General features: G+C 71.3%; 110 protein-coding genes, 1 tRNA gene and 4 pseudogenes (2 of these 115 only partly in view). 65 read left to right on the top strand and 50 right to left on the bottom strand.

The window, feature by feature from the left end; genetic code table 11:
• The 3 genes from AB0O21_RS01405 to AB0O21_RS01415 all read left to right on the top strand — a co-directional run.
• Positions 1-769, top strand: partial view of an MFS transporter gene (locus AB0O21_RS01405; RefSeq protein WP_365164766.1) — the 3' portion only. Its footprint begins 455 nt before the window's first position; 769 of the gene's 1,224 nt are visible here — the last part of the coding sequence; its start codon lies beyond the left edge, outside the window; it ends in the stop codon at positions 767-769.
• Complete coding sequence (locus tag AB0O21_RS01410; protein ID WP_365164768.1) at positions 762-2,021, top strand: ATP-grasp domain-containing protein; 1,260 nt, start codon at positions 762-764, stop codon at positions 2,019-2,021. The genes AB0O21_RS01405 and AB0O21_RS01410 overlap by 8 nt, the downstream gene beginning before the upstream one ends.
• An 87-nt stretch (positions 2,022-2,108) precedes the next feature.
• Complete coding sequence (locus tag AB0O21_RS01415) at positions 2,109-2,600, top strand: hypothetical protein (RefSeq protein WP_365164770.1); 492 nt, start codon at positions 2,109-2,111, stop codon at positions 2,598-2,600.
• On the opposite strand, the pseudogene AB0O21_RS01420 reads toward AB0O21_RS01415, so the two are convergent.
• Positions 2,575-3,537 (bottom strand): annotated as a pseudogene (locus AB0O21_RS01420) (alpha-isopropylmalate synthase regulatory domain-containing protein); the annotation flags it as partial. The gene AB0O21_RS01415 and the pseudogene AB0O21_RS01420 overlap by 26 nt on opposite strands.
• Between AB0O21_RS01420 and AB0O21_RS01425 the strand changes: the two are divergent.
• On the top strand, positions 3,532-4,200 hold the full coding sequence (locus tag AB0O21_RS01425) for an FCD domain-containing protein (protein ID WP_365164772.1): 669 nt from the start codon (positions 3,532-3,534) through the stop codon (positions 4,198-4,200). The pseudogene AB0O21_RS01420 and the gene AB0O21_RS01425 overlap by 6 nt on opposite strands.
• A gap of 30 nt (positions 4,201-4,230) precedes the next feature.
• Here AB0O21_RS01425 and AB0O21_RS01430 read toward each other — a convergent pair whose 3' ends face one another.
• Positions 4,231-4,698, bottom strand: coding sequence for a hypothetical protein (locus AB0O21_RS01430; RefSeq protein ID WP_365164774.1), 468 nt, complete (start codon positions 4,696-4,698; stop codon positions 4,231-4,233).
• A gap of 166 nt (positions 4,699-4,864) precedes the next feature.
• On the bottom strand, positions 4,865-5,716 hold the full coding sequence (locus AB0O21_RS01435) for an MBL fold metallo-hydrolase (protein ID WP_365164776.1): 852 nt from the start codon (positions 5,714-5,716) through the stop codon (positions 4,865-4,867).
• A gap of 242 nt (positions 5,717-5,958) precedes the next feature.
• On the opposite strand from AB0O21_RS01435, the gene AB0O21_RS01440 reads away from it, so the two are divergent.
• The 4 genes from AB0O21_RS01440 to AB0O21_RS01455 all read left to right on the top strand — a co-directional run bounded on the left by AB0O21_RS01440 (position 5,959) and on the right by AB0O21_RS01455 (position 9,255).
• Positions 5,959-6,543: a hypothetical protein gene (locus AB0O21_RS01440; RefSeq protein WP_365164779.1), complete on the top strand. Its 585-nt coding sequence runs from the start codon at positions 5,959-5,961 to the stop codon at positions 6,541-6,543.
• Between the two features lie 21 nt (positions 6,544-6,564).
• Positions 6,565-7,887, top strand: a complete 1,323-nt coding sequence (locus AB0O21_RS01445; RefSeq protein WP_365164781.1) for a histidine kinase — start codon at positions 6,565-6,567, stop codon at positions 7,885-7,887.
• The gene (locus AB0O21_RS01450) at positions 7,884-8,561 is read left to right on the top strand and encodes a response regulator transcription factor (RefSeq protein WP_365164783.1); all 678 of its coding nucleotides are present in this window, start codon (positions 7,884-7,886) and stop codon (positions 8,559-8,561) included. Before AB0O21_RS01445 ends, AB0O21_RS01450 begins: the two co-directional genes overlap by 4 nt.
• A gap of 145 nt (positions 8,562-8,706) precedes the next feature.
• The gene (locus AB0O21_RS01455) at positions 8,707-9,255 is read left to right on the top strand and encodes a TetR/AcrR family transcriptional regulator (protein ID WP_365164785.1); all 549 of its coding nucleotides are present in this window, start codon (positions 8,707-8,709) and stop codon (positions 9,253-9,255) included.
• A 595-nt stretch (positions 9,256-9,850) separates the two neighbouring features.
• Here the strand turns inward: AB0O21_RS01455 and AB0O21_RS01460 are convergent.
• The 6 genes from AB0O21_RS01460 to AB0O21_RS01485 all read right to left on the bottom strand — a co-directional run bounded on the left by AB0O21_RS01460 (position 9,851) and on the right by AB0O21_RS01485 (position 14,508).
• On the bottom strand, positions 9,851-10,288 hold the full coding sequence (locus AB0O21_RS01460) for a DUF488 domain-containing protein (RefSeq protein ID WP_365164788.1): 438 nt from the start codon (positions 10,286-10,288) through the stop codon (positions 9,851-9,853).
• Positions 10,285-10,899, bottom strand: a complete 615-nt coding sequence (locus AB0O21_RS01465; RefSeq protein ID WP_365164790.1) for a DUF488 domain-containing protein — start codon at positions 10,897-10,899, stop codon at positions 10,285-10,287. The genes AB0O21_RS01460 and AB0O21_RS01465 overlap by 4 nt, the downstream gene beginning before the upstream one ends.
• The gene (locus tag AB0O21_RS01470) at positions 10,896-11,525 is read right to left on the bottom strand and encodes a hypothetical protein (protein ID WP_365164793.1); all 630 of its coding nucleotides are present in this window, start codon (positions 11,523-11,525) and stop codon (positions 10,896-10,898) included. Before AB0O21_RS01470 ends, AB0O21_RS01465 begins: the two co-directional genes overlap by 4 nt.
• Positions 11,526-11,739: 214 nt before the next feature.
• The gene (locus AB0O21_RS01475) at positions 11,740-11,961 is read right to left on the bottom strand and encodes a hypothetical protein (protein WP_365164795.1); all 222 of its coding nucleotides are present in this window, start codon (positions 11,959-11,961) and stop codon (positions 11,740-11,742) included.
• A gap of 402 nt (positions 11,962-12,363) precedes the next feature.
• The gene (locus tag AB0O21_RS01480) at positions 12,364-13,140 is read right to left on the bottom strand and encodes an alpha/beta hydrolase (RefSeq protein WP_365164797.1); all 777 of its coding nucleotides are present in this window, start codon (positions 13,138-13,140) and stop codon (positions 12,364-12,366) included.
• Between the two features lie 168 nt (positions 13,141-13,308).
• On the bottom strand, positions 13,309-14,508 hold the full coding sequence (locus AB0O21_RS01485) for a PP2C family protein-serine/threonine phosphatase (protein WP_365164799.1): 1,200 nt from the start codon (positions 14,506-14,508) through the stop codon (positions 13,309-13,311).
• Between the two features lie 236 nt (positions 14,509-14,744).
• On the opposite strand from AB0O21_RS01485, the gene AB0O21_RS01490 reads away from it, so the two are divergent.
• A complete protein-coding gene (locus tag AB0O21_RS01490) occupies positions 14,745-16,013 on the top strand; it encodes a bifunctional GNAT family N-acetyltransferase/ATP-binding protein (protein WP_365164801.1) in 1,269 nt (422 codons plus the stop codon).
• A gap of 165 nt (positions 16,014-16,178) precedes the next feature.
• Here AB0O21_RS01490 and AB0O21_RS01495 read toward each other — a convergent pair whose 3' ends face one another.
• Both AB0O21_RS01495 and AB0O21_RS01500 read right to left on the bottom strand, forming a co-directional pair.
• Entirely contained in the window at positions 16,179-16,466 is a 288-nt protein-coding gene (locus AB0O21_RS01495; protein WP_365164803.1) for a hypothetical protein, read from the bottom strand.
• Positions 16,467-16,471: 5 nt separating this feature from the next.
• Positions 16,472-17,047 carry a DUF5994 family protein gene (locus AB0O21_RS01500; protein ID WP_365164805.1) on the bottom strand — a complete coding sequence of 192 codons (576 nt, stop codon included), beginning with the start codon at positions 17,045-17,047 and terminating at the stop codon, positions 16,472-16,474.
• 284 nt (positions 17,048-17,331) lie between these two features.
• Between AB0O21_RS01500 and AB0O21_RS01505 the strand changes: the two genes are divergently transcribed.
• Positions 17,332-17,832 carry a DUF5994 family protein gene (locus AB0O21_RS01505; protein ID WP_365164807.1) on the top strand — a complete coding sequence of 167 codons (501 nt, stop codon included), beginning with the start codon at positions 17,332-17,334 and terminating at the stop codon, positions 17,830-17,832.
• 140 nt (positions 17,833-17,972) lie between these two features.
• Here AB0O21_RS01505 and AB0O21_RS01510 read toward each other — a convergent pair whose 3' ends face one another.
• Positions 17,973-18,185, bottom strand: a complete 213-nt coding sequence (locus AB0O21_RS01510; protein ID WP_365164809.1) for a hypothetical protein — start codon at positions 18,183-18,185, stop codon at positions 17,973-17,975.
• A 455-nt stretch (positions 18,186-18,640) separates the two neighbouring features.
• A complete protein-coding gene (locus AB0O21_RS01515) occupies positions 18,641-18,979 on the bottom strand; it encodes a MerR family transcriptional regulator (RefSeq protein WP_365164811.1) in 339 nt (112 codons plus the stop codon).
• A 985-nt stretch (positions 18,980-19,964) separates the two neighbouring features.
• Between AB0O21_RS01515 and AB0O21_RS01520 the strand changes: the two are divergent.
• Positions 19,965-20,192: pseudogene (locus tag AB0O21_RS01520) on the top strand (HSP18 transcriptional regulator); the annotation flags it as partial.
• Between the two features lie 150 nt (positions 20,193-20,342).
• Here the strand turns inward: AB0O21_RS01520 and AB0O21_RS01525 are convergent.
• The 7 genes and pseudogenes from AB0O21_RS01525 to AB0O21_RS01555 all read right to left on the bottom strand — a co-directional run.
• Positions 20,343-20,651: pseudogene (locus AB0O21_RS01525) on the bottom strand (hypothetical protein); the annotation flags it as partial.
• Positions 20,652-20,697: 46 nt separating this feature from the next.
• Positions 20,698-22,194: a DEAD/DEAH box helicase gene (locus tag AB0O21_RS01530; protein ID WP_365164813.1), complete on the bottom strand. Its 1,497-nt coding sequence runs from the start codon at positions 22,192-22,194 to the stop codon at positions 20,698-20,700.
• Between the two features lie 304 nt (positions 22,195-22,498).
• Positions 22,499-22,702, bottom strand: coding sequence for a cold-shock protein (locus AB0O21_RS01535; RefSeq protein WP_365164815.1), 204 nt, complete (start codon positions 22,700-22,702; stop codon positions 22,499-22,501).
• Between the two features lie 326 nt (positions 22,703-23,028).
• The gene (locus tag AB0O21_RS01540) at positions 23,029-23,301 is read right to left on the bottom strand and encodes a hypothetical protein (protein ID WP_365164817.1); all 273 of its coding nucleotides are present in this window, start codon (positions 23,299-23,301) and stop codon (positions 23,029-23,031) included.
• Positions 23,302-23,339: 38 nt separating this feature from the next.
• Complete coding sequence (locus AB0O21_RS01545) at positions 23,340-23,606, bottom strand: hypothetical protein (protein WP_365165420.1); 267 nt, start codon at positions 23,604-23,606, stop codon at positions 23,340-23,342.
• 50 nt (positions 23,607-23,656) lie between these two features.
• Complete coding sequence (locus AB0O21_RS01550; RefSeq protein ID WP_365164819.1) at positions 23,657-23,875, bottom strand: hypothetical protein; 219 nt, start codon at positions 23,873-23,875, stop codon at positions 23,657-23,659.
• 5 nt (positions 23,876-23,880) lie between these two features.
• A complete protein-coding gene (locus tag AB0O21_RS01555; protein ID WP_365164821.1) occupies positions 23,881-24,456 on the bottom strand; it encodes a DUF5994 family protein in 576 nt (191 codons plus the stop codon).
• 305 nt (positions 24,457-24,761) lie between these two features.
• Between AB0O21_RS01555 and AB0O21_RS01560 the strand changes: the two genes are divergently transcribed.
• The 4 genes from AB0O21_RS01560 to AB0O21_RS01575 all read left to right on the top strand — a co-directional run bounded on the left by AB0O21_RS01560 (position 24,762) and on the right by AB0O21_RS01575 (position 25,977).
• A complete protein-coding gene (locus AB0O21_RS01560; RefSeq protein ID WP_365164823.1) occupies positions 24,762-25,121 on the top strand; it encodes a DUF5994 family protein in 360 nt (119 codons plus the stop codon).
• Entirely contained in the window at positions 25,118-25,474 is a 357-nt protein-coding gene (locus AB0O21_RS01565) for a PRC-barrel domain-containing protein (protein WP_365164825.1), read from the top strand. The genes AB0O21_RS01560 and AB0O21_RS01565 overlap by 4 nt, the downstream gene beginning before the upstream one ends.
• Before the next feature lie 30 nt (positions 25,475-25,504).
• Positions 25,505-25,672: a hypothetical protein gene (locus AB0O21_RS01570; RefSeq protein ID WP_365164827.1), complete on the top strand. Its 168-nt coding sequence runs from the start codon at positions 25,505-25,507 to the stop codon at positions 25,670-25,672.
• 74 nt (positions 25,673-25,746) lie between these two features.
• Positions 25,747-25,977, top strand: a complete 231-nt coding sequence (locus AB0O21_RS01575; RefSeq protein WP_365164829.1) for a hypothetical protein — start codon at positions 25,747-25,749, stop codon at positions 25,975-25,977.
• 743 nt (positions 25,978-26,720) lie between these two features.
• Here the strand turns inward: AB0O21_RS01575 and AB0O21_RS01580 are convergent.
• Positions 26,721-28,142 carry an ATP-binding protein gene (locus AB0O21_RS01580; RefSeq protein ID WP_365164831.1) on the bottom strand — a complete coding sequence of 474 codons (1,422 nt, stop codon included), beginning with the start codon at positions 28,140-28,142 and terminating at the stop codon, positions 26,721-26,723.
• A 184-nt stretch (positions 28,143-28,326) separates the two neighbouring features.
• On the opposite strand from AB0O21_RS01580, the gene AB0O21_RS01585 reads away from it, so the two are divergent.
• The 5 genes from AB0O21_RS01585 to AB0O21_RS01605 all read left to right on the top strand — a co-directional run bounded on the left by AB0O21_RS01585 (position 28,327) and on the right by AB0O21_RS01605 (position 35,763).
• A complete protein-coding gene (locus tag AB0O21_RS01585) occupies positions 28,327-31,293 on the top strand; it encodes an AAA family ATPase (protein ID WP_365164833.1) in 2,967 nt (988 codons plus the stop codon).
• 148 nt (positions 31,294-31,441) lie between these two features.
• A complete protein-coding gene (locus AB0O21_RS01590; protein WP_365164835.1) occupies positions 31,442-32,920 on the top strand; it encodes an aldehyde dehydrogenase in 1,479 nt (492 codons plus the stop codon).
• Positions 32,921-34,034: 1,114 nt separating this feature from the next.
• Complete coding sequence (locus AB0O21_RS01595; RefSeq protein WP_365164838.1) at positions 34,035-34,430, top strand: hypothetical protein; 396 nt, start codon at positions 34,035-34,037, stop codon at positions 34,428-34,430.
• Positions 34,431-34,505: 75 nt separating this feature from the next.
• Entirely contained in the window at positions 34,506-35,045 is a 540-nt protein-coding gene (locus AB0O21_RS01600) for a hypothetical protein (RefSeq protein ID WP_365164840.1), read from the top strand.
• A 175-nt stretch (positions 35,046-35,220) separates the two neighbouring features.
• On the top strand, positions 35,221-35,763 hold the full coding sequence (locus AB0O21_RS01605; protein ID WP_365164842.1) for a hypothetical protein: 543 nt from the start codon (positions 35,221-35,223) through the stop codon (positions 35,761-35,763).
• A gap of 618 nt (positions 35,764-36,381) precedes the next feature.
• On the opposite strand, the gene AB0O21_RS01610 is transcribed toward AB0O21_RS01605, so the two are convergent.
• Together AB0O21_RS01610 and AB0O21_RS01615 are read right to left on the bottom strand one after the other, a co-directional pair.
• Positions 36,382-38,592, bottom strand: coding sequence for an SdrD B-like domain-containing protein (locus AB0O21_RS01610; RefSeq protein ID WP_365164844.1), 2,211 nt, complete (start codon positions 38,590-38,592; stop codon positions 36,382-36,384).
• A 146-nt stretch (positions 38,593-38,738) separates the two neighbouring features.
• Positions 38,739-39,896: a Dyp-type peroxidase gene (locus AB0O21_RS01615; protein WP_365164846.1), complete on the bottom strand. Its 1,158-nt coding sequence runs from the start codon at positions 39,894-39,896 to the stop codon at positions 38,739-38,741.
• A 78-nt stretch (positions 39,897-39,974) separates the two neighbouring features.
• On the opposite strand from AB0O21_RS01615, the gene AB0O21_RS01620 reads away from it, so the two are divergent.
• The 3 genes from AB0O21_RS01620 to AB0O21_RS01630 all read left to right on the top strand — a co-directional run bounded on the left by AB0O21_RS01620 (position 39,975) and on the right by AB0O21_RS01630 (position 42,455).
• Positions 39,975-41,312, top strand: coding sequence for a right-handed parallel beta-helix repeat-containing protein (locus AB0O21_RS01620; protein WP_365164848.1), 1,338 nt, complete (start codon positions 39,975-39,977; stop codon positions 41,310-41,312).
• Positions 41,309-42,082 carry a hypothetical protein gene (locus tag AB0O21_RS01625; RefSeq protein WP_365164850.1) on the top strand — a complete coding sequence of 258 codons (774 nt, stop codon included), beginning with the start codon at positions 41,309-41,311 and terminating at the stop codon, positions 42,080-42,082. The genes AB0O21_RS01620 and AB0O21_RS01625 overlap by 4 nt, the downstream gene beginning before the upstream one ends.
• Before the next feature lie 79 nt (positions 42,083-42,161).
• Positions 42,162-42,455, top strand: a complete 294-nt coding sequence (locus tag AB0O21_RS01630) for a hypothetical protein (protein WP_365164852.1) — start codon at positions 42,162-42,164, stop codon at positions 42,453-42,455.
• Positions 42,456-42,590: 135 nt separating this feature from the next.
• Here the strand turns inward: AB0O21_RS01630 and AB0O21_RS01635 are convergent, their stop codons facing one another.
• On the bottom strand, positions 42,591-42,872 hold the full coding sequence (locus tag AB0O21_RS01635; RefSeq protein ID WP_365164855.1) for a hypothetical protein: 282 nt from the start codon (positions 42,870-42,872) through the stop codon (positions 42,591-42,593).
• 380 nt (positions 42,873-43,252) lie between these two features.
• Positions 43,253-43,326: transfer RNA gene (locus AB0O21_RS01640), tRNA-Gly, on the bottom strand.
• Positions 43,327-43,785: 459 nt separating this feature from the next.
• On the opposite strand from AB0O21_RS01640, the gene dcd reads away from it, so the two are divergent.
• The gene (dcd, locus tag AB0O21_RS01645; RefSeq protein ID WP_365164857.1) at positions 43,786-44,373 is read left to right on the top strand and encodes a dCTP deaminase; all 588 of its coding nucleotides are present in this window, start codon (positions 43,786-43,788) and stop codon (positions 44,371-44,373) included.
• Complete coding sequence (locus AB0O21_RS01650; RefSeq protein WP_365164860.1) at positions 44,370-44,870, top strand: phosphoribosyltransferase; 501 nt, start codon at positions 44,370-44,372, stop codon at positions 44,868-44,870. Before dcd ends, AB0O21_RS01650 begins: the two co-directional genes overlap by 4 nt.
• Before the next feature lie 89 nt (positions 44,871-44,959).
• On the opposite strand, the gene AB0O21_RS01655 is transcribed toward AB0O21_RS01650, so the two are convergent.
• Positions 44,960-45,859, bottom strand: a complete 900-nt coding sequence (locus AB0O21_RS01655) for a Yip1 family protein (RefSeq protein ID WP_365164862.1) — start codon at positions 45,857-45,859, stop codon at positions 44,960-44,962.
• 266 nt (positions 45,860-46,125) lie between these two features.
• Between AB0O21_RS01655 and AB0O21_RS01660 the strand changes: the two genes are divergently transcribed.
• On the top strand, positions 46,126-47,112 hold the full coding sequence (locus AB0O21_RS01660) for a hypothetical protein (RefSeq protein ID WP_365164864.1): 987 nt from the start codon (positions 46,126-46,128) through the stop codon (positions 47,110-47,112).
• A gap of 561 nt (positions 47,113-47,673) precedes the next feature.
• Here AB0O21_RS01660 and AB0O21_RS01665 read toward each other — a convergent pair.
• Together AB0O21_RS01665 and AB0O21_RS01670 are read right to left on the bottom strand one after the other, a co-directional pair.
• Positions 47,674-49,875 (bottom strand): annotated as a pseudogene (locus AB0O21_RS01665) ((Fe-S)-binding protein); the annotation flags it as partial.
• 110 nt (positions 49,876-49,985) lie between these two features.
• Positions 49,986-50,516, bottom strand: coding sequence for a sugar transferase (locus AB0O21_RS01670; protein WP_365164867.1), 531 nt, complete (start codon positions 50,514-50,516; stop codon positions 49,986-49,988).
• A gap of 289 nt (positions 50,517-50,805) precedes the next feature.
• Between AB0O21_RS01670 and dnaK the strand changes: the two genes are divergently transcribed.
• Genes dnaK through AB0O21_RS01690 form a run of 4 tightly spaced genes read left to right on the top strand, consistent with a single transcriptional unit; the run spans position 50,806 to position 55,015 of the window.
• Positions 50,806-52,650 (top strand): molecular chaperone DnaK, encoded by a 1,845-nt coding sequence (dnaK, locus tag AB0O21_RS01675; RefSeq protein WP_365164870.1) that lies wholly within the window; start codon positions 50,806-50,808, stop codon positions 52,648-52,650.
• On the top strand, positions 52,650-53,315 hold the full coding sequence (gene grpE / locus AB0O21_RS01680; protein ID WP_365164873.1) for a nucleotide exchange factor GrpE: 666 nt from the start codon (positions 52,650-52,652) through the stop codon (positions 53,313-53,315). Before dnaK ends, grpE begins: the two co-directional genes overlap by 1 nt.
• A 39-nt stretch (positions 53,316-53,354) precedes the next feature.
• A complete protein-coding gene (dnaJ, locus tag AB0O21_RS01685; protein ID WP_365164875.1) occupies positions 53,355-54,542 on the top strand; it encodes a molecular chaperone DnaJ in 1,188 nt (395 codons plus the stop codon).
• Positions 54,543-54,544: 2 nt separating this feature from the next.
• Complete coding sequence (locus tag AB0O21_RS01690; protein ID WP_365164878.1) at positions 54,545-55,015, top strand: helix-turn-helix domain-containing protein; 471 nt, start codon at positions 54,545-54,547, stop codon at positions 55,013-55,015.
• Between the two features lie 108 nt (positions 55,016-55,123).
• Here the strand turns inward: AB0O21_RS01690 and AB0O21_RS01695 are convergent, their stop codons facing one another.
• Positions 55,124-56,137, bottom strand: a complete 1,014-nt coding sequence (locus AB0O21_RS01695) for a helix-turn-helix transcriptional regulator (protein ID WP_365164881.1) — start codon at positions 56,135-56,137, stop codon at positions 55,124-55,126.
• A 102-nt stretch (positions 56,138-56,239) separates the two neighbouring features.
• Between AB0O21_RS01695 and AB0O21_RS01700 the strand changes: the two genes are divergently transcribed.
• Together AB0O21_RS01700 and AB0O21_RS01705 are read left to right on the top strand one after the other, a co-directional pair.
• Positions 56,240-56,467 (top strand): hypothetical protein, encoded by a 228-nt coding sequence (locus AB0O21_RS01700; RefSeq protein ID WP_365164883.1) that lies wholly within the window; start codon positions 56,240-56,242, stop codon positions 56,465-56,467.
• Positions 56,464-56,778: a (2Fe-2S)-binding protein gene (locus AB0O21_RS01705; protein ID WP_365164885.1), complete on the top strand. Its 315-nt coding sequence runs from the start codon at positions 56,464-56,466 to the stop codon at positions 56,776-56,778. The genes AB0O21_RS01700 and AB0O21_RS01705 overlap by 4 nt, the downstream gene beginning before the upstream one ends.
• 144 nt (positions 56,779-56,922) lie before the next feature.
• Here AB0O21_RS01705 and AB0O21_RS01710 read toward each other — a convergent pair whose 3' ends face one another.
• Entirely contained in the window at positions 56,923-57,336 is a 414-nt protein-coding gene (locus AB0O21_RS01710; RefSeq protein WP_365164888.1) for a TIGR03618 family F420-dependent PPOX class oxidoreductase, read from the bottom strand.
• A 110-nt stretch (positions 57,337-57,446) separates the two neighbouring features.
• On the opposite strand from AB0O21_RS01710, the gene clpB reads away from it, so the two are divergent.
• Together clpB and AB0O21_RS01720 are read left to right on the top strand one after the other, a co-directional pair.
• Positions 57,447-60,038, top strand: a complete 2,592-nt coding sequence (gene clpB / locus AB0O21_RS01715) for an ATP-dependent chaperone ClpB (protein WP_365164890.1) — start codon at positions 57,447-57,449, stop codon at positions 60,036-60,038.
• A gap of 150 nt (positions 60,039-60,188) precedes the next feature.
• The gene (locus AB0O21_RS01720; protein WP_365164892.1) at positions 60,189-60,731 is read left to right on the top strand and encodes a YbjN domain-containing protein; all 543 of its coding nucleotides are present in this window, start codon (positions 60,189-60,191) and stop codon (positions 60,729-60,731) included.
• A 3-nt stretch (positions 60,732-60,734) separates the two neighbouring features.
• Here AB0O21_RS01720 and AB0O21_RS01725 read toward each other — a convergent pair whose 3' ends face one another.
• Together AB0O21_RS01725 and AB0O21_RS01730 are read right to left on the bottom strand one after the other, a co-directional pair.
• Positions 60,735-61,925: a hypothetical protein gene (locus AB0O21_RS01725; RefSeq protein WP_365164894.1), complete on the bottom strand. Its 1,191-nt coding sequence runs from the start codon at positions 61,923-61,925 to the stop codon at positions 60,735-60,737.
• 118 nt (positions 61,926-62,043) lie between these two features.
• On the bottom strand, positions 62,044-63,225 hold the full coding sequence (locus AB0O21_RS01730) for a pyridoxal phosphate-dependent aminotransferase (RefSeq protein WP_365164896.1): 1,182 nt from the start codon (positions 63,223-63,225) through the stop codon (positions 62,044-62,046).
• A gap of 683 nt (positions 63,226-63,908) precedes the next feature.
• On the opposite strand from AB0O21_RS01730, the gene AB0O21_RS01735 reads away from it, so the two are divergent.
• The 12 genes from AB0O21_RS01735 to AB0O21_RS01790 all read left to right on the top strand — a co-directional run bounded on the left by AB0O21_RS01735 (position 63,909) and on the right by AB0O21_RS01790 (position 75,337).
• Positions 63,909-64,454 carry a DUF2617 family protein gene (locus tag AB0O21_RS01735; protein ID WP_365164897.1) on the top strand — a complete coding sequence of 182 codons (546 nt, stop codon included), beginning with the start codon at positions 63,909-63,911 and terminating at the stop codon, positions 64,452-64,454.
• Between the two features lie 123 nt (positions 64,455-64,577).
• Positions 64,578-66,221 carry a polyamine aminopropyltransferase gene (locus AB0O21_RS01740; protein ID WP_365164900.1) on the top strand — a complete coding sequence of 548 codons (1,644 nt, stop codon included), beginning with the start codon at positions 64,578-64,580 and terminating at the stop codon, positions 66,219-66,221.
• Between the two features lie 32 nt (positions 66,222-66,253).
• Positions 66,254-67,120, top strand: a complete 867-nt coding sequence (locus AB0O21_RS01745) for an SRPBCC domain-containing protein (protein WP_365164902.1) — start codon at positions 66,254-66,256, stop codon at positions 67,118-67,120.
• A gap of 29 nt (positions 67,121-67,149) precedes the next feature.
• On the top strand, positions 67,150-67,938 hold the full coding sequence (locus AB0O21_RS01750; protein WP_365164904.1) for an aldose 1-epimerase: 789 nt from the start codon (positions 67,150-67,152) through the stop codon (positions 67,936-67,938).
• Between the two features lie 21 nt (positions 67,939-67,959).
• On the top strand, positions 67,960-68,499 hold the full coding sequence (pyrE, locus tag AB0O21_RS01755) for an orotate phosphoribosyltransferase (RefSeq protein ID WP_365164906.1): 540 nt from the start codon (positions 67,960-67,962) through the stop codon (positions 68,497-68,499).
• 269 nt (positions 68,500-68,768) lie between these two features.
• Positions 68,769-69,791 carry a class II fructose-bisphosphate aldolase gene (gene fbaA / locus AB0O21_RS01760; protein WP_365164908.1) on the top strand — a complete coding sequence of 341 codons (1,023 nt, stop codon included), beginning with the start codon at positions 68,769-68,771 and terminating at the stop codon, positions 69,789-69,791.
• A gap of 162 nt (positions 69,792-69,953) precedes the next feature.
• Positions 69,954-70,745 carry a ScbR family autoregulator-binding transcription factor gene (locus AB0O21_RS01765; RefSeq protein ID WP_365164910.1) on the top strand — a complete coding sequence of 264 codons (792 nt, stop codon included), beginning with the start codon at positions 69,954-69,956 and terminating at the stop codon, positions 70,743-70,745.
• A 127-nt stretch (positions 70,746-70,872) separates the two neighbouring features.
• On the top strand, positions 70,873-71,601 hold the full coding sequence (locus AB0O21_RS01770) for a BTAD domain-containing putative transcriptional regulator (RefSeq protein ID WP_365164912.1): 729 nt from the start codon (positions 70,873-70,875) through the stop codon (positions 71,599-71,601).
• A 68-nt stretch (positions 71,602-71,669) separates the two neighbouring features.
• Entirely contained in the window at positions 71,670-72,083 is a 414-nt protein-coding gene (locus AB0O21_RS01775; protein ID WP_365164914.1) for a DUF3151 domain-containing protein, read from the top strand.
• A gap of 160 nt (positions 72,084-72,243) precedes the next feature.
• Positions 72,244-73,089, top strand: coding sequence for a tryptophan 2,3-dioxygenase family protein (locus AB0O21_RS01780; RefSeq protein WP_365164916.1), 846 nt, complete (start codon positions 72,244-72,246; stop codon positions 73,087-73,089).
• Positions 73,082-74,287 (top strand): kynureninase, encoded by a 1,206-nt coding sequence (gene kynU / locus AB0O21_RS01785; RefSeq protein WP_365164918.1) that lies wholly within the window; start codon positions 73,082-73,084, stop codon positions 74,285-74,287. Before AB0O21_RS01780 ends, kynU begins: the two co-directional genes overlap by 8 nt.
• 171 nt (positions 74,288-74,458) lie before the next feature.
• Complete coding sequence (locus AB0O21_RS01790) at positions 74,459-75,337, top strand: alpha/beta hydrolase (RefSeq protein ID WP_365164920.1); 879 nt, start codon at positions 74,459-74,461, stop codon at positions 75,335-75,337.
• A 75-nt stretch (positions 75,338-75,412) separates the two neighbouring features.
• Here AB0O21_RS01790 and AB0O21_RS01795 read toward each other — a convergent pair whose 3' ends face one another.
• Positions 75,413-76,696, bottom strand: coding sequence for an adenylosuccinate synthase (locus tag AB0O21_RS01795; protein ID WP_329383053.1), 1,284 nt, complete (start codon positions 76,694-76,696; stop codon positions 75,413-75,415).
• A gap of 163 nt (positions 76,697-76,859) precedes the next feature.
• Here AB0O21_RS01795 and AB0O21_RS01800 point away from each other — a divergent pair, with 163 nt between their 5' ends.
• A complete protein-coding gene (locus tag AB0O21_RS01800; protein WP_365164922.1) occupies positions 76,860-77,810 on the top strand; it encodes a diacylglycerol kinase in 951 nt (316 codons plus the stop codon).
• A gap of 65 nt (positions 77,811-77,875) precedes the next feature.
• Here the strand turns inward: AB0O21_RS01800 and AB0O21_RS01805 are convergent, their stop codons facing one another.
• Positions 77,876-78,742 (bottom strand): DUF1963 domain-containing protein, encoded by an 867-nt coding sequence (locus AB0O21_RS01805; RefSeq protein WP_365164924.1) that lies wholly within the window; start codon positions 78,740-78,742, stop codon positions 77,876-77,878.
• Positions 78,739-79,254, bottom strand: a complete 516-nt coding sequence (locus AB0O21_RS01810) for a MarR family transcriptional regulator (protein WP_365165422.1) — start codon at positions 79,252-79,254, stop codon at positions 78,739-78,741. Before AB0O21_RS01810 ends, AB0O21_RS01805 begins: the two co-directional genes overlap by 4 nt.
• A gap of 75 nt (positions 79,255-79,329) precedes the next feature.
• On the opposite strand from AB0O21_RS01810, the gene AB0O21_RS01815 reads away from it, so the two are divergent.
• Both AB0O21_RS01815 and AB0O21_RS01820 read left to right on the top strand, forming a co-directional pair.
• Positions 79,330-80,232 carry an ABC transporter ATP-binding protein gene (locus tag AB0O21_RS01815; RefSeq protein ID WP_365164926.1) on the top strand — a complete coding sequence of 301 codons (903 nt, stop codon included), beginning with the start codon at positions 79,330-79,332 and terminating at the stop codon, positions 80,230-80,232.
• A complete protein-coding gene (locus tag AB0O21_RS01820) occupies positions 80,229-81,824 on the top strand; it encodes an ABC transporter permease (protein WP_365164928.1) in 1,596 nt (531 codons plus the stop codon). Before AB0O21_RS01815 ends, AB0O21_RS01820 begins: the two co-directional genes overlap by 4 nt.
• A 12-nt stretch (positions 81,825-81,836) precedes the next feature.
• On the opposite strand, the gene AB0O21_RS01825 is transcribed toward AB0O21_RS01820, so the two are convergent.
• Both AB0O21_RS01825 and AB0O21_RS01830 read right to left on the bottom strand, forming a co-directional pair.
• The gene (locus AB0O21_RS01825) at positions 81,837-83,039 is read right to left on the bottom strand and encodes a cytochrome P450 (protein ID WP_365164931.1); all 1,203 of its coding nucleotides are present in this window, start codon (positions 83,037-83,039) and stop codon (positions 81,837-81,839) included.
• A 20-nt stretch (positions 83,040-83,059) separates the two neighbouring features.
• Positions 83,060-83,707 carry an HD domain-containing protein gene (locus AB0O21_RS01830; RefSeq protein WP_365164934.1) on the bottom strand — a complete coding sequence of 216 codons (648 nt, stop codon included), beginning with the start codon at positions 83,705-83,707 and terminating at the stop codon, positions 83,060-83,062.
• Positions 83,708-83,834: 127 nt separating this feature from the next.
• On the opposite strand from AB0O21_RS01830, the gene AB0O21_RS01835 reads away from it, so the two are divergent.
• On the top strand, positions 83,835-84,818 hold the full coding sequence (locus AB0O21_RS01835; protein ID WP_365164937.1) for a DJ-1/PfpI family protein: 984 nt from the start codon (positions 83,835-83,837) through the stop codon (positions 84,816-84,818).
• On the opposite strand, the gene AB0O21_RS01840 is transcribed toward AB0O21_RS01835, so the two are convergent.
• From AB0O21_RS01840 to AB0O21_RS01865, 6 genes are all read right to left on the bottom strand, one after another.
• Positions 84,788-85,447 carry a response regulator transcription factor gene (locus AB0O21_RS01840; protein WP_365164940.1) on the bottom strand — a complete coding sequence of 220 codons (660 nt, stop codon included), beginning with the start codon at positions 85,445-85,447 and terminating at the stop codon, positions 84,788-84,790. The genes AB0O21_RS01835 and AB0O21_RS01840 overlap by 31 nt on opposite strands.
• Positions 85,444-86,787: a histidine kinase gene (locus AB0O21_RS01845; RefSeq protein WP_365164942.1), complete on the bottom strand. Its 1,344-nt coding sequence runs from the start codon at positions 86,785-86,787 to the stop codon at positions 85,444-85,446. The genes AB0O21_RS01840 and AB0O21_RS01845 overlap by 4 nt, the downstream gene beginning before the upstream one ends.
• 88 nt (positions 86,788-86,875) lie before the next feature.
• Positions 86,876-87,547: a response regulator transcription factor gene (locus AB0O21_RS01850; protein WP_365164945.1), complete on the bottom strand. Its 672-nt coding sequence runs from the start codon at positions 87,545-87,547 to the stop codon at positions 86,876-86,878.
• Positions 87,544-88,881, bottom strand: coding sequence for a histidine kinase (locus AB0O21_RS01855; RefSeq protein WP_365164947.1), 1,338 nt, complete (start codon positions 88,879-88,881; stop codon positions 87,544-87,546). Before AB0O21_RS01855 ends, AB0O21_RS01850 begins: the two co-directional genes overlap by 4 nt.
• A 10-nt stretch (positions 88,882-88,891) precedes the next feature.
• A complete protein-coding gene (locus tag AB0O21_RS01860) occupies positions 88,892-90,091 on the bottom strand; it encodes an acyltransferase (protein ID WP_365164950.1) in 1,200 nt (399 codons plus the stop codon).
• The gene (locus tag AB0O21_RS01865; RefSeq protein ID WP_365164953.1) at positions 90,084-90,962 is read right to left on the bottom strand and encodes an alpha/beta hydrolase; all 879 of its coding nucleotides are present in this window, start codon (positions 90,960-90,962) and stop codon (positions 90,084-90,086) included. Before AB0O21_RS01865 ends, AB0O21_RS01860 begins: the two co-directional genes overlap by 8 nt.
• Before the next feature lie 444 nt (positions 90,963-91,406).
• Here AB0O21_RS01865 and AB0O21_RS01870 point away from each other — a divergent pair, with 444 nt between their 5' ends.
• Positions 91,407-91,892: a diadenosine tetraphosphate hydrolase gene (locus AB0O21_RS01870; protein WP_365165425.1), complete on the top strand. Its 486-nt coding sequence runs from the start codon at positions 91,407-91,409 to the stop codon at positions 91,890-91,892.
• 74 nt (positions 91,893-91,966) lie between these two features.
• Here the strand turns inward: AB0O21_RS01870 and AB0O21_RS01875 are convergent, their stop codons facing one another.
• From AB0O21_RS01875 to AB0O21_RS01890, 4 genes are all read right to left on the bottom strand, one after another.
• Positions 91,967-92,356, bottom strand: a complete 390-nt coding sequence (locus AB0O21_RS01875; RefSeq protein ID WP_365164955.1) for a nuclear transport factor 2 family protein — start codon at positions 92,354-92,356, stop codon at positions 91,967-91,969.
• A gap of 83 nt (positions 92,357-92,439) precedes the next feature.
• Positions 92,440-93,498 (bottom strand): protein kinase, encoded by a 1,059-nt coding sequence (locus tag AB0O21_RS01880; RefSeq protein ID WP_365164957.1) that lies wholly within the window; start codon positions 93,496-93,498, stop codon positions 92,440-92,442.
• A 479-nt stretch (positions 93,499-93,977) separates the two neighbouring features.
• On the bottom strand, positions 93,978-94,481 hold the full coding sequence (locus tag AB0O21_RS01885) for a MarR family transcriptional regulator (protein WP_365165427.1): 504 nt from the start codon (positions 94,479-94,481) through the stop codon (positions 93,978-93,980).
• A gap of 19 nt (positions 94,482-94,500) precedes the next feature.
• Positions 94,501-95,196: a DJ-1/PfpI family protein gene (locus AB0O21_RS01890; protein ID WP_365164960.1), complete on the bottom strand. Its 696-nt coding sequence runs from the start codon at positions 95,194-95,196 to the stop codon at positions 94,501-94,503.
• Positions 95,197-95,403: 207 nt separating this feature from the next.
• On the opposite strand from AB0O21_RS01890, the gene AB0O21_RS01895 reads away from it, so the two are divergent.
• From AB0O21_RS01895 to AB0O21_RS01905, 3 genes are all read left to right on the top strand, one after another.
• Positions 95,404-96,765 (top strand): aspartate aminotransferase family protein, encoded by a 1,362-nt coding sequence (locus AB0O21_RS01895; protein WP_365164962.1) that lies wholly within the window; start codon positions 95,404-95,406, stop codon positions 96,763-96,765.
• A gap of 108 nt (positions 96,766-96,873) precedes the next feature.
• Positions 96,874-97,539 (top strand): GntR family transcriptional regulator, encoded by a 666-nt coding sequence (locus AB0O21_RS01900; protein ID WP_365164964.1) that lies wholly within the window; start codon positions 96,874-96,876, stop codon positions 97,537-97,539.
• A 118-nt stretch (positions 97,540-97,657) separates the two neighbouring features.
• The gene (locus AB0O21_RS01905; RefSeq protein WP_365164967.1) at positions 97,658-98,308 is read left to right on the top strand and encodes a hypothetical protein; all 651 of its coding nucleotides are present in this window, start codon (positions 97,658-97,660) and stop codon (positions 98,306-98,308) included.
• Positions 98,309-98,526: 218 nt separating this feature from the next.
• Here AB0O21_RS01905 and AB0O21_RS01910 read toward each other — a convergent pair whose 3' ends face one another.
• The gene (locus tag AB0O21_RS01910; RefSeq protein WP_365164969.1) at positions 98,527-99,273 is read right to left on the bottom strand and encodes an SLATT domain-containing protein; all 747 of its coding nucleotides are present in this window, start codon (positions 99,271-99,273) and stop codon (positions 98,527-98,529) included.
• Positions 99,274-99,528: 255 nt separating this feature from the next.
• On the opposite strand from AB0O21_RS01910, the gene AB0O21_RS01915 reads away from it, so the two are divergent.
• The 7 genes from AB0O21_RS01915 to AB0O21_RS01945 all read left to right on the top strand — a co-directional run bounded on the left by AB0O21_RS01915 (position 99,529) and on the right by AB0O21_RS01945 (position 105,632).
• The gene (locus tag AB0O21_RS01915) at positions 99,529-99,873 is read left to right on the top strand and encodes a YbaB/EbfC family nucleoid-associated protein (RefSeq protein ID WP_365164971.1); all 345 of its coding nucleotides are present in this window, start codon (positions 99,529-99,531) and stop codon (positions 99,871-99,873) included.
• 60 nt (positions 99,874-99,933) lie between these two features.
• Positions 99,934-100,533, top strand: coding sequence for a recombination mediator RecR (recR, locus tag AB0O21_RS01920; RefSeq protein ID WP_365164973.1), 600 nt, complete (start codon positions 99,934-99,936; stop codon positions 100,531-100,533).
• A complete protein-coding gene (locus AB0O21_RS01925; RefSeq protein WP_365164975.1) occupies positions 100,526-101,173 on the top strand; it encodes a DUF5063 domain-containing protein in 648 nt (215 codons plus the stop codon). The genes recR and AB0O21_RS01925 overlap by 8 nt, the downstream gene beginning before the upstream one ends.
• A 121-nt stretch (positions 101,174-101,294) precedes the next feature.
• A complete protein-coding gene (locus AB0O21_RS01930; RefSeq protein WP_365164977.1) occupies positions 101,295-102,569 on the top strand; it encodes an aspartate kinase in 1,275 nt (424 codons plus the stop codon).
• Complete coding sequence (locus AB0O21_RS01935; RefSeq protein ID WP_365164979.1) at positions 102,566-103,639, top strand: aspartate-semialdehyde dehydrogenase; 1,074 nt, start codon at positions 102,566-102,568, stop codon at positions 103,637-103,639. The genes AB0O21_RS01930 and AB0O21_RS01935 overlap by 4 nt, the downstream gene beginning before the upstream one ends.
• A 257-nt stretch (positions 103,640-103,896) precedes the next feature.
• Positions 103,897-104,565 carry a SigE family RNA polymerase sigma factor gene (locus AB0O21_RS01940; RefSeq protein WP_365165430.1) on the top strand — a complete coding sequence of 223 codons (669 nt, stop codon included), beginning with the start codon at positions 103,897-103,899 and terminating at the stop codon, positions 104,563-104,565.
• Positions 104,562-105,632, top strand: a complete 1,071-nt coding sequence (locus AB0O21_RS01945; protein ID WP_365164981.1) for a hypothetical protein — start codon at positions 104,562-104,564, stop codon at positions 105,630-105,632. Before AB0O21_RS01940 ends, AB0O21_RS01945 begins: the two co-directional genes overlap by 4 nt.
• A 116-nt stretch (positions 105,633-105,748) precedes the next feature.
• Here AB0O21_RS01945 and AB0O21_RS01950 read toward each other — a convergent pair whose 3' ends face one another.
• Together AB0O21_RS01950 and AB0O21_RS01955 are read right to left on the bottom strand one after the other, a co-directional pair.
• Positions 105,749-106,525: an SURF1 family protein gene (locus tag AB0O21_RS01950; protein ID WP_365164984.1), complete on the bottom strand. Its 777-nt coding sequence runs from the start codon at positions 106,523-106,525 to the stop codon at positions 105,749-105,751.
• 34 nt (positions 106,526-106,559) lie between these two features.
• Positions 106,560-108,365: a prolyl oligopeptidase family serine peptidase gene (locus AB0O21_RS01955; protein ID WP_365164986.1), complete on the bottom strand. Its 1,806-nt coding sequence runs from the start codon at positions 108,363-108,365 to the stop codon at positions 106,560-106,562.
• Positions 108,366-108,452: 87 nt separating this feature from the next.
• Here AB0O21_RS01955 and AB0O21_RS01960 point away from each other — a divergent pair, with 87 nt between their 5' ends.
• The 4 genes in view from AB0O21_RS01960 to AB0O21_RS01975 are tightly spaced (at most 17 nt apart) and all read left to right on the top strand, a layout consistent with a single transcriptional unit that may run on beyond the window.
• The gene (locus AB0O21_RS01960; protein WP_365164988.1) at positions 108,453-108,620 is read left to right on the top strand and encodes a hypothetical protein; all 168 of its coding nucleotides are present in this window, start codon (positions 108,453-108,455) and stop codon (positions 108,618-108,620) included.
• A 17-nt stretch (positions 108,621-108,637) separates the two neighbouring features.
• Positions 108,638-109,939 carry a cytosine deaminase gene (gene codA / locus AB0O21_RS01965; RefSeq protein WP_365164990.1) on the top strand — a complete coding sequence of 434 codons (1,302 nt, stop codon included), beginning with the start codon at positions 108,638-108,640 and terminating at the stop codon, positions 109,937-109,939.
• 6 nt (positions 109,940-109,945) lie between these two features.
• On the top strand, positions 109,946-110,536 hold the full coding sequence (locus AB0O21_RS01970) for an HD domain-containing protein (protein WP_365164992.1): 591 nt from the start codon (positions 109,946-109,948) through the stop codon (positions 110,534-110,536).
• Positions 110,537-110,545: 9 nt separating this feature from the next.
• Positions 110,546-110,681, top strand: partial view of a DUF5956 family protein gene (locus tag AB0O21_RS01975; RefSeq protein WP_365164994.1) — the start only. The gene runs 389 nt beyond the window's last position; the window shows 136 of its 525 coding nt (coding positions 1-136); it begins with the start codon at positions 110,546-110,548; the stop codon falls past the right edge of the window.

Consider the following 110,681-nt stretch of genomic DNA (forward strand, 5'->3'; position numbering starts at 1 on the left):
CCTGGTGTCCGGGGTCAGCGGCCTGCTCGACACGAGCGATCTGGAGAAGTACCGCTTCTTCCTGCTGCTGTCCTTCCTCGCGGCCTGCGTGATGCTCGTCCTGCGCTTCCCGTCGGCGCGGTCGCTCCCGCGGCCGGCCGCCAGGGCCTCGCACGAGCAGGGCGAAGTGACGGGCGAGAAGCGCAACTTCGCGGCCCTGTTCGTGGCGGCCGGGTTCCTGGGTGCGTCGATCGCGTTGTTCTTCCGCTTCGCGAACGTCCTGTTCTCCCAGATCTACGACATCTCGGTGAGCGACATCTCGCTGATCCTGGGCACCGACAAGATCGTCAGCATCTTCGGCGCCATCTTCGCGCCCGTGCTGGTCAAGCGGTTCTCCCTGCGCCCGAGCGCGGTCATCTTCGGCATCCTGGCCGTCCTCGGCCTCGTACTGCAGACGCTGACGGTCCCGCTGGCCGTCTTCATCGTGCTCTACCTGCTGCGGCTGCTGTTCAACTACTGCCTGATGCCGCTGCTCGACACGGTCGCGATGTCCGGCTTCGCCCCGGCGCGGCAGATCGTCTCGATCGCCCTGCGGCAGTCCTCGTTCTACCTGGGCGGAGCCGTCGCGGCCGCCGTCTACGGGGAGCTGCTGGACGGCGGGCGGTGGCAGGCCGCCCTGTGGATCTCGGCGGCCTGCGCGCTCGTCGGGTCCCTCGCGATGACCTTCGTACGGAACGCCGAGCGCGCACCGTCCGGCGAACGGGAAGGGAAGGTGCTCGAACGTGCCTGAGACCGCAATGCTCGTGGTGGTGGACCCGTACTCCAGCGGCTCGGCCTTCGCCCGCCGCGCCAAGGAGCTGTACGGCATCGACTCGCTCGCCGTGCTGACCTCGGAAACCCTGCCGCCCTCGCTCCTCGCGACGTACCCGCGCGAGGACTTCACCGCGGAGGTGCGCTTCTCGGACGTCGCGGAGACGGCCGCGGCGATCGAGCGCCTGTGCGGCGGCCGCCGGCCCGAGTTCCTCATCTGCGGTTCCGAGCCGGGCGTCGAGGCGTACGACGCCCTGGCCGCCCACTGGGGAATGCGCCCCAACTCGGGCCCGTCGGAGCCCCGTCGGGACAAGTTCCTGATGCAGGCCCGGCTGCGGGACGCGGGCGTGCCGTACATCCCGCACCACAAGGGCTCCGACACCGAGTCCATCGTGGCGTGGTGCGCGGGCAGCGGCCTGGCCGAGTACGTGGTGAAGCCGGTGAAGTCCTTCGCCACCGACGGGGTGTTCTTCTGCTCCACCCTGGACGAGGTCCGGGCCGCGTGCGACCGGCTTTTCGGCCGCGTCGACCTCGCCGGTGAACTCATCACCGAACTCCTCGTGCAGGAACGGCTCGTCGGGCCGGAGTTCGTGGTCGACTCGGTGTCGCTCGACGGCACGCCGTTCGTCGTCAACATGTTCCGCTACACGAAGGAGACGGTCGGCGGGACCCCGGTCTACCGTGCGATGACGGCGGTGGAGGTCGGCGACCACCCCGAGATCACGGCCTACGTGGAACGGGCCCTCGCCGCGCTGGGCATCGAGAACGGGCCCGCCCACAGCGAGCTCGTCCTCACCGAACGAGGCCCGGTCCTCATCGAGACCGGCGCCCGCATGCACGGCGGCCTGGGCCCGACGCTGGTGGAGCGGTCCTCCTCCCACTCCCTGATCGATCTGACGCTGGCGTCGCGCGTGGCGCCGGAGGAGTTCCTGGCCGGGACCCGGGTGGCGCCGTCCCTCCGGCAGGGCGTGGTCGAGTGCTTCCTGTTCTCGCCGGCGGACGGCGTGGTCGCGGAGAACCGGGTCAAGGAGACCTGCGGGGAGCTCGGCAGCTACCTCTTCGACACCTGCGCGCAGTCCCCGGGGGACCGGGTCGACAAGACCACCGACCTGATCACCTCGTACGGCCGGGTCGTCCTCGCCAACGCGGACCCGCAGGCGCTGGTACGGGACGTGCACCGCGTCCTCGAACTCGACCGCCGCGGCCTGCTCCTCGGCATCACCCCCGCCTGACAGCCCGGCCCCGGTCGGCGCGGCCCCGGGCCACCGGCCCGGGGCCGCGCCGCGTGCCCTGTCAGTGCCGCATGGCACTGTGCCGTCATGACGACAACGACGGAGCTCACCCTCTTCGCCGACTACTTCCAGATCCACGTGACCGATGCGGATGCGGACGGCGATCTGAGCGACGCATGGACGGACCAGGCCGTTGCCGACCACCTCGCGGTGACACGGGAGGCGCTCGGCATCGGCACGGCCGTCAACGTCAACGTGTCCGTCACCGTCGTCGTCCTGCCCCGGGAACCGGGGGATGACAGCTCGGACTTCGATCACGTGGTGGAGGCCGGCCTCGACGTGACGTCGGGCCGCCTGATGGTTCTGGGATGTACGGATTACGCCCCCGATGCGGCCACGTTCGAGATCCCGCCGGGCTGGAACCGCGTCCGCGTATCCCGGAGCAACCTGGCCAGGGCGGCCGAGGCCGACATCGACTCCGACGAGAGCCCCGAAACGACGGAGCGGATCCGCATCCAGGTGTGGCCCGCCCCGCAATCCCCGGCGAAGATCATCAAGCGGTGGTCGGAGTCCGGTTGACGGCGGACAGGACGGCCAGCAGGGAAGCCGTCAGGGTGGAGGTGTCGTACCCGGCACCCCAGCGGACGGTGGCACCGACGCGGCATCGGGCGTAGGCCGCCGCGGGGCTGCAGGGCCCCGGCGCGGTCGCGTGCTCGGCGAAGTCGAGGACGTCGATGGCGATGCCCGCGCCCAGCAGGGCGTGGACGAAGGCGGAGACGGGCCCGTTGCCGGTGCCCTCGTGGTCGGACTCGCGGCCGCCGATCCGCAGGGTGCAGGCGAAGCGGTGCTCTCCGGCGGGTGAGCGGTCGGTGGTCCAGGACGCCAGCACCACCTCGCCCTCCGTGCCCGGGACGAGATAGGTCGCGCGGAACAGCTCCCACAGGTCCTCGGCGGTGGCCTCCTCGCCGCTGTCGTCGGTCGCCCGCTGCACCGTGCGGGAGAAGTCGGCGCGCAGCGCCTGCGGCAGGTCGAGGCCGAAGCCCTCGCGCAGCAGGTGGGCGACACCGCCCTTGCCCGACTGGCTGTTGACCCGGATGACCGCCTCGTAGCTGCGCCCCAGATCGGCCGGGTCGATCGGCAGGTACGGGACCTCCCAAGGCGCCTCGTCCTCGGGGACCCCCAACTCGGCGGCCCGTGCGGCGTGGTGGGCCAGCCCCTTGCCGATCGCGTCCTGGTGGGTGCCGGAGAAGGCGGTGTGCACCAGCTCGCCGACGTACGGATGGCGCGGGTGCACCGGCAGCCGGTTGCAGTACTCGACGGTGCGCCTGATCTCGTCGAGGCGAGAGAAGTCGATCATCGGGTCGACGCCCTGCGTGTACAGGTTCAGCCCCAGGGTCACCAGGTCGACGTTGCCGGTGCGCTCGCCGTTGCCGAAGAGGCAGCCCTCGACGCGCTGGGCGCCCGCGAGGAGGGCCAGTTCGGCGCAGGCGACTCCGGTGCCGCGGTCGTTGTGCGGGTCGAACAGGCCACGGAACGGCTGCGCGAGCACATCGCCTCGGGCCAGTGGCCCGTCGGCGCCAGGCTCCCCGGCGAAACCACCCTGGCCAAGGACCTCGGCGTGGGCCGGTCCACCGTGCGCGAGGCCCTGCGGGCCCTCGCCGGAGCGGGACTCGTCCAGGCCCGCCAGGGCGCCGGCGTCTTCGTCATCGCCACCGAGCCGGCCGAGGACTGGTCCACCCGGCTGAACAGGGCCGCCGTCACCGACGTCTACGAGGTCCGCCTCCTCATCGAGGTGCAGGCGGCCCGCCTCGCCGCCGAGCGCCGCACCGACGAGGACCTCACCGCCATCACCGCGGCCCTCGCGGCCCGCCGCGCCGCCGCCTCGGCGGACGACGCCGCCTTCGTGGACGCCGACATCGCCCTGCACTCGGCCGTCGTCGCCGCCGCGCACAACCCCGTACTCACCGACCTGTTCGCCGAGTTCGTGCCCGCACTGCGCCGGGGCCTGATCGACCTGGTGGCCCTGCTCGCGCTGCGCGCCGAGGACGGGAACCCCGGCGACGAGCTCCACGCCGCCCTCGTCCACGCGATCGAGCACGCGGACGCGGACGCGGCCGCCCACGCCACCCGAACCGAACTGTCGGCCACCCTGGGGTGGCTGCGGGGCCGGAAGGGCTAGGGCCTGTCCGACCCTGATCCGCCGGAAGGGCTAGGCTCCGGCGAGCCTGGCGGAGCCGAAGCGGTCTCGGACGAGGAAGCGTACGAAGGCCCAGATCGCGGCGGCGTTGACCAGGGCGCCGATCAGGATCGCGGCGTGGAAGCCCAGTTCCGTCCACACGTCCAGCTCGGGGGCCACGGAGGTGTCCGGGGTCCAGTCGGCCGGCAGCGGATCGTTCTCGGAGGGGAACTCCGTGGGCACCGGCAGCGGGCCGGGCGGCTCGGCGCCGTAGTAGGGCTCCACCTCGGGGGCCGGGCCCGCCGCGGCGGGCATCGCGGGGCCGAGGACGCCGAGGAGCAGGAGGCTGACCGGCGCGGTGGCCAGGATCGGCCAGACCCCGAAGAAGCCGATGTCCCCGGTACGGCTGCCCACGACCACCCAGAGCTGCATCGCCAGCACCAGCGCCAGGTAGCCGCCGGGCACCCACATCTCGACCTTCGACCAACGCCGTACCATCACGATCCCCGCTCCCGTTCCCGTTCCCGTTCGTTCCGGGATCAGTCTCGAAGAGCGCGCGCCCCGCCGCGTGAGTACACCTACTCATCCCTGCCTGCCCGCGTACCCGGTCGGCCACCCCGCAACTCAGCGGCTCATTGCCCGGGGCAACGACGGGCGGCGGCGCTGCTCACGTCGCCGACGGCCGCGGCTGCTCCGGCGGGACCGAGCTCTCGGCGACCGCCATCCACTGGTCCAGGTCGGACTGGGTGAAGTCCGTCCACGGCGGGATTTCGGGGAGCCGGCGGAGGAGGTCGTAGGCCTCGGGGATCTGGGGGCCGCGCAGGACCGGGCAGTGGCAGCCGGCGATGACCTCGGCGTTCAGGCGTTGGAAGTCGGTGACGACCGTCCCGAACTTCTGGGCGTCCAGCAGGGAGACCCAGGGGGAGACCAGGCGTCCGCCGAAGAGCTGGCCTTCGCGGAACTCGTCCGGCGACAGCTCTGACGTTTCGGGCACGGGGACCGGCACGTTCGTGGCGAAGGTGTCGACGGCCCACAGGACGCTGGTCTTCGGGTCGAAGAGGGACCGGGTCGTGGGGTTGTCGTACAGGGGCGGTCGCTTGGCGACCAGGGTGCGGTCGCCCGTGTCGATCGTGTCGCCGTCGGTCACGAAGCGGCACCGGTTGATGGGGGTCTCCCACTCCTCGGCCATGCGGCCGATGGAGGACCATGTCGTCAGCAGGGTCGCGTTCGGGCATTGCGCGAGGACCGGCAGGAGGTTGCCGGCGTGGTCGCGGTCGTCGTGGGTGAGGAAGATCCACCGTACGTCCAGGGGGTCCACGACGGACCAGGCAGCCTCCAGCCACTGGGCGCGCACCGCGGGTGCCCCGGTGTCCACGAGGACGGGTTCGGCTCCCCGGATCACCATCGAGTTCATCGGGAAGTGGCCGACGGGCGGGGCCTCGAGGGCCCACGGGATGACGAACGTCTCCTCAGCGATCTTGTACGGCTGCAGAAGGTTGAAACTTTGCACGGTTGTCATGGCTGCCTCTCCCTGGGATGGAGTCGCCGCAACGTCCATGAATCCAGTGCAGCCCCATGCCGGGCCATCGGCAAGCGCAGGTCAGGCCAGGCCGCGCGGTGGATGGGCAACAACCCCTGCGGCCGCTCCCCCTACCGGGGTAGGGGGTCGTATGGGCACTGCGGAGGGACGCGCGGGGCAGGGGCCGGCTTCTAGGTTTCGGGTGTCGGCAAGCAGGCCGGCCAGAGAGGGGAGAAGAGACCATGGCTGCTATCGCTTCGCACCGCACCGGCAACGCCGCGGAGTCCGGCTCGGTTGTCCTGCGGTCGCGGTTCGTGCGCCGGATCGGGTACGCCGCCCTGCTCCTTCCGGCGGTGGTGGGGGCGGCCGGCGCGGTGGCAGTCGGGCGTTCGGACGCGGCGCGCCGGTGGTGGGCCCGAATCGGCGAGCAGGGCCCGGCGGCGCGGGCCGAGAACGGCCGGCCCGGCCGGGCGCGGCTGCTGGCGCACTCTCTCCTGTGCCTCCCGCTGGGCCTCCTCGCGCTGATCCCGGTCGGGCTGGAGATCCTGTTCGTCCTGCGCGGCATCCTGTACCCGCTGGTCCAGCCCGGCCCCTACACGAACGCGTGGGGCGGCCCGTCGATGGCCGGGGCCTGGCTGGCGCACTTCGGGATAGGCCTGCTGTTCGCGGTGGCGGGGCTGGGCGCCCTGTGGCTCCTGAACCGTCTGCACGCCCGGCTGGCGGGCGGAATGTGGGGCGGCCGGGTCGGTGTGTGGCCGGTCGCCGTCACCGCGGCGGCCTTCGCGGGCGGCGTCATGCTGGTCATCGCCTGGCTCCACCAGGTGTGACCGGTCGTACGATGACCCGTGATGAAGATCAGCTTGACCGGCCTCCAACTCCGGTCCCTCCCGGCCGTCTTGCGCGGAGCGGTGTGGGACGACCTGGCGCAGCCGTCGATCCCCTTCCCCGGCGGCCGACGGGGGAGCAGGGTCCTCAGCGCGGTGGTGTGGCTGCTGGCGGCGGCGGTCTACTTCGCCGGAACCCTGGACCTCGCCCAGCACTACGATCTCGGCTACGGCCCGGCGATGGCCCTGACCGTCGGCCGCGCCGTCCCCCTCGTCCTGGCGCTCAGCCGCCCTCGGACCGCCTGGTGGACCGAGCTGGCGGTGACGGTGGGGACCGCCGTCCTGACCCGGCCCCACTCCGCGGCAGAACCCTGGCCCTGGGCGGTGACGTCCGTCCTCACCCTGGCGGCGACGCTCACCGTGGTCGGGCTGCGCGCTTCCCGCCGCGCGATCGTGGCGATGTGGCTGGAGGTGCTGGCGGCCGGGACCGTACTCGCCGCACTGGTTCCGGCGCACGGCGGGTGGTACGCGCTGCTCCCCCTGAGCGTGATCCTGGCGGTCGCCGCCGTGACCGTGAACGCCGTACGGAGCCGGGGCGACGTCCAGGCGCGGCTCGCGGTCGCCGAGGAACGCGGCGCGGCCGAGCAGGCCAGGGCGTCCCTCCTCGAGGAACGCGCCCGTATCGCCCGGGAACTCCACGACGTGGTGGCCCACCACATGTCGGTGATCACCGTGCAGGCCGACAGCGCGCCCTACCGCGTCCCCGACATCGGGCCGGCCGCCGCCGAGGAGTTCACCGCGATCGCCGCCGAAGCGCGCCGGTCACTGGCGGAGATGCGACGCCTCCTGCACGTACTGCGCGATGAGCAGTCACCGGACGGCGAGCACACCCCCCAGCCCGGCCTGTCCGACCTGCCCGCCCTCGTCGAGACGACGCGCCGCGCGGGGATCGATGCCCGACTCCGCCTGGCCGACGACGTGCTTCCCGCCGACGGCCTGCCCACCGCCATCACCCTGTCCGCCTACCGCCTGACCCAGGAAGCGCTGAGCAACGTGGTGCGCCACGCACCAGGAGCCCGGGCGGACGTCGTCGTCCGGCAGGGTGGCGGCGCGCTGCACGTCAGCATCGTCAACTCGCCCCCACGGGAACTGCGTCGGGCCGTGGAGCCGCGCGCGGGCGGACACGGCCTGGTCGGCATGCGCGAACGGGTCGCCATGCTCGACGGCGAGTTCACCGCCGAAGTGCTCCCCGACGGAGGCTTCCGCGTGGCAGCCGTCCTGCCCCTGCCCCTGCCCCTGCCCGAAGCGTCGCTGTCGGCGACGCCGTCATCGTCAGGAACGCCATGACCATCAAAGTGCTCGTCGTCGACGACCAGGCCATGATCCGCGCGGGGTTCGGCGCCCTGCTGAACGCGCAGCCCGACATCGAAGTGGTCGGCGAGGCGGGCGACGGCGAAGAAGGCATGGCACTCGCGGCCGCCCACCGGCCCGACGTCGTCCTCATGGACGTGCGCATGCCGGTCCTGGACGGCCTGGAGGCGACCCGCCGCCTCATGAACCCGCCGCCCGGAACCGAGTACCGCCCCCGGGTCCTGATGCTCACGACGTTCGACATCGACGATTACGTGTACGACGCTCTGGCCGCCGGTGCCAGCGGGTTCCTGCTGAAGGATGCCCCGCCCGCCGACCTGATCCAGGCCGTACGGGTCGTCGCCGCCGGCGAGGCACTGCTTGCCCCCAGGGTCACCCGGCGCCTGATCGAGGGCTTCGTCCGCAGCCGCCCCCCGGCCCGCGCGGACGAGGGCCGACTGAGCGGACTGACCCCCAGGGAGACGGAGGTCCTCGTCCAGGTCGCCCGTGGCCGGTCGAACACGGAGATCGCGGGAGAGCTGTTCCTCGCCGAACAGACGGTCAAGACCCACGTGAGCCGGATCCTCGACAAGATCTCGGCCCGCGACCGGGCCCAGGCGATCGTGTTCGCGTACGAAAGCGGCCTGGTCAAGGCCGGGGAAAGCAGCTGAACCGCCCGCTCCGGCGGGAGCTGCCGGCCCGGCCGACGCGCGGCCGGCCGGGAAGCCCAGGCGCTCTGGCGCGGGGAGTGGGCCCGCGATGAGGCGGCAATGGCCGAGGCCGTACTGCGCGCCCTCTGAGTCGTTGCGGCACGGAGTGCGCGCAAAGGCCTGCCTGCGCGAAAAGGGCTACGACCGCACCTCCGTACGTGACATCGCCACCGCCGCTGGCGTGAGCACGGCCGCCGTCGGCTACCACTACGGCTCACGGGAAGCGCTGCTCAACCAGGCCCTGTTCGAGATCCTCGACGAGTGGGGCGACGCGATGGGCCGTGCGCTGGTCCCCGACGCGGACGGCTCCACCCGGGCGCACTTCGAGCGCATCTGGGAGGGCTTGATCGAGGACTTCGGCACGCACCCCGACCTGTGGCTCGCCTCGGTGGAGCTGTTCATGCAGGCCCAGCGCCAGCCGGAGCTGCGACCCGCCCTGGCCGGCGGCACCGCCCAGGGGCGGCGCGGCATGGCGGCCATCCTGGACGGCGTCCGCGAAGAGGACGTGGCGGAGACCTCCGTCCGCACCCTCGGGACCGTGCAGCTGGCACTCGTGTCGGGTGTGATGTTCCAGTGCCTCAGCGCCCCCTCCAGCGCACCCACGGCTGCTGAGGTGCTCGAAGGCATCCAGGCCCTGGCCAAGATCGCGCGCTGACTCCGGCGCGCACAGAAGGCCCAGGCCGCTGACCTGGGCCTTCGCATCTGAGCGGATGACGGGAATCGGATCTGCGCCATAACCTTGGGAATCTATTGCGCGGAGCGCGTCAGTACTGCACCTGACCTGCGAAAACAATCACCTGAACAGGTAGCTGGCTGGTCGCTATTCATGATCGTCCGCTGCATCGTCGGGCTCTACCTTCCGGGCCGGCCCCGGCTCGGAGTTGCCGCCGCGTCCGGCGCAATGGGTGGACTCGCAGTCCGGCGTCATCAACTGGCGCGTCTGAAAGAATGGTTGACCGGCTCCTATGGAGTGCGCGTCCATGCTGCGTTGCGGCGCGGGTGTTGGAGCGCACGGACCTTGGCGAACACTCGCGATCCAGCACACGCGGCCGGTGGTGCCCGTGGCGATGTAGTTGCCGACGACGATGTCGTCGTACCTCCAGGGGTCAGACCGGAGGAGGGCCGTCAGGTGGGTGTGCGCGAGGTGGGTGGAGCTGACCTTCGAGCTGACGGCCGATAAAGAGCGCCCTCGGCGGCGTCGACTCAGGCGACTGTGGTTCTTGGGCTGCTCTTGACCGCAGCGTCGCCGCTCACGCCAGGTGCTCGATTGTGACGTCATCCCACCGCTGTGCGAGATATTCCGCGACCAGTCGGCGATGGCAATTCCGTGCATTGTCCTCGCTGCAGAGTAGGACTGCATTGTCGAGCGTTTCCCGCCGGATGGTGTCCTCAATCTGACGAACCTTCATCAATTCGAGGAATTGTACTTCATAGGCCGCCCAGTCGACATCGCGCTTTTTGTAGGCGTCGAGCATTTCCTTGGTCGGGGCCAGCTCGGTAAGGTGAGTGTACTGTGCACCGCAGATCTCACTCAGGAAGTACTTCAGATCGTCACGCTTAGCGAAACCGGACAGTTGTGAGACGTTGTTGAGTCGAGCATCGATCAGCGCTGTCACTCCAGCTTCACGCAATAGTCCGAAGAATTTTTCGGCGGACTTCTTCGTGAATCCGATGGTGTAAAGTTTCATCTTTTCGCTGTCCCGTCGACGCGAAGATCTTCATTTACGTATGCAATCCGTTGTTCCTGACGTTCGAGAGCCTCTTGGAGGCGCTCGGCCGAGGTCCGGAAAAGATCCTCCTGATCGAGCCTGAAGTTAGCCATCAGGCGCCGCATTGCCGAGGTGTGATCCTCGACGTGCCCATCACCATGAATATGTCCGACAGTGATCCCGTCCTCTTCGAGGACTCGTGAGACGAGCACGCAGCGATGGCAGTCGAGTGGTTCTTGTTCGGTGCACATGACGGCGATTCGCTCGCTCCGCGAACCGTTCCGCAGGCGCTTAATGCCGCTGATAAAATTAGATGTCCGGGCAAGAAGGTCATATCGTACCCGCCCGTCAGAATAGCAGGTTAGATCTTCGGTGCGCGCACCCAATTCCTTTCCCAGGAACACGTACTTGATATCGGCGTCGGACAGGGCGCGCTCGATGGCGTATCGGTTGAACTGGGGCGTGAATCGACTGACGGGCATCGACCGCACATCGGCGACGGCCGTGATCCTATGTTTCTGCAGCAGGCTTAGGAATGCCGCGATGCTGTGCGTGGAGTGACCGACAGTGAACACTGTATGGGTTGTCATCGTCTGCCGCCTGTTTGAACCTTCACTCGTTCGATTATGGCTGCCACTAATTTGTACACGTGGCCCTCGTATGGTTCGCCGAGACTCACTGTAAGGAAGGATTCTCCCAGTTCGTAGAACCCTTCCGGCTTAGGTAAATACTCTAGCTCATATTCAGGGTCGGTAACTCGCAGTGTGTGTGAATTTCCCGCGTAAGAGAAATGGGCGCGCAGGACCCGCTTCTGATCCCCGAACATTGCCCCAGGAGTGTGGACTTGTAACGTTAGGCCGGTGGCGCGTATTAGATTGAGCGAGTCTGGCAGAGTGACTGCTTCTTCAATCGGAATGCGGTCATTATTTCCGTGGTAGGTGCTGGATCCGTTGATCCATAACGCGCTGGGGCGCTGTTCCAGGCCCAGTAACCCTCTCCAGTCGACCCGGCCGATCCTATTCCAGTAGGAGGTGGGGTTAAGGAGCCAATTCTCGCTCTGGAAGTTGTGCGGCTGAGGCCGAATGAGCGCCACGGAGACAATATCGAGGACGCTCGGGTCCGTTCCATCTTTGTACTGTCTTTCGCGAGTGGACACTTCGCGGGTCGGGCGGGCACTGACCGGGCGAACCCATTCTCCTGAGCCGTCGTCAAGCATGCCTGCCACACATCGTCCCGAAAGCTTGCGGGAATTTGCCAGACACACGATCGTCCTTACCAGTGTCATGTGTACCCCCCAAGAATCTGATGCCTGGACTCCCCGTAAAAGGGGAGCGGAGCCCCACCCATACGAAGCGGCGACGAGCACAACGATTTTGAGTTTCGAAGGTCACCCGAAAGTCTACGGCTGGGGTGCGACATTCGTCTGCCGTTCAGGCAAGCGCGATGTTCAAGCCAGGTCCGGGTGCGGGACGCAACGTCACCAGGGCAGCCCGATTGTGGCGACGCTGGCCGCTGAGCTGGTCGTTCTCGACGGTGAGGACGTCCACAGCCCGAGCGAACATCTCGATCTCGGCCTGCTGCCGCTTGTTCTCCTCGACCTTGTCGGCCAGTTCGGTACGGGTGTCGGCCCGCTCCCGCGGTCGGTCGGCCATCGGATCGGCAACCAGGGCTGGAGGCAGCGTCCTTGCGTAGCAGCTCAGGCCCTAATCTGCCGTGCCGCGGGGGACAGCTGTGGCACGCGGATGGCACGCGGGCTCGATAGGTCTAGACAACAAACAAGCCCCAGGTCGCTGACCTGGGGCTTTGTCATGGAGCGGATGACGGGAATCGAACCCGCGCTATAAGCTTGGGAATCACCCGGCACTTGAGGTTCGTCGGGGTTCTGACCTGCGAAGACGGGTTCTCGAAGTTGATTCCGGGGTTCCGTACCATCCCCTGTTGACCGGAGTTCACCGCCCCGACTGGCACGTAATGGCACGCGCCGCTCAAGGCGTTCTGGGTTGTGGCCTGCAGCTCCGAACGGCTGCCTCAGAGCGCTTGGCCGCCCTGGCCATCTAGCGGCCGAGGAACCTCTCGACCGCCCTCGCCAGGGCCTGCGGACTTTCGTCGGGGGCAAAGTGGCCGGCGTCGTCGAAGACCTCGAGCTCGGCGTTCGGATACCACTGCAGCCACGTGGATCGCATGGTGTCGGGGCTCATCGCCGGGTCGCTCGCACCGGCCACTACGAGCACTGGCGTCGTGTTTCCCTTGACCAGCTCGTGGATGTCGGGGCCGCGCGTCCAGGATTCGAGGTACGAGCGCAGGGCCGCCTGCGAGGAGCGTTCCGAGCCGTTCACCCTGGCGTCCAGCCACGCGTCGTCGTGCCGACTGCCGGTGAGGGCGTCGAAGATCGTCCTGCGGTTGCCGGAATCCTCCACGGCCCCGACGAACAGCTCCCACATCTCCCCTTCGAGCGGGAACCCGGACGCGGGCACGGGCGAGATGCCGATGATCGAGCGGATCCGTGAGGGGGCGTCCAGCAACAGCTGCTGGGCCGCCTTGCCGCCCATGGAGTGACCGATGACCGAGAAGGTGTCCCAGCCGAGGTCGTCGGCCACGGCGAGGGCGTCCGCTGCGATTTCCTCCATCGTGTACGTGCCGGGGGTGTCCATCGCCTCGCCGTACCCACGGCAGTCCACGAACGCGTAGCTGAACGCGCCTCCGTCCAGGTGCTGCCGCAGATGGCCGAAACTCGACCTGTCGCTGAGCCAGTGGTGGAGTGCGATGACCCGCTCCGGACCGCTGCCCTGTACCTCGTACGGAATGACGTTTCCTGCTCCACGGTGTGCCACGGTGTTGGGTCTCCCCTGTCGGGCCGGGCCCGGAATCCCGTCGGCCGGAGGCTTCGCCCCAACGGCGTACAGGGAAACCGGGCCGGGTCAGCCCGCCAAGCTTCACGTCGTACGGGATCCGAACCTTTGTTCACCGTCCCTGCCGGCACGTTGGGTCACGGCCTTCCGTCATCCGCGCCACTCGAACAGGACGAGCGTCGCGTCGTCCGAGGTGGCTTCGCCGCGTGCCCGCATGAGGGTGTGGGACAGGTCCCGGGCCACCGCGCGGATCCCCTGGTCAGCCTGCTCCAGCTGATTCACCCAGGCGATCAGCTGCTCCTCGCCGAACTGGTCCTGGCCGCTTTGGTGTTCTTCGACCAGACCGTCGGTGAAGCAGAGGACGCGGTCGCCCGGCTCCAGAGCCACCGCGCTGACCTGCGGCTGGGCCCCCCCGAAGCCGACGGGAAGGGTCGTCGGGCTTTCCAGACGGCCTACGACGCGGTGCGTGCGGATCAGCATCGGCGCGGGATGCCCCGCGTTGACCCACTGGAGGCGCCCCGTGTCCGTGTCCAGGCGCATCATCTGCGCGGTCACGAAGTGGTCCGGGTCGAACTGCTCGGCGACGGCCCGGTCCATGAACAAGTAGATCTCGGAAAGCTCGATGCTGATCCGGCGGGCGTGGCGGTACGCGCCGATGGCCACCGTGGACATCGTGGCCGCGTCCAGGCCGTGCCCCATGGCGTCGACCATGGCGAGGTGCAGGACGTCGCCGTTCAGGGCGTAGTCGAAGCTGTCCCCCGCCACGTCGTAGGCGGGCTCCAGGACTCCGGCGACCGCGACGCGCGGCATCACCATCGACAGCGGGGGCAGCAGGGACCACTGGATCTCCGCGGCCACGCTCATCGGTTCTCTGCGACGGGTCCGGAAGAAGAGGTCGGTGTAGCCGTTCTTGGTCTGCAGCAGGTCGGCCGCCAGGGCCGCGATCCTGCCCAGGAGACGGCGGGCGTCGTCGTCGATCCCGTCCAGGGTGACCGAGAGGACCCCCACCTGGTCGCCGCCGTCCAGCAGGGGCAGGTGGATCCGTACGCCGTCGGGCGTCGGGACTTCGACGCGGCGTGACTCCAGGAAGCACCGGCCGGCTTCGGACCCGTCGATGGGTTGCGGATCACCAGCGGCAACGCCGTCGGCGGGCAGGGGGACCAGCCGTTGCTGTCCGTAGTCCTGGAGCAGGAGCTGCGGCTCGCGGCCCCCCATCCGGGCCATCGTCTCGGCGACGAGCGGGCCGACCATGTGCGGCGGCAGCTCGTGCGCCTGGTCCAGGAGCACCCCGAGCAGTTGCTCCCCGAAGCTCTCCGAGCGGTCCGGGTTCCCGTGCCCTCCGACGGTCATCCTGGTGCCTCCAACCGGGCGGGCGGCCGGCGGCCGGCTGCACGGGCGGCGTGGCCTCCAGGATGCTCCCCGGCGACCGGGCGCGCCACGCGGCTGCCGCGCCCGCCGGGCTCCACGAGCCGGATTCCCCTGTGGGCCGGTGCCGCGGAGGTTACGGACCACACCGTTCGCCCGGCGTGCGTGTCCTGCGCACATCGGCGGATGATGGGAGTACGGCCGAACACGCGGAGCTGATCATGGCGGGTTGGCGTGTCAGGGACTACACCCCGGACGATCTCGAAGCGGTGGTCCGGCTCGATGCGGAAAGCATTACGACCGAAGAGGCACCCTTCTTCCCGCTGTCGGACGCGGTGGCGGCCCTCCAGGACCTCCACCCGGCGGTGGTGGCCACGGCCGACGAGGTGGTGGTCGGCGGCGCGGTGAGCAGGGTGGAGGGTGACCGGGCGTGGATCCTGCGCATCTGCATGGCGCCCGCCTGGCGGCACCAGGGGCTGGGCAGCGACCTGATCACGGCCCTGGAGCACCGGCTGTTCGCCGGTGGTGTCCGAACGGTGCACGCGGTCCTGCCCGACGGAGAGTCCGGTGCCACCGCCCTGCGCAACTGCGGCTTCGGCGCCCGTCCGGGTCTGGTCTTCTTCGAAAAGCGCGGGCGAGTGACCCCTCAGGCGGTCAGCATGCTCGCGTCGCTGGGAGCGGAGCTGCCGTCCGGGGGACTGTGGCAGAAGGTCGCGGGCATGCAGCGGGAGAAGGAGCTCATTGAGCGGCGCCTTGTCCTGCCGCTGTCCCATCCCGAACTGGCCGCCCAGCACGGCGTGGAGTTGCCGCGGGCGGTGATGCTGTTCGGGCCGCCCGGGACGGGCAAGAGCACGTTCGCGCACGCGATCGCCAGCCGTCTGGGATGGCCGTTCCTCGAACTGTTCCCCGCCCGGCTGGCCGCCGAGTACGGGCTGGCCAGTGGGCTGAACCGGCGCTTCGACGAGATCGCCCGGCTCGATCACGTCCTGGTCTTCATCGACGAGGTCGAGGAGATCGCGGGGACCCGGAGCGGCGCGGACGCGACCGCAGTCGGCGTGGTCAACGAACTGCTCAAGGCGATCGTCCGGTTCCGGGGCCAGGACGGGCGGCTGCTCGTCTGCGCCACGAATGACGTGACCACGCTCGACTCCGCGTTCCTGCGGCACGGCCGTTTCGACTACGTGCTGCCGATCGGCCCGCCCGACGACCGCGCGAGGACCGCGCTGTGGGAGAGCTACCTGACCCGAGCGGGCGCGGAGGCCGACGGCGCGGCGCTGGCGTCCGCCAGCGAGGGGTTCACCCCTGCCGACATCGCCCATGTGGCGCGCACCGTCTCCCAAGTCCAGTTCGAGCGCACCTTCGACACCGGAACCCGGGCCCGCCCCACCATTGAGGACTACTTGCGCACGATCCGCGAAACCAGGCCCACGGTCAGCGCCGCCATGGCTCAGGAATTCGCCCACCAGACAGAGGAGTTCGCCCGCATCTAGGTGTGCTGTCCGGGTACCGGTGCAGCCGGTCGCCTTTCGTTTCGCGCGCGGCGCGGGGCGGGCTCCGGGGCCGGTCGGGGCTTCTCAGGTCTCGTCGGAGTGTGCGCCGGTGCCGGCCGGTGTCCTACTGGCGGGCCGACGGCAGTGTCCGGGTCTCGATGTACTTCACGTGGGCGTGGTCCCCTTCGGGGTGGGCGAGAGGCCGGCGGGTCGGGGCGCCATGGCGCCCCGACCCCTGCCCCCGGTCGGAGGAAGGGCTGTTCCTCGTCGGTCGGCATCCGTGCGGTGGGCTCGACGACTGGTGTCGTCCGGCAGGCCGGCGGGCCTCGGCAGGGGGTCGCTGAAGTGGTAGGCCGTGATCCGCGCGGCGTGCTGAGCGTTGAGCAGGTGGATCCAGAGCATTCCGACGCCGATCGCGAGGACGATCAATGCGATGAGGGCGATGGTCTCCACGGAGCTCACCTCCAGCCGTTTCCGGGCAGCGGCAGGGTGCTCCGGTCCATCGGGTTCCCGAAGGGGGACATGCAGGCTCCGCCTTCGCCGTCCCAGGTGGCTTCCTGGCGGAGGGCGTCGCGGATGCCGCGCCCGATGACGGTCTCGTTGGCCATGAGGGCGCCTGCCGTCAGGGCGCTGCCCGGGATCGCCGCGGCGGCCATCAGGCGGGCCGCAGCCGCGGGCTCGGTCTCGGGCGGGATGACGAGGAGGTCCCAGCGGCCGACGGTGCAGGAGAGCAGGATCAGCTTGTCGGGGTGCTGCTCGGTGAACCAGCCCACGTGCAGGGTGCGCCCGTCCACGGCAACCGTGTGCGGTACCACGGGCCAGCGGGTGGGGTTCACGGTGACCCGGGTGACGCGCCCCCAGGGTTCCTCCAGGGCGGCGGCGAGCGCTGGGAGCTCGGCTTCGAGGTCGCGGGAGTAGGGCCACCAGGCCCCGTCCAGCTGGCCTGCAAGGGTGGTCTTCGGGGTGAGGGAAAGGCGTGCCGGGAACTCTGTGGCGAGGTCGCGGGGCGCGGTCCGGTCGAGGATGCTGGTCATGGTGTGGACCTGCCCCCGGACTGCCCGTCGGCAGCCCGGTTTTTAGGCGATCGCCGGAAACGACACCGGCGTGAAAGCCGGTGTGCGAAGTACTCCCGGTGCTTTCACTGTACGCCCGTTCGATCGACTATGACCGGTCTGACCAGGTATTTCTCGGTGGGCGGTGGAGTGGGCGGTGGGAGTACCGTGAAAGAACCACAGGTCCCGGGACGTCGCAGGTCTCACCGGCACCGGTGTCGGCCTGCGACGCAGCACGGCCGCAACCCGTAGACGGGTGAACCCACATGGCTGACTCCGACATCCCCCACACGCCCCCACTGCTTCTGCCGGATGCGATCCACCATGCGATCCAGCCCGGGGTGGCCGTGCTGCGGCTGGAGACCACGCGATCCCGGGAAGGGCCCCTCGACGGCGCTTGGTGGCCGCGGACCCGCGACATCGGAGCCGAGCTGCCGGCCCTGATCAGAGTGCTGACCGGGCACCTCGGCCCGATCACCCGCGTGGGTGTGGACGCGTACGCCTGGGACGGCATCCCGCCCCGCCTGGTCATCGACGGCCAGGTCGTGCACCTCGACTCCGACCCCGTCGGCGACGACACCGTCCTCATCACCCGCGGCCACAACGACCACTTCACCCTCCTGGTGGTTCCCCCGGACACCACTGCCGACGCCGCCCGCGAAGCGATGGCCCGCGCCGTCCGCGCCGACAACATCACGCAGGCCGCTCAGATCCTCGTCGCCACCACACACGGGCCCGAGGCAAGCGCCGCCGATGCGGAAGGCTGACCGCGAATCCACGGCGGCCGAGCCGAGAGCGCGGCGCCGCCGTGGCGGGCGGCCCGGTCTCGTTCTGCATCGGGCGGGACGCGACAGAGCCCGGCCGGAGTGCTGCGTACCGGACGGGCTCCGGGCGTGCGGCGCCCTGGTCAGAGCCCCTCGTCGTGCAGGTCCTCTTCGCGTAGCAGGTCGTCCTCGCGGCGGCGCGAGCTCTCCTTCTGCCCGGACTTCCCTCCCTGTTCACGGGCCTGCTTGCCCGGTCGGGGCTGCGCGGGGTCTCCGGGGCGATGGTGTTCCTGCGCCTCGCGGCCCCGGCTCTTGCTCTGGCCCGGCTCCTGACGCTTGTCCTGCGTACCGTCCATGACAGCGCTCCTCTCGATGCGGGGGGTGCGGATTCCTCTCGGATCACGCTGCCACGCACAGCGAAGGTCCGCATGATGGCGACTGACGGCAGCGACTCGGATTCCGAGTAGCGCCCAGGAATCAACGCGACGCGCCACGAGGGCACTAGGGGCACTAGGGGCACGCGGGGGCACGCGGGCCCCGCATGGACGACAAACAAGCCCCAGGTCTGTGACCGGGGGCTTTGTCGTGGAGCGGATGACGGGAACCCGCGCTACAAGCTTGGGAATCAACGACGCGGAGAAGGCAGGGTGGCCTTCTGCACCCGGCTCGTGCTGCTGGGACAGCGGTGTGCAGCGGCTGGACCTGCAAGCGGGTGACCGCCTCGTGATGCTCGCCGACGGCATGCTTGAGCGCCGCGCCGTGGACGTCGACCCGCGCGCACGGGCCGCCGATCCCGACGGGCACACTCGGTTCAGGCCGAGGGCGGCGGCGCGGATGATTCGGCGGCGCGGCGGTATTCGGCATTGAGGCGCTGGGCCTCTTCGAGCTGGTCCTCGAGGATGATGATGCGACAGGCGGCCTCGATGGGGGTGCCCTGGTCGACGAGCTCCCGGGCGCGGGCGGCGATGCGCAGCTGGTAGCGGGAGTACCGGCGGTGTCCACCCGCGGAGCGGAGCGGGGTGATGAGGCGGGCCTCTCCGAGGGCGCGGAGGAAGCCTTGCGTGGTCCCGAGCATCTCGGCGGCCCGGCCCATGGTGTAGGCGGGGTAATCGTCGTCGTCGAGACGGCCGAACGAGGCGTCTGCTGTCATTGAACCTCTCTCATGGAACGCGTGGAGGGGCCCTGGCGCCGTATGGCACCAGGGCCCCGAAGGAACTACTACACCATCTTCCGGCTCTGGTACTGCGCCGGCCTTCTGTTTCCGCGGACCCGACCGAGTTCGTGTCGGGGGCGCGGGGATCGCGGTTGCTTGACCGGAGACCACCTCACTTTCGATGTCCTGCGGTACCCGGGCTCAGCGTTTCGACCCGGGCGATCCTGATGGTGCTCGGCTCCTCCGTTCTTTCCCTCGGTGATCAATTGCTGGTACTGCTCTACTGCGTACTGCTGGTGGCCTGACCCAGCGCCACTCTTCGGCAGCCGGCCCCGTCGCCCGTCCTGCGTCTGCTCTGGCTTGGAACACCACTGCCGAACTTCCCGGTGCGCGCGCCTGCAGCCGACGCCTTCACCGAGGTGCTGCTCACTGACTTCACTGCTGGGTGCTGCGAACCGCACTTGCTGGTACTGCCATTGCGGTACTGCTCACGGCGGCCCCTGATCACTGCGGGCCACCCGGTACGGTCGTCAGCCCCGTCGTCGTACCACAACCCTGACTTCGGAACTCCACCACCGCACCGTCATGCACACTGCGACTGCGGGTACTGCTGCCCGGCAGTTCGTCTCTGCCAGGCCTTGCGGTCTCTCTGGGCTACGAGAGAAACCATAGCCACGCCGTCGACCAATGTCTACTCTGGCCGTCGTAGATTTTCGTGTGGCGCGTGGGGAGGTAATCGAACTCCCGTGCATGGCCGATCCCTGGGGCTGCCGAGCGGGGTACAAGGAGCAGCTCGGATCGGCACTGCCGCCCGGGACGGAGGCGAAGGCCGTGATGGGCCCTTTGCGGGGGCAGTCGACACGGCCGGGCGGCGCGATCGGCGCCGCACGCGTCGGGCGGTCGCTGCGGGATCCGGGCGAGGAGGTCGGGCCCGGCGAGCGCGGTGACGGCGGCGAGTACGGCGCCGGTGTCCCCGCGGGCGGCCCGCGGACAGGGCGCGAGCTGGGCCGACCTCGCGGGCCCCCTCGGGGTCGCCGGCCGCCAGGCCGCCGAACGACGCTACCTCCGGCTGCGCCCCGGAGCGGCCGGGAGCACCGGCGAGCAGCGCGTCCGGGCCACGCGCGACACGCGCGTCGCCGACCGGCTCGTGACCGCCTGGGCCCGTGACCACGCGGCCGATCTGCGCCGTCTCGCCGGCCAGGTCACCGCGACCACGCCCACGGAAATCGAGGAGTGACCCGCCATGGCCGGCAGCGGGAGTAGCGGCGGAGCCGCCGGCAGAGTGGAGCGGGTGATCAGACAGACCTGGAGAGGAAGAGGGGCCGGAACGTGGGGAGGGGCCCCGGTGCGTTCAGCACCCGGCCATCGTGGCCACGGGCGCAGTGACCGGACCGCGGTCGCCGAGGACGTCGCGCAGACGGACCTGGTCCGTGTACGCCGCGCCGTCGCGGATGGCGGCGAGCCTGCCCTGGGTAACCAGCCCGATGCACAGGCCGTCGTCGTCGCCGACGAGCAGATGACCCGCGCGGGCGGCGGCCATGACCGCCAGGGCCACTTCGACCGTCATGTCGTCACAGACCTGTGGACCGGCCGCCTCCATCGCGTCGTCCACCGTCCGGTGTACAGGGTCGGCGTTCACCGAGAGGGGCTGCATCTGGACCAACGTCAAAACGTGCCTCCTGCCGAGATGGGTCAGTTTTCTGATCACGTGGTTCTCAGGCCGCCGAGTCGCAGGCGGGCTGCCGCACGCTCACGCGCCGGACCGTCGAAGCGGGCCGACGCCTGCCCCCGGAGGCCGCGCTGCGCTTGGCGCGTTCGACGACCGGTGCGGTAATGACGACGGGGATACCGGAGGGGGCCTGGGCGCCGGTGATCCGTTTCAGGGCCGCTTCGCCGGAGCGGACCCGGGTGGTCTGCGCGGTGACACCGGCGGCCTGCATGAGGCGGGCCATGTCGCGGTGCTGGTTCGGGGTGACCAGCGTGACGACGCTGCCGGACTCGCCGGCGCGGGCGGTGCGGCCGCCGCGGTGGAGGTAGTCCTTGGGATCGGTCGGCGGGTCGACGTTCACGACGAGGTCGAGGTTGTCGACGTGGATGCCGCGCGCGGCCACGTTCGTCGCGACCAGCACGGTCACGTGACCGGTCTTGAACTGTGCGAGGGTCCGGGTGCGCTGCGGCTGTGACTTCCCGCCGTGCAGGGCGGCGGCCCGGACACCGCTCTTCAGCAGGTCCTCGGTCAGCTGGTCCACGGCGTGCTTGGTGTCCAGGAACATCATGACCCGGCCCTCGCGCGCCGCGATCTCCGTCGTCGTCCGGTGCTTGTCGGCGCCGTGCACGTGCAGAACGTGGTGCTCCATCGTCGTCACCGCACTGGCCGAGGGGTCCACGGAGTGCACCACGGGGTCGGTGAGGTAGCGGCGGACCAGCAGGTCGACGTTGCGGTCGAGGGTGGCGGAGAAGAGCATGCGCTGCCCCTCGGGACGCACCTGGTCCAGGAGTGCGGTGACCTGCGGCATGAAGCCCATGTCGGCCATCTGGTCGGCTTCGTCGAGGACGGTGATCGCGACCTGGTTCAGGCGGCAGTCGCCCCGGTCGATGAGGTCTTTCAAGCGGCCGGGTGTGGCTACGACGACCTCTGCGCCTCCGCGCAGCGCTCCGGCCTGCTTGCCGATCGACATGCCGCCGACGACCGTGGTCAGACGCAGCTTCACTGCGCGGGCGTACGGGGCCAGGGCGTCGGTCACCTGCTGCGCCAGCTCACGCGTCGGTACGAGGATCAGGGCGAGGGGCCGGCGGGGCTCGGCGCGCAGTCCGGCGGTACGGGCCAGCAGCGCGAGGCCGAAGGCGAGGGTCTTGCCGGAGCCGGTGCGCCCCCGGCCGAGCACGTCGCGGCCCGCAAGGCTGTTGGGCAGGGTGGCGCCCTGGATCGGGAAGGGCACGGTCACGCCCTGCGCGCCGAGGGCAGCCACCAGCTCCGCCGCCATGTCGAGGTCGGCGAAAGCTTCGACGGCGGGCAGCGCGGGAGTGATGGTCTTCGGCAGGGCGAACTCGCCTTGGGCCGCGGCGGGCCGGCGGCCGTAGCCGCCGGAGCGGCTCGGGGCCGACGAGCCGAAGCGGCTGCCCCGCTCCGAACCGGCGGCAGCGCCGAAAGCGGGGCCACCGGTGCGACTGCGGGTGCGAGAGGAACGGTTGTTCGTACGTGTGCGGTTCATTCAGAACCTTCCTTGATACGGCACGTATCAAGGAATTCCCGCTGCGGAAACGCAGTGCGGGGAGTCGCAAGAACGGGCCGAATGGAGCGTGAAAGCGCCTCTGGCCTACAGGGATTCTGTGCGGGCGCATGTGCTGAGATGGCGTGGCGTCATGGACGCGAAATCCAGAAATTGAATGGGGTGAGCCGAAGAGACTGTGCCCCTGAAAACCTTGTCCCGCAGGTGGCATCACTGCGGTAAGTATGTGCAGCTGGGGCCCGCACCCCGAGGGATGCGGGCCCCAGCTACGAGATGCGCGTCAGCCTCAGGCGGGAACGATGTTCTCGGCCGTCAGGCCCTTCTGGCCCTGCGCGATGTCGAAGGTGACCTTCTGGCCTTCCAGCAGCTCGCGGAAGCCCTGGGCGGCGATGTTCGAGAAGTGGGCAAAGACGTCGTCGCCGCCACCGTCCTGCTCGATGAAGCCGAAACCCTTCGCCGCGTTGAACCACTTCACGGTGCCAGATGCCATGTCATATCTCCTTCGGGGCAGTACACCGGCATCCGCACTGTTACGGACGCCGTGTCGCCGCGATGATGCCCCGCCGGAAAATGACCCGGAAATGTGAAGCGCTCGAAGGTGGCACGGAGGCCGGCTGGAGCGCTTGAAGTTTTTGGGTACCAAAACTGCAACCGAGATCGACACTAGCACGGTGCAGCAGTCTGTGTGCGCGAAATATCTCCACCGAGTGCGGTGCCGTAAAAACTCTCCGCGCGAGGTCCATTAAACCCTCTGGCCGCGGTGACAGATATTCATTCCCCCGAGTGCAGCGTTTCGGTAGCAAGGCGTAGCCGGCTTCAGCCGTGTTCTTCCTCCTGGGCCTCCATGTGCCGGATTCCTTCGTGGGTGAGGGTGACCATCGCCGGGGTGTTGCCCGGTTCCCAGTCGACGGTGGTCAGGCCTTCGCCGGCCAGGTAGGTGCAGGCGGCGGCCAGGTCCTGTTCCGGTATGTGGAGGTCGCGCCGCAACTGCGCTCCGGTGATGCCGAGGAGCCGGTTGCCCTCGACGGCTTCGTACAGCACCCGGAGCACCTGTTCGCGGTAGCCCTGGCGTTCGCGGAGTGTGGCCATGACCGCGTCCTTTCGTGTGCGGGGACGGGCTCCGGCTCTCAGGTTTCGTCGGAGTGGGCGCCGGTGCCGACGGCGCTCCGGCTGGCGGCCAGCCAGGAGCGGGCGGGGCCGGCGGGTGTGGCCGTGTCCACGGTGAGGTGGAGGCGGGTGTCGCCGTCGAGGCCGGGGTAGCTGCGCTGTTCCGCTCCCGCGAAGCAGCCGCGAAGGGCTTCCGCGACCGCGCGGGCGGCTTCGGGGGTGTGCGCGATGATCCGTACCTCGGCGTGCCCGAGCGATGGCAGTGTCTGGGTCTCGACGTACTTCACCTGGGCGTGTTCCCTTTCGGAGTGGGCGACGGGAAGCCGACGGGTGGTGCTCACCGGTCGGCGCCCGGGTGGTGGGCGTCCGTGCGGTGGGCGTCCGTGCGGTGGGCTCGACGGCCGGTGTCGTCCGGCAGGCCGGGAGGTCTCGGCAGGGGGTCGCTGAAGTGGTAGGCCGTGATCCGCGCGGCGTGCTGAGCGTTGAGCAGGTGGATCCAGAGCATTCCGACGCCGATCGCGAGGACGATCAATGCGATGAGGGCGATGGTCTCCACGGAGCTCACCTCCAGCCGTTTCCGGGCAGCGGCAGGGTGCTCCGGTCCATCGGGTTCCCGAAGGGGGACATGCAGGCTCCGCCTTCGCCGTCCCAGGTGGCTTCCTGGCGGCGGGCGTCGCGGATGCCGCGCCCGATGACGGTTTCGTTGGCCATGAGGGCGCCTGCGGTGAGGGCGCTGCCCGGGATCGCCGCGGCGGCCATCAGGCGGGCCGCAGCCGCGGGCTCGGTCTCGGGCGGGATGACGAGGAGGTCCCAGCGGCCGACGGTGTAGGAGAGCAGGATCAGCTTGTCGGGGTGCTGCTCGGTGAACCAGCCCACATGGACGGTGTGCCCGGCGACGGCAACCGTGTGCGGTACCACGGGCCAGCGGGTGGGGTTCACGGTGACCCGGGTGACGCGCCCCCAGGTCTCGTCGAGTGCGGCCGCGAGCGGCGGGAGCTCGGCGGTCAGGTCGCGGGAGTAGGGCCACCAGGCCCCGTCCAGCTGGCCTGCAAGGGTGGTCTTCGGGGTGAGGGAAAGGCGTGCCGGGAACTCTGTGGCGAGGTCACGGGGCGCAGTCCGGTCGGTGGTGGTGGTCATGGTGCGGACCTGCCCCCGGACTGCCCGTCGGCAGCCCGGTTTTTCGTTTTCGCCGGAAACGACACCCGCGTGGGAGCCGGTGTGACGAAGTGCTCCCGGTGTTTCCACCGTACGCCTGTCCGACGGACTCTGACCCGCCGCGACCAGGCATTTTTCTGCACCTGGGCGGATGCGCCGGCCGCGCGGCGTCCCTGCGCCGGGGGTACCGTGGAAAGGCCGCGGCAGTGCCATGTTCACCGGCGGGCGCCCGGTGCCCTCCGGCACCGGTTCCGCGCGGCCCAACTCCCGCAGACGGGCGGACCACGATGGCTGACGCCGACACCCCGCACACGCCCGCGTTGGTCCTGCCGGACGCGATCCATTCGGCGGTCCGGCCAGGTACGGCCCTGCTGCGGCTGGAGACCACCGGATCCCGGGAAGGAGTCCTGGTGATCGACGCCCGCATCGTCCACCTCGACTCCGACCCCGTCGGCGACGACACCGTCCTCATCACCCGCGGCGACAAGGACCACTTCGCCCTCCTGGTGGTACCGCCCGACACCACGCCCGACGCGGCGCGGACCGCCATGGCCAGCGCGGTCCGTGCCGACAACATCACCTCGGGCGCCGAGATCCTCGTAGCTCCCGCGAGCGCTCCCGAATCCGAGCGAGGGGAGCCGACATGATCCAGATGGCGGACATCCGTGAGTGGCGTACCCAGGCCGTGGTGGACCCACGCGGCCACCGGATTGGCGGACTGGAGTCCGTCTACGTCGACACGAGCACCGACGAGCCGGCCATGGCCACGGTCAAGGTGGGCCTGCCCACCCGCTACCGCCTCGTGTTCGTTCCCCTGGACGGCGCCACGGTGGGGCCGGGCTACGTGCGGGTCACCCATGACAAGGGGCTGGTCAGGAAGTGCCCGCCCATCGGCACCGACGACGTGCTGCCCGCCGAGGGCGAGGAAGCGGTATTCCGGCACTACGGCCTCCCCTACCAGCCCGGAGCAAACGGCGAGCGGCAGCTGGCCCGCCGCTGAGCATCCCGTCCGCCCGAGGAGGCGGTCCCCATGACGGTCTTCCTGGCCCTGATCATCGTCGCTTTGGTGCTGGGCCTCATCGGCGCCACGGCCGATGGCCTGTTCTACCTCCTGCTCATCGGCATCGTGGTGCTCGTGGTGGACGTCGTCTACCTCGTCGTGCGGATGCGCCGCTCCCCGCCCCGCCGCGTCCGCTGACCGCACGCGGACGGCACTCGCACTCAAGGGCCCGACCACTGATCCGCCCCTACGACCAGAACCTGTCGGCAGGGGTGAGGGCCCGGTCGGGCCGGGCCCTCACCCCTGCCGGGCCGGTCAGGCGGCGGGCTGGGGCTGGCGCAGTTCTGCCTGAGCGCGTCCAGGCCACCCGCGACGCCCGCGCCGCCGACCGCACGGTCACCGCCTGGGCCCGCGACAACGCCGCCGACCTGCGCCGCCTCGCCGGTCGGATCACCGCCCCCACTGGCCTGCCCGCCGGCGCCGAGGGGCCCTCCGCGACCTGAACCTGGCCCTCGCCGACAACGACGTCGCCCGCCTCGTCCGCCCCCTGGCCGGCACCCGCGCCTACCTGCGTCCCGAGGACGCCGAGCTCGCAAGGTCCCTCGACGCCGTCACCCGCCACACCGACCAGCTCCGCCGGGACGCCCACGACCAACGCGGCGCGTGACTCACATCCCCCTCGGCCCGCTAGATCCACCGGCACCGTCATCCGCCCTGGCGGCCCCCGGCCCTCGGCTCCAGCGTCTCCTGGAGATTACGGGCGCCCGGCCCCTCTTCCCCGTGGACCCGGGCCCGTCGCCCGGTCAACGGGTGCCGGAGGCAGGTGCCCCCTGAGCGCACGTGTCCGTCAACTGCAGCTTTGGGGGCGCGAATTCACACCCCCTTGCCACTGCTGTGGCGCGGATCATGCGAACTGCATCTCGCGGTATGGGATGCACTCGCGTCCGGGTGGTGCAAGTGGTGCGCGGAAGGTCCTCTGGCCTGTGCAATCACGCGAGTTGGGGCACGGCGAGGGCCAAGAGGTCTAGATAATGAAGAAGGCCCAGGTCTCTGACCTGGGCCTTCGTTCAAGAGCGGATGACGGGAATCGAACCCACGCTATAAGCTTGGGAATCACTCGGTATTTGGGCCCACAATGGCGCCCTGACCTGCGCAAACGTCCAGCCTGGAGCTCGTTTCCGGGGTCTGGAGCGCACCTCTGTTGACCGCTGTTTACCGCCCTGACTGGCACGTAGTGGCACGCGCCTTAGTTTCCGCGCCATGCGGTGAGCAGCTCTTCCGGGCCGTAGGTTGCCTGGAGTCCGGCGCAGTTGACGCCGCTGCGGGAGACCGCGATCAGTGGCACGGGGGCATCTGTGACTGCTGCCCGGTGCTTGTGCAGTGCGGCGAGATCGTGGCTGTCGAAGGCCGAGTTCTCCAGCCACTTGACCGATCCGAGGAAGAGCAACTGCTTGGCCACCGGCTGGCGGTCGGCGCCGACCAGGTCGATCTCGATGTCGTTGCTGCGGGTCCAGTATCCGCCGATGGCCGGGGTGGCGGGAAGGTCGCCGTCGGGCAGGAGGCGGGCAAGGGATTCGCGGACGAGCGGCTCAATGGCCCGGCCTCGCCAACTTGTCCATTGTTCTTTGATCCGGCTCAGGGTCAGGTCGCCGCGCATGCGCTCGATCTCCGCCATGTGCGGATCGAGGAACGCCAGCCAGAATCGCAGGTACGGGTCGGCCACCCGGTAGCGGCGCTCCTTGGACGGCCGGAGGGAGACGGGTAGTTCGGCCGCGACCACGCGCTTCTCCGTAAGGACGTCCGTAGCCCTGGTGAGCGTCGTGTGGGCGATTCCGCCGGCCGCCCGGGCGATGTTGGTGAACGTGCGCTCGCCGCTCCCGATGGCACGCAGAACCTCCCGGCTCATCGCCTGGGGAGGGAACTCGGCAGCCAGTGATCGCTCGGCGGAGACCAGGAGCGCGGAGATGGGGTTGTCGAGCGAGGCCCGGAGGAACTCCCACAGCGAGGCCCCCTGCTCCCACTCGGCGCAGATGAGGGGCAGTCCGCCGGTAACCAGTGCTGCATCGAACGAGGCCGCCGGTTCCAGGCCGAGCATGTCGCCGATGTCGGCGGGATTGAGCGGCCCGAGGACCATCTCGCGCCCGCGCTGGTGGAAGGGTCGGTCGTAGCTGTTCAGGGCCTCCATCATGGACAGATCGGAGCCGACCAGCAGCAGTAGTACCGGCTTGCGGCTGAGCAGCCGGTCCCACGCCCGCTGCAGCATGCCTTCGAAGGCGTCGATCCGGTCCATGAGGTACGGGACTTCGTCGATCACGACCACGCTCGGGCTGTCGTCGGGCAGGATCTCCGCCAGCAGCCGGAACGCAGCGTTCCATTGTGTAGGCGCCTCCTCGGCGAACAGAGACCGCTCCGGCAGCGTGGACGTAGCGACGGCGTCGAGCAGTTCCGTCAGCTCGTCCTCGGCGGATCCCCCCGCTGCGGTGAAGAAGAGGTAAGGGGCCTCGGCCCGGCTGAGGAACTCCTCGACCAGGCTCGACTTGCCGACCCGGCGTCGCCCGCGCAGCAGGATGCACTGGCCGGGCTTCTGGGAACCGCCCCCCTCGCGGACCTGATCGAAGGCCGAGCCCAGAACCCGCAGCTCCCGCTCGCGCCCGATGAATCGACGCACGCCATACACTCCCGTCAGAGATAGTATCTACAGCGATACTATCTTGCTTGGCTGTATTTTTCCGGATGGCCCGCCGTTGGTGCCCGGCGTGGTCGGCCGCGGTGCCTGGTCAGCGCAGGGTCGTAGCCTGAGAAGGGGGACGGCGGGCGGCTGGTTTGCCGCCCCGAGACAGAGAGAAGCCGCGGTGAAGCCGTCCGGCCGCGAACGCGAGCGCGGCACCGAAGCGGAATTTCGCCCTGCAGTGCCTGAGGGACTGGACCGGGCCGGCACTGGGCCATCGCTGATCGAGCGCGATGACGAGCTGCGGCGTCTCGGCGCGGCGATCGCAGGGGCAAAGGCCGGCCGAGGCGCGGTCGTCGTGGTGGAGGGCTCCGCGGGGATCGGCAAAACCCGGCTGCTGTGGGCGGCGATGGAGCTTGCGACGAGGAGCGACGTGGCCGTGGTCAGCGCTCGCGGCGGGCAGATGGAGACGGAGTTCGCGTTCGGCGTCGCCAGGCAGCTGTTCGAGCCGGTGATGGCCCCCGCGGACAACGGCGAGCGTGGAGTGCTCCTCGAAGGAACTGCCGCTCCCGCAGCGTGGTTGCTCGGCGGCGACAGCGCGGATCGTCTCGGTGAACCGGTCGGCGGCGGCGATCGCGGCTTCGCCGTGTTGCACGGGCTCTATGAGCTGACCGCGAAACTGGCGGCGCGCGCGCCGCTGCTGGTGGTGGTCGACGACGCGCACTGGGCTGATGTGCCCTCGCTGCGTTTCCTGGGCTTTCTGGCTCGGCGCGTGCACAGCCTGCCGGTACTGCTGATGCTGGCGGTGCGCCCGGAGGACCCGGGTGCACATAGCCTGCTCCTTACGGAGCTGGTCGCGGGCCCGGAGGTCGATGTCGTCCGCCCAGGACCGTTCACGCTCGACGCGGTACGAACCCTGGTACAGGACGCATTCGCGGCAGCGCCCCTCGACCCGGGGTTCGTCCAGGGTTGCCGGACGACGACAGGCGGTAACCCGTTCCTGCTCACACAGCTGATCGGCGCCCTGCGTGTCCGGGGTGGGCAGCTGACCTCGGAGGCAGTCGAGCAGGTCGGCGAGATGGGCCTGGAGACGGTGTCGCGGTGGATCAACCTGCGTCTGGCCGGCCTGCCGCCAGCGGTCATGGGGCTGGCCGCAGCCGTGGCGGTGCTGGGCGACGGCGCCGACATAGCGCAGGTTGGCCGCCTGGCAGGGCTCGATCCGGCAAGCTGCGACGAGGCCGTCGACGGCCTCGTCTCGATGAGTGTCCTGCGCGGCGCCGATCGTCCGGCATTCGTGCACCCGCTCGTGCGCTGGGCCATCTATGCGGAGCTTCCCCCGCGCCGACGGGCGCGAGGGCACCGGGACGCCGCCCGGCTGCTGTGGCACGCGGGGGCCGCGGTCGAGCGCGTGGCGTCGCACCTGCTGGCAGCCACCCCGGCAGGCGATGGGGAGGTCGTCGAGATCCTGCTCGACGCCGCCCGCTCGGCGACCCGCAAGGGCGCGCCCGACCTCGCGGTGCGCTACCTCACGCGGGCGCTCGCCGAACCGGCACACGATACGTCCAGGCCCGAGCTGCTGCGCGAGCTCGGTGTCGCCGAGCAGAACGCAGGCCAGTTCACAGCAGCCGCAGAAGACCTGCGGAGCGCGCTGGAATGCACTGACGACATGGCGGCGAAGATCGAGATTGCGTTTCGACTGCGTACCGCACTGGTGTGGTCGGACCGCGCGAACGAGGTCGCGCCCGCTCTCGGCGGCCTCATTGCCGAAGCAGCCGAGCGGGACTCGGAGGGCGCCCTGCTCTTGGAGGCAGCCGTGGCCGGGGCCCTGCAGGTGGACATCTCGACACCGCGCGGGCTACGCGACCGGGTCCGGCAGGTCGTAGCGCCTGCCCTCGCCGGCGAGCCCGTCCCTCCCCACATCACGAGTCTGGCGGCGGTCGAGGCGCTGTTCGCCAACGAACCGGCCGCGCGGGTCATCCGCCTGGCCGAGGAGACAGCCCGCGGCCGGTACCAGGCGCCCGAGTTCGCACGTGCACCGATGAGCGCCCGGATCTTCACGGTGCTGATCTGCGCCGAGGGCTACTCACTCGCCGGGCGGCTGCTCGACGACGAGCTCGAGGATGCTCGCCAGCACGGGTCGGCCGCACAGTTCCTGAATGCGGCCGCATTCCGGTCGATGCTCTTCTACCGCTTGGGCTCGCTGGCCGAGGCCGAGGGCGACGCCCGGGCCGCGCTGGAGGCGGCGCGCCTCCATCTGGGGACCGGGTCGTCCGGCAGCGGGCCGCCGCCCCACTCCCTCCATGCCCCGATGGCAGTCGCGGTGCTGATGGACACCTTGATCGATCGCGGGGAGATCGCAGAAGCCGAGCGTCTGCTGACCGAGACAGGGCTGGCCCATGCCGACAGCCCTTTGCTGCTCTTCTCCCTCCTGATCGGTGCACGCGCCCGCCTGCGGGCCGCCCAAGGCCGGACGTCGGAGGCAATCAATGAGCTCGTGGCCCTGGGTGCCCGGATGGACGGCTCGGTTCTGACCCCCGCGCTCGTGCCCTGGCGGTCGCAGGCGGCGCTCTGTCTGGTAGGAGCGGACGCCGATGCGGCGCGTCGGCTGGCCCACGAGGAGCTCGCTCTTGCACGTGTGTTCGGCGCGCCGCGAACGCTCGGGGTGGCGCTGCGCGCGGCCGCGTTGACGGTGCCGGCGGATGAGCGTGCGGGACTGCTGCGGGAGGCGGTGGCAGTGCTTGAGGACTCGCAGGCGCGCCTGGAGCACGCACGCGCACTCGTTGAGCTGGGCGCGGCATTGCGCCGCCAGGGCCGGCGCTCCGAGGCGCGGGCCGTGCTGGAGCGGGGGATGGACAGCGCCCAGTCCTGCGGGGCGACAGCGCTGGCAGAGCGAGCACGCGAAGAGCTCCACGCCAGCGGTGCGCGCCCCCGTCGGCTGGCGCTGAGCGGCGTCGACGCCCTCACGGGCGCCGAGCGGCGCGTTGCCGACCTCGCCGGCCAGGGCCTGACCAACCGGGAGATCGGCCAGGCTCTCTTCGTCGGCCTGCCCACCGTGGAGACCCACCTGCGGCATGTCTTCCGAAAGCTCGACATCACCTCGCGCAAGCAGCTCGTCGAGCACTTGGAAGCGCACCCGCCCGCCGGTCCGTAGCGGAATCCTCAGGGGCTCGCACGGGAAAGCTCAGGGTCGGCCATCGACGCGAAGAAACCTCACGGCGGCCACCATCGTCATAACCGACAACGCAAGGCGGGCCGGGCCCGCGGCCCATATCCCGCCGGTAACCGGGAGGAGGCCGGCTGTGACTTCGCACGCGATCACCCAGGCCCCGGCCCTCGTACAGGACCGACTCTTCATCGGCGGCGCCATGGTCGAGCCGGAGGCCGACGACCTGATCGAGGTCATCTCTCCGGCCACCGAGGAACCGATCGGCTCGGCGCCCTCCTCGACGTCGGGGGACGTGGCCCGAGCCGTCCGCGCGGCCCGTACTGCCTTCGATGATGGACCATGGCCGCGCATGTCACCCCAGGAACGAGCCGACGCGCTGGAGCCCTTCGGGGACCATCTCCGCGCGCGCGTCCCGCAGATCGCCCAGCTCATCACCGAGGAGATGGGCTCACCGATCACCTTCTCGAACCAGCTCCAGGCGCCGGTCCCCGTGATGCTCCTCGACTACTTCCGCAAGCTTGCCGCGACCTTCCCCTTCGCGGAGGAGCGAGCAGGCCTTACCGGACCGGCCCTGATCCTCAGGGAACCGGTGGGCGTCGTCGGGCAGATCGTGCCGTGGAACGTCCCGCTCATCCTCACGATGGTGAACCTCGCCCCGGCATTGCTCGCAGGCTGCACTGTGGTGCTCAAGCCCGCGCCCGAGACGCCGCTCGATGCGTACGTCCTCGCCGAGGCCGCGATGGAAGCCGATCTGCCCCCGGGCGTCCTGAACATCGTGCCCGCCGACCGACCGAGCAGCGAGGCGCTGGTACGCCATCCACTGGTTGACAAGATCAGCTTTACCGGCAGCTCCGCCACAGGGCGACGGGTCGCCGCCCTCTGCGGCGAGCAGTTCAAGCGCGTCACCCTCGAGTGCGGCGGAAAGTCGCCTGCCGTCATCCTCGAGGACGCCGAAATCGACAGCGTCGTGCCGGCCCTCATGCCGTTCGCGATCATGATGTCTGGCCAACAGTGCCTGGCGCAGACACGGATCCTCGCCCATCGCAGCCGCTACCGGCAGGTTGTCGATGCGATCTCCCAAGCAGCCGCCGAGCTGACGGTCGGCGATCCGCACGATCCCGCCACGGAGGTCGGCCCGCTGGTGGCGGAACGCCAACGGCGCCGGGTCGAGGACTACATCGCCAGCGGGCGGCAGGAGGGTGCGACGATCACCGTGGGCGGCGGACGGCCCCCGAGCCGGCCGAAGGGCTGGTACGTCGAGCCGACGATCTTCGCCGACGTCGAGAGCGGCATGCGCATCGCCCAGGAAGAGATCTTCGGCCCCGTACTCGTCGTCATCCCTTTCGACGACGACAACGACGCCGTCCGCATCGCCAACGACTCCAAGTACGGCTTGTCGGGCAGCGTATGGAGCCCTGACCAGGACCGCGCCATGCGGATCGCCCGCCGAGTACGCACCGGAAGCCTGACCCTCAACGAGTACCGGATCGAGTTCGCCGCACCCTTCGGCGGCTACAAGGAATCCGGGATCGGGCGTGAGTTCGGACCCGAGGGGCTCAGCTCGTACCTCGAGCACAAGACGATCAACCTTCCCGACGGAGCATCCCACTGACTGCGGAGGGCTGTTCCGGCAACAAACAAGCCCCAGGTCGCTGACCTGGGGCTTTGTCGTGGAGCGGATGACGGGAATCGAACCCGCGCTATAAGCTTGGGAATCACCCGGTACTTGGACCTCTGCATGGCTGTTGACCTGTGGAAACGTCGCTCCTGGGGGATGGCATCGAGAGGCGCGGACGAGCCTTTGCAGACCGCTGTTTACCGCTCCTACTGGCACGTTGTGGCACGGTAGTTGGCCAGAGGTTCAGTGCCGCGGTGGCGTTACGTCCGCTACCCGAAGAGGTGGCAGGGGGCTTCGGGCGGGCCGCCCCCCGAGGGCACGTCGTGCGCCCCCGCGAGGCTTCACGCAGGTGGCCGCCGGGCAGCGGTGATCTGCCTGCGATGTACCGATGGCCGACACCGCCGTGAAGAGTTGTCGGCAATCGTCTCGGATCGCGACCGCTCGCTCACGAGGGTGGCGGAGCATCTGGGGATCGGACCTCACGGCCGACGGCCGAACCTCTCCGGGATATGTGGAAGAGTCGGTCGAGCCGCGATCTGCGGGAAGGGGTGCGCGCGCCGCAGCCCGCGTCCTCCGGTGCGTTTCTCGAGCCCGTGGGCATCTGGGTCATGGCTGCCGCTCAGTGAGTTGGAAAACGGCACGCGGCGGGTGATCCTGGGCGGCGGCGCGTCGTACCGACACGCGCCGCCCGGAACACGGACGGACCAAGGTGTCACGGTCGGCCGAGCGGATCGCGGCCGCCGGTCGCGGAGTCGCCCGAGCCCTGCGCGAGCGGGCGGGCGGCCCAGTGGCAGACCGTGCCACTATCCGCGCGTAGCCTTCAGTCCATGCTGCGCCAAGCGTCCGACCGGCGCGCGCAGCGACTGCTGGTAGAGCGGGCAGAGAACTCCCCGGCCCCGACTACGCGGCCGCGTATGCCGCTCTGCCGGCCCGGATGACCCCGGCCCGGCAGTAAGCCACCCCCACCACCCATCCCACCTGACCCACCCATGCCTAGTGCTGTGACCGGCAAACCTTGCCGGTCACAGCACTAGACAGGCACCCACCCACATGAATCACCTGACCAGCGAAGAGCGCGAAGGACTCGGAGCCCTGTTCGAGGCCCGCCGTGACGAGAACCCATCCCGAGCGGATCGAACGGTCCTGGGCATACGTGCACGCGGCCGCCGACTCGCCCTACGCGCGAATAGAGCGGCGCCGCGACAACCCCGACGCCACCCAGCCCGAGCAGTACGTGCGCTTGTCCCTGACCTGCCGGGGAGCCAACACGGCCGTCTACCTGATCTACGGATCGGCCCGCCTGGAAGTCAATCTGCCGTGGGAGCACGCGGCCGACTACCAGGGGCGGACGGGAGTCAGGTTCGGAACGAAGAACCCGGACGTGTCCGGGATCAAGCGGATCTATCTCCAGCTCGGGGACACGGCCGAAGCGCGCCATGCGGTGATCGAGCTGACGCGCCGGGCCCTGGCGTACGAGACCCATCGCGCCCTCATCAACCACTGACCTCGAAAGCCTTGCGGCCCCGCCGGCGCGAATCCGGCGGGGCAGCAGCATCCTTCTAAGAAGAGGACAACCCCCATGACCGAGCCCGACCCGTACACCCCCGAGACCGTCCCGGCCGCCGCGCCGCCCATGCCCGTCGTTGCTCCCGTCGTCCCCCGTAACCGGTGGAAGACTGCCGCCGTGGTCCTGGCCGTCACGCAAGCCCTGACGCTGGGCGTCGTCGCGGTCGTGGCCGTTTCCGGCAGCGGCCAGGACGCGTCGAAGGACCCCAAGACGTTCCAGTTCAACGGCGTATTCGTCCTCTCTGACGCTGACAGCGTCGGGAACTCCAGCAGCGCGGGTCGCTGTTTCGGCACCGGGGGCTACAACGACATACGGGAGGGGACTTCCGTCACCGTCTACGACAAGGCGGGGACCGTCCTCGCGGTCGGCTCCCTCGGCGCGAGCACCTTCACCGACGGGGGTTACAAGGGCGTCGACAAATGCGCCTACAAGGTGGCGGTGGACGGCGTACCGACCGGCGCGGGTTTCTACCAGGTCGAGGTCAGCCACCGCGGAAAGGTCAACCTCAGCGAAGCGGACGCGGTGGCCGGGAACTTCGCCGCCAGCCTCTAGCAGCCACAGCGCACTGTGGCCCCGCCGGCGCGAATCCGGCGGGGCCGCGTGGCCCCATCATCCCGTTCCCGGGTAGAGAGAAGGCGCCCCCGTGGGCATTCGTATCCGTCTGTTCCCCCGCAGCATCGGCAAGAGCGTTGGGCCGGTCAGGGCCAGTGTCCGGATCTTCCCCCGCATGCGCCGGCGAAAGCGTCGCCCCTCGCGCCGGTCCCGTTCGTACCGGACCACCAGGCGCACCACCTATCGCAGCGCAACGGCCGCGCCCGGCTGGTACGCGCCGCCCGGTACGCCGCCGGTCGTCGTACAGCGGGTTGTGCGGGTCGAGCCGCGCACGGTCGGCTATGCCCTGGCCGGGCTCCTCGGCCTGGCGGTCCTCGGGTGGATCGTCGGCCCCCAGGACGCCGGAACGGCCACCGCGTACGACGGCACCGGCGACGTGACCGTGGGGCAGTGCCCGTACCGGTACACGACCCTCGGCGGCATGGTCACTGCCCCGTACACCGTCACCATCCCTGTGACGATCACCAACCACGACACCGCATCGCACTGGTACGAGATAGCCGTGTCGGGGTGGGCGGGAACTGGCGGACCGGCCCCGCAGACCGTCCGCGTCTACGTAACCCCTGGATCGACCACGTCCCGAACCGTCACGGTCACCATCACCAGCCCCACCGCGCAACCCGCCTGCCAGATTGACGCCGTCCACGTCACCGGCTGACCTAGCCCCGAGAAGGGGAACTCCTGTGCGCAATTCACACTGCGTCGCAAGCATCGACTTGCTCCGTGCCGAATTCGGTGAGCTCCTCCTTGCTCGTGCGCCAGGTGAAGCAGCTGTAGGACTGGGTGAAGCCGATCTTCGCCAGTCCGCAGAGCCGCGCAGGCCGGGTGCACGCCTCCGCTCGGAGGAGGTGACGCACCCCTCCGACGTTTGGCGCACGCCATCCGACGATGCGTCTCGATATTCGGGACTACTCGGCGTTCTGTCGCAGGCAGTGGCGACTTAGCTGCCAATCCGAGGCCCCGTGAGGGGACTTGTGGCGAGCGAATGGCACGCGGCTCCTGAGGGGCCTAGGCCATGAAGAAGGCCCAGGTCGCTGACCCGGGGCCTTCTTCAAAGAGCGGATGACGGGAATCGAACCCGCGCTATAAGCTTGGGAATCACCCGGCACTTGATGCCCAGCAGTGCGATGACCTCGAAAACATGGCTCCTGAGGGTGATGCCGGGGTTCTCGGCGTGCCCCTGTTGACCGCTCTGACTGGCACGTAGTGGCACGTGGGGTCAGGCGGAGTCGCCGCCACTCGTGCAGGCACAAGTAGCGGCGACCGGCGGGCTGTGTCAGAGGCGGTTGATGAAGAGGCCGGCGTCGATGGTGTGGTCGACGGTGCCGGGTGCGCCGGTGGTCACTTCGGCGGTGGCGAACTGACCGGTGTTCGTGGTGTCGGGGGTCGCGTCGGAGTCGAGGTCCGCGGGGGCTCCGACGGCTCGCACGGGCGACCAGACCAGGCCGCTCGCGGCGGGCGGGCGGCGGGGGTTGATCACGCTCGTGTCGGCGGTGGACTTGTCGAAGCGGAGCTTGTACGGGGTGTTGGGGCGGACGCCGTGCTCGGGGCCGAAGTAGTAGGCGCCGTCGGCGCCGGTGCGGACGGTGGCCAGCACGCTGCCGTCCTCGGACAGGAGCTGGACGGTGACTCCGGGGATGCCGGGTTCGTCGTCGTCGACGCTCTGGGCGCCGCCCTTGTTGCGGTCGTACCAGACGCGGCTGCCGATCTGGACGGCAGGCTCGTCGCAGAGGACTTCGAGGTCGCCGAGGCCGTTGGCCTTGCCGAAGCCGCCGTCGAGCGGGTCGTTGAGCTTCTGGAGGGTGAAGCCCTGTTCGCCGGGGTTGGCGCCGCGGCTTCCGGTCTGGCGGTCGAAGTAGGCGGTGCCGCCGGTGAAGAACTGGCTGGCCGGGTCCATGGCGGTGGAGGCGATCCGCTGTTCGCGGAGGTGGAGGCCGATGGCGCCCTGGGCGGTCTCCAAGTGGTAGTTGGGCACGAACTCGCCGGGGTAGAACTCGACGACGTTGGCGGGCTGGCCACCGTTGGGGCGGGTGGGGGCGTTGTTCGGGCAGGAGCCCGTGCCCTCCCATTCGAAGGTGCCGTCGGCCTTGCGGCAGGCGCGGTTGAGGTCGCCGCCGGAGTCGGTGATGCCGCTGTTGGTGTGGGAGGGGTTGGCGTTGGGCATCTCGTGCCCGCCCATGTCCGCGAATCGGTCGCGGAAGCCGAGGACCATGTCGCCGTTGCTCTCGATGGCGATGTCACTCAGCAGGGGTTCGGGGTGGGCGGTGAGCTCCCGAGGGAAGGTGGAGGCGCCGGCTGTCCACGGGAACCAGCGGTTGAAGCCGGGGACGCCGACGTTGACCTCGCCGCGGGGGAAGGTGAGCGGCTGCTGAAGGATCGGCGACTGCCCGAAGGTCGCGGTGACGGGGTTGTACGTCCACACGACCGCCTTGAGGTTGGCGGCGGACTGGGAGGACTCCGCGGAGCAGACCCCGCCGACGTAGACGACCCCGTCCCGCACGCCGAGGCCGAAGGGCCGCCAGTCGCCGGCGGCCTGGCATCCCGGGTCGGGGATGGCGACCGACGTCACCGGGGCGGCGGCGGTCGGCTGGTTGGCGTTGTAGGTGTACAGCTTGCGGTCGTTGAGATTGACGGCGAACAGCTGGCGGTTGTTCTCGGAGATGTCGATGTCGCCCAGCGACTCCTTGCCGACCACGCCGACGAAGGGGCCGTCGAAGCGGACCGAGTCCTGGTGCGCGGTGGTGCCGGCGTTCGGGACGGTGGTGAAGAGGGTGGTGGCTCCGCCGTTCCGGGGGGTGACGTAGATGGCGCCCTGCCCCGAGGGGCCGTAGACGGTGTGCCGCTTGGCGTGGGCGCCGGTGAAGATGCGGCGCTGCTGCCTGTGGTAGGCCACGCCGTAGGTGTTGCCGGTGTCGGTGCGGGTGGCGAGGGTGGTGGTGTTGCCGCTGTTGCTGTCACCGCGTTCGCGGAACGGGAAGGTGACCGTGGTGCGGACGCCACCGGACTTGGTGGCGGCGACCTGGCAGACCGTACTCAGCCGGGCGTCGTCCTCGCACCAGTCCGCCGGGTTGCGCACGCCCATGGTCAGTTCGGCGTCCCCTTCGATCACGTCGACGATGGCGGCGTTCGACGCGAGGCCGCCCGCGGCGCCGAAGGTGGGCTGGAGGAAGGAGCCGTTGGGCATCCTCATGCGTACGTAGTACTTGCCGCCGGTGAGGACGGTGTTGGGCGGGAAGACCGCGTACCCGTCGGAGCCGGTGACTCCGGTGACCACGTTGCCGTCGTAGTCGGTCAGCTCGACGGTGATGCCGGCAGCCGGGAGCTCCGTAGCGGCTTCGTAGCGGCCGTTGGTGTTGGAGTCGCGGATGACTTTGACCCGGACCGTGCCGTCTTCCGGGTCCGCTCCGGCCGCGGGTTGCTGTAGGACTCCGGTGGTCAGGGCAAGGCCGGCGGCGAGCGCCACCATGGCCTTCCTCAGGGATTTCACAACTCTTCCTCCATGTCACACACAGTGGCGATGAACACGTTGCGTGACCATGATCTTGGGATGTTGATCTATCCCGGAAGGTTCCATGGGCATATTCGCACTTTTGAGTGAAGCCCCCTGGGTGGGGTGGGATGTGCAGAACGGATTCAGCGGCGACCTGCGAAAAGGCCACTGCCGAGCGGCCGTTCGGGGCCGAAACCCGGAAGGATCAGGAAGGCCCCGGACGCGGTGGCGGTGACGAACCGCATCAGGTCGTCACCGTCGTCCAGACGGCGCTGGGTGGCGGTGAAGGTCCGCAACTGCCGCTGGAAGCTGATGAACAGCAGCCCTTGGTCCGCCGGGCCGTTGCGGTAGCTGTAACCCCGGCGCAGCATCCGGCCGCTGCCCGTGGCGTTCGGATTTGCCCGCCGTGCGTGCGCCATGGCAGGCACCAGGTACCGGCCGCGCGCCGACTTCGCCCCCAGATCGAGCCGATCGGCCGGACCTCCACCGCTCAGTGGTGCGCCATCTGCCTTGCGCCGCCCGATCACCTCCTCCTGCCGGGCCGAGGACTGGGCGAGGAACCCGGGTACGTCGATGCGCAGCCTTCGTACGACGGCGATCGTGCCGTCGGCCAGCGGGGCGGGCTCGGGCAGCCACACTTCCCGTTCGAGGTCGGCGCGGGTGCGGGGGTTCTCGATGCCGTCCGGGAAGCCCAGCAGATTGCGGACCGCTCCGCCGCCCGGCGGCCGGAATCCGGTCTGCGACCAGCGTTGCGAGGCGCCCTCAGAGGCCAGCTGGGCACTCAGGCGCGTATCTGCGAGCACCGCGGCGACGGGGTCGCTCGCGCAGGCCTGCACCAACAGGTCGCCACCCCATGCCCGGGCGGTCCGCTCCTCGCCGGCGAAGGCCGGCAACTCCAGCCCGCCGGCCACGTCCTGACGGGCGAGGCTGACGAGCCGCGGTCCCGCGCCCACCGTCACGGTCAGATCCCCGACCTCCAGCCCGAGGGCGATCCGGGGCTCCCCGGTCAGCTCCAGGACGGCTTCGCCCAGCCGCGCGGCCACTCGGGCGGTGTCGGCTCCCGCGGGCAGGTCGTACACCGACACCACGGCGTGGGCCTGCGGTTGCGCCGGGCGGTCGACCCCGGCCTGGCGCGGACCTGAGGCCTCGACCCCGCCGGGCGCGGGCCTGTCTGCCGGGCGCGGGCCGGCGGCGGGGTGCGTCGGGGCGCCGGACCGGCACCCGCTCAGTGAGGCGACGGCCGGCAGAACTCCCAGCAACGCACGTCGAACCACCGAAGGGTTGTCACTCTGCGTGGTCATGTGGGTACTCTACGCATGATCGATCGGCCGCCGGTCCGCTGCGGCCGGCTCCGCCTGCCCGGATGAGGACGTCACGCCGTGTCCGCTCCCCGCCTCCGATTCCGACTCCTTGCCGCGCTGCTCGCCTGCGCCGCGACGGCGGCCTGCACCTCGCGTGCAGGCGGGCCCGCCGACGACGCCCCCCGCGCCCCGGCCGTGATCCGCGTACCCGCCGAAGCGCCGACCATCACCGCCGCCCTGGAGCGGGCCCGCCCCCACGATCTCGTCCTGCTCTCCCCGGGTCGCTACCGCGAGACCGTCCACATCCGTACCGGACAGGTCACGCTGCGAGGCACCGACCGCAACCGTGTCGTCATCGACGGCGAAGGCCGGCGCGGCAACGGCATCGTGGTCACCGCCCCCGGCGTGACCGTCGAGAATCTCACCGTCCGAAGCCACCTCCAGAACGGCGTCCTCGTCACCGGACTGAAGAACGGAGGCGAAGGCGTCGGCCGCGGCAGCGACGGTTATCACCGCCTCGACCCGGCGGCGAACCCTCCCCTGAACGGCTTTCGCGTCCGCTACGTCACCGCCGCCAACAACGGCCTCTACGGCATCTACGCCTTCAACGCCCGCCGCGGCACCATCGAGCACAACTACGCCTCCGGCAGCGCCGATTCCGGCCTGTACGTCGGCCAGTGCAAGCCCTGCGAGATCCTGGTCCGCGGCAACATCGCCGAGCGCAACGCCGTCGGCTACGAGAACACCAACGCCAGCGGCCCCCTGTGGGTCGTCGGCAACCGCTTCACCGGCAACCGGGTCGGGATGACCGTGGGCTCCGACTACCTCGAAGCCCTCACCCCTCAGACCGGTGCGACCATCGCGGGCAACCTCATCGCCGACAATGCCGCCCCGGACACCCCCGAACAGGCCGACGGCGGTTTCGGCATCGGCTTGGGCATCGCGGGCGGTCGCGGCAACACCATCCAGCGCAACCGCATCACGGGCCACCCCCGTGCCGGTCTGATCCTCTCCTCGTCCGAGGACATGGCCCCGACGGGGAACAGGGTGACCGGCAACGTCTTCGCCGCCAACGCCCTCGACGCCGCATACCTCGCCTCCCCGCACAGCCCCGGCAGCGGGAACTGCTTCGACGGCCTCCCGGGCCGCACGCTCCCGGCAGACCTGGCGGACACCATGGGATGCCCCGGTTCCGGAACTCCCACCGCGGGCCCCCAGACCGCGGTGCACACCCCGCCCGCCCCGGTCGGCCTGCCCTTCCTCGACGTCCCCTTCCCCCCGGCCCAACCGCAGCTCCCGCAGGCCGCCACGGCGCCCGCCGCTCCCGCCCCCGGCCGCCCGGCGCCCGTCGACCCGTCGACCGTCCGCGTGCCCGCCGCGACCCTGCTCGCCGCGTACAGCAGGGACGGCCGATGACCCGGCTCCGCGCTGCGGTGGCAGCCGCGCTGACCTGCTGGCTCGCCCTGGCCTCGTGCTCCGGACCAGGACAGCACGACGCCGAGGACGGCGCCCCCCGGCCCCTCACCGCCGAGGAGGCCGACCGCGTGGCGCTGGCCCGCTTCACGACGTACCGGCGCGGCACGGGGAACGTCACCATGACCATCCCCTCCCGGGGCCGGACCATCACCCTCACCGGCCGCATCGACTGGCGCCGCCACCTCGGCTACGCCGAAATCCGCGCCGACGCCGAGTCGTCGGCCCGAGAGCTCATCCAGTGGAACCTCACCAACGTCACCACGCGCCCCAACTGGCCCGGCGGTCTCCCGAAACAGCCCCCCGCCACCGGCTGGGAGGCACACCGCCTCACCCCGCAGGCCTCCCCGCTCGACGCGGCCCTTCTCCTGCTGCTCAACCTCGGTACCGACCGCCCCGACAACGCCCAGCTCCTCGCCCGTAGCAGCGCGCGCCTGGTCAGGCAGGACCACGTCGCCAAGGCCCCGGTCATCGTCGTCGCCGGCCCCGCCGCCCCGACCGCCGGGGCCGACCATGCCAAACTCGGCAACACCCGCTACTGGATCGACGACGACGGCCACCTGCTCCGCTTCAGCGCGCGGACCGGCGGGGAGAGCGCGTGGATGACCGCGGAACTTCCCCAGAGCCCAGCGGACCCGCTGCCGTCAGCGCCACCGGCACTCACCCAGACCGCACTCGACCCGCCGGGTTCTCCATCCCCGCTGCCAAGCTGAGCGGCGTCCAGGGTGCCCCCGCAGACGCGAAGGGGTGCTGCCGAGCCGCCAGTCGGACGCGTTGGGGGAGAGGGAAGCGGTGCTACGGGGCACCACCTTCGGCCGGAAATGGCGCAAGGCCCGCGACGCGGCCGATACGTGCGCGAAGCTGAAGGACCTCATGGTGCGCGTGGGCCAGTCGTCCGAGCGGGCACAGCTGATCTATCAGCACTCCACCAAGGAGCATCAGCGCAGGCTGGCCGATGACATCGACGCCAACGTCCGCAGCCGGCGCATGTCGCCGGACCGGGGATCGGGCGCCGGCGCGGAGGCCACCATCCACGGGATCGTTCCTCCGCTCGCGGCTCCAGGCGGAGCTGCTCGGCGGAGGTGACGCACAGGGGTGCGGGCCCGGCACTCAGCCGGGCCCGCACCCCTGTGTCTTGTGTCGTGGATGTTCGGGCGGGCGTTCAGTGCCGCCGAAGGTCATCGCTCACAGCGCGGGACTGGGGCGTCCGGTCCGGACCGGCTACTTGCCGAGGAGGTCGATGTAGAAGTCGGGACCGGCTTCGTCCGTGGGGGAGCCGCAGAGCGCGACGGCCCCCTGCAGCGCGTACCGATCGTTCGAGGGCGGGAAGGTGCTGAGGCTCCCCGTGCTGACGGTGAGGGTGCGCGGGACGATCACCTCCGCGCCGTCGACGTGTACTTCGCCTTCGAGCCCTTGCTCTGCCGCGATCGCGGTGAAGATCTCCGCGACCTCCTCGGCGCTCTGTCCGTCGGCGGGAATGACGTGGATCTCGTTGTCGCTCAAAGCGGCCTCCCTCGGTGCGTGCCAGCTGCGTGGCGGGTGGCCCCATGGTCCCGGGCCGGCTGGTGGCTTGCGGACCGGTACGGCGCGGAGCGGCCGCACTTCACCCGAACGGGAAGGGCACTCTCGGCGTCGAAGAGGCGGATGACCTTGGAGGGCTTGAGCTCGGACCTCGCTGCCATGGACACCAGGTGGTGTGTGGCGCAGGTCACTCGTAGGGCGTCTCGGCGTCCGGGACGACTCGGCGCCCTTGTCGCACGGAGTGGCGATTCGGGGCCCAATCTGACGCCCTGTTACGGGACTTATGGCACGCGAATGGCACGCGGGCCTGAATAGGTATAGACAACAAACAAGCCCCAGGTCGCTGACCTGGGGCTTTGTCATGGAGCGGATGACGGGAATCGAACCCGCGCTATAAGCTTGGGAAGCTCATGTTCTACCATTAAACTACATCCGCATATCGGTCCAGTTGCCTGGAGCCGTATCGTTGCTCACTGTACCCCATGGTCGACCCCCGGTGTATTTGCCGCGGGGTCGTTGTCATGTGTGGCGTGCACCGAGGCGTGTGGGTGCGGGAGTTGGGGCGTACCGTATGGGTTCGGAGCGGCAGCTGGAGTGGGTCCTGATCATCCCCTAATGTGGCGATTCGTCGCAGTACGGCTCGTTGGGGAAAGGGACTCGATGGAGCACACCGTCGTCCGTTGTGCCGAAGGGCACGTTTTCAGTACCGCCTCGTTTCCGTTGCAGCACCTCGGTGCCGGCCGGATCGGGCCGGGACGGCTGCTGCGGTGTCCGCGGTGTGCGCGGTTGCGGCAGGCCGTGCCCGTGGGCGGTGCCAAGCGGTAGCAGGTGAGGCGGGGCGCGCGGGCGGGGCTCTCGATTGGGGGTGGCTCGCGCGCCTGCGTATCCTCGGGACGTGCTTCTCTCTGACAAAGACATCCGGGCCGAGATCGACAGCGGACGGGTTCGCATCGACCCGTTCGAGGAATCGATGGTGCAGCCCTCCAGCATCGATGTGCGTCTCGACCGGTTCTTCCGGGTCTTCGAGAACCACCGGTACGCCCACATCGATCCGGCGATCGAGCAGGCGGACCTGACCAGGATGGTCGAGCCGGAGGGGGACGAGGCCTTCATCCTGCACCCCGGTGAGTTCGTCCTCGCCTCGACGTACGAGGTCATCTCGCTGCCCGACGACATCGCCTCCAGACTGGAGGGGAAGTCCAGCCTCGGCCGGCTGGGGCTGGTGACGCATTCGACCGCGGGATTCATCGACCCGGGCTTCTCCGGGCACGTGACCCTGGAGCTGTCGAACCTCGCCACGCTGCCGATCAAGCTCTGGCCGGGCATGAAGATCGGGCAGCTGTGCATGTTCCGCCTCAGCTCGCCCGCGGAGTTCCCGTACGGCAGTGACCGCTACGGATCCAGGTACCAGGGGCAGCGCGGGCCGACCGCCTCGCGCTCCTTCCAGAACTTCCACCGCACCCAGGTGAGGCACGAGGCATGAGCGACGTAGCACGCGAGAACCTGACCTATGAGGGCTTCGGCGCCGCCGTGCGCGAGCTGGCGCAGACGATCGCCGACGACGGGTACGAGCCCGACATCATCCTGAGCATCGCCCGGGGCGGCGTGTTCGTCGCGGGCGGGCTGGCGTACGCGCTCGACTGCAAGAACATCCACCTCGTGAACGTGGAGTTCTACACGGGCGTCGGCACCACGCTGGAGATGCCGGTCATGCTGGCCCCCGTGCCCGAGGCGATCGACTTCACGAACAAGAAGGTGCTGATCGCCGACGACGTCGCCGACACCGGCAAGACGCTGAAGCTGGTGCACGACTTCTGCCTCGGCCACGTCGCCGAGGTGCGCTCCGCCGTGATCTACGAGAAGTCGCACTCGCTGGTGCAGTGCGAGTACGTCTGGAAGCGGACCGACGACTGGATCGAGTTCCCGTGGTCGGTCCAGCCGCCCGTCGTGCAGCGTGAGGGACAGGTTCTCGACGCGTAGCGGCGAAACCTGAACAGGGCTGAACAGGGAGGGCCCGCCGTGCGGTGATCGCGCGGCGGGCCCTTTCCGTGTGCGTTTCGTCCGTACGGCTACAGGGTGCCCAGCTTGATGATCGACAGCAGGGCCACCAGCTGGATCGCGGACGCGCCCAGCGCCTTCGGCCAGGGCAGGTCGTGCACCTTGCTGATCAGCGAGGTGAACAGCGCGCCGGCCGCCACCCAGGTGGCCCAGCCCAGGACCTGGACCAGGCCGTTGTCACCGCCCAGGAACACCGCGACGAGCAGGCGCGGGGCGTCCGTCAGCGACATGACCAGCATCGACAGGCCCACCGTCGGCTGCCAGGGGCCGTCGCCGCCCAGCTGGCGGGCCAGCGTGTGCGTGACCGCGCCCAGGAGCAGGCCGCAGATGACGAAGGCGACACCGGCGGAGAGGACGATCGGGACGGCCTTCGACAGGGTCGCGTTGATCACGTCCTCGCGGGCGTCGTCGAAGCCGAAGACCGCGAGGAGCCCGTAGAGGAAGGTCACGGTCAGCGCCGGGCCCCAGACGGCGTAGTCGCGCATCTGGAGGAAGGTCTGCCCGGGCCGGGTCACGATGCCGCGGAGCAGCTCCTTCCAAGGCAGTCGCGGCCCGGCCGGCGCCGCCGCGGCCGCACCGGCCTGGTAGGTCGCGCCCTGGCTGTACGGGTCCTCGCCGAAGGCGAAGACCTGGGTGTGCCCCGGGTTGTCGTTCGTGTAGCCCGGGCCGGGCGCTCCCTGCCCGTACGGGGGCTGCTGCGGGTGCTGCTGTCCGTACGGGTCGAAGTACTCGGGCTCGCCGTGCCCCCCTGCGCCCGGCTGCGGCCACTGCTGCTGCGGGGGCGGAGGGCCGGCGGGAGGGTAGGGCTGCCGGCCGTACGGAGGCGGTTGCTGACCGTACGGCTGCTGCTGCGGGGGTTGTTGGGGCGGGCGGTTGTTGTCCCGGCCGCGTCCGATCCTGAATCCAGCCACGTGATCGAACGTACCTGGTCCTGCGAGGCCTGGTGGCCGGGCGGCCGGAACACGCACCCTTTGCGGCTGAGCTGTGACATCCCTTAGGGGAACCCCGAGCTGTCTGATTTACGCGTTTGCGTTGCAGTCTGCGGGCCTTCGTTACGTTCTCTACGGAATACGCACATATCGGGTCCGTAGCTTCGTGAGTGTCGACGGACGACAGCCCCCGGCCGGCCGACTGACCGCCAGAACGAACGCGAACGAGAACGAGAAGAGCCACCGTCATGCGCCGCACCCGCCGCACCACCCTCCGTACCGCCGCAGTCGTCACCGGCGCGGCCGCCGTCCTGGCCCTCCCGGTCGGATCCGCCTTCGCGGACTCCCCGGCCGTCCCGGACGCGGAGGTGCTGCCCGGCATCGAGCAGCCGGCGGTGGACCCGTCGGTGAAGCCGTCCGTGAAGCCCTCAGTGGACCCGGGCGTTCCGCCGGTCAAGCCGGGTCCGGGCGTGCGTGCGTTCGTCACCACCGTGAAGCTGGCCGACGGCTCCGTCGCCAAGGTCTACAAGATCGCCGACAACCACTTCGAGGCGGACATCTTCTCCGGCTCCAGGAAGCTGGACACGCTGGTCAGCAAGGGCGCGGCCGCGGCGTACGGGCAGAACAACGGCCTGCACGTGGTGCTCCAGCCGAACGGCACGGTGACCTCGTGGCTCGAGGGCGGCGAGAAGCCGAAGCCGAAGCCGAAGCCGGAGCCCGAGGTGAAGAAGGAGAGCTCGGTCCGGCTGACCATGCCGGACGGGCGGATCGCGAAGCTGGTCGACGGCCCGAAGGGCAAGCGCGTCGAGATCTCCATGCCGAACGGCAACGCCCTCGGCACGATCGACCTGAAGAACCCGAGCGCGCTGAACGACGGGTGGACGTACAAGCTCGTCCAGGACGGGAAGCGCGTGAAGTTCGTCGTCATCGACGGCAAGGGCGGCGGGAACAGCTGGGTTTACGACTTCAACGGCAAGCTGATCGAGAAGTACACGGTGGACGCGAAGAAGGACCCGAAGAAGGAGCCGAAGAAGGACGTGAAGAAGGACGTCGCCAAGCCGGCTGGCGAGAAGGTCGTCCCGAAGGGCGGCGTGAAGGCCGGTGCGGAAGGGGTCACCCCGGAGAACGGCGACACCTCGCTGCTGCTCGCCGCGGGCGGCGGCATGGCCGCGGTCGGCGCCGCGGGCCTGGGCTTCGCCATGCTGCGGCGCAGCCGCTCCTCCGACCAGGCCTGACGGCCCCGAACGCCGGAACGGCCGGCCCCCGAGCGGGGACCGGCCGTTCCGGCGTTGTGCGGGTGCGTGAAGGGCCTACTTGGCGTCCTCGGGCTTCGCGTCGGCCGCGGCCTCTGCGTCCGCCTCCGGAGCGGGCTCGGCCTTCGCGGGCGCCGCGGTCGGCTCCGCCCCGGCCTCCGGCTCCGCCTCGGCGTCCGCCGACACAGGCTCGGCCTCGGCCTCGGCCTCGGGCTCGGCGGCCTCCGGCTCGGCTTCAGCCTTGGCCGCGGCCTCTGCTTCCGCCTCGGCCTTGGCCTTCGCCTCTTCGGCGGCCTTGGCTTCCGCCTCCGCCTCCGCCTCAGCCTCAGCCTCGGCAGCGGCCTTGGCCTCCGCCTCGGCCTCCGCCTCGGCCTCCGCCTCGGCCTTCGCCTTGGCGGCGGCCTCGGCAGCCTTCGCAGCCTCGGCGGCCTTCGCGGCGGCCGCAGCCTCGGCAGCAGCCTCGGCAGCAGCGATCTCCGCCGCCTCCGCGGCAGCGGCCTCCGCAGCGGCCTCGGCCAGTTCCGCCTCCGTCGGGCCGGGGGCCTTCACCGACTCCAGGAGGAGCTGGGCGACGTCGACGACCTGGACGGACTCCTTGGCCTGGCCCTCGTTCTTCTTGCCGTTCACCGAGTCGGTCAGCATGACGAGGCAGAACGGGCAGGCGGTGGAGACGATGTCCGGGTTCAGGGACAGGGCCTCGTCCACGCGCTCGTTGTTGATGCGCTTGCCGATCCGCTCTTCCATCCACATCCGCGCGCCACCCGCGCCGCAGCAGAAGCCCCGCTCCTTGTGGCGGTGCATCTCCTGCTGGCGCAGCCCCGGCACGGCCGACATGATCTCGCGCGGCGGCGTGTAGACCTTGTTGTGGCGGCCCAGGTAGCACGGGTCGTGGTACGTGATCAGGCCGTCGACCGGGGTCACCGGCGTGAGGCGGCCCTCGTCGATCAGGTGCTGGAGCAGCTGCGTGTGGTGGATGACCTCGTACTCGCCGCCCAGCTGCGGGTACTCGTTCGCGATGGTGTTGAAGCAGTGCGGGCAGGTGGAGACGATCCGCTTCGCCGACTTCGGCTTCTTGGTCGACTCGTCCTCGTCGTCCTCGCCGAACGCCATGTTCAGCATGGCCACGTTCTCCTGGCCCAGCTGCTGGAACAGCGGCTCGTTGCCCAGGCGGCGCGGCGAGTCACCGGTGCACTTCTCGTCGCCGCCCATGATCGCGAACTTGACGCCCGCGATGTTCAGCAGCTCCGCGAAGGCCTTCGTGGTCTTCTTGGCCCGGTCCTCCAGGGCGCCCGCGCAGCCGACCCAGTACAGGTAGTCGAACTCCGAGAGGTCCTCCGCGTCCTTGCCGATGATCGGGACCTCGAAGTCGACCTCCTTCGTCCACTCGACGCGCTGCTTCTTGGCCAGGCCCCAGGGGTTGCCCTTCTTCTCCAGGTTCTTGAGCATCGTGCCCGCCTCCGACGGGAACGCGCTCTCGATCATCACCTGGTAGCGCCGCATGTCGACGATGTGGTCGATGTGCTCGATGTCGACCGGGCACTGCTCCACGCACGCGCCACACGTCGTGCAGGACCACAGCACGTCCGGGTCGATGACGCCGTTCTCCTCGGCGGTGCCGATCAGCGGGCGCTCGGCCTCGGCCAGCGCCGCCGCCGGGACGTCCTTCAGCTGCTCCGCGGAGGCCTTCTCCTCGCCCTCCATCGTCTTGCCGCCGCCGGCCAGCAGGTACGGGGCCTTGGCGTGCGCGTGGTCGCGCAGCGACATGATCAGGAGCTTGGGGGAGAGGGGCTTGCCGGTGTTCCAGGCCGGGCACTGCGACTGGCAGCGGCCGCACTCGGTGCAGGTGGAGAAGTCGAGGATGCCCTTCCAGGAGAACTGCTCGACCTGCGAGACGCCGAAGACGTCGTCCTCGCCCGGGTCCTCGAAGTCGATCTCCTTGCCGCCGCTGGTCATCGGCTGGAGCGCGCCGAGCGCGCTCGCGCCGTCGGCGTTGCGCTTGAACCAGATGTTCGGGAAGCCGAGGAAGCGGTGCCAGGCGACACCCATGTTGGTGTTGAGCGAGACGACGATCATCCAGATCAGCGAGACGCCGATCTTGATCATCGCGGTGAAGTAGATGGCGTTCTGCAGGGTGGCGGTCGAAAGGCCGTCGAAGGCCAGCACCAGCGGGTACGAGGCGAAGTACGCCGGCTCGTACGAGTCCACCCCGTGGATCGCGCCCTCGAGGCCGCGCAGGGTGAGGATCGCGAGGCCGATGGTGAGGATGACGTACTCGACGAAGTACGCCTGCCAGGCCTTCGAGCCCGTGAAGCGGGACTTGCGGCCGGCCCGGGAGGGCAGCGACAGCAGGCGGATGACGATCAGCACGGCGATGCCGAGGATCGTCATGATGCCGATGAACTCGATGTACAGCTCGAACGGCAGGAAGCCGCCGATGACCGGCAGCATCCAGTCGGCCTGGAAGAGCTGCCCGTACGCCTGCACCAGCGTCGGCGGCAGCGTCAGGAAGCCGATCGCGACGAACCAGTGCGCGAAGCCGACGATGCCCCAGCGGTTCATCCGGCTGTGGCCGAGGAACTCGCGGACGAGGGTGAGGCTGCGGGCCTTCGGGTCGTCCGTGCGACTGCCGGCCGGCACGGGCTGGCCGATCCGCACGAACCGGTAGATCTGCGCCACGGCTCGGGTGATCAGCGCGACGCCGACCACGGTCAGGACCAGCGACACGATGATCGCGGCGAGTTGCATGGGCGGGCTCCTCGGGCGGCACTTACTAAGCGGTAACTTATGAAGTCAAGGCTTGAGGTTACCCATTCCCGACGCCGCAATGTAGCCGAGCGTGCGGTGATCTGTGTCGCTCAGGCGAGCCTTTGCCGCAAGGCCGCCCGCGGGGTCTGCGCAAGGATCGCCAGGTCCATCCCGAGCCAGTGGTTCTCCACATAATGCCGGTCGAGCAGGTCCATCTCCTCCCAGGGCAGGTCGGAGCGCGCGCTGACCTGCCACAAGCCGGTCATACCGGGACGTACGAGCAGCCGGTCGGCGCGGTCCGTACGGGGCTCGGGGCGCGGGCCGACCAGGGACATCTCCCCGCGGAGCACGTTGAGCAGCTGGGGCAGCGCGTCGAGCCCGCAGCGCTCGACGGCCGAGCCGAGGCCGCTGCCGTCGGTGCGCAGCCGCCAGGTGCGGAACGGCCGTCCGGCCAGGCCTGCCGCCGGCTCCCGTACGAAGGGCCGCCGCCCGGCCCGGGTCGCGCAGAGCAGCCCGGCCGCCAGGGCGAGCGGCGCGGCGCACAGGGCCAGCAGGAGGGCCGCCCCGAGGAGGTCGACCACCCGCTTCGCCGACGGCCTGGCCGGCCGGCGCCCTACCCGGGTGATGAGGGACATTGCCATGCCAGCACGCTGCCGTACGCCTGCGGCGCTTCCGGGGTGCCGCGCGGCGGGGTTACCCGTTCGGCTGCGGCTCCGCCGCCACGGGGCTCCGCCGCCACGGGGCTCCGCCGCCACTGGGCTCCGCCCCGGACCCCGCGCCTCAAACGCCGGCGAGGCTGAAACTCCAGCGGCAGGGTTGCGCGTAAGGGCGACTTAAAGGTTGAGTCGGGTCGGCTCAGCTCTGTTGACGTGCGCGCCGAGATGCGTCATGGTTGAGTCTGTTCCACTCAAGTCAGCTGGAGGAATTGAAATGGCACGTGCGGTCGGCATCGACCTGGGCACCACTAACTCCGTCGTCAGCGTTCTGGAAGGCGGCGAGCCCACCGTCATCACCAACGCCGAGGGCGCCAGGACCACGCCGTCCGTCGTCGCCTTCGCCAAGAACGGCGAGGTCCTCGTCGGCGAGGTGGCCAAGCGCCAGGCGGTCACGAACGTGGACCGGACCATCCGCTCCGTCAAGCGCCACATGGGCACTGACTGGAAGATCAACCTGGATGGCAAGGACTTCAACCCGCAGCAGATGAGCGCCTTCATCCTGCAGAAGCTGAAGCGCGACGCCGAGGCGTACCTGGGCGAGAAGGTCACGGACGCGGTCATCACCGTCCCGGCCTACTTCAACGACTCCGAGCGCCAGGCGACGAAGGAGGCCGGCGAGATCGCGGGCCTGAACGTCCTGCGCATCGTGAACGAGCCGACGGCCGCCGCCCTGGCCTACGGTCTCGACAAGGACGACCAGACCATTCTCGTCTTCGACCTCGGTGGCGGCACCTTCGACGTGTCGCTCCTGGAGATCGGCGACGGTGTCGTCGAGGTCAAGGCCACCAACGGTGACAACCACCTCGGTGGCGACGACTGGGACCAGCGCGTCGTCGACTACCTCGTGAAGCAGTTCCAGAACGGCCACGGCGTCGACCTGTCCAAGGACAAGATGGCGCTCCAGCGTCTGCGCGAGGCCGCCGAGAAGGCGAAGATCGAGCTGTCGTCGTCCACCGAGACGACCATCAACCTGCCGTACATCACGGCCTCCGCCGAGGGCCCGCTGCACCTGGACGAGAAGCTCACGCGCTCGCAGTTCCAGCAGCTGACCGCGGACCTGCTCGACCGCTGCAAGACCCCGTTCCACAACGTCATCAAGGACGCGGGCATCAACCTGTCCGAGATCGACCACGTGGTCCTGGTCGGCGGCTCCACCCGCATGCCGGCCGTCGCCGAGCTCGTCAAGGAGCTCACCGGCGGTCAGGACGCCAACAAGGGCGTCAACCCGGACGAGGTCGTCGCCATCGGCGCCACCCTCCAGGCCGGTGTGCTCAAGGGTGAGGTCAAGGACGTCCTGCTCCTCGACGTGACCCCGCTGTCCCTCGGTATCGAGACCAAGGGCGGCATCATGACCAAGCTCATCGAGCGCAACACCACGATCCCGACCAAGCGGTCGGAGATCTTCACGACGGCCGAGGACAACCAGCCGTCCGTGCAGATCCAGGTCTACCAGGGTGAGCGCGAGATCGCGGCGTACAACAAGAAGCTCGGCATGTTCGAGCTGACCGGCCTGCCGCCGGCCCCGCGTGGCGTCCCGCAGATCGAGGTCTCCTTCGACATCGACGCGAACGGCATCATGCACGTCACGGCCAAGGACCTTGGCACGGGCAAGGAGCAGAAGATGACCGTCACCGGCGGCTCTTCGCTCGGCAAGGACGAGGTCGACCGCATGCGCCAGGAGGCGGAGCAGTACGCGGACGAGGACCACCGCCGCCGCGAGGCCGCCGAGACCCGCAACCAGGGCGAGGCGCTCGTCTACCAGACGGAGAAGTTCGTCAAGGACAACGAGGACAAGGTCCCGGCCGAGGTCAAGACCGAGGTCGAGGCCGCGATCGCCGAGCTGAAGGAGACGCTGAAGGGCGAGGACGCGGCCGAGATCCGCACCGCGACCGAGAAGCTCGCCGCCGTCAGCCAGAAGCTGGGCCAGGCGATCTACGCCGACGCGCAGGCCGCCCAGGGTGCCGCGGGCGCCGACGGCCACCACGAGGCCAAGGCCGACGACGACGTCGTCGACGCCGAGATCGTCGACGACGAGAAGCCGAAGGGCGGCGCTGCCTGATGTCGGAGGAGACCCCGGGCTTCGAGGAGAAGCCCGAAGTCCCCGCCGACGGCACGCCCGAGGAGTCGAAGGCCGCCGGGTCCGCCGAGTCCGCCAAGGACACCGAGGCCCCGGCCGGGGACGCGAGCGCAGCAGCTCAGGATGTGGCCCTGCTGGCGCAGCTGGACCAGGCCCGTACGGCGCTCACCGAGCGCACCACGGACCTCCAGCGGCTCCAGGCGGAGTACCAGAACTACCGCCGCCGGGTGGAGCGGGACCGGATCACCGTCAAGGAGATCGCGGTCGCGTCCCTCCTGACGGAGCTGCTCCCGACCCTGGACGACATCGGCCGGGCGCGGGAGCATGGCGAGCTGGTCGGCGGCTTCAAGTCGGTGGCCGAATCGCTGGAGACGGTCGCCGCCAAGATGGGCCTGCAGCAGTTCGGCAAGGAGGGCGAGCCCTTCGACCCGACGATCCACGAGGCCCTGATGCACTCGTACGCGCCGGACGTCACCGAGACGACCTGCGTGGCGATCCTGCAGCCGGGGTACCGGATCGGCGAGCGTACGATCCGTCCCGCACGGGTCGCGGTGGCCGAGCCCCAGCCGGGCGCGGCCCCCAAGTCCGAGTCGTCGGAAGGCGACGCGTCGTCCGACAAGGACGCGGATGCAGCCGACAACGGCTGAGGTTGAACGAGTAGCGGCACGAGAGGAGGGACACCGGGGATGAGCACGAAGGACTTCGTCGAGAAGGACTACTACAAGGTCCTCGGTGTCCCGAAGGACGCCACCGAGGCCGAGATCAAGAAGGCGTACCGGAAGCTCGCGCGCGAGTTCCACCCGGACGCCAACAAGGGCGACGCCTCCGCCGAGGAGCGCTTCAAGGAGATCTCCGAGGCGAACGACGTCCTCGGCGACGCCAAGAAGCGCAAGGAGTACGACGAGGCCCGCGCGCTGTTCGGGAACGGCGGCTTCCGCCCCGGTCCCGGCGCGGGCGGCGGCTCGTTCAACTTCGACCTGGGTGACCTCTTCGGCGGCACCCAGACGGGTGGCGCCGGCGCCGGCGGTTTCGGCGGCGGCCTGGGCGACGTGTTCGGCGGCCTGTTCGGCGGCCGGGGCGGCGCGGCGGGTGCGGGCACCCGTACCCAGCCGCGCCGCGGCCAGGACATCGAGTCGGAGGTCACCCTCTCCTTCACGGAGGCGGTGGACGGGGCCACGGTCCCGCTCCGGATGTCCTCCCAGGCGCCCTGCAAGGCCTGTGCGGGCACCGGCGACAAGAACGGCACGCCGCGCGTGTGCCCGACCTGCGTCGGCACCGGGCAGGTCTCGCGGGGCAGCGGCGGCGGCTTCTCGCTGACCGACCCCTGCGCGGACTGCAAGGGCCGCGGCCTGATCGCGGAGACCCCCTGCGAGGTCTGCAAGGGCAGCGGCCGGGCCCGTTCCTCGCGCACCATGCAGGTCAGGATCCCGGCGGGCGTCTCCGACGGCCAGCGGATCCGGCTGCGCGGCAAGGGCGCCCCGGGCGAGCGCGGCGGTCCCGCCGGCGACCTCTACGTCGTCGTGCACGTCGACTCCCACCCGGTGTTCGGCCGCAAGGACGACAACCTCACGGTGACCGTGCCGGTGACGTTCGCCGAAGCGGCCCTGGGCGCCGACATCAAGGTCCCGACCTTGAACGGCCCCGCGGTGACGCTGAAGCTTCCGCCGGGCACCCCGGGCGGCCGCACCATGCGGGCGCGCGGCAAGGGAGCGGTCCGCAAGGACGGCACCCGCGGCGACCTGCTGGTCACGGTGGAGGTCGCGGTTCCCGCGCAGCTGTCGGACAAGGCGCGCGAGGCGCTGGAGATGTACCGCGACGCGACGGAGTCCGAGGACCCGCGCTCCGTGCTGTTCGAGTCCGCGAAGGGAGCATGACCATGGACGGCCGCCGAGAGAAGTCCTCCCGCTTGGGCGGGGGCTACCAGCTCACCGACGAGACCCCGGTCTACGTGATCTCGGTGGCCGCCCAGCTCTCCGGTCTGCATCCGCAGACCCTTCGCCAGTACGACCGCCTCGGCCTGGTCTCCCCGGACCGTACGGCCGGGCGCGGCCGGCGCTACTCGGCCCGGGACATCGAACTGCTCCGCACGGTGCAGGCGCTGTCCCAGGACGAGGGCATCAACCTGGCGGGCATCAAGCGGATCATCGAGCTGGAGAACCAGGTCGCCGCGCTCCAGCAGCGCGTGGCCGAGCTCTCGGCGGCGGTGGACGGCGCGGCGGCCACCCTGCGGGCCCGCGAGGCCCAGGTGCACGCTTCGTACCGGCGCGACCTGGTTCCGTACCAGCCCCCGCAGCCGGGCAGTGCCCTGGTGGTCTGGCGGCCGGCACCGAAGCGCCAGGGCGACTGAAGGCCCTGCCGCCGGGCACGACCCGTCACGCACGCGCACAGGCCCCGCCGGGCTTCCCGGCGGGGCCTGTGCGCGCGTACGGGGCCCGTGCGTGCGTACCGGGGCCTCTCAGTCGCCCTCGTCCTCCAGGATCCCCGACCGGGCGATGAGGAAGCCGAGTTGGGCCCTGCTGCCGCTGCCGAGCGTGCTGGCGAGCTTCGCGATGTGCGCCCGGCAGGTCCGTACGTTCATGCCCAGTCGGCGGGCTATGGCCTCGTCCACGTGCCCCTCGATGAGGAGTTGGGCGATGGTGCGCTGCACGCCCGAGATGCCGCCCCGCGTGTGCTGGTACGTCACTTCCTCCTGCAGCGGCACGGCGCGGTGCCACAACTGCTCGAACACCTTGATGAGATAGTCGACCAGTCCGGGGTGGCGCAGCTCGAGGGCGACCTGGCGGTCGTCGCTGGCCGGGATGAAGGCGACGGTCCGGTCGAAGATGATGAGACGCTCGAAGAGCTCTTCCAGCGTGCGCACTTCGACCTTGCCGGCCTTGAGCAGGTCGACGTAGGCGAGCGTGCCGCGGCTGTGGCGGACCGTGTGCTGGTAGAGGGTCCGGATCCGGACACCGCGGTCGGTCAGCGGCTGGTCGCGCTCCAGGGCCTCCGTCAGCTCCAGGCTCGGACGGGCGCCGCCGGGCTGGATGGTGAGCATCTCGGTGTGGCACTCGGCGGTGGCGAGGTTGAGCGCGGCGTTGATCGGGTCGAAGCCTTCGAGCACGGTGATGGCGTGCGTGCTGGCCGGGTTCTGCGCACTGATGGCGAGAAATGGTTCGAAGGCCTCGGAAAGTTCGAGAGAATCGCGGTGCCGGTCGCGGATCTCCCGTTCGATCGGGTGCAGGCGCTGGGCGAGGGCGACCGCCGGGGGAACCGGGCGGAGCGAATTGGCGTCATCAGGATCTGGCTGCAGCAAGGCGAGATCCAGCAGACAAGGCGCGGATTCCACGTCCCCACGTGCAATGCGTCCGGTGCGCAGCGCGCTCGTGTAGAGCCGCGCCCCCTCACCGCACAACTCCGTGACCGAGTGGGGATGTGTCGCTTTTGATCTTTTTGTGGTCAATTCTCCACCCCCCAGGGTCCTGAACATGCAAGAACATGATGCATCGTCCCTGTGGCAGTGACGTGCCTGAATAAGCCATCGTCTGACAGGCGGGGGAGAGGATTTCATCAAGTGAGGACGAAGCCGACCATGAACAAGAGAATGCTTCGCTCGGCGCTTGCCACCGTCATCTTCTCGGCTGTGGCCGGTCTGGGACTTGCCGGGGTCACCCTGGGGGCAGCCGGAGGGGGTGCCGGTGTCGTCCAGGCGGCGCCGCTGGAGGACAGTGGATGGCGTTCGGCGCCGTTGGACAGCGGATGGCGTTCGGCCCCCGTCGATGCCGATTCCAGCGCCCTCGTGGTGGAGAACGCGGTATGACCCCCGACGATCGCGGGTTCCGTCGCGAAATGGCCTCCGCGTACCGCTCCGGGTGGCAGTTCATCGATCTGGCCACGGCGATCCCCCATCCCGGGGACTCCCTGGTCGTCACGCTCTTCGGGCAGCCGATCGTCGTCGTGCGCGAGGAGGACGAGGACGTACGTGCCTACAGGTGCCTGCGCCGGCCCCGCGGCGCACCGCAGCCCGTCCGCTGCGAGGTGCGCTACGGAATGGTCTTCGTCAACCTCGATCAGCGGGACCACCAACTCTTCGAACCCGACGTCACCACCGCCACCCCCCGCAGTGCCTGAAGCGATTCCCCCGTCGTTGCAGATCGCTCAGGTGCTACCCCCACACAACGGCGCCATCGTGGACCTGACCACGATGGCGCCGTTGTGTCGTCCGCGTCCAGTGGTTGAACGGGACAACATGCGCGGGCCGGTTTCCGGCCCCGTTCACGCCCGGCCCATCGCCCGCTCCAGCGTGATCTCCAGGACCACCCGGTCGGGATTGGGCGAGGGAGTGCGCCCGTAGCGCTCGGCGTAGCGCGCCACCGCCTCGGCGACCGAGGCCTCGTCCGTACGGATCACCGCGCGCCCCTCCAGGGTGGCCCAGCGGCGCCCCTCCATCTGGCAGACCGCGACCCGGGCCCCGCCCGGCTCGACCGCCTGGGCCGCCAGGACGTTGCGGACCTTCTTGCTGTGCTTGTTGCTGATGACCCGGGCCAGGCCGGCCTCCGGGTCGTACGTCACGCCCACGGGGACCACGTGCGGGGAGCCGTCGGGCCGGGGCGTGGTCAGCGTGCAGACGTGCCGCTCCCGCCAGAAGGCGAGGTACTCGGGCGTCGGGTTGAGTACGTCATGGGACATGGCCCGAAGGGTACGGGCAGACCGTCCCGCAATCCCCTTGAGTGGAATAGACTCAACTTTGCCTACGCTGACCCTGTCAAAGTTTCCCTTCAGGGAGAGGAGAAGACGCAGTGGACGCCGAGCTGACCAACAAGAGCCGCGACGCGCTGAACGCGGCCACCAGCAGGGCCGTCAAGGACGGCCACGCCGACCTGACCCCAGCACACCTGCTGCTGGCGCTGCTCGCGGGCGAGGACAACGAGAACGTCATCGACCTGCTGGTCGCCACCGACGCCGACCAGGCCGCCGTGCGCGGCGGCGCCGAGCGGCTGCTCGCCGCCCTGCCCAGCGTCACCGGCTCCACCGTCGCGCCCCCGCAGCCCACCCGAGACCTGCTCGCCGTCCTCGCCGAGGCCGACGCCCAGGCGGGCAAGCTCGGCGACGAGTACCTCTCCACCGAACACCTCCTCATCGCCATCGCCGCCAAGGGCGGCGCGGCCGGTGAGGTCCTGACCACCCAGGGCGCGAGCGCCAAGAAGCTGCTCGCCGCCTTCGAGAACGCACGAGGAGGACGGCGGGTGACCACCCCCGACCCCGAGGGCCAGTACAAGGCCCTGGAGAAGTTCGGCACCGACTTCACGGCGGCCGCGCGCGAGGGCAAGCTCGACCCGGTCATCGGCCGCGACCACGAGATCCGCCGCGTCGTGCAGGTGCTCTCGCGCCGCACGAAGAACAACCCGGTGCTCATCGGCGAGCCCGGCGTCGGCAAGACGGCCGTCGTCGAGGGCCTGGCCCAGCGCATCGTCAAGGGCGACGTCCCCGAGTCCCTGAAGAACAAGCGCCTCGTCTCCCTGGACCTCGGCGCGATGGTCGCCGGCGCCAAGTACCGCGGCGAGTTCGAGGAGCGCCTGAAGACCGTCCTCGCCGAGATCAAGTCGAGCGACGGCCAGATCATCACCTTCATCGACGAGCTGCACACCGTCGTCGGCGCGGGCGCCGGCGGCGACTCCGCCATGGACGCGGGCAACATGCTCAAGCCCATGCTGGCCCGCGGCGAGCTCAGGATGGTCGGCGCGACCACCCTCGACGAGTACCGCGAGCGGATCGAGAAGGACCCGGCGCTGGAGCGGCGCTTCCAGCAGGTGCTGGTCGCCGAGCCGTCCGTCGAGGACACGATCGCGATCCTGCGCGGGCTCAAGGGCCGCTACGAGGCCCACCACAAGGTGGTCATCAACGACAGCGCGCTCGTCGCCGCCGCGACCCTCTCCGACCGCTACATCACCTCCCGCTTCCTCCCCGACAAGGCCATCGACCTCGTCGACGAGGCCGCGTCCCGGCTGCGCATGGAGATCGACTCCTCGCCCGTGGAGATCGACGAGCTCCAGCGTTCGGTCGACCGCCTGCGGATGGAGGAGCTGGCCCTGAACAACGAGTCCGACCCGGCCTCCCGCGAACGCCTCGACAAGATCCGCAAGGACCTCGCGGACAAGGAGGAGGACCTGCGCGGCCTGACCGCCCGCTGGGAGAAGGAGAAGCAGTCCCTCAACCGGGTCGGCGAGCTCAAGGAGCGCCTGGACGACCTGCGCGGCCAGGCCGAGCGCGCCCAGCGCGACGGCGACTTCGACTCCGCCTCCAAGCTGCTCTACGGGGAGATCCCCGCCCTGGAGCGCGAGCTCGCGGAGGCCACCGAGGAGGAGGCCGCGGCCGAGACGTCCAAGGACTCGATGGTCAAGGACGAGGTCGGCCCCGACGACATCGCCGACGTGGTCGGCGCCTGGACCGGCATCCCGGCGGGCCGCCTCCTGGAGGGCGAGACCCAGAAGCTGCTGCGCATGGAGGACGAGCTGGGCCGCCGCCTGATCGGCCAGGGCGAGGCCGTCCGGGCCGTCTCGGACGCCGTCCGCCGCACCCGCGCCGGCATCGCCGACCCCGACCGGCCGACCGGCTCCTTCCTCTTCCTCGGCCCCACGGGCGTCGGCAAGACGGAGCTGGCCAAGGCCCTCGCCGACTTCCTCTTCGACGACGAGCGGGCCATGATCCGCATCGACATGTCGGAGTACGGCGAGAAGCACAGCGTGGCCCGCCTCGTCGGCGCCCCGCCCGGGTACGTCGGCTACGAGGAGGGCGGCCAGCTGACCGAGGCCGTGCGCAGGCGCCCGTACTCCGTCGTCCTGCTGGACGAGGTGGAGAAGGCCCACCCCGAGGTCTTCGACATCCTGCTCCAGGTCCTCGACGACGGCCGCCTCACGGACGGCCAGGGCCGCACCGTGGACTTCCGCAATACGATCCTGATCCTCACCTCGAACCTGGGCAGCCAGTTCCTGATGGACCCGGTGGCCTCGGCGGAAGAGAAGAAGGCCAGGGTGCTGGAGGTGGTCCGCGCCTCCTTCAAGCCGGAGTTCCTCAACCGCCTGGACGACCTGGTGGTCTTCTCCGCCCTGGACAAGGACGAGCTGGCCCACATCGCCGAACTCCAGATCGGCCGCCTGGCCAAGCGCCTGGCCGACCGTCGCCTGACCCTGGACGTCACCCCCGACGCGCTGGCCTGGCTGGCGGACAAGGGCAACGACCCGGCGTACGGCGCCCGCCCCCTGCGCCGCCTGATCCAGACGGCCATCGGCGACCGCCTGGCGAAGGAGATCCTGTCCGGCGAGGTCCGCGACGGCGACACCGTACGGGTGGACGTGGCGGGCGAGGACCTGCTGGTCGGCAAGGCGCTCTGACTCCGCCCCCGCCGCCCGCCCCCAGCAGCGCGGCCACACCCGGGGGCGGCCGGTTCCTGTCCGCCCTGCGCGGATCGCCCGTGCCGGGGCTGGACACGGGGTGGGCGGGATGGGGGAGGATGCAGGTATCCGCACGAAGGGAAGTACACGGTGAGCATCGACCCGGCCTCGATTCCGAACTTCGGAGGGCAGCAGCCCGATCCGCAGGCCACAGGACCGGCGGGCCCCGTCGTCCCCGACCAGGATCTGGTCAAGCAGCTGCTGGAACAGATGGAGCTCAAGTACGTCGTCGACGACGAGGGTGACCTCGCGGCGCCGTGGGAGGAGTTCCGTACGTACTTCATGTTCCGCGGCGAGGACGAGCAGCAGGTCTTCTCGGTGCGGACCTTCTACGACCGTCCGCACAAGATCGACGAGAAGCCGCAGCTTCTCGAGTCGATCGACGACTGGAACCGCCGCACCCTGTGGCCGAAGGTCTACAGCCACACCCACGATGACGGCTCGGTCCGTCTGATCGGTGAAGCGCAGATGCTGATCGGCACCGGCGTCAACCTGGAGCACTTCGTGTCCTCCACGGTCAGCTGGGTCCGCGCCTCCATCGAGTTCGACAAGTGGCTCGTCGAGCAGCTCGGCCTGGAGCAGGAGATCGACTCCTCCGAGGGCGAAGGCGACGACGAGGGCACCAACAACTAGTCACTAGAGCGGCACGCGGGCGATCAGAAGCAGGTACAGCCCGTAGCCGTAGCCGAGCCCGGCCAGCACCCCGGTCACCACGATCGCGGTGCGCGGCCGGGCTCTCGCCATGACGGCGGCCATCGGCAGCAGCAGCGGGAACGCCGGCAGCAGGAAGCGCGGCTTCGACTCGAAGTAGCCGGCCCCGCCGAAGGTGATCAGCAGCAGTATCCCGGTGTACGCGAGCAGCGGCAGCGGGGTCCGGTCCAGTAGGAGCAGCATCGCCAGCAGCCCGGCGGCGGCCAGCACCACCACGGTGACGGTGGTGGCGAGCGGCACGTGCCCGCCGGTCAGCACCTGCTCCGCCGAGCGCAGCGCCCCGACGCCGAAGTCGAACTTCGACCCCCAGTGCCGCTGCACGGCGAAGTAGCCGCCGAGGGGGTCGCGCACGTGCACCCCGACGGCCAGGACGTACGCGGCCCAGCCCGCCGGCGCCAGCAGCCCGGCCGCCCACACCTCGGGCGCGCGGGACTTGCGTACGAGGACGGCGTGCAGCGCCATCACGGAGACGGCGGCCGCGACGGCCAGCCCGGTGGGCCGGGTCAGCCCGGCGAGCACGGCGAGGCCGGCGGCCCACATCCAGCGGCCGCACAGCAGGGCGTACAGGGCCCATGCGGCGAGCGCGGCCAGCAGGGCCTCGGTATAGGCCAGGGAGAGCACCACGGCGTGCGGGAGGGCCGCCCAGAGCCCCACGAGCAGCAGCCCGGCGCGCGGCCCGAGGACCCGCTCCCCGATCTTGTACACCCCGACGGCGGCCACGGCGGCCGAGACCCACGCGATGAGGATCCCGGCCGGGATGAGCCCGCCGGGCAGTACCGACCCGACGAGCCGCATCAGCGCCGGGTAGAGCGGGAAGAAGGCGAAGTCGCTCTGGATGGACCCGGTGCCGGTGGTGGGGTTGGGCCACATCTGGGTCCGCCCGTAGCCGTTGGCGGCGATCCCCAGGTACCAGACGGAGTCCCAGGAGACCCCGAGCACCCGCAGCGGGTCCCGCCCGGCCCACCAGGACCCGATGGTGAGCACCAGTACCCCGGCCCCGCGTACGGCGGCGAACACCGCGAGCGCGATGACGGTGGTCGGTGCGGCCGAACGTACGGCCCTGAGCGCGCGGATCTCCAGGGGCGACGAGGTCACCGTCGCTCTGCCCGTTGCCATGTGTCCCGACTTTCCGGCTCGTCGTTGGTCCGCTCACACCGTCGTGAGGGCTTCGGGCACGTACGGACCGCCAGCTTCACATCGGCCTCAGCCACCCCGCAAGCACACGTGGACGCGCCTAGAGCGCGGCCAGCCGGGACACGGCCTCCTGGAGCACGTCGGTCCGCTTGCAGAAGGCCCAGCGGACCTGGGTGGCACCGGCCGCGGTGTCGTCGTAGAAGACCTGGTTGGGGATGGCGACGACCCCGCAGCGCTCGGGCAGGGCGCGGCAGAAGGCGAGCCCGTCCTTCTCGCCGAGCGGGGTGATGTCGGTGGTGATGAAGTACGTGCCCTGCGGGCGGAAGACCTCGAAGCCGGCCGCGGCGAGGCCGTCCGCGAGGAGGTCGCGCTTGACGGCCAGGTCGGCGCGGAAGGTGTCGTAGTACGCGTCGGGCAGGGCGAGGGCCTCGGCGATGGCGTACTGGAAGGGGCCCGAGGAGACGTACGTGAGGAACTGCTTCGCCGAGCGGACCGCCGTGACCAGCGCCGGGGGAGCGGTGACCCAGCCGACCTTCCAGCCCGTGAAGGAGAAGGTCTTCCCGGCCGAGGAGATGGTGACCGTGCGCTCGCGCATGCCCGGCAGCCCGGCCAGCGGCGTGTGGACGCCGTCGAAGACCAGGTGCTCGTACACCTCGTCCGTGACGACGAGGAGGTCGCGCTCCACGGCGAGGGCGGCGACCGCGGCCAGCTCCTCGGCGGTCAGGACGGTGCCCGTCGGGTTGTGCGGGGTGTTGAGCAGCAGCAGCCGGGTGCGCGGGGTGACGGCGGCGCGCAGTTCGTCGAGGTCGAGGGCGAAGGCCCCGGCGTGCGGGCGCAGGGTGACGGGGACGCGGACCGCTCCGGCCATCGCGATGCAGGCCGCGTACGAGTCGTAGTACGGCTCCAGGGCGATGACCTCGTCACCCGGTTCCAGGAGGGCGAGGAGGGCGGCGGCGATGGCCTCGGTGGCGCCGGCCGTGACCAGCACCTCGGTGTCGGGGTCGTAGGACAGGCCGTAGAACCGCTGCTGGTGGGCGGCGATCGCGGTGCGCAGCTCCGGGATGCCGGGGCCGGGCGGGTACTGGTTGCCGAGACCCGTGAGGACCGCCCGGGAGGCGGCCTCGGCGATCGCCGCCGGGCCGTCGGTGTCGGGGAAGCCCTGGCCCAGGTTGATCGAACCGGTGCGGGTGGCCAGGGCCGACATCTCCGCGAAGATCGTCGTGCCGAAGGCCGCCAGGCGGCGGTTCAGGAAGGGGCGGTCGCTGCTCACGGGTGCGCTCATGGGCGTCATCCTGGGGGCAACCTCTGGACTTGCTCAAGTGTGCTTTGGGCCGCGCGGCCTGCGGGCATCCCCCCTGCACGCGGGACGCGGGGATCCCGCTCCCCGGGAGGACCGGGGTGTCAGAGAGGGGGCGGACATGGAGTTCGTCTTCATCGCGATCGGAATGCTGGTCCTGGTCGTTCTCGGGAGCATCGCGATCCGCTCCTTCCGCCAGGGGTGGTCGGGCTCGGGTTCGGGTTCGCGTTCGAGCAACAGCTGGTGGGCGGGAGACAGCGGCTCCGGCGGGTCGTCCTCCTGCGGAGGTTCCTCATCCTGCAGCTCGTCGTCTTCGTGCGGCGGGGGCGGGGGCGGTGGCGGCGGGTGCGGCGGCGGCTCCAGCTGACACGGGGCAGCGGACACCGCGTGGAACGAGGGCGCCCGGCGGATCGATTCCCGGCGGGCGCCCTCTCGTTTTCCGGGCCATCGTTGAACACGTGAACTGTGGAGCCCCCGGGGGGATGTAAACCCCGTCAAGTTGGGTAAAAACGCTGTGAGTGCCGTGCCTTTCATGATTCCCTCGGTTGAGTAGACCAGTCCTCGGACCTCCCTGGACTTCCTGTGGACCCGTGCCGGTGTCCCCCCACCCGTTGACTACCGCTGGCGGGCCCCGGCCCATCTCCCTCGCGCGTTTGCGGAGCCGACTCATGCTCACGACCCTCCAGACCTCCTACACCGACACGCGTGCCGCCGATCTCGCCTGGGCCCTGGGTCGGGAGCGGCTGCCCGCCCTGGCCGTACTGAACCTCGAACTGGCGCACGCCAAGGTGGAGTTGCGCCTACTCGGGGCCTCCCATCAGGTGCTCCTGGAGGAGGGCGAGGTGCTCTGCTCGGAGACGGTCGCCTGCATGCCCGGCAGCAGCACACCGCTGCCGCTCGGGGTGGCCAAGCGGGTGGGCGACTGGGAGTACGAGTTCGCCGCGCGGGTCGAGACCCTCTCCCGCGGGTCGTTCGCGGGGCGGGCGCAGGAACTCCTTGCCCTGGTGGCGGACCATCCGAACGGGCTCGCCGGGACCTTCCCGGGCAGCCCGCACGCCTTCACCGCCATGCTCGCGCAACGCCACGAGGGCCAGGTGCGGTGGCGGACCTGGCACGCGTACCCGCAGGAGGGCCAACTGGTGGCCACCCGCACACGGGTCGGGGTGCGGACGGCCGCGCCGCCCGCGCCGGTGGAATCGCCCGCGCTGCTCTAGGGGTGTCCGGCGGACCGGGCCCGCACGTAAGCGCCGTGGTTACGCCAACTGGCTGGATCAGTACGCCACTTGCACCCATGTGGGTGACCGGGTGCGAGTGGGTGGTGACGTACGGTTCGCTTCATGATCGACCGTTCCGTCCCGCGCCGGGTACTCCCGGCTCCGGAGCCGAGGGGCGCGACGGCCGTCCCGGCCGCCCTGCCCGTGCGGCCCCGGACCGGCCGACTCCTCGTCCTGGCCACCGTGTTCGTCTGCGCCGCCTGCGGGCTCGTATACGAACTGGAGCTGCTCGCCCTCGGCTCCTACCTCATCGGCGACTCCGTCACCCAGGCGTCGGTCGTGCTGTCCGTCATGGTCTTCGCCATGGGCGTCGGCTCCCTGCTCGCCAAACGGCTCCGGCGCCGGCCCGCCTTCGGCTTCGGCGCCATCGAGGCGGCGCTCGCGCTCCTCGGCGGGCTCTCGGCGATGGCCCTGTACGCCAGCTTCGCCTGGCTGGGCGAGTCCCGGCCGGCGCTCGTCGCCTTCTCCTTCGCCATCGGGGTGCTCATCGGCGCCGAGATCCCGCTGCTGATGGTGCTCATCCAGCGGATCCGCAGACAGGACGCGGGCGGGGCCGTGGCCGACCTGTTCGCCGCGGACTACGTGGGCGCCCTCGTCGGCGGACTCGCCTTTCCCTTCCTGCTGCTGCCGCTGCTCGGGCAGCTCACCGGCGCCATGCTCACCGGCACCGTCAACGCGGGCGTCGGCGGCGCCCTCGTGCTGTGGCTGTTCCGCCGCGACCTGAGCCGGCGCTGCCGCTGGCTGCTGATCGGTGCGAACCTGACCGTCCTCGCGGTGCTCGCCTCCGCCACCGTCCTCGCCGACGACTTCGAGCGGCTCGCCCGGCGGGCCGTCTACGGGGCGGAGGTCCGGGTGGCCGTGCAGACGGGGGTGCAGGAGCTCGTGCTCACCGGCCCCCCGAACGGCTCACCGCGCTCCCTCGACCTCTACCTCGACGGACGGCTGAGGGTCAGCGGCTACGACGAGTACCGCTACCACGAGGCCCTCGTGCACCCCGCGATGACCGGCCCGCACGGCCGCGTCCTGGTCCTCGGCGGCGGCGACGGGCTCGCCGCCCGCGAGGTGCTGCGCTACCCGGACGTCGACTCGGTCACCGTCGTCGAGCTCGACCCGGGGGTGGTCCGCCTCGCCCGCACCGACCCCATGCTCTCCGCGCTCAACGCGGGGGTCTACGAGGACCCGCGCCTCGGCGTCGTCACCCAGGACGCGTTCCGCTGGCTGCGGGGGCCCGCCGCCGCCGACCGCTTCGACGTCATCGTCTCCGACCTCCCCGACCCGGGCATCACGCCCAGCACGAAGCTGTACTCGCAGGAGTTCTACGGGCTGGCAGCGCGGGCCCTGCGCCCAGGCGGCCGGATCGCCGTGCACGCCGGACCGATGGCCACCCGCCCGCACGCCTACTGGACCGTCGAGTCCACGCTGCGTGCCGCCGGGCTGCGGACCGCGCCCTACAGCGCCGGAGGCCGCCTCTCGGGCTTCGCCGCCGGCCCCGACCGCACCCCGCTCGGCGTGACCGGCGCGCCGCCGCAGGACTGGGGCTTCGTACTCGCCGCCCGCGAGCGGGTGCCCGCCCTGCGCGTGGACCGCGACACGCCGGGGCTGCGCTCGCTGTCCACCGGCTCCCTGAAGGACTCCGCGCGCGACGCGGAGCGGACCAGGATGCGGGGACTTCCGCCGTCGACCCTGCCGCATCCGCGGTATTCGTGACCCCGAGCGCTCTCGTCGGTAGGCTCGACCGCATGGAGCATCAGGTGTTCGTTCCGGTACCTGCAGACGATCTCCGCGCCGTGCTGCGCGACCCGGCCCGGGTGGCCCGGTGCGTACCGGGGCTCCAGCAGGACGCCGACACCGAGTCCGGGCCGCTCGCCGGCCGCATCAAGATCCGGGTCGACGGGCACACCGTGACCTACCGGGGGGCGCTGGCCCTCACGGAGCGGGACCCGGACCACTTCGTGGTGGACGGCGAGGGCACCGAGGCCCGGGGCAGCGGGACGGTCAAGCTCTCGCTCGACGTGACGCTGACCCCGCAGGCGGGCGGGACCCGGCTGGACTTCACCGCCGGAGCCACCGCAGACGGGCGCGCCGCCGCGTTCACCCCGGAGTCCGCCGCCACCGCCGTACGCCGCCTCCTGGACCGGGCCGCCGCCCGGCTGGCGGCGGCGGCCGGGGCCGGCGAAGCCGGGATCACCGACCCGGTGGCCGAGGCGGAGGAAGCCGAGACCGCCGGCGGTGCCGAGGGCGAGGCGGGCGGGGACTTCACGGAGGACGCCGGCACCGAGGTGACGGCCTCCCTCTTCGAGACCGAGGTGCCCCCTCCCTCCCTCGACCCCTTCCTCGCGGGCGACCTCGCGGGCGACCTCGCCGGGGAGTTCGACGAGCTCGACGGCGCCCCGCGCCCCCCTGCCGAGGCGGCCCACGCACGCCGCACCATGATCGGCCGCAGTGCCGAGGAGGTGGACCACGCGCCCCCGCGCGGCCGGTACGCCCCGGTCCCCGCGCCGGCCACCACCACCGCCGGGGACAGCCTCCGCTGGATCGCCCCGGCCGCCGCCCTCGCGCTGGCCTCGGCCGTCGTCATCGGCCGGGCGCTGCGCCGCCGCCGTTAGCCCGGGCCACACCCCCTAATCTCGGTCGCATGACTACGCAACTGAAGGCCGGCGGCGCCGAGCTGACCGTCGACCAGGAGAACGGCTGCCGGATCAGCAGCCTGCGCATCGACGGCGCCGAGCTGCTGCGCCAGGGCCCGAGGTACGGGGCGTTCCCGATGGTCCCGTGGTGCGGCCGGATCGAGAACGGCCGGTTCCGCGACGGCGCGACCCTCCACCAGATGCCGGTCAACCACCCGCCGCACGCCCTCCACGGCTTCGGCCGCGACGCGCCCTGGCGCCCGGCCGGGGCCACCGCGACCGAGGCCTCGTTCACCTACGACCTCGCCGAACCGTGGCCCTACCCCGGCAAGGTCACCCAGGTCTTCGAGCTCGCCGAGGACTCCCTGACCCTCACCATGGGCGTCGAGACCTACGGGGACTCCTTCCCGGCCCAAGCCGGCTGGCACCCCTGGTTCCGGCGCGAGCTCACCCCCGGCGGCGGGGAGGTCCAGGTCGCCTTCGATGCCGCCTGGCAGGAGCAGCGCGGCGCCGACCACCTCCCCAACGGCCACCGCATCGAGCCCCAGCCCGGCCCCTGGGACGACTGCTTCGGCATGCCCGACGGGGTCGACGTCACCCTCACCTGGCCCGGGGCACTGGAGCTGAGGCTGACCAGCCGGGCCGAGTGGGTGGTCGTCTACGACGAGGAGCCCGAGGCCGTGTGCGTGGAGCCGCAGTCCGGCCCGCCGAACGGGCTGAACACCCTCCCGCGCCTGGTCACCCCGGTGGACCCGCTGGAGATCTCCACGACGTGGACCTGGCGGCGGCTCTCCTAGCGCGCAATTAAGCTCGTCGGTATGAGTGACGTACGCGATGCGCTTCTGCAGCAGATCAAGGACAAGGCCGTCGTGCACGGCAAGGTGATCCTTTCCTCCGGCCGTGAGGCCGACTACTACATCGACCTCCGCCGGGTCACCCTCGACGGCGAGGCGGCCCCCCTGGTCGGCCAGGTCATGCTCGACCTGACCGCCGAGCTCGACTTCGACTGCGTCGGCGGTCTGACCCTGGGCGCCGACCCGGTCGCGACCTCGATGCTGCACGCTTCCGCCGCGCGCGGTCAGCGCCTGGACGCCTTCGTCGTCCGCAAGGCGCAGAAGGCCCACGGCATGCAGCGCCGCATCGAGGGCACCGACGTCAAGGGCAAGCGCTGCCTGGTCGTCGAGGACACCTCCACCACGGGCGGCTCTCCGCTGACGGCCGTCGAGGCCGTCCGCGAGGCCGGCGGCGAGGTCGTCGCGGTCGCCACGATCGTCGACCGCGGCGCGGCCGACGCCATCGCCGAAGCGGGCCTGCCGTACCTCACGGGCTACCAGCTCGGGGACCTCGGCCTCTCCTAAGGCAGAGCCGGGCAGCGCGCCGGGGCCGGCCCCCGGCCCGGGACTACTGGTGACCAAGGTCCCGAGAAGTCCCGCGCCCAGTCCTGACCTGGCCTTTTCCGGGCGGCCGGGATGTTTCACGTGAAACACCCCGGCCCGCCGCGCCCGCACCGTGATGCCGGTGGGGTGGACGGCTGCGCCGAGTCTGGAAAGATAGGCGCGACGATGACGTCGCCCCCAGGTCAGGGCCCGCAAGAAGCACACTCCCCGCACATCCAAGGAGCCGGCAGATGCCCATCGCAACCCCCGAGGTCTACAACGAGATGCTCGACCGGGCGAAGGCAGGCAAGTTCGCCTACCCGGCCATCAACGTGACCTCCTCCCAGACCCTGCACGCTGCACTGCGCGGCTTCGCGGAGGCCGAGAGCGACGGCATCATCCAGATCTCCACCGGTGGTGCGGAGTTCCTGGGTGGCCAGCACAACAAGGACATGGTCACCGGCGCCGTCGCCCTGGCCGAGTTCGCCCACATCGTGGCCGCCAAGTACGACATCACGGTCGCGCTGCACACGGACCACTGCCCCAAGGACAAGCTGGACGGCTACGTCCGCCCGCTGCTCGACATCTCCGCCGCGCGCGTCGCCAAGGGTCAGAACCCGCTCTTCCAGTCGCACATGTGGGACGGCTCCGCCGAGACCCTGGCCGACAACCTGGCCATCGGCCAGGAGCTGCTGGCCAAGGCCGCCGCCGCCAAGATCATCCTTGAGGTCGAGATCACCCCGACCGGCGGCGAGGAGGACGGCGTCAGCCACGAGATCAACGACGAGCTGTACACCACCGTCGAGGACGCGATCCGCACCGCCGAGGCCCTGGGTCTGGGCGAGAAGGGCCGCTACCTGCTGGCCGCCTCCTTCGGCAACGTGCACGGCGTCTACAAGCCGGGCAACGTCGTCCTGCGCCCCGAGCTCCTGAAGGACCTCCAGGCCGGTGTCGCCGAGAAGTTCGGCAAGGCCTCCCCGTTCGACTTCGTCTTCCACGGCGGCTCGGGCTCCACGGCCGAGGAGATCGCCACCGCGCTGGAGAACGGCGTCGTGAAGATGAACCTCGACACCGACACCCAGTACGCCTTCACCCGCCCGGTCGTGGACCACATGTTCAGCAACTACGCCGGCGTCCTGAAGGTCGACGGCGAGGTCGGCACCAAGTCGAAGTACGACCCGCGCACCTGGGGCAAGGCCGCCGAGGCCGGCATGGCCGCGCGCGTCGCCGAGGCGTGCGCGAACCTGCGCTCCACCGGTACCAAGCTGAAGTAGCAGTCTCCACCGCGCATCGAAGGGCCCGGCCCCGTCCCAGGACGGCGGCCGGGCCCTTTGTTTCTCATGTGACGGGTGAGACAGGGGTGATAAGCCGGTGGACGGCGGCTCCGCGGTGCTGTGGACTGTACGGAGAGATCCGTACCCGGAGGTATGTTTGCGATGAGGGCAGCTGACCGACCGCAGGTGAAGCAGGACCGCGCGCTGCGCACGCGCCGGGCGATCCTGGAAGCCGCCGCCGTGGTGTTCGAGGACCGGGGCTACGACAGCGCCAAGCTGTCGGACATCGTCCGGCTGGCCGAGGTCACCAAGGGCGCGCTCTACTTCCACTTCGACTCGAAGGAAGACCTCGCGCAGGCGGTGATCGACGCCCAGGTGAGCACCTACCCTCCCGTCATCCCGCAGGAGTTCAGGGCGCAGGAGTTCGTCGACGTCGGCATGGTCTTCTCGCACCTCCTCCGGCACGACGTGCTGCTGCGCGGCAGTGCGCGGCTCACCCTGGAGCAGAGCGGCCGGGGGCTGGACCGGGCGGCCCCCTACCAGGGGTGGATCGACCTGCACACCGCCTTGATGGTGGAGGCCAAGGAGCGCGGCGAGCTGCTCCCGCACGTGGATCCGGCGCAGCCGGCGCGGCTGGTGGTCGGTTCCTTCGCGGGGCTCAACGTGATGTCGCAGACCCTCGGGCTCGACCTGGACCGCGAGGTCTCGGCGCTCTACACGAGCGTGATGCCGAGCCTGGTGTACCCGGCCGTGGCGGCCCGGCTCGACACCGCGCCGGACCGCGGCTCCAGGGCCATGCACGGCCCGAACGGGGAGCGGCACTGCGACTGTTCGGCCCGCCGGGCCGTCCGGCTCGCCGGGGCGGGGGCCTTCGAGCCGCCCGCGGGGACGCCCGCGGGGGCGCTCGTGGAGGCGCCCGTGGAGGCGCCCGCGGGGGCGCTCGCCGCCGGCTGATCCCCGTACGCCTCCTGCCGCTTGACCCCTTCCCGGGGGGCGGCGGCGACCCAAAACATAACTGTCGATATTCTTTTTCCGAGTCGAGTCCGGTCGACGGGCTCTGCCTTGTGCTGGGGAGAAGACTGTGGACATTGACGTACTCGGAGGGCTCACCCTTCTGGAGGACGGCGTGCCGCTCGCGCCGACGGCGCCGTCCGAGCTGCGGGTCCTCGCCGTCCTGGCCGCGTACGCCGACCGGGTGGTGCCGGTCGCGGTGCTCGCGGGCGAACTCGGGGCGGGCGTACCGCCGGAGCGGGTCCACTCGGTGCTGGAGCGCTGCGCACGGCTGTTCCGCGAGCGGACCGCGCTCGTGCGGACGCCCGGGGGCTACCTCCTCGACACCGCCGGAGGGCGCCTCGACGCGCGGGAGTTCGAGCGCGAGGCGGCCGCGGGGCAGTGCGCGATGGCCCGCGGCGACCACGCGGCCGCGGCCCGCCTGCTGCGCGGCGCGCTCCGCCTCTGGAAGGGCCCGGCCTTCGACGGGGTGACCCCCGGGCCCCGGCTCGCCGGGCGCATCGTGGAACTGGAGGCCGCCCGGAAGGCGGTCGTGGAGCAGTGGGTGGAGGCCCACCTGGCGCTCGACCGGCAGCGCGAGCAGGGGCCGGGCTCCGCCGGGCAGGCCGGGGACGGGATCCCGTACGCGCCCGGACTCGTGCCGCCGGTACGGCAGTTCACCCCGATCGGCGTGGAAGACTCCGGCTGGAACCGGCCGCGCCCCCTCCGTACGCCCGCCCGCACGGCGCCTCCCGCCGCGCCCGGCCGGAGCTCCGCCCGCTCCGCCGCCCGCCCGACGCGGTGCATCCCCGCGCGTTGAGCGCGCCCGCGCCGCCGGTGCGGGTGGGGCGCCCACCACGCGGGCGGGGAGCCCGGCAGACTGGGGGCATGTCCATTCACCAGAACCTGCTCGGGGGCCCCGCCCCCACCCACCTCCCCGACGAGCCGGGCCGCGAGGCCATCGCCGCCGGCACCCCCGCCGCCGAGGTGGCCGCCGCGCACCCGACCTCCTCCCTCGCCTGGGCGATCCTCGCCGACGAGGCCTTCGCGGCCGGCAGCACCGTCGAGTCGTACGCGTACGCCCGTACGGGCTACCACCGCGGCCTCGACGCCCTGCGCCGCGCCGGCTGGAAGGGCCACGGCCCGGTGCCGTGGGAGCACGAGCCGAACCGCGGCTTCCTGCGCGCCCTGCACGCCCTGGCCCGCGCGGCCGAGGCGATCGGCGAGAAGGACGAGTACGAGCGCTGCTCGACCTTCCTGCGGGACTCCTCCCCGACGGCGGCGGACACCCTGACCGCCTGAGCCCGGCGGACGGTGTGGCGCAGGTCCACTGTGACCTGCGCCACACTTCGCTGGAGCGGCGGCTCGACGGCGTCCTATGATGCGGACAGGGGACCGGGGCTCCACTTGCCTCACGGAAGGAGCGGACCGCTACCCGGAAGCACGTGTCGAGGAGACAGCGATGTCGAACACCCTTGATGCCTCCGGAGCCGGTTCGGACACCCCGAACCTCGACTTCGACGGCACGACCCCGTACGAGGACTACGTCCAGGCGGACGTCCTCACCCACCTCCAGCACCTCCGCTCGGACGACCCGGGCGAGATGGTCTTCCTGGTCACGACCCAGGTCATGGAGCTGTGGTTCACGGTCATCGTCCACGAATGGGAGACGGCCGCCCGCGCCCTCGGCGAGGACCGGATCCCGGTCGCGATGGACGCGCTGAAACGATCCCTCCGCGAACTGGAGGCCCTCAACTCCTCCTGGCGCCCCCTCGCCCAGCTCACCCCGGGCCAGTTCAACGCGTACCGCGCCGCCCTCGGCGAGGGTTCCGGTTTCCAGTCGGCGATGTACCGCCGCATGGAGTTCCTGCTCGGCGAGAAGTCGTCCTCCATGCTCGTCCCGCACCGGGGCGCCCCGCGCGTCCACGCGGAGCTGGAGAAGGCCCTCCAGGAGCCGAGCCTCTACGACGAGGTCCTGCGCCTGCTGGCCCGCCGCGGCCTCCCCGTCCCGGCGGAGGTCCTGAACCGCGACCTCTCCCTGCGGTACGAGGCTTCGCCCGAGGTCGAGGCCGTCTGGACGGGCCTGTACGCCGCCCCGGACGAGCACCCGGACCTGCACCGCCTCGGCGAGGTCCTCACGGACGTGGCCGAACTGGTCTGGCGCTGGCGCAACGACCACCTGGTGGCGACCCGCCGCGCGATGGGCGCGAAGACGGGCACGGGCGGCTCGGCCGGCGTGACCTGGCTGGAGAAGCGCGCGACGAAGAACGTGTTCCCGGAGCTCTGGACGGCCCGCAGCCATGTCTGACACGAACCCGATACAGGACCTGACGGCCCGCGCCGCGGAACTGGACGCCGCAGACGAGCTCGGCAAGCTCCGCGAGCGGTTCGTCCTGCCCGACGGAGTCGTCTACCTCGACGGCAACAGCCTCGGCGCGCTCCCCGCCGGAGTGACCGACCGCCTCGCCGACGTCGCGTCCCGCGAGTGGGGCGAACTCCTCATCCGGTCCTGGGACGAGAGCGCCTGGTGGACCGCCCCCGAGCGGGTCGGCGACAAGGTCGCCCCCCTCCTCGGCGCGGCCCCCGGCCAGGTGGTCGTCGCCGACTCGACGAGCGTCAACCTCTTCAAGGCCCTCGTCGGCGGCGCCCGCCTCGCGCCCGCGGGCCGGACGAAACTGCTGGTCGACGCGTCCACCTTCCCCACGGACGGCTACATCGCCGCGTCCGCGGCCCGGATGACCGGACTGACCGTCACCCCGGTGGACCCGGCGCACGCGGCCGGGGCGATCGACGGCGATACCGCAGTCGTCCTCCTCAACCACGTCGACTACCGCACCGGCCGCCTCCACGACCTCCCCGCCGTCACCGCCGCCGCCCGCGCGGCCGGGGCGATCATGGTCTGGGACCTGTGCCACTCGGCGGGCGCGCTCCCCGTCGGCCTCGACGCGCACGGCGTCGACCTGGCCGTCGGCTGCACGTACAAGTACCTCAACGGCGGCCCCGGCGCCCCCGCGTACCTGTACATCGCCGCCCGCCACCAGCGGGAGTTCGACTCCCCGCTCCCCGGGTGGAACAGCCACACGGACCCCTTCGCGCTGACCCCGGACTACCGCCCGGCCGACGACGCGCGCCGCGGCCGCGTCGGCACCCCGGACATCCTGTCCATGCTGGCCCTGGAGACGGCGCTCGACGCCTGGGACGGGGTCGCCATGGAGTCCGTACGGGCCAAGTCCCTCGCCCTGACCGACTTCTTCCTCGCATGCGTGGCGGCGTACGTCCCGCAGGGCAAGGTCGAGTCGATCACCCCGGCCCCGCACGAGCAGCGCGGCAGCCAGGTGGCACTGCGCACGGAGAACGCCCGCGAGGTCATGGGGGAGCTCATCTCCCGCGGCATCATCGGCGACTTCCGCGCCCCCGACGTCCTGCGCTTCGGCTTCACCCCGCTCTACGTCGGTTTCGCCGATGTGGAGCGCGCCGCGCGCACGCTGGGTCACATTTTCGGGTGACCCGGTAGCGAAACGTCACCGCACAGGGCGGGCGGGGCTGCGGCTCCGCCCGCCCGGCCGTATTCCGATCTCAGCACGGAACGTTCCGTTCCAGACTGATACGGTCCCGCTCTGCCGGAACACCGGAACACCAGTCCCCGCTGTCCCACGCGTTACCGAAAGGTTGAGCCGATGACGGACCCCGCCGCAGTGGAACGGGACGCCGCCGAGGCCGCCTCGGCCTTCTCCCATCCGGCCGTCGCGCCGGACGCGACGGCCGCGTACGGGGAACACCCCGACCAGGTCGTGGACTTCTACGCCCCGCGCGGCGACTCCCCGGGCGCGGCCCCGCTGGTGGTGCTGCTGCACGGCGGTGCGTGGCGGGCCCCGTACGACCGGCAGCACGCCACCCCGCTCGCGGACTTCCTGGCCCGGCGGGGTTTCGCCGTCGCCAATGTCGAGTACCGGCGCGGGAGTTCCCTGCCGCACCAGAACGCCGAGGGACCGGTCGCCGGGCGCTGGCCGGAGACCTTCGACGACGTGGCCGCCGCGATGGACGCCCTCCCGGACCTCGCCGTGGCCGCCCTCCCGCAGGCCGACGTGCGCCGGACCGTCGTCACGGGCCACTCGGCGGGCGGCCACCTCGCGCTGTGGGCCGCGGCCCGGCACGTGCTCCCGTACGACTCCCCGTGGCGCCTGGCCTCACCGCCGCCGCTGCGCGGGGTGGTGGCGCTGGCCCCGATCGCCGACTTCGCGGTGGCGGAGGGACTGGGGGTGTGCGGGGGCGCGTCCGCGCAGCTGCTGGGCGGCCCCGCCCACTTCGCGGACCGCCTGCCGTACGCCGACCCGGCGGCGCTGCTGCCGACGGGCATCGCCACGGCGGTCGTGCACGGGCGCGAGGACATCGTGGTCCCGGCGGCGGTGGCGGAGGCGTACGTGGCCGCGGCCGCCAAAGCGGGGGAGACGGTCGGCCTGACCCTGCTGGACGGCATCGGCCACTTCCCGCTGATCGACCCGGCGGCGGACGCGTGCGCGGTGGTGGCGGAGGAGATCTCACAGCTGGCCTGGTAGGGCCCGGCTCCGACCCGTCGAACCATGCCGAAGGGGCGGTGCGCGAGACGCGCACCGCCCCTTCGGGTGGACTGCCTAGAGGAACGAGTTGATCTCGATCGTCTCGGTGCGGCCGGGGCCGACGCCGATCGCGGAGATCGGGGCGCCCGACATCTCTTCCAGGGCCTTGACGTACGCCTGGGCGTTCGCCGGCAGGTCCTCGAAGGTCTTGGCCTTGGTGATGTCCTCGGACCAGCCGGGGAGGTATTCGTAGATCGGCTTCGCGTGGTGGAAGTCCGACTGCGAGTACGGGAGCTCCTCGACGCGCTTGCCGTCGATCTCGTACGCGACGCAGACCGGGATCTGCTCCCAGCCGGTCAGCACGTCCAGCTTGGTGAGGAAGAAGTCCGTCAGGCCGTTGACGCGGGTCGCGTAGCGCGCGATCGGCGCGTCGAACCAGCCGCAGCGGCGGTCGCGGCCGGTGGTCACGCCGCGCTCGCCGCCGATGCGGCGCAGGTCCTCGCCGTCCTTGTCGAACAGCTCGGTCGGGAACGGGCCGGCGCCGACGCGGGTCGTGTAGGCCTTCAGGATGCCGATGACGCGGCTGATCTTCGTCGGGCCGACACCGGTACCGGTGCAGGCGCCGCCCGCGGTCGGGTTCGAGGAGGTGACGAAGGGGTACGTGCCGTGGTCGACGTCGAGCAGCGTGCCCTGGCCGCCCTCGAAGAGCACGACCTTGTCCTCGTCCAGCGCGTTGTTGAGGATCAGGGTGGTGTCGGCGACGTAGCCCTTGATCTGGTCCGCGTACTGGAGCATCTCTTCGACGATCTGGGCGGCGTCGATCGCGCGGCGGTTGTACAGCTTCGCGAGGAGCTGGTTCTTGCCCTCCAGCGCCGCTTCGACCTTCTGGGTGAGGATCGACTCGTCGTAGAGGTCCTGGACGCGGATGCCGACGCGGTTGATCTTGTCCGCGTACGTCGGGCCGATGCCGCGGCCGGTCGTACCGATCTTGCGCTTGCCCAGGAAGCGCTCGCCGACCTTGTCGAGGGTGACGTTGTACGGCGTGATCAGGTGCGCGTTGCCGCTGATGAGCAGCTTGGAGGTGTCGATGCCGCGCTCGTTCAGGCCGCGCAGCTCGGAGAGCAGGACGGCCGGGTCGACGACGACGCCGTTACCGATGACCGGGGTGCATCCGGGGGAGAGGATGCCGGAAGGGAGAAGGTGCAGCGCGTACTTCTGGTCGCCTACGACGACCGTGTGGCCGGCGTTGTTGCCACCCTGGTAGCGCACTACATAGTCAACGGATCCACCGAGCAGGTCGGTGGCCTTTCCCTTGCCCTCGTCACCCCACTGAGCTCCGAGCAGCACAAGAGCGGGCACAGGCGTACACCTCTTCCGGATGGGGCATGTCCAAGGTCAGGGGGCGTACGACGATGTACACCGCAGGCTGAGCCGTCGGACCGGTACCCCGGAATAGACGAAGGCCCTGGCGCAATAGCGCAAGGGCCTCTTGCACAAAGATGCTACCCGAGGAAGGACCGAGGTGTCGGCTCCAGAGCCCACCATGAGCCACGCGGGCGCGCCGGTAGGCGGCCTGCTCGTGCTCGTCGACCCGGTCGCCCGCCGTCTTGACGGCGAGTCCGTGCGGATCGCGAAAGATGTGTTGTCAGCGGGCGCGGCGGCGAAAATCTGCCTCCCGGAATCGCAGGAGGAGTTCGCGCGGGCACTCGCCCGCCGGGGTCATCGGCGGCCGGTGATCGTGGGTGACGACCGGGCGCTGGTGCGGGCCGTCGGGCTGCTGCACCGGGAGAGGGGGCTGTCCGACGGGGCGGTTTCCCTGATTCCCGTGGGGCCAGTGGGGTCACTGGGGCTGGCGAGGTCGCTCGGCGTGCCGCTTTCAGCCGTTTCCGCGGCGCGGGCGGTCCTGGACGGCGCGGTCCGGGTCTGCGACCTGCTGGTCGACGACAGCGACGGGGTGGTGCTGGGGGACCTGCGGATCCCGTCGGCCGACGGGGCCCCGGCCCGCCCGGCGGCGCCGTCGGTGTGGAACGCATACCGCTCGCTCGTACGCACCCTGGTGCGCCCGCCGGTGCCCGGCGCGGCGGGGGCGCGGGGCGGGCTGCGGGTGGAGGCCGACGGGGTGCTGCTGGCCGATGTGGACGAGCCGGTGCTCGACGTGTCGGTGGCGGCGCGGGACGGGCTGGCGGAGGTGGTGGTCCGGGCCGGGTCCGGCTCGGGGTCGGGGTTCGGGTCCGGGTTCGGGTCGGGCCTCGGCGCGGGCTTCGGATCCGGCGGCTCCGGGTCCGGGTCCGGGTCCGGGTCCGGGTCCGGGGCGAGCTCCGGTGGTCCCCGGGTCGCCCGGGTGCGGTCGGTGACGGTGTCGGGGGCGGACTTCCGCTACCGGGCCGACCACACGGTGACCGGCCCGGTCCGGCGGCGTACGTGGACCCTGCGGCCGGGGGCGTGGGGCCTGACGCTGCCGCACCAGCGGTGAGACCGGGGGCGGGGCGGTTCCGCCCCGGCCCCGACCCGCCCTGACCCGCCCCGACCCGCCCCGGCTCAGCTGTCGAAGTAGTGGGCGGTCGGGCGCCCGGGGCAGGTCCGGCACTCGAAGACGTACACGCCGCCCGCGCCGCCCAGCTCGAGGCCCGGCACCTCGTCCTCATCGGGCGTACGGCCCGCGTCCTCGACCGGGAGCCAGCAGCGCCACGCCCCGTCGTACTCCCAGCTCGCCACCGTGAGCAGGTGCTCCATGCGCTGCCCGCAGCCGGCGCACTCCGGCCACCAGGCCCCCTGGCAGTAGCCCGGGTAGCCGCCCAGCTTGATCCCGGGGGCGACGGACAGGTCGTAGTGGTAGTCCCAGCCCGTCTCGCGCTCCAGCCGGTCGAAGCGGTCCCGCAGCACGTCGTACAGCTCGCGGTCTTCGTGCAGGTCGGCATCGGGGTACTCCGTCACGACCTCGGGGTGCACCGCGCACGCCCTGGGCACGTACTCCCGCGGAGCCCCGGGATCCGCGGGAGGGGCGGGCAGGGCCGCCCCGACGGCAGTGGAATCGCGCCAGCGGACCTGCGGCAGCGGGGCGCAGTCCTCGTGGTCGTAGGGGCACCACAGCACCTGGAGCAGGTCCGTCCCCTCGGGGTACGGCACGGTCGGCGCGTCGGCCCGGTAGACCTGCACGATCGGCACGTAGGGCGCCGGCGCCTCGTGCCGGACGTTGCTCTCGAACTCCCAGTGCTCTTCGTCGCAGACGGGCCACGGCTCGTCCGCCGGCCACAGCAGGGGGCCTCCGACGGAGCTGTCGTCGCGGGTCGGGGCACCCGCGCGGGGGTGCAGGCGTACCGCCTCGCGGCGCAGCGGGGCCAGCTCGGGGAACAGCTCCTCGACGGCCACCGGACGGGGCGGGGTGGTGAAGGTGGCGGGTCTCACGTGAGGTTCAGCCCCTCGCGGTGCGCGCGCCAGCGGTCCATCAGGCCGAGGAGCTCGTGCTGCATGAACTCGAAGAAGGCCGCCGTCTCCGCGATGCGGGCCCCGGCGGGGGAGTCGGTGCCCAGGCCGGCCGCGCCCTCGCGCAGGGTCTTCTCCCACAGGGTGAGGACCTGGTCGCGGCGGGTGAAGGTCTCGTACCAGAGCTCGTTGTGCAGGACGTAGCGGTCGCGGCGGGAGCCCGGTTCGCGCTCGCGGCTGACCATGTTGACCTGGGTCAGGTAGGACACGGCCCCCGACACCGCCGCCGGGCTGATCTGGAGCGCCTCGCTCAGCTCGGCCGAGGTCATCGCGCCGCCGTCGCTCGCCAGCAGCTGCGCGAAGACGCGGGCGGCCATCCGCTGCATCCCCGCCTCCGTCAGCTGCGCGGCGAAGCGCTCGACGAAGCGGGAGACCGCCTCCTCGTTCCGTGCGTCCGGCCGCGCCTCCGGCCGTGCGTCCGCCCGTACATCCATGTCGTCAGCCACCTTCCCGACTTTACGCGATTTCCGAGCTTCACAAATTTGTGAAAGTAGCGTACGTTCAGAAGTATGACGAAGGCAATCAGCGTTGCCGGCCTCCACAAGGCGTTCGGCCGCACCCGCGCACTGGACGGACTCGACCTGTCGGTCACCACCGGCGAGGTCCACGGCTTCCTCGGCCCCAACGGGTCCGGGAAGTCCACCACCATCCGGGTCCTGCTGGGCCTGCTGCGCGCCGACTCCGGCACCGCCGAACTCCTCGGCGGCGACCCCTGGGCCGACGCCGTCCCGCTGCACCGGCGCATCGCCTACGTCCCCGGCGACGTCACCCTGTGGCGCAACCTCTCCGGCGGCGAGGTCATCGACCTGTACGGACGCCTCCGCGGCGGCCTCGACCGGGCCCGCCGGAACGCGCTCGTGGAGCGCTTCGAGCTCGACCCCACCAAGAAGGGGCGCACGTACTCCAAGGGCAACCGGCAGAAGGTAGCCCTCGTCGCCGCCTTCGCCTCCGATGCCGAACTGCTCGTCCTCGACGAGCCCACGTCCGGCCTGGACCCGCTGATGGAGGAGGTCTTCCAGAGCTGCGTCGCCGAGGCGCGCGCCGCAGGGCGCACCGTCCTGCTCAGCTCGCACATCCTCAGCGAGGTCGAGGCCCTCTGCGACCGGGTCAGCATCATCCGCAACGGCCGCACCGTGGAATCCGGAACCCTCGCGGAGCTGCGCCACCTCACCCGTACGTCGATCAGCGCCGAGCTCGCCGGCCCGCCGAACGGCCTCGCCCACCTGCCCGGCGTCCACGACGTCGAGGTGCGGGGGCTGAAGGTGCGCCTCCAGGCCGACACCGACAAGCTGGACGCCGTCCTGAGCTCCCTCGCCGCCTCCGGTGTGCGGTCGCTGACCTCGACCCCGCCCACCCTCGAAGAGCTCTTCCTGCGCCACTACAGCGAGAGCACGGAAGGGGCGTCGCGATGAAGAACGGCCAACTGGCGGGAACCGGCGCACTGCTGCGGCTCGCCCTGCGCCGCGACCGGGTGCTGATGCCCGTGTGGGTGCTGGTCACCGCCCTGCTGGTGGCGAGCATGCCCGGGGCGCTCGGCAAGGTGTACACCACCGCCGCCGAACGGGCCGCGGCCGCCGCCTCCATGAACGCCAACAGCTCGATGCGCGCCCTGTACGGGCCCGTCTTCAGCGACTCCCTCGGCGGCCTGACCGCCTGGCGGGCCGGGGTCTACGGCGCCGTCCTCGCCGCCGTCATGAGCCTGGTGATCGTCATCCGGCACACCCGCGAGGAGGAGGAGACGGGCCGTCAGGAGCTGCTCTCCGCCGCCATGGTGGGGCGGCGGGCCCCGCTGACCGCAGCCCTGCTCGCCGCGCTCGCCGCCAACACCTGCGTGGCCCTGCTCGTCACGCTTGCCCTCGCCGGGCAGGGCGCACCCGGCGCCCTCGCCCTCGGGCTGGCCCTCGCGGGCACCGGGATGCTGTTCGCGGGCACGGCGGCCGTCGCCGCCCAGCTGACGGAGAGCGCCCGCGCCGCGAAGGGGATCACGGCCGCCGTGCTGGGCGCCGCCTTCGTGCTGAAGGCGGCGGGCGACGCGGGTACGGCGGCCGGGGAGTCGCCGCTGACCTGGCTCTCCCCGCTCGGCTGGGTGGAGCACGTACGGGCCTTCGCCTCGGAGCGCTGGTGGGTGCTCGCGCTGCTCGCCGCCGCGGCGGTGGCACAGGCGGGCGCGGCCTACGCCCTGGCCGGGCGGCGTGACGTGGGCATGAGCTTCCTGCCGGCCCGGCCCGGGCCGGCCGAGGGGCGGCTGGGTACGGCGGGCGCGCTGGCCTGGCGGCTCCAGCGCGGCAGCGTCATCGGCTGGAGCACGGGCTTCCTGATCGCCGGGGTCGTCTTCGGCGGGATGGCGGACGGCGCCGCCGACCTGGTCGGCGGCAACGACAAGACCCGCGAGATCATCGAGCGGATGGGCGGGGGCGAAGGCGCTGCCGGGCAGAGCGGGCTCACCGACGCGTTCCTCGCCACCATGGCCGGGATGTTCGGGCTGGTCGTCGCCCTGTACGTCGTCGCCTCGGTGCTGCGCCTGGCCGGCGAGGAGTCGGGGCAGCGGGCCGAACCCCTGCTGGCCAACGCCGTCGGCCGGCTGCGCTGGGCCGGCGGGCACCTGGCCGTGGCCTTCGGCGGATCGGCGCTGATCCTGCTGCTGGCGGGGCTCGGCCTCGGGCTCGGGCACGGGCAGGACCTGCCGGGGACGGTCGCCGCCACGCTCGCGCAGCTCCCGGCGGTGTGGGTGACCGGAGCCCTCGCGGCCCTGCTGTACGGCGCGGCCCCCAAGTACGCCGTGGCCGCCTGGGCGGTGGCCGGGACCGCGCTCGCCCTGGGCTGGATCGGCCCGGCGCTGGACCTCCCGCAGGCCGTCCTGGACCTCTCGCCCTTCGCCCACCTGCCGAAGCTCCCGGGCGCCGAGGCCCTGGCCTGGGCCCCGCTGCTGACCCTGACGGCCCTGGCGGCGGCCTTCACCACGGCCGGCCTGACCGCCCTGCGCCGCCGGGACATGCCCGCCTAGGCCCGCTGCCCCTCAGAACTCGACGAGCAGGCTCTCCAGCCCCCGGATGACATACCCGTCCCGCCACCGCGGCTCCTCGACGAGCCGCAGCGGCGGGACGCCTTCGGCCAGCAGCGCCCCGAACGAGGCCTCCAGCTCCCGGCGCGCGAGCGGTGCCCCCAGGCAGTAGTGGATCCCGGCCCCGAAGCTGAGGTGCGGGTTGTCGGCCCGTACGAGGTCCAGCGCGTCGGGGTCGGCGAAGCGCGCGGGATCCCGGTTCGCCGACCCGAAGAGCAGGGCGACCTCGGCCCCGCGGGGGATGGCGGTGTCCCCGATCCGGATCTCGTCGAGCACCCAGCGCTCGAACATCTGCAGGGGCGTGTCGTACCGCATCAGTTCATCCACAGCTGTGGACAACTTTTCGGGATTCCGCCGCAGGTCCGCCAACTGGGCGGGATTGCGGAACAGCGCCCACCATCCGTTGACGGTCGTGTTGACCGTGGCCTCGTGGCCGGCGTTCAGCAGGAGCACACAGGTGGAGATCATCTCCTGCTCGCTGAGCCGGCCCTCGTCATCGTGGGCGGCGATCAGTCCGGAGATCAAATCCTCCCCGGGGCGTGCCCGCCGCTCGGCGATCAGGCCCCGCAGGTACGCGCTGAACTCCACGCTCGCCCGCACCGCCCGCCGAGCCGTCTCCTCGTCCGGCCGGAGCTCGAACATCCCGCAGATGTCCGCCGACCAGGGCCGCAGCAGCCCCCGGTCCGCCTCCGGCACCCCCAGAAGCTCCGCGATCACGGCCACCGGCAGCGGCTCGGCGACGGCCGTGAGCAGGTCCCCGCCCCCGTCCGTGAGCAGCCCGCCCACCAGCCCCTCGGCGAGGCCGCGCACGGCGGGCACGAGCCGCTCCACCGTGCGCGGGGTGAAGGCCTTCGCCACGAGCCTCCGCACCCGCGCGTGCGCGGGGTCCTCCAGGTCCAGCAGGCCGTTGCCGTTGAGCACGTGGAAGGGCTCGTGCTCCGCCGGCGGGGCCTCGCGGCCGAACTCCTCGTGCGAGAACCGGTGCAGGTAGGTCCGCCCCAGCCGCCGGTCCCGCAGCAGCGCGCTCACATCGGCGTAGTGCGGTACCAGCCACTGCCCGGTGGCCTCCCACCACACGGCCCGCCCCTGCGCGCGCAACTCCCGGTACGCCGGATACGGATCGGCGACGAACTCGGCATCCCACGGATCAAAGCCCATCCCCGCACCCTAAGGGTGTGTCAGTCCTCCCACCGGGAGCCCCGGATCACCTCCACGAAATCCCCGGGGGTGAAGCCGGGCGTGAAGTGCCGCAGGACATCGGCCTTCACATTGCCGAACGTGGTGTCCGGCTTCTGCTCGATCCCCTCGGTGAAAGCCCGCAGGATGCGCCGCTTGAAGTCCGGGCGGGGGTGCAGCGCGGTGATCTCGGCGCGGGCGGCCGCGTCGATGTCGTCGAAGCCGATGCCCAGCACGTCGTACTCCACGCCCGCCGTCACCAGCGCAACTTCCGGTTCCATGAACTCCGGTATCCCCGGGGTGGTGTGCAGTGCGATCGCCGTCCACACCCGGCGGATGCCGTCCTCCGGGATCCCGTGGCGCTCCAGGAACCGCCGGGCCTCGTCCGCCCCGTCGACCTCGAAACGGCGCCCGCTCGCCCGGAACCGCTCGCCGAGCCCCAGATCGTGGAACATCGCCCCGACGTAGAGCAGTTCCGGATCGAAGGCGAGCCCCCGCCGCCGACCCTGGAGGCTCCCGAACCAGTACACCCGCCGCGAGTGGTGGTAGATCAACTCGCTGGTCGTGTCCCGCACCAGCTCGGTCGCCTCCGCGGCGAGCTTCCCCTCCGGCACCGTGACCCCGGCAGCCGTGTTCCCTTGCGCTTCCATGCTGTGCCTCCTCACGATCGCTCCTCTCGACGTGCCTCCAGCCTCCTCGCGCCGGCCTCCCGCCCGCCATGTCCCTGTGGCCACACACCCCACACATTCGGACACCCCTTCCCGCTACCGTGCCCTCATGGGCACCCACACGATCACCGTCCTCGCCTTCGACGGCGTGCGTCTCCTGGACGTCGCCGCACCGCTGGAGGTGTTCTCCACCGCCGGAGGCCCCTACGCCGTCCAGGTCTGCACCCCCGACGGCGCCCCCGTCCGAACCTCCACCGGCCTGCGGATCGACTCCGACCTCCCGGCGAACGCGGTCGACCGCACCGCCACCCTGGTGGTCCCCGGCCCCGCGAACCTGGCCACCCTGCGCACCCGGCCCGAACTGGTCGACCTCGTATCCCGGCTGGCGGCCCGCGCCGACCGGATCGCCGCCGTCTGCACCGGCGCCTTCGCTCTCGCCGCCGCGGGCCTCCTGGACGGCCGCAGAGCCACCACCCACTGGGAGCACGCCGCCGACCTGGCCCGCTCCTACCCCGGCACCACCGTCACCCCCGATGCCATCTACGTCCAGGACGGGCCCGTGCTCACCTCCGCCGGAGTCACCGCCGGCATCGACGTCTGCCTGGCCCTCGTGGAACAGGACCTCGGCCCCGCCGCCGCCCGCCGAGTCGCCCGCGACCTGGTGGTGTTCCTGCAGCGCCCCGGCGGTCAGTCGCAGTTCTCGGCGGCTTCCCGCACCTCTCCCACCCGCGACCCGGTGCTGCGCCCCCTGCTCGACGCCATGGCCGCGGACCCCGCGGCCGACCACAGCCTCCCGGCCCTCGCCCGGCGCGCAGGCCTCAGCACCCGCCACCTCTCCCGTCTCTTCAAGGCCCACACCGGCACCACACCCGCCGCCCACCTGGAGACCCTCCGGCTGGAAGTCGCCCGGACCTTGCTGGAGCAGGGAGAACCGGTCACCGCAGCGGCCCGCCGCAGCGGTCTCGGCACCGACGAATCCCTCCGCCGGGCCTTCGCCCGCCACCTCGGCACCACCCCCTCCGCCTACGCGTCCCGCTTCCGCACCACCCGGACCGCCGAGCCCTATGCCGGGGTGACCAGCCGGGTCTCGTAGGCGAACACCGCCGCCTGCGTCCGGTCCCGCAGCCCCAGCTTCACCAGGATCCGGCTCACATGGGTCTTGATCGTCGACTCCGCGACGACGAGCCGGTCCGCGATCTCCGCGTTGGACAGCCCCTGCGCGATCAGTACCAGCACCTCCGTCTCCCGATCCGTCAACTCCCCGACGCCCGCGGGATCGGTGAACCTGCGGGCCTCCGACAGCTTCGAGAACTCCGCTATCAGCCGCTTGGTCACCGAGGGCGCCAGCAAGGCCTCCCCGGCGGCCACGACCCGGACCGCGTCCGCCAGCTGACGGGCCGAGGCGTCCTTGAGCAGGAACCCCGAGGCCCCGGCCCTGAGCGCCTGGTACACGTACTCGTCGAGGTCGAAGGTCGTCAGGACCAGCACCTTCGCGTTGGTGTCGGCGGCCACGATCTCCCGCGTCGCCTCCAGCCCGTTCATCTCCGGCATCCGGATGTCCATCAGCACCACGTCCGGCCGGAGCGCCGCCACCTGCGCGACGGCCTCCCGGCCGTCGACGGCCTCGCCCACGACCTCGATGCCCTCCATGGCGCCCAGCAGGACGGAGAACCCCTCGCGCACCATCATCTGGTCGTCGACGATCAGCACCCTGATCGTCATGCCGGCCCTTCCTCCGGGACCGGACGGCTGGGCACGGGTATGAACACCGCCACCTCGTACCCGCCCCCGGGTGTCCCGCCGGCCGTCATCTCCCCCTCCAGCATGGCGACCCGCTCCCGCATCCCGGTGATCCCGTGCCCCGCCCCGGGCGAGGGCCGCACATCGCCGGTCGGCGCCTCATTGACGATCCGTATCCCCAGCCCGCCCAGTACGTAGCTGATCTCCACCCCCGCCTCCGCGCCCGGCGCGTGCCGCAGCGTGTTGCTCAAGGCCTCCTGGATGATCCGGTACGCCGACAGCTCCACCCCCTGCGGCAGCTCCCGCACCGCGCCCGTCACCGTCTTGTCCACACTCAGCCCGGCCTCCCGCACATTGGCCAGCAGCCCGTCCAGGGAGGCCAGCGTCGGCTGAGGGGCGTCCGGCGCCTCGTAGTCCGCGGAGCGCACCACACCCAGCACCCGCCGCAGCTCCGTGAGGGCCGCCACCGCGTTCTCCCGGATGGTGGCGAACGCCGCCTCCAGCTCCGGCGGCGGGTTCTTCACCCGGTACGGCGCGGCCTCCGCCTGGATCGCCACCACCGACATGTGGTGGGCCACCACATCGTGCAGCTCCCGCGCGATCGTCGTCCGCTCCTCCAACAGCGTCCGCTTGTCCCGCTCGACGGCCGTGACCTCCTGCTGCGCGCTCACCTCGGCCCTGGCATGGCGGCGTATCTGGATGCTGCTCGCGATCACCAGCGCGAACGCCGAGGACACCGCCATCTCCGGCAGGTTCGTCCCCGCCCCGTAGCCGTACCCGTAGCTGTTCCTGAACACCACCCCGAGGACGAAGCCGAGCGCCAGCGTGAGCGTCCACATCCAGGCCGCCACCCGGGGGCCGGTCCGCAGGGTGACCAGGACCATGACGGCGATGTACGCGAGGAAGCTGCCAGGGGTCCACGGCCAGGCCCCGCCACTGCCGAGCGCGGCGAAGACCACCGTCAACGCGACGGCCGCCCACCACGCGGCAACGGGCCGCACCAGCGTCATGAGGACCGGGGCCGCGGCCATCATCCCCATGAGGAGCTCGCCGGTATCCCCGAGGTAGCTCGACTGCGAGCCCGCCGTGAACACCACGACGAAGAGGGCCAGTGCCCCCACCATCGCGTACCGCGTCCACGGGAAGTACTGACGTATCGCCCGGGGAAGCCGCCGCACGAAGCGCCCGGGCGCCTCCAGCAGCGGCAGCGGCCGGTAGGCGAAGGCATCCGTGACGAGGTCCTGGCGCAGGGTCTCGATCACCCCCGATGCCAGTCGGAACTCAGGTGTCCGGGCTGTCCCCCCGGTGGTCGTCTCGCTCATAACAGAACCGTAGGTCCCGGGCCCCGTAGCCCGCGTCGCCGCCGATGGGGATTTCCCGGCGTCCCCCTCAAGTACTACCCGGGGCAGATCAGTAGCCCGTCGGACGGATCAGACCCGTCTCGTACGCGAACACCGCCGCCTGCGTCCGGTCCCGCAGACCCAGCTTCACCAGGATCCGGCCCACATGGGTCTTCACCGTCTGCTCCGCCACCGTCAGGTGCGTCGCGATCTCCGCGTTCGAGAGGCCCTGCGCGACGAGCGACAGCACCTCCGTCTCCCGCTCGGTCAGCTCGTCGATCCGCGCCCGCGACGGCGCGCGCGGCGCACCCAACCGAGAGAACTCGGTGATCAGCCGCTTCGTGATGTTCGGCGAGAGCAGCGCCTCACCGGCCGCCACCACGCGCACCGCCTCCGCGAGCTGCTCCGCCGACGCGTCCTTGAGCAGGAAGCCGGAGGCGCCGGCCCGCAGCGCCTCGTACACGTACTCGTCGAGGTCGAAGGTGGTCAGCACCAGCACCTTCACGTCGGCGCCGGGGACGCCGGTGATCACGGACGTGGCCTCGATGCCGCCCATTCCCGGCATGCGGATGTCCATCAGGACCACGTCCGGGGCCAGTTCGGCGACCTTCGCGACGGCATCGGCCCCGTCCACGGCCTGGCCGATCACTTCGATGTCCGGCTGGGCGTTGAGGAGCACGGTGAAGCCCTGACGGACCATCATCTGGTCGTCGGCGATCATCACCTTGATCGGGGTGCTCATGACTTCCTCTTCGTCTCGGGGGAGGATCCGCCGGACAGGTCCTGCGGATCCATCGGGAGTACCGCGGTCACCTCGTACCCGCCTTCGGGGCGCGGCCCGGCGGCCAGTTCGCCCCCCAGCATGCCCGCCCGCTCCCGCATCCCCAGCAGCCCGTGCCCCGCACCGTGCGACGGCGGCGCCGGCCGGCTCGGAGCGGTGTTGGCCACGCACAGGTGCAGGTCCCGCGGCCCGTAGGCGATACCGACCTCCACCCGTGAACCCGGCGCGTGGCGCAGACAGTTGCTGAGCGCCTCCTGGACGATGCGGTACGCGGTGAGCTCCACACCCGGGGTCAATGCCCGGCGCACTCCGGCGACTTCGACGGTGACATCGAGCCCGGCGCCCCGCACGTTGTCCACGAGGCCGTCCAGCTCGGCGAGGGTGGGCTGCGGGTGGTGCGGGTTCGCCGGGTCGTCCGGATGCTCGGAGCGCAGCACGCCCAGCACCCGCCGCAGCTCCGTCAGGGCCTCCAGCGCGTTCTCCCGGATGCCCGCCAGGTTCTCCTTGAGCTCCTCGGACGGATTCTCCACGAGGTGCGGGGCGACCTGGGCCTGGATGGAGATGACGGACATGTGGTGCGCGACGACGTCGTGCAGCTCGCGCGCGATCCGGCTGCGCTCCTCCAGCAGGGTGCGCCGGCTCCGCTCCTCCTCGGTCAGGGTCTCCTGCTCGACCAGCTCGCCGCGGGCCAGCCGCAGGGCGCGCAGCGCGTACCCGAGGACGCCCGTGAACCCGAAGAGGAGGGCGGCCCCGGCCACGGTGGAGGTGCTGTGCTCCGGCTTCAGCAGTATCTCCGCCAGGACGTCACAGGCCAGGGAGACGAGGACGACCGCGATCGTGACCCGGGGCGGTACCCGCAGGGCGACCAGCAGGATCACCGCGGCGAAGGCGAAGAGGCCGACGGGAGTCCAGGGCCAGGGCTGGCTCTGACCGACGTGGGCGTACATGACCCAGGCACCGGCGCCCGCCGCGAGCAGGGCGAGCCACCACCCGGCGAGCGGACGGAACATCGCGAGGGCGATGGAGACGCCGGTCGTGAGCGCCACCACCAGCGGGGGGCCGCCGGTGACGTGGTACTCGTCGCTCAGCTGCGCCGTGGTGAGGAAGCCGCACAGGACCGCGACGTAGCCGACCAGCACATGGGGCAGCCGGGCCAGCCATCGCGGCCGGGTCATCCTGGGCAGCGGATCCCACCGCAGGGTGAACAGCTCCAACGTCAGCGAGCGGGCCCGGGCACCGCCCTCGGCGCTGCCGGACTTCGGGCGGTCGGCCAGGGGCACGGGCTGCTTGATCACATGGGCTAGCCTAAACATGAGCGGCTTCCCTGCCCGCAGCACGCGGAGAGCGCTGCGTCCCGGAGGCGCGCACGGCCCCGACCGGCCTGCGGCGCGGGTGCTGTTCGTAGGTACGGAACGCGGCCCAGCACACGGTCAGCGCAGCGGCGAACACCGGCAGCCACAGCAGCCGGGCGGCTATCCAGCCCGGGGAACCGGGCACGGTGTGCAGCCCGGGCAGGTCGGCCGAGACGAGCAGCCCGAGGGCGGTGACGGCCATCATGGCGGTCTGGTGCCACAGGAAGACGGTCATGGCGGAGAGGTTCACCAGGGCCGCCTTCGCCCAGGCCGCCGGCCGCCGCATGGCCCGCGCCAGCGGCTCGCGCACCAGCAGCGCCAGACCGCACTGGGCCAGGCCGAAAGCGACAGCCGCGAGCGTCGGCGGGTTCAGGTTCGATATCGCGGCTCCGGGGACACCGACCATCGACGCCGGATAGCCGCCCCAGAGGACCAGCGCGGCAGTGGCCACCGCACCCCCGCCGAGGAGCAGGGCGGGCGTGCGGCGACCGGCGAACGCCCCGGAAGCCCAGGCGGCGCCCAGCGCGTACGGGACGAGCCAGCCCGCCGCCACATTGACCCAGCCGACCCACTCGGGCCCGCCGAACCCGAACCGCCACGCGTCGACGCCCGCCACCACGGCCAGCGGCCACACCGGGCTGAGCCGCGCCACCAGCGGCGTCACCGAGGTGAGCACCGCGAACACCAGAAGGAACCACAGAGGCGACAACACCAGCTTCAGCAGCGTCTGTACGGTGTTCAGCTCGACCCCGCCGATCAGCATCCCGGCCGACACCACGGCCCACAGGACGAGCACGGCCGCGACCGGCCGGAACAGCCTGCCCAGCCGCTGCCCCACCCACGTCCGGTACGCATCCCCGCGGGCCCGCGCCGACGCGTACCCCTTGGCGGCGACATGACCGCCGACCAGGAAGAAGACGGCCAGCGTCTGGAACACCCAGGACACCGGGGCCAGCCAGGGCATGTGCGCCAGCGGACTGGTGGTGCTCAGCCCGCCGTTGGCGGTGGTCAGAGCGGTGACGAGCCAGTGGCCGAGGACCACCCCGAGGATCGCGAAGGCACGCAGCGCGTCCACGCTCCGGTCCCGGTCGGCTGGAGTGGCCGCATCGATCCCCGCGGCCAGGACGGCCCAGCGGCTGCGGAGCTCACGCATGGGGTGCCTCCGAGGTGGTGGTGGGCGCGGCGTCGGCAGTGCCGGCACCGCCGGTACCGCCGCCCGTACCTGTGGTGCCGAGGACGATCGCGGCCAGGCTGTCGAGGGACGCGGTGCCGGGCTTGAGGTAGTCGCTGTGCCCGCCGGGACCCGCGGTGAAGGGCCTGGCTCCGAAGGCGGGGTCCACGGGATCGGGGCCGAAGCCGATCCCGCCGAGCCGGACGTGCGGGACATCGGCGATCCAGTCCCCGCCACCGCGCCCCGCCCAGACGCGAGCCCCTGTCGGCAGCTCCCCGGCCGAGTCGGCCCCCGTGCCCGGGCTGCCGAACAGCGCGATGTCGGTGACCGCCGGCCCGGTCTGCGTACGGGCGCAGACCACGGAACCGTACGAATGGCAGAGCAGCGAGATCTGCGAGCCCGGCCCGGCCGGGCGGCTCAACCGATCGAGGAAGGGGCCCAGCTCATCCGCGGCCCGGTCCGCGCGCTCGGCGGTCAGCACGGTCGTGCTGACCGTGCCGGGGGTGTCGTACCCGAGCCAGGCCACCACGGCGGAGCGCGGATGCTCGGCCTGGAGGCGCTGCTGCAGGGCGACGGCCCCGGCACGGAACCTTTGGTAGGTGTCGAGGGTCGTATCGGATCCGGGCACCAGAACGGCGACCCGGTCGGCGCTCTCCAGCTCGCCGAAGACCTCGACGGCCCGGCCCTTGCCACGGCCGTCGAAGGCGAGGAACTGGGCCGTGCCGCCCGCCTCCATGGCGCGGAGCTTGCCGGCGCGCCCGGTCCGGCCGGCCTCCTCGGCCATCCGGGCCGCCTCGGCGAGACCGGCCCGGTTGGCCGCGTACCGGCTCTGCGGGGCCGCGTCCTCGGCCATCGCCGCGGGCGGGGGAGCGGGAACGTCCGCGGAGGCGGCGGCGGAAACGGGAACTATGACGGCCGCGGCGACCAGGGCGGCCAGCAGGGTGCGACGAGCCCGACCGCCGCCGGGGCGTGCGGGCCGGGCAGTGGTGGTGGCGGTGCTGCTGCCGGCTGAGCCCGCCGTCGCCCCGCTGTTCCCCGCCGGCTCCGCTGCTCCCGCCGCCCCTGCCGTCCCCGCCGCCCGCGTCGCCATGGTGACTTCCTTCGGTCCGGAAGAGCCCTCGGCGCCCTTCTCTTGATCCGAAGTTAGAAATCGGGACCCGTCATCAGCGTCACGCTGGGGAGCGGTGTTCTCGCGTAGCTCTCAGGTATGACGAGGGCTACGGCCACGGGCCACGGGCCACGGGCCACGGGCTACGGCCACGGGCCACGGGCCACGGCCGGTTAGGGTCCAGGGGTGATCGACACTGACTGGCGCCACGACCGCATAGGCAGCGCGCACCGCGGGGAGAACCCCACCGTCATGCGCCGGCTCGACTCAGGATTCGCCGCCATCGGGGACCGGCAGTTCCTGCCCGGGTACTCGGTGCTGCTGACCGACGACCCCGCCGTGACCAGGCTCTCCGACCTGCCCCGCGCGCGCAGGATCGCGTACCTCGGCGACATGGAGCGACTCGCCGAGGCGGTCGAGCGGGCCTGCCGGCGCCTCGACCCGGCCTTCCGCCGCGTGAACATCGAGATCCTGGGCAACACCGACCCGTACCTCCACGCCCACGTCTGGCCCCGCTACGACTGGGAGCCCGCAGACCAAGTGCGGCTGCCCGTCTGGTTGTACGAGGAGGTGGAGTACTGGCGGGGCGAGCAGCACGCGCTGGCCGCCCGCCACGACCGCCTGCGGGCCGCCATCGGGGAGGAGCTGGACGCGCTGGGAGAGGCCACCGCCTAGAGCCGTGGCGCGCGGGCACGCGGGCACGGCGGTGCGCGGCAGGGAGCGGCGCGGCGCTGCGCGGAGCGGGCTGGTCAGTCCGCGACCAGCGGTTCCACGTAGCCCGCGCGCCAGCGGGGGGCGGGGTCCTGGCCGGGGCTGGTCCAGTACTCCCGCGCCCGCACGATCTCTCCGTCCCGCACCGTCCACAGGGAGACGGCCCGGTAGACGACGTGGTCCTGAGGTATCTCCACCTCGGTGACGACGAGGTTTCCGTCCGCGAGTATGCGCAGCACCTCGACGGATCTCTCGTCCACGTAGTCCTCGTCGCGGTTCACGGCGATGAAATTGGCGCGCCCCACGATGCGTTCACCGCTCACCGGCCATTCGATGACCGCGTTCTCGGCGATGAGTTCGGCCACGCCGTTCCAGTCGCGCGCCTCGATCCGCTCCCACAGTCGTGCCACAACCTTCAACGGCTCCATGTGCCGCAGTGTCCGACAGTCGCTTTATATGCAACAAGCTTTGCTTTCAGGCTTATTGACTTCGACACAATCCGGTGCGGCGGTCACGGGCCCGCCGTCGGCGCGGTGGGCGGGCGGGGGTCCTCGCCGCCGCTCAGCACCGCGTACACGGAGCCGGTGGAGAGGACGGCGACGATGGCTGCCACCGCGAGGAGCAGGGCGGTGGAGGCGGTCAGGAGGCGGCGCGGCGGTTCCGCTTCCGTGGGCGGGTACGTGGAGTACGTGGGGTACGCGGTGTAGGCGGGCGGCGTCGGGGTGCGGGGCGGGGGCGCGGTCCGGCGGTCCGGGCCGGCGTCCTCGCGGTCGAGGAGCCGTACGGCGTGCCGGCCGATCCCGGCCACCAGGGGCCGGGGGAGCCAGGGTTCTGCCGGGGCGTGCGGGTCGCGTGCGCGGGCGATGCGGGCCGGTATGTCGGCGAGCGCCGGCCGCGCGGAGGGGTCGCCGTGCAGGCAGTCCCGTACGAGGTCACGCAGTTCGGGCGGCAGGTCGTCGAGGTTCGGCTCCGGTTCCGGTTCGTTGGAGGGGAGCCGGCCGGTGGCCGCGTAGGCGAGGACGGAGCCGAGGGCGAAGGCGTCGCGGGCCGGGTCCGAGGGATCGGGCCCGGGCTTGCGCTCGTGCTCGGAGCCGAGGCGGTGGCCGATGAGGCGGGGGCCGTCGAGGGTGAGCAGGACGTTCGAGGGCGTCAGGTCGTGGTGGACGAGCCCTGCGCGGTGGACGTCTTCGAGGGCGTACGCCAGGCCGCGGGCGAGGACCCGCAGGGAACGGGCCGGCAGTGGGCCGAAGTCGTCGGCCACGACCTGGTGCAGGGTCGGTCCGGCGATGTACTCGGTGGCGAACCAGGGGGTTTCGGCCTCGGTGTCGGCGTCGACGACGGGGGCGGTGTGCGCGCCGCCGAGCCGTCGGGCGGCGGCGATGTCCTCGCGGAAGCGGTTACGGAACTCCGCGCGGGCGGCGACGTCTTGGCGGATCAGGGTGAGGGCGACGGGGTGGGCGTGGCCGGAGTGGGCGAGGTAGACCTGGCCGGTGTCCGGGGCGGGGCCGAGCCGGGACAGCAGGCGGTACGGGCCGACGCTGTACGGGTCGCACGCGTGCAGTTGCTTCATGGCCGGTGGTCCCTCCCCCTGGCGGCTCCGCAGCAGAGGACGAACGGGGGGCGCGGGAGGTTGCGTGTGGGGTCCTCCCGGTGGGGCTGGGGTGTGGCGGGGTGGGGTGGGCTGGCTGGGCGGTGTCGGGGGTTGGCGCCGGGCGCCGTTGCTGGGCTCTGCCCCGGGCCCCGCGCCTCAAACGCCGGCGGGGCTGGGGGGTGTGCCTTATGGGGTTGGCGGGGCTGGGGGGTGTCGGGGTGGGGCGGGCTGGCTGGGCGGTGTCGGGGGTTGGCGCCGGGCGCCGCTGTTGGGGCTCGGCCCCAGGCCCCGCGCCTCAAGCGCCGGCGGGGCTGGGGGTGTGCCTCAGGGGGTCGGCGGGGCTGGGGCGTGTGCCTCACGGGGTCGGCGGGCCTGGGGCGTGCGCCTCGTGGGGTCGGCGGGGCTGGAGGGGTGCCTCGCGGAGTCGGCGGGCCAAGGGGTGCGCCTTACCGGGGGGCTCAGGTGTGTGTCGGGGGCGGGGTCGGTGGGGTGTCGTGCAGGGAGTCCAGGGCTGCCGAGAGGCGTTCCAGGACCCGGACCGTTTCGGCGAGGCCCGTGTCCCCCAGTTCGGCCGCCAGGCGGGTGGCCAGCGAGGCGTGGCCCGGGTTGATGCGGGCGATGGCCGCGCGGCCGGCCTCCGTCGGGCGGAGCAGCTTCGCCCGCCGATGGGCCGGGTTCGGGGCGTACTCCGCCAGGCCCTTCGCCGCCAGCAGGTCCGCGATGCGCTGGACGCTCTGCCGGGTGATGCCCATCTCGCGGGCGATACCGGCCACCGGAAGGGGCTCGCGCAGGACCGCGCCCAGGACCTGCCACCAGGCCGCGGTCAGTCCGGCCGGGCGGGCCAGTTCCTCCGAGACGGAGAGGAACTGGCCGTTCAGCCGGAACACCCCGAGGGCGGTGCGGCTCAGCAGGTTCTGGCGGGCTCGCAGCGCCTCGGGGGAATCGGCGGGGTGCTCAGGCATCTCAGGCATCTCAGGCATCTCAGGCATCGCCCGACTCCGCCGCCGCCATCAGGACCGGGTACGCGCTCTCGTCCGAGTCGTGGAACAGCCGGTACCACGCGTCCAGCACGTCCGGCTTGTACACGCCCAGGCGGGCGAACACCTCGCGGGCGAAGGCCACCGGTTCCGTCGGGCCCGCCGTGATCAGGTCCCCGTCGGTGACCGCGTCGGCCTCGACGTAGAGCTCGGCGCCGCCGTACCCCGGCTGCGGTGCCAAGTAGACGGAGGCCGCGCTCGTGTGCGCCCGGCCGTCCAGGACGCCCGCCCGGGCGAGCCCGGCGGTCGCCCCGCAGATCGCCGCTACCGGGACCCCGGCCGCCAGGAACTTCGCCGCCTTCGCCGCGAACGGCGCCAGCTCGTCGCCGGCGTCCCACAGCGCGGCCCCGGTGAGGATCAGCAGCGAGGAGTCCTCCGGACGCAGGTCGGCCAGCGCCATGTCGGGAAGGACGCGCACGCCTCCCATGGTGGTGACCGGCCGCTCGGCGGCCGGACCGACCGTGCGGATCCGGTGGCCGCGCTGGGTCAGGTGGGCCGTGGTGTGGCCGGTCTCCCAGTCCGCGTACGTGTCGTAGACCGCGAGGTGGACCGGCTTCCCCGGAGTCTCCGTCCGGGACTCGGACTTGGACGGAGACTCGGTCTTGGTCTTGGTCTCGGCCTGGTGTGCCGTCTCGTTCATGGTCTTCGCCTCCGGTGAGATGAGAGGTGCGAGAGAGGTGCGAGAGAGGTACGAGTGCTGCGTATGACAGGATTCTGTCGTATCGACAGGGTGCTGTCAATGGAAGCGGTTCCGCGGGCGGGCGCAGACAGACTGCCGAGACCGGCCCCCCACCCCCATACAGTCCGCCGATATCGGTCCCCACCTGCGCACTTCTAGCGTGACGACATGACCCCTCACGTCGCCTCGCACACCCTTGCCGAAGTCAAGGAAGCCGACCGGAAACACGTCTTCCACTCCTGGTCCGCCCAGGCCCTGATCGATCCGCTCGCCGTCGCCGGGGCCGAGGGGTCGTACTTCTGGGACTACGACGGCAAGCGCTTCCTCGACTTCTCCTCCCAGCTGGTCAACACCAACATCGGCCACCAGCACCCCAAGGTCGTCGCCGCGGTCCAGGAGCAGGCCGCCCGGCTCTGCACCCTGGCCCCCGGCTTCGCCGTCGACGTGCGCTCCGAGGCGGCCCGCCTCATCGCCGAGCGGACCCCCGGTGACCTCGACAAGGTGTTCTTCACCAACGGCGGCGCCGAGGCCGTCGAGAACGCCGTCCGCATGGCCCGTCTGCACACCGGCCGCGCCAAGGTGCTCTCCACGTACCGCTCGTACCACGGGGCCACCGCCGCCGCGATCAACCTGACCGGCGACCCGCGCCGCTGGCCCTCCGACACGGCCGCCGCCGGCGTCGTGCACTTCTGGGGCCCGTACCTCTACCGCTCGGCCTTCCACGCCACCACCGAGGCCGAGGAGTGCGCCCGCGCCCTCGCCCACCTCGCCGACACCATCGCCTTCGAAGGCCCGGCGACCATCGCGGCGATCATCCTGGAGAGCGTGCCCGGCACCGCGGGCATCATGACCCCGCCGGCCGGCTACCTCGCGGGCGTGCGCGAGCTCTGCGACCGCCACGGCATCGTCTTCATCCTCGACGAGGTCATGTCGGGCTTCGGCCGCACCGGCAAGTGGTTCGCCGCCGACCACTGGGGCGTCACCCCCGACCTGATCACCTTCGCCAAGGGCGTGAACAGCGGCTACGTGCCGCTCGGCGGCGTGGCCATCTCGGCCGCCATCGCCGAGACCTTCGCCACCCGCCCCTACCCGGGCGGACTGACGTACTCCGGCCACCCCCTGGCCTGCGCCGCCGCCGTCGCCACGATCAACGCGATGGAGGAGGAGGGCATCGTCGAGCACGCCGCCCACCTCGGCGAGAACGTGATCGGCCCGGCGCTCGCCGAGATCGCCGAGCGCCACCCCTCGGTCGGCGAGGTCCGGGGCCTGGGCACCTTCTGGGCGCTGGAACTCGTACGGGACAAGGAGACGCGCGAGCCGCTCGTCCCGTACAACGCCGCCGGGGCGGACAACGCGCCGATGGCCGAGTTCGCGGCGGCCTGCAAGGCCTCCGGCCTGTGGCCGTTCGTCAACATGAACCGCACCCACGTCGTGCCCCCCTGCACCATCTCGGAGGCGGAGGCGAAGGAGGGCCTGGCCCTCTTGGACGAGGCGCTGACGGTCGCCGACCGGCACACCGCGTCCGCCTAGCGGGCGGCCGGTGGGCGGTGGATCCGCATATCGATCACCCACCGATCGGTTTCGGCCGTGCTGCCTGGCCTAAGGTGTCCGGAGTTCTACTACAGGAGACGGACCCTTATGCCAGGCAGCGGAGCTGTCACCCGCAACACACTTCGCCAGCAGATCGCGGACGCGCTGCGTGACGAGGTGCTCGCGGGACGCCTGCCGCCGGGGACCGAGTTCACCGTCAAGCAGATCGCCGAGCAGTACGAGGTCTCCGCGACCCCGGTCCGCGAGGCGCTGGTGGACCTCTCGGCGCAGGGGCTGCTCGAACTGGTCCAGCACCGCGGCTTCCGCGTACGGGTCTTCTCCGTGGACGACTTCCGGGGAATGATCGAGGCCCGCTCGCTGGTCGTGGACGGGATCTTCCGCCGGCTCGCCGAGCGGGGCGCCGGCCCCGGCTGCGGCGAGAAGCTGGTGTCGGTCCGCCGCCGGGCCGAGGAGGCGCAGAAGGCGGCGCGCAGCGGTTCACTCGAAGTGCTGATCGGCTACGACCTGCGCTTCTGGCGGGAACTGAGCGCGCTGGTCGGCAACGCCTACATCTCCGACTTCCTGCACCGCATCCGGGTGCAGTGCTGGGTCTTCGCCGTGCCGCACCTCCAGCGCGATCCGCGGCTGCGGGAGGCCCTGTGGGACGGGCACGCCGACCTGGTGGACGCGGTGACGCTGGGCGACGCGGAGGCGGTACGCCGCATCGTGGGCGCGTACAACCAGCACGGGCTGGACTGGGCGGCCGGGCTCTAGGGGGTGTCCGGCGGGCCGCGGCGCGCTCGCATCCGCCGAGGTTCTCCGCACCCCTTCGCGGAGGGTGTTCGGCGCATTACTCTGGCCCGATCGGCGGCAACGACTGATCGGAGCCCGCGTGGCCTGTGACCTGTGGCTGGTCCCCCTTGTCGACGTGCTGTGCCACAGCCCCGACAACCCCTTCGCGGAAGAGATCGCCTCGTACGACAAGGCGCTGGGCGAGGCCGGGCTGCCGTCCGTGCCCGTGTTCGCGTACATGCCGGGCCTGAGCGGGGACGTGGCCCCGGTCGCGGGCTTCGACTACGACGCCCTGCATTTCCTGAGGCGGGCGTACCTGCTCCAGCTGTGCGGGCTGCCGGTGACCCCGGTGGACGAGCTGGGCGGGGACTACGAGCAGCTGCTGGAGATGTTCGAGCCCACGGCGCAGCAGTCGCACCTGGTGTGGCACTACGACCACGCGGGGGCGTACGTCCCGGTGGACTTCGCGGCTCCGCTGGCCAACGAGGAGCTGCTGGCCGGGGGCGGGCCGCTGGGGTCCGCGCAGGGGCTGCTGCGGGAGCTGGTCTTCGTGGCGCCGGCGATCGGGATAGACCCGGGGAACCCGCCGGCGGCTCCGGCGCCGCCGGGGCGGCCGACGTCGTTGGAGGAGCCGGCGGGGCCGATTCCGTACGACGACAGTCCGTTCGCGCGGGAGCGGCACGTGTGGCTGGGATTGCATGCGGCGGCGACGCGCAGCCTCGGGCAGGGCTCGATGATCATCTTCAGCTGAGGCCGGGCTATCGGGCTATCGGGCTATCGGTCGTCGGGTGGGGTGCGGGGTGGGTGCGGGTTCCGCTGCGCGGAGCCGGTCCCCGCCCCGCCCTTTCTCCATCCCCCAGACTCCGTCCGGGGGGACCCCCAGCCGGGGCTCCGCCCCGGACCCCGGTCCTCGAACGCCGGACGGGCTGGAAGGGCCCCGGACGGGCCGGAAGCCCGGGCCCTCGGGGTTCAGCGCGGCTGCTCCGGGGGGCGTTGGCGGGGCATGTTCGGGCGGGTGCCCGGGGGGAGGGGGAAGCGGGCCGGGGGGATGTACGCGTCCGAGCGGGAGCCGCCCGCGCCCAGCGACTGCATCACCAGCGGCGCGGGGCCCGAGCTGAACTCCACCATCCACTCCGCGGTCTCCGAGCGCACCAGCTCCGTCACGTCCTCGGAGAAGCGCCGCAGCACCGTCAGGCAGCGCTCCGCCGCCTCGCTCGCCGTGCCCTCCGTCGGGCCGAGCACCTCGCGCACGTTCTCCGAGGCCCAGTCGAACTGGAGGGTCTGGAGGCGGCGCTGCACGGCCTGGGCCGTGGCGACGTCCCGCATCCAGCCCGAGGTCAGGCCGAAGAACCGGTCGCAGGCCAGACAGGCCGCGCCGAGCAGCAGCGCCAGGAAGCCGTACGAGGACGCGCCCGGTGCCGAGCCCGTCAGTTCCAGCAGCGGCATCGCGGCGCCCGTGATCGCCCCGGCGGCCGCGCCGATCCGCATCACCCGCGCGCCCCGGCGCTTCCACGCCCGGTCGGACAGGTACCACTCGGCGGTGCGCAGCGCGTCGGCCTCGACGCGCCGGTAGAGCTCGTCGAGCCGCTCGGCGGGCTCGCCCCAGTCCCCCAGGGGGAAGGGCCGACCGGTGAGATCGCCCGCCGCCATCGGTCCGCCGCCTTCCTCCCGGGGATCCCGGGGTGGCCCCTCGGGCTGCATCTCCGGCTGGCTCACCCGGCACTCCCTCTGCCTGCGCTGACGTGTGGTGGTGCGCGTGTGCGCAATGGTGCGCATGCCCTTCCTACCTTCGAATGACGTGCGATGGGCGCCGAATCCCGGGATTTCCGCCCACAAGGAGGTCTTCATCAGGTACGCGTGCGCCCCGTCTCTCACTCGAAAGAGTTGGTCCTCTCGGCGTAGGGCGCGGCGCCCGGGGAGCACGTAGGCTCGGATTGACCAAGCGTCCCGACGGTATGGAGTGAGTCACCTGTGATTCCCGGTAGTGGTCAGCCCAACATGCAGCAGCTGCTCCAGCAGGCCCAGAAGATGCAGCAGGACCTGGCCGCGGCCCAGGAGGAGCTGGCGCGGGCCGAGGTCGAGGGCCAGGCCGGCGGCGGTCTCGTCAGGGCGACCGTGACCGGCTCCGGTGAGCTGCGCGCCCTGGTGATCGACCCGAAGGCCGTGGACCCGGAGGACACCGAGACCCTCGCCGACCTGGTGGTGGCGGCGGTCCAGGCGGCCAACGAGAATGCGCAGGCGCTCCAGCAGCAGAAGCTGGGCCCCCTCGCCCAGGGCCTGGGCGGCGGCAGCGGCATTCCCGGCCTTCCGTTCTAGTACCGAAAACGACCGACGAACACCCCCTGAAGACGCTCCACAGAGAAAGAAGGCAGTCCGTTGTACGAAGGCGTGGTCCAGGACCTGATCGACGAACTGGGCAGGCTGCCCGGCGTCGGGCCCAAGAGCGCGCAGCGGATCGCCTTCCACATCCTGCAGGCCGAGCCCACCGACGTCCGCCGCCTCGCGCACGCGCTGCTCGAGGTCAAGGAGAAGGTCCGGTTCTGCGCGGTGTGCGGGAACGTGGCGCAGGAGGAGCGGTGCGGCATCTGCCGCGACCCGCGCCGCGACACCACGGTCATCTGTGTGGTCGAGGAGCCGAAGGACGTCGTCGCGATCGAGCGGACCCGTGAGTTCCGGGGCAAGTACCACGTCCTCGGCGGCGCGATCAGCCCGATCGAGGGCGTCGGCCCCGACGACCTGCGCATCCGCGAGCTGCTGGCGCGCCTGGCGGACGGCGAGGTGACCGAGCTGATCCTGGCCACCGACCCGAACCTGGAGGGCGAGGCGACCGCCACCTACCTCGCCCGCATGATCAAGCCCATGGGCCTGAAGGTCACCCGCCTGGCCAGCGGGCTCCCCGTCGGGGGAGATCTGGAGTACGCGGACGAGGTCACGCTCGGGCGGGCCTTTGAAGGAAGGCGACTTCTCGATGTCTGACGCAACGCTGCACGCCCAAGGTCTGGACCCGGACGACTTCGCGGCCTCGATCGCGGACCAGATCGAGTCCTTCCTCGTCGCGGTCACCGAGGTGGCGAAGGGCGAGGACCCGGACAGCGCGGTGCCCTTCCTCCTCCTGGAGGTGTCCCAGCTGCTGCTGGCCGGCGGCCGGCTGGGCGCGTACCAGGACGTGCTGCCCGAAGAGCGCTACGAGCCGGATCTCGGCCCGGAGCCGGACGTGGACGACCTGCGCGAGCGGTTCGCGATCATGCTGGAGCCGGTCGACGTCTACTCCGAGGTCTTCGACCCGTACGAGCCGCGCAAGACCCCGGTGCCGCACCGGATCTCCGACGACCTGGCCGACGTGGTCGCCGACCTGCGGCACGGGCTCATCCACCACCAGGCGGGCCGGATCACCGAGGCGCTGTGGTGGTGGCAGTTCTCGTACTTCACCAACTGGGGCCCGACGGCCTCGGCGACCCTGCGCGCCCTCCAGTCGCTGATCGCGCACGTCCGGCTGGACCAGCCCCTCGCCGCCCTGGACGGCCTGGACACGGACGAGGACCTGACCGAGGACGACCTGGCGGAGCAGGCCGGGCAGGTCATGGCCGAGGAGCTCGGCGGTCTCGGCCGAAAGTAGCTCCCGGGCGCGGGGAACCCATCCTTTGGTCCTCTCGTCTCATGATGTGGTACGAGGCGGTCGGATCCCGGTCGCTCGTTAGACTGCACCAGCAATGAGACGGACTGAGCGAGGAGCGCACGTGGGCCTTGTCGTGCAGAAGTACGGAGGCTCCTCCGTAGCCGATGCCGAAGGCATCAAGCGCGTCGCCAAGCGGATCGTGGATGCCAAGAAGAACGGCCACCAAGTGGTCGTCGTGGTGTCCGCGATGGGCGACACGACGGACGAGCTGATCGATCTCGCCGAGCAGGTATCCCCGATGCCTGCCGGGCGTGAATTCGACATGCTGCTGACCGCCGGAGAGCGGATCTCCATGGCCCTGCTGGCCATGGCGATCAAAAACCTGGGCCACGAGGCCCAGTCGTTCACCGGTAGCCAGGCAGGCGTCATCACCGACTCGGTCCACAACAAAGCGCGCATCATCGATGTCACGCCGGGCCGTATCCGCACCGCGCTCGACGAGGGCAACATCGCCATCGTCGCCGGCTTCCAGGGCGTGTCCGCGGACTCCAAGGACATCACCACCCTCGGCCGCGGCGGCTCGGACACCACCGCCGTGGCGCTCGCCGCGGCGCTGGACGCCGAGGTCTGCGAGATCTACACCGACGTCGACGGCGTCTTCACCGCGGACCCCCGCGTCGTGAAGAAGGCCAAGAAGATCGACTGGATCTCCTCCGAGGACATGCTGGAGCTCGCCGCCTCCGGTTCCAAGGTGCTGCTCCACCGCTGTGTCGAGTACGCACGCCGCTACAACATCCCGATCCACGTCCGCTCGTCCTTCTCCGGACTGCGCGGAACCTGGGTCAGCAACGAACAGCCGCAAGGGGACGAGCAGGTGGAGCACGCCATCATCTCCGGAGTCGCTCACGACGTCTCCGAAGCCAAGATCACGGTCGTCGGCGTCCCGGACAAGCCGGGCGAGGCCGCGGCGATCTTCCGCGCCATCGCGGACGCCGAGATCAACATCGACATGATCGTGCAGAACGTGTCGGCGGCCTCGACGGGCCTCACCGACATCTCCTTCACGCTCCCCAAGGCCGAGGGCCACAAGGCCATCGACGCCCTGGAGAAGGCGAAGGGCCAGATCGGCTTCGACTCCCTGCGCTACGACGACCAGATCGGCAAGATCTCCCTGGTCGGCGCCGGCATGAAGACGAACCCGGGCGTCACCGCCTCCTTCTTCCAGGCGCTGTCCGACGCGGGCGTCAACATCGAGCTGATCTCGACCTCCGAGATCCGCATCTCGGTCGTGACCCGCCAGGACGACGTCAACGCGGCCGTCGTGGCCGTCCACACGGCCTTCGGCCTCGACTCCGACAGCGACGAAGCCGTCGTCTACGGAGGCACCGGACGATGACCGCCGCCCGGTCCTCCGGCCCGGCGCTCGCCGTGGTCGGGGCGACCGGAGCGGTCGGCACAGTCCTGCTCCGGATGCTGTCCTTGCGGGCGGACGTCTGGGGCGAGATCCGCCTGATCGCCTCCGCGCGTTCGGCCGGCCGCATGCTGGCCGTCCGCGCGGAGGAGACCGAGGTGTTCGCCCTCAGTGAGGACGCCTTCGACGGCTTCGGGGTGGGCGACGTCGCCCTCTTCCTGACCCCGGCCGACATCTCGGCCCGCTGGGCCCCCGTGGTCGCCGCGCGCGGCACCGTCGTCGTGGACCAGTCCGACGCCTTCCGGGAGGATCCCGAGGTGCCGCTGGTGGTGCCCGAGATCAACGCCCACGCCGTACGGATGCGGCCGCGCGGGATCGTCGCCGCCCCGGACACCGTGACCGCCGCGATGATCGCCTCCCTCGGCGCGCTCCACGCCGAGTACGGCCTCGCCGAGCTGGCCGTCTCCACGTACCAGGCCGCGAGCGCCGCCGGCCGGGCCGGCTCCGAGACCCTGCGCCGCCAGCTGTCGCTGGTCGCGGGCACCTCCCTGGGAGAGCAGCCGGGGGACGTACGCCGTGCCGTGGGCGAGGACACCGGGCCCTTCGCGGCGCCGCTCGCCCTCAACGTCGTGCCCTGGTCCGGCGAGCTGCGCGAGGGCGGCTGGTCCTCGCACGAGTTGGCCGTACGGGCGCAGACCCGCCGGATCCTGCAGCTGGACCGGCTCCCGGTGGCGGTGACCTGCGTACAGGTGCCGGTGCTGACCGGGAATTCGCTGACGGTACGGGCCCGGTTCGAGAACACGGTGGACGCCGCGCACGCCCGGGAGATCCTGGACACGGCGCCCGGCGTGGTGCTCGTCGACGATCCGGCGGCGGGCGAGTTCCCGACCCCGGCGGACGCCGCCGGGACGGATCCTGCCTGGGTGGGGCGGGTGCGCGCCTCGCTCGACGACCGGTACTCGCTGGAGTTCTTCGTGTGCGCGGACAATCTGCGCAAGGGCGCCGCTCTGAATGCCATTCAGATTGCGGAACTGATCACAGGTGAATTTGCGTAATTCGCTTTGTAGGATCGGAGTCGGTCCCTTGATCAAGGTGATGGCCCGACTGCCGTCTCGATAGGACGGGGCAATCGGGAAGAGCGGGTACGCATGAGGGCAATAGGGATTTCGCCGGGCCGGCCGCCTCGCGCGTACAACCCTGACGGGGGGACGAGTGTCCTACAGGCGTGGCAGAGGCACTCCTCGAACCGGCGGTCCGACCGGTGCGCACCGGGATCGTCATCCCGTCGCACCGGGTTTCACCCGCTCCAGGCATCCCCGGCATGCCCGTGGGCGGGTTCCCGGTGATCGTTCCCGTCCCGCCGGCCGGGCCCTCCGAGGCGCCCGTACGGCCCGTCGTACCGACCAGGAACGGCCGCGTGCCCGCGCCGCGCGAAAGCGCTGACGCGGCGGCGAGCGGTACGGACGAGGCGAAGGAAGTGGTGGCCGGCACCACCGTCGACCACCTCACCGAGACCTACCGGGCGCACTACCGCTCGCTGCTCGGCCTCGCCGCGCTGCTCCTCGACGACACCGCCTCCTGCGAGGACGTGGTCCAGGAGGCGTTCATCCGCGTGCACTCGGCGCGGAACCGGGTGCGCGACCGGGACAAGACCCTGGCGTACCTGCGCCAGACCGTCGTGAACCTCTCGCGGTCCGCCCTGCGCCGGCGCATCCTCGGCCTCAAGCTGCTGTCGAAGCCGATGCCGGACATGGCGAGCGCCGAAGAGGGCGCGTACGACCAGCTGGAACGGGACGACCTGATCAAGGCGATGCGCGGACTCCAGCGCCGCCAGCGCGAGGTACTGGTACTGCGGTACTTCGCGGACATGACAGAGGCCCAGGTCGCCGAGACGCTGGGGATATCCCTCGGCTCGGTGAAGGCGTACGGATCGCGGGGCATTGCCGCGCTGCGGGTGGCGATGGAGGCTGCGCAGTCATGATGGACGACCACACAGTGCCGGGCGGCGCGAGCGAGGAACAGGCCCTGCGGAGCCTGCTGCACGGGGCCGTCGAGGGCCTGGAGCCCTCCGAGGGCGCGCTGGAGCGGCTGCGGTACGCGGTCCCCGCGCGCCGGGTCCTGCGACGCCAGGTCCTGATCGGCGCGGCGTCGTTCGCGCTGCTCGCCGGGACGGCGATCCCGGTGGCCATGCACATGACGGCGGGCGAGGGCGCCTCCGCCGACCACTCGACGATGGCCGGGCACGGCTCCGCCTCCGGGGACAAGCCGGGCATCAACCCCTCCGATCCGCACCAGAACGGCTCTGGCGCGACCCCGAGGTCCAGCCGCTCCAGCGGGGGCGGCCCGGTCGCCGGCGCCACCGGGCAGCCGAACGCCGCCGGCGCCTCGTCGGGCGGGGCCACGGCCGGCCCGTCGGGCGGCGCCGCCTCGGCCGGATCGGGCGCCGCGGGCGGCCTGGCGGTGGGCCCGCTGCCGCCGGTGGCCGCGGGCGGCGTGCCGGGGTGCGGGGCGGGGCAGCTGGGAGTGGTGGGCTCGGCCCGCGTCCCGGAGGCCGACGGCAAGGTGTACGGCAGCTTCAAGGTCACCAACGTCTCGCCGCGCGGGTGCGCCGTCACCGGCTCGGACACCGTGACGGCGGCCGGGGCCGCGACCTCGCAGGGCTCGGCGGTCCCGGTGGTCGGCCACACGGCGGGCGACCCGGCGAGCGGCCTGCTGCCCGACCCGTCGGCCCAGGCGCCGGTGCTGATGCTGTCGCCGAACACGGCGTACGAGGTCCGCTTCGCGTGGGTGCCGTCGGGGGAGCCCTGTGCGGAGACCACCTCGGGCGGCGGTGCGAAGCCCCCGGTCGACGGGGTCACGTCGCCGGGCGGCACGGACACGGCGGGCGAGACGCAGGCGGATGCCGCACCCCCGGCGGCCCCGGCCGGGGTCTCGGTCTCCCACACCCCGTCGACGGGCACCCCGACGACCCAGACGACCATCCCCCAGGCCTGCGGCGGCACGATCTACCGCACGGGCCCGATCCCGGTGGAAGCCCCCAAGCCGTAGCGGTCCCAGCCCCTCCGGGGACACCCCCAGCCCCGTCGGCGTTTGAGGCGCGGGGTCCGGGCGGAGCCCCGGCAGCGGCGCCGCAGCCGAGTCCGTTCGGCGGGGGCCCGCAGGCCTCAGACCTGCTCGGCCACGGGTTCCGCCGGCACCAGCCCGGCCTCGGCGTCCCGCAGCGTCTCCACCTCGCGCCGGTACAGCCGGAACCACATGAACAGCACGAAGGCGACGAAGACGAACCACTCGCCCGTGTACCCGAGGTTCTGGAAGGCCTTCAGGTCCAGCCCGGTGTTGACCGGCGCCTGCACCGGCACCGGCACCATGCCGTCCGCCGGCGTCTGCACCGTCAGCCACGCGTCGTACAGGTCGTACGGGACGATGTTGACCAGCGAGGCGGCGCCGATCACGCCCAGCTGCCCGGCCGGCAGCCCGCCCGACGCGTGCACGCCCTTGCTGCCGGAGCTCTCCGAGGCCTGCAGGGCCCCGGTGATCTCGACCCGGCCCGTCGGCGCGGCCGGCGCCTTCGCCGGGTCCGCCGCCCCGGGCAGCCAGCCCCGGACGACCGGGACGACCTTGCCGGAGTCGGTCTTCAGCAGGGTCAGCACGTAGAAGCCGGACTCGCCGCCGAGCCGCCGCTCGGGCACCAGCAGCTGCTCCGCGTACTCCCCGGAGGCGGCGGCCATCCGCCCGGAGGTCTGCGTGGACACCGGGAGCAGCGAGTCCAGCGGCGCGGCCGCCCGGTCCGCGGGCCGCTCGGCGCTCGCCTCGCGGTGGGTGTCGACGCGGTCCTCGAAGCGGCCGAGCTGCCAGGAGCCCATGAACAGGCAGAAGGGCACGGCGAGCGCGACGAAGACGTTGATCCCCCACCAGCGCGGGGTCAGGAGAAACCGGTGCACCCCACCACCGTACGGGGGGTGCACCGGTCGCCCCCTAGCGGGGCAGGTGCTTCAGCGTGAATTCCAGGTCCATCCGCACCTGCTTGATCCGCTCCTCCACCACCAGCGAGCCGTGCCCGGCGTCGTAGCGGTACACCTCGTGCACCGCCCCGCGCGCCGCCAGCCGGTCGACGTAGTTGTCGATCTGCCGGATCGGGCAGCGCGGGTCGTTGACACCGGCCGCGATGTGCACGGGGGCCTTCACCGCGTCCACGTACGTCAGCGGCGAGGAGGCCTCGAAGCGGTCGGGGACCTCCTCGGGCGTGCCCCCGAAGAGGGTGCGGTCCAGGGCCTTCAGCGCCTCCATCTCGTCGTGGTACGCCGTCACGTAGTCCGCGACCGGCACCGCGGCCAGGCCCACGGCCCAGGCGTCCGGCTGCGTGCCCAGCCCCAGCAGGGTCAGGTACCCGCCCCAGGAGCCGCCCGACAGCACGAGCCGCGCCGGGTCCGCCAGGCCGGACGAGAGCGCCCACGCGCGGACCGCCGAGATGTCCTCCAGCTCGATCAGGCCGACCCGGTGCTTGAGGGCGTCGGTCCACTCCCGGCCGTAGCCCGTCGAGCCCCGGTAGTTGACGCGGACCACCGCGAAGCCGTGGTCCAGCCAGGCCGCCGGGGTCGCCGCGAAGGCGTCGCTGTCGTGCCAGGTGGGCCCGCCGTGGATCTCGAAGACCGTCGGGAAGGGGCCCTCGCCGTGGCCGACGGGCCGCTGCACCAGCGCGTGGATCCGCCCGCCCGGGCCGTCCACCCACACGTCCTCGACCGGCAGCGAGCCGGGCGGCCGGAAGCCGGGCGGGTCCAGGACGACCCCGCCCGCGGTGGACCGTACCGCCGAGGGCTCGGCTGCCGAGGACCACAGGTACTCCACCGTCCCGTCGGGCCGCGCCGTGGCACCCGACACCGTCCCCGAAGGCGTCTCCACGCGTACGAGGTCCCGCGCGGCCAGGTCGTAGCGCCACAGCTCGCTGCGCGCCTCGAAGCCGTGCTCGACCAGCAGCGCGGAGCCGTCCGGGTACCACTCGGCGCTCACGTCGCCCGGCAGGTCGATCGCCAGCTCCTCCTCGGCGCCCGTGGCCACGTCCCAGATCATCGGCTCCCAGCGGCCGCGCCGCTGGTGGCCGACGAGCAGCCGGGTGTCGCCCGCGACCGGCGCGAAGCCGAGGACCTCCAGGCCGAGCTCCTCGGTCCCGCCCCGGGAGTCGTCCAGCTCGGCGACGGTGGACCCGTCGAGGGTGAGCACGCGCAGCGCGGAGTGCATGGCGTCGCCGTGCTCGGTGTGCTCGACGGCGATGAGCGTCCCGTCGTAGGAGAGGTCGCCGACGCCCGCGGACTCCCGGTGCCGGTAGATCACGGTGGGCGCGGTGCCGTCGGGGCGGACCACGTGGACGGTCGAGCCGTCCTCGTCGGTGGAGCGCCCCACGACCGCGGTCCCGTCCCGGCCGATGGCCAGCCCGGCGGGGTAGGAGGGTTCCAGGCCGGGGGTGGCGGGCTCGTCGGCGCCGCCCGCGAAGGGCTGGCGCACCCAGGTGCCGAACTCGTCGCCGTCGGTGTCCGAGAACCACCAGATCCACTCGCCGTCGGGGGAGAGGGTGCCGTCGGTGGTGCCGTTGGGGCGGTCGGTGGCCTGCCGCTGCGCGCCGGTGGCACGGTCCCAGGCGTAGAGCTCGAAGGTTCCGGTCGCGTTGGAAACGAAGAGCGACCGGTCCGGGGCGTCCTCCGCCCAGTCGGGCAGGCCGACGCGCGGGGCCCGGAAGCGCTTCTCCCAGTCGGGCATCTCGGGGGTGATCTCGCTGTCGCTGGTCATGCGCCCATTGTGGCCGCCGCCCGCCCCGGGATGCCGACTGCTCCATACGGGCGCACAGTGGAACGAGTACCCCAAGGAGGAACGATCATGGCGAAGAAGGCCCACACCGGCCACCACAGCCACCAGGATTCCGAGCGCGCGATCGCGAAGAACACGGCCGCGGAGGCCCGCGCCAAGTCTGCGAACAGGGACATGCAGTCGTCCGCCGCGAAGACGCGCGGCATGCAGCAGAAGGCCCAGGCCAAGCGGGGCTGAATGCATAGTCTGGCGCCATGCGGATGATCGTCCGGGGCGCCCGGCTGCTGCACACAGATGGCCTGTCCGACATCGAGGTCGGGGAGGACGGCCGCATCACGCGGGTGGTTCCGTACGACGATCAGAAGGAACCACCCGCCACGGGCGTCCTCGTCGAGGCCCACGGCTGCCTCCTGACCGCTCCCTTCGTCGAACCGCACATCCACCTCGACACCGCCCTGACCGCCGGCGAACCGCGTCCCAACGCCTCCGGCACCCTCTGGGAGGGCATCGCCTGCTGGAGCGAGCGCAAGCGGACCCTGACCCGCGAGGACGTCGTCGCGCGGGCCACCGAGGTGCTGCGCTGGCAGGCGGCGCAGGGGGTGCTGCACGTACGCACCCACTGCGACATCACCGACCCCTCGCTCACCGCCCTCGACGCGCTCCTCGAAGTGCGCGACCGGGTGCGGGACTTCATGACCCTGCAGATCGTGGCGTTCCCCCAGGAGGGCGTCGTCTCCTTCCCGGACGGCGAGGCGCTGCTGCGCGAGGCGGTCGCCCGCGGCGCGGACGTGGTCGGCGCGATCCCGCACTTCGAGGACACCCGCGAGGACGGGGTCGCCTCGCTGCACACCGCCTTCGCGCTGGCCGAGGAGCACGGCCTGCGGGTCGACGCGCACTGCGACGAGATCGACGACGAGCAGTCCCGCTTCGTGGAAGTGCTGGCCACCCTCGCCCTGCGCTCCGGCCTGCGCGAACGCGCCACGGCCTCGCACACCACGGCCATGGGCTCCTACAGCGGCGCCTACAGTTTCAAACTCCAGCGGCTGCTGGCCCGTTCGGGCATCAACCTGGTCTCCAACCCCTTCGCCAACCTCAATCTCCAGGGCCGCTTCGACGCCTACCCCAAGCGGCGCGGCCTCACCCAGGTCAAGGAGATGCTGGCGGCCGGGGTCAACGTGGCCTTCGGCCACGACGACGTCATGGACCCCTGGAACGCCCTCGGCACCGCGAACCCGCTCCAGACCGCCCTCGTCGGCCTCTACGCCGCCCAGCTCACCGGCGCCGACGAAATCCCCCTCGCCTTCTCGATGGTGACGGACCGTGCGGCCCGCGTCCTGGGCCTGTCCGAAGCGGAGTACGGCATCACGCCCGGCGCCCCCGCCTCCTTCGTGCTGCTCCCCGCCCCCTCGCCCGAGGAGGCGGTACGCCGCCAGGTCCGCCCCCGCTACGTCGTCTCCCGGGGCACCGTCCTCGCCGAGACCCCGCCGGCGCCGACCCGCCTGAACTGGCCGGGCGAGCCCCCGTCGGAGGTCGACTTCAGCCGCCGCCTACGCTGACGCCCCATGACGTGGACTCTTGACACCGAATCAGCCCGGGCCGCCTACGAGATCGCCGCCGAGTACACGGACGCGGCCCTCCTGAACCACTCGGTCCGCTCCTACGCCTTCGGCGCCGAGTACGCCGACCGGCACGGCCTCGCCTACGACGCGGAGCTGCTCTACGTCAGCGCCCTGCTCCACGACATGGGCCTGACCGCGCCCTTCGACAGCCACACCCTGCCCTTCGAGGAGGCCGGCGGCCACGTCGCCCGCGTCCTGACGGCGGGTCTCGGCTGGCCGCCGGCCCGCCGCGCCCGCGCCGAAGAGGTCATCGTCCTGCACATGCGGGACGACGTGAGCGCCGCCGACGACGTGGAGAGCCACCTCCTCCAGGTCGGCACCAGCGCCGACGTCTCGGGCCTGCGCCTCGCCGACTTCGACCCCGCCTTCACCGAGGCCCTGCTGAAGGAGCGCCCCCGCCTCGGCTTCGGCGCCTCCTTCCTCGCCCTCGTCGAGGACCAGGCCTCCCGCAAGCCGGCCTGCGCGGCGGCCGCCTACGTCGCGGGCGGCGCGGCGAGCCGGATCACGGCCAACCCGATGGACCGCGTCGGATAGCGTGCCCGCATGTCGTGGGACTCGTGGGACGAGGACGGAACGCCGCATCCGCTCGCACTGCGCCGTACCGGGCGCAGCGAGCTGGACGCGGACCGGCTGCCCGAGATGCGGGAGCTGGAGGTGCTCGGCTGGGAGCCCGCGCCGG

Origin of the sequence: Streptomyces sp. NPDC091371, assembly GCF_040684275.1 — a bacterium.
Lineage (GTDB): Bacteria > Actinomycetota > Actinomycetes > Streptomycetales > Streptomycetaceae > Streptomyces.

What these genes read in the sequence shown, in the direction of transcription:
- AB0O21_RS01415 (WP_365164770.1), top strand. Translation starts at nt 2,109, where the DNA reads ATGACGACAACGACGGAGCTCACCCTCTTCGCCGACTACTTCCAGATC.
- AB0O21_RS01435 (WP_365164776.1), bottom strand. Translation starts at nt 5,716, where the DNA reads ATGACAACCGTGCAAAGTTTCAACCTTCTGCAGCCGTACAAGATCGCT.
- AB0O21_RS01440 (WP_365164779.1), top strand. Translation starts at nt 5,959, where the DNA reads ATGGCTGCTATCGCTTCGCACCGCACCGGCAACGCCGCGGAGTCCGGC.
- AB0O21_RS01445 (WP_365164781.1), top strand. Translation starts at nt 6,565, where the DNA reads ATGAAGATCAGCTTGACCGGCCTCCAACTCCGGTCCCTCCCGGCCGTC.
- AB0O21_RS01450 (WP_365164783.1), top strand. Translation starts at nt 7,884, where the DNA reads ATGACCATCAAAGTGCTCGTCGTCGACGACCAGGCCATGATCCGCGCG.
- AB0O21_RS01460 (WP_365164788.1), bottom strand. Translation starts at nt 10,288, where the DNA reads ATGAAACTTTACACCATCGGATTCACGAAGAAGTCCGCCGAAAAATTC.
- AB0O21_RS01465 (WP_365164790.1), bottom strand. Translation starts at nt 10,899, where the DNA reads ATGACAACCCATACAGTGTTCACTGTCGGTCACTCCACGCACAGCATC.
- AB0O21_RS01470 (WP_365164793.1), bottom strand. Translation starts at nt 11,525, where the DNA reads ATGCTTGACGACGGCTCAGGAGAATGGGTTCGCCCGGTCAGTGCCCGC.
- AB0O21_RS01475 (WP_365164795.1), bottom strand. Translation starts at nt 11,961, where the DNA reads ATGGCCGACCGACCGCGGGAGCGGGCCGACACCCGTACCGAACTGGCC.
- AB0O21_RS01485 (WP_365164799.1), bottom strand. Translation starts at nt 14,508, where the DNA reads ATGACCGTCGGAGGGCACGGGAACCCGGACCGCTCGGAGAGCTTCGGG.
- AB0O21_RS01490 (WP_365164801.1), top strand. Translation starts at nt 14,745, where the DNA reads ATGGCGGGTTGGCGTGTCAGGGACTACACCCCGGACGATCTCGAAGCG.
- AB0O21_RS01500 (WP_365164805.1), bottom strand. Translation starts at nt 17,047, where the DNA reads ATGACCAGCATCCTCGACCGGACCGCGCCCCGCGACCTCGCCACAGAG.
- AB0O21_RS01505 (WP_365164807.1), top strand. Translation starts at nt 17,332, where the DNA reads ATGGCTGACTCCGACATCCCCCACACGCCCCCACTGCTTCTGCCGGAT.
- AB0O21_RS01510 (WP_365164809.1), bottom strand. Translation starts at nt 18,185, where the DNA reads ATGGACGGTACGCAGGACAAGCGTCAGGAGCCGGGCCAGAGCAAGAGC.
- AB0O21_RS01515 (WP_365164811.1), bottom strand. Translation starts at nt 18,979, where the DNA reads ATGACAGCAGACGCCTCGTTCGGCCGTCTCGACGACGACGATTACCCC.
- AB0O21_RS01530 (WP_365164813.1), bottom strand. Translation starts at nt 22,194, where the DNA reads ATGAACCGCACACGTACGAACAACCGTTCCTCTCGCACCCGCAGTCGC.
- AB0O21_RS01535 (WP_365164815.1), bottom strand. Translation starts at nt 22,702, where the DNA reads ATGGCATCTGGCACCGTGAAGTGGTTCAACGCGGCGAAGGGTTTCGGC.
- AB0O21_RS01540 (WP_365164817.1), bottom strand. Translation starts at nt 23,301, where the DNA reads ATGGCCACACTCCGCGAACGCCAGGGCTACCGCGAACAGGTGCTCCGG.
- AB0O21_RS01555 (WP_365164821.1), bottom strand. Translation starts at nt 24,456, where the DNA reads ATGACCACCACCACCGACCGGACTGCGCCCCGTGACCTCGCCACAGAG.
- AB0O21_RS01560 (WP_365164823.1), top strand. Translation starts at nt 24,762, where the DNA reads ATGGCTGACGCCGACACCCCGCACACGCCCGCGTTGGTCCTGCCGGAC.
- AB0O21_RS01565 (WP_365164825.1), top strand. Translation starts at nt 25,118, where the DNA reads ATGATCCAGATGGCGGACATCCGTGAGTGGCGTACCCAGGCCGTGGTG.
- AB0O21_RS01570 (WP_365164827.1), top strand. Translation starts at nt 25,505, where the DNA reads ATGACGGTCTTCCTGGCCCTGATCATCGTCGCTTTGGTGCTGGGCCTC.
- AB0O21_RS01600 (WP_365164840.1), top strand. Translation starts at nt 34,506, where the DNA reads ATGACCGAGCCCGACCCGTACACCCCCGAGACCGTCCCGGCCGCCGCG.
- AB0O21_RS01605 (WP_365164842.1), top strand. Translation starts at nt 35,221, where the DNA reads ATGCGCCGGCGAAAGCGTCGCCCCTCGCGCCGGTCCCGTTCGTACCGG.
- AB0O21_RS01615 (WP_365164846.1), bottom strand. Translation starts at nt 39,896, where the DNA reads ATGACCACGCAGAGTGACAACCCTTCGGTGGTTCGACGTGCGTTGCTG.
- AB0O21_RS01625 (WP_365164850.1), top strand. Translation starts at nt 41,309, where the DNA reads ATGACCCGGCTCCGCGCTGCGGTGGCAGCCGCGCTGACCTGCTGGCTC.
- AB0O21_RS01650 (WP_365164860.1), top strand. Translation starts at nt 44,370, where the DNA reads ATGAGCGACGTAGCACGCGAGAACCTGACCTATGAGGGCTTCGGCGCC.
- AB0O21_RS01660 (WP_365164864.1), top strand. Translation starts at nt 46,126, where the DNA reads ATGCGCCGCACCCGCCGCACCACCCTCCGTACCGCCGCAGTCGTCACC.
- AB0O21_RS01670 (WP_365164867.1), bottom strand. Translation starts at nt 50,516, where the DNA reads ATGGCAATGTCCCTCATCACCCGGGTAGGGCGCCGGCCGGCCAGGCCG.
- dnaK (WP_365164870.1), top strand. Translation starts at nt 50,806, where the DNA reads ATGGCACGTGCGGTCGGCATCGACCTGGGCACCACTAACTCCGTCGTC.
- grpE (WP_365164873.1), top strand. Translation starts at nt 52,650, where the DNA reads ATGTCGGAGGAGACCCCGGGCTTCGAGGAGAAGCCCGAAGTCCCCGCC.
- dnaJ (WP_365164875.1), top strand. Translation starts at nt 53,355, where the DNA reads ATGAGCACGAAGGACTTCGTCGAGAAGGACTACTACAAGGTCCTCGGT.
- AB0O21_RS01690 (WP_365164878.1), top strand. Translation starts at nt 54,545, where the DNA reads ATGGACGGCCGCCGAGAGAAGTCCTCCCGCTTGGGCGGGGGCTACCAG.
- AB0O21_RS01695 (WP_365164881.1), bottom strand. Translation starts at nt 56,137, where the DNA reads ATGTTCAGGACCCTGGGGGGTGGAGAATTGACCACAAAAAGATCAAAA.
- AB0O21_RS01700 (WP_365164883.1), top strand. Translation starts at nt 56,240, where the DNA reads ATGAACAAGAGAATGCTTCGCTCGGCGCTTGCCACCGTCATCTTCTCG.
- AB0O21_RS01705 (WP_365164885.1), top strand. Translation starts at nt 56,464, where the DNA reads ATGACCCCCGACGATCGCGGGTTCCGTCGCGAAATGGCCTCCGCGTAC.
- AB0O21_RS01710 (WP_365164888.1), bottom strand. Translation starts at nt 57,336, where the DNA reads ATGTCCCATGACGTACTCAACCCGACGCCCGAGTACCTCGCCTTCTGG.
- AB0O21_RS01725 (WP_365164894.1), bottom strand. Translation starts at nt 61,925, where the DNA reads ATGGCAACGGGCAGAGCGACGGTGACCTCGTCGCCCCTGGAGATCCGC.
- AB0O21_RS01730 (WP_365164896.1), bottom strand. Translation starts at nt 63,225, where the DNA reads ATGAGCGCACCCGTGAGCAGCGACCGCCCCTTCCTGAACCGCCGCCTG.
- AB0O21_RS01735 (WP_365164897.1), top strand. Translation starts at nt 63,909, where the DNA reads ATGCTCACGACCCTCCAGACCTCCTACACCGACACGCGTGCCGCCGAT.
- AB0O21_RS01740 (WP_365164900.1), top strand. Translation starts at nt 64,578, where the DNA reads ATGATCGACCGTTCCGTCCCGCGCCGGGTACTCCCGGCTCCGGAGCCG.
- AB0O21_RS01745 (WP_365164902.1), top strand. Translation starts at nt 66,254, where the DNA reads ATGGAGCATCAGGTGTTCGTTCCGGTACCTGCAGACGATCTCCGCGCC.
- AB0O21_RS01750 (WP_365164904.1), top strand. Translation starts at nt 67,150, where the DNA reads ATGACTACGCAACTGAAGGCCGGCGGCGCCGAGCTGACCGTCGACCAG.
- pyrE (WP_365164906.1), top strand. Translation starts at nt 67,960, where the DNA reads ATGAGTGACGTACGCGATGCGCTTCTGCAGCAGATCAAGGACAAGGCC.
- fbaA (WP_365164908.1), top strand. Translation starts at nt 68,769, where the DNA reads ATGCCCATCGCAACCCCCGAGGTCTACAACGAGATGCTCGACCGGGCG.
- AB0O21_RS01765 (WP_365164910.1), top strand. Translation starts at nt 69,954, where the DNA reads ATGAGGGCAGCTGACCGACCGCAGGTGAAGCAGGACCGCGCGCTGCGC.
- AB0O21_RS01775 (WP_365164914.1), top strand. Translation starts at nt 71,670, where the DNA reads ATGTCCATTCACCAGAACCTGCTCGGGGGCCCCGCCCCCACCCACCTC.
- AB0O21_RS01780 (WP_365164916.1), top strand. Translation starts at nt 72,244, where the DNA reads ATGTCGAACACCCTTGATGCCTCCGGAGCCGGTTCGGACACCCCGAAC.
- kynU (WP_365164918.1), top strand. Translation starts at nt 73,082, where the DNA reads ATGTCTGACACGAACCCGATACAGGACCTGACGGCCCGCGCCGCGGAA.
- AB0O21_RS01790 (WP_365164920.1), top strand. Translation starts at nt 74,459, where the DNA reads ATGACGGACCCCGCCGCAGTGGAACGGGACGCCGCCGAGGCCGCCTCG.
- AB0O21_RS01810 (WP_365165422.1), bottom strand. Translation starts at nt 79,254, where the DNA reads ATGGATGTACGGGCGGACGCACGGCCGGAGGCGCGGCCGGACGCACGG.
- AB0O21_RS01815 (WP_365164926.1), top strand. Translation starts at nt 79,330, where the DNA reads ATGACGAAGGCAATCAGCGTTGCCGGCCTCCACAAGGCGTTCGGCCGC.
- AB0O21_RS01820 (WP_365164928.1), top strand. Translation starts at nt 80,229, where the DNA reads ATGAAGAACGGCCAACTGGCGGGAACCGGCGCACTGCTGCGGCTCGCC.
- AB0O21_RS01825 (WP_365164931.1), bottom strand. Translation starts at nt 83,039, where the DNA reads ATGGGCTTTGATCCGTGGGATGCCGAGTTCGTCGCCGATCCGTATCCG.
- AB0O21_RS01830 (WP_365164934.1), bottom strand. Translation starts at nt 83,707, where the DNA reads ATGGAAGCGCAAGGGAACACGGCTGCCGGGGTCACGGTGCCGGAGGGG.
- AB0O21_RS01835 (WP_365164937.1), top strand. Translation starts at nt 83,835, where the DNA reads ATGGGCACCCACACGATCACCGTCCTCGCCTTCGACGGCGTGCGTCTC.
- AB0O21_RS01840 (WP_365164940.1), bottom strand. Translation starts at nt 85,447, where the DNA reads ATGACGATCAGGGTGCTGATCGTCGACGACCAGATGATGGTGCGCGAG.
- AB0O21_RS01845 (WP_365164942.1), bottom strand. Translation starts at nt 86,787, where the DNA reads ATGAGCGAGACGACCACCGGGGGGACAGCCCGGACACCTGAGTTCCGA.
- AB0O21_RS01850 (WP_365164945.1), bottom strand. Translation starts at nt 87,547, where the DNA reads ATGAGCACCCCGATCAAGGTGATGATCGCCGACGACCAGATGATGGTC.
- AB0O21_RS01860 (WP_365164950.1), bottom strand. Translation starts at nt 90,091, where the DNA reads ATGCGTGAGCTCCGCAGCCGCTGGGCCGTCCTGGCCGCGGGGATCGAT.
- AB0O21_RS01865 (WP_365164953.1), bottom strand. Translation starts at nt 90,962, where the DNA reads ATGGCCGAGGACGCGGCCCCGCAGAGCCGGTACGCGGCCAACCGGGCC.
- AB0O21_RS01875 (WP_365164955.1), bottom strand. Translation starts at nt 92,356, where the DNA reads ATGGAGCCGTTGAAGGTTGTGGCACGACTGTGGGAGCGGATCGAGGCG.
- AB0O21_RS01880 (WP_365164957.1), bottom strand. Translation starts at nt 93,498, where the DNA reads ATGAAGCAACTGCACGCGTGCGACCCGTACAGCGTCGGCCCGTACCGC.
- AB0O21_RS01885 (WP_365165427.1), bottom strand. Translation starts at nt 94,481, where the DNA reads ATGCCTGAGCACCCCGCCGATTCCCCCGAGGCGCTGCGAGCCCGCCAG.
- AB0O21_RS01890 (WP_365164960.1), bottom strand. Translation starts at nt 95,196, where the DNA reads ATGAACGAGACGGCACACCAGGCCGAGACCAAGACCAAGACCGAGTCT.
- AB0O21_RS01895 (WP_365164962.1), top strand. Translation starts at nt 95,404, where the DNA reads ATGACCCCTCACGTCGCCTCGCACACCCTTGCCGAAGTCAAGGAAGCC.
- AB0O21_RS01900 (WP_365164964.1), top strand. Translation starts at nt 96,874, where the DNA reads ATGCCAGGCAGCGGAGCTGTCACCCGCAACACACTTCGCCAGCAGATC.
- AB0O21_RS01925 (WP_365164975.1), top strand. Translation starts at nt 100,526, where the DNA reads ATGTCTGACGCAACGCTGCACGCCCAAGGTCTGGACCCGGACGACTTC.
- AB0O21_RS01935 (WP_365164979.1), top strand. Translation starts at nt 102,566, where the DNA reads ATGACCGCCGCCCGGTCCTCCGGCCCGGCGCTCGCCGTGGTCGGGGCG.
- AB0O21_RS01945 (WP_365164981.1), top strand. Translation starts at nt 104,562, where the DNA reads ATGATGGACGACCACACAGTGCCGGGCGGCGCGAGCGAGGAACAGGCC.
- AB0O21_RS01955 (WP_365164986.1), bottom strand. Translation starts at nt 108,365, where the DNA reads ATGACCAGCGACAGCGAGATCACCCCCGAGATGCCCGACTGGGAGAAG.
- AB0O21_RS01960 (WP_365164988.1), top strand. Translation starts at nt 108,453, where the DNA reads ATGGCGAAGAAGGCCCACACCGGCCACCACAGCCACCAGGATTCCGAG.
- codA (WP_365164990.1), top strand. Translation starts at nt 108,638, where the DNA reads ATGCGGATGATCGTCCGGGGCGCCCGGCTGCTGCACACAGATGGCCTG.
- AB0O21_RS01970 (WP_365164992.1), top strand. Translation starts at nt 109,946, where the DNA reads ATGACGTGGACTCTTGACACCGAATCAGCCCGGGCCGCCTACGAGATC.